General features: G+C 71.6%; 73 protein-coding genes, 1 tRNA gene and 1 pseudogene. 39 read left to right on the forward strand and 36 right to left on the reverse strand.

All coding sequences use genetic code 11. From position 1 onward, the window contains the following. A pseudogene (locus VF289_RS00480) lies at nucleotides 1-229 on the forward strand (transglycosylase-like protein); the annotation flags it as partial. A gap of 315 nt (nucleotides 230-544) precedes the next feature. Continuing rightward, entirely contained in the window at nucleotides 545-2,065 is a 1,521-nt protein-coding gene (locus tag VF289_RS00485; RefSeq protein WP_330879998.1) for a sugar transferase, read from the forward strand. Nucleotides 2,066-2,228: 163 nt separating this feature from the next. On the opposite strand, the gene VF289_RS00490 is transcribed toward VF289_RS00485, so the two are convergent. The 9 genes from VF289_RS00490 to VF289_RS00530 form a co-directional block, all read right to left on the reverse strand. Further along, on the reverse strand, nucleotides 2,229-3,206 hold the full coding sequence (locus VF289_RS00490) for a glycosyltransferase family 2 protein (RefSeq protein ID WP_330880000.1): 978 nt from the start codon (nucleotides 3,204-3,206) through the stop codon (nucleotides 2,229-2,231). Further along, complete coding sequence (locus VF289_RS00495; protein WP_330880002.1) at nucleotides 3,203-4,492, reverse strand: oligosaccharide flippase family protein; 1,290 nt, start codon at nucleotides 4,490-4,492, stop codon at nucleotides 3,203-3,205. Before VF289_RS00495 ends, VF289_RS00490 begins: the two co-directional genes overlap by 4 nt. Before the next feature lie 113 nt (nucleotides 4,493-4,605). Next, complete coding sequence (locus VF289_RS00500) at nucleotides 4,606-5,307, reverse strand: PIG-L deacetylase family protein (protein WP_330880004.1); 702 nt, start codon at nucleotides 5,305-5,307, stop codon at nucleotides 4,606-4,608. Further along, nucleotides 5,304-6,488: an aminotransferase class I/II-fold pyridoxal phosphate-dependent enzyme gene (locus VF289_RS00505; protein WP_330880006.1), complete on the reverse strand. Its 1,185-nt coding sequence runs from the start codon at nucleotides 6,486-6,488 to the stop codon at nucleotides 5,304-5,306. Before VF289_RS00505 ends, VF289_RS00500 begins: the two co-directional genes overlap by 4 nt. After that, nucleotides 6,485-8,362 carry a nucleoside-diphosphate sugar epimerase/dehydratase gene (locus VF289_RS00510; protein ID WP_330880007.1) on the reverse strand — a complete coding sequence of 626 codons (1,878 nt, stop codon included), beginning with the start codon at nucleotides 8,360-8,362 and terminating at the stop codon, nucleotides 6,485-6,487. Before VF289_RS00510 ends, VF289_RS00505 begins: the two co-directional genes overlap by 4 nt. Further along, nucleotides 8,359-9,510 (reverse strand): hypothetical protein, encoded by a 1,152-nt coding sequence (locus VF289_RS00515; protein WP_330880009.1) that lies wholly within the window; start codon nucleotides 9,508-9,510, stop codon nucleotides 8,359-8,361. The genes VF289_RS00510 and VF289_RS00515 overlap by 4 nt, the downstream gene beginning before the upstream one ends. Then, entirely contained in the window at nucleotides 9,507-10,631 is a 1,125-nt protein-coding gene (locus tag VF289_RS00520) for a glycosyltransferase (protein ID WP_330880011.1), read from the reverse strand. The genes VF289_RS00515 and VF289_RS00520 overlap by 4 nt, the downstream gene beginning before the upstream one ends. After that, nucleotides 10,631-11,857 (reverse strand): hypothetical protein, encoded by a 1,227-nt coding sequence (locus tag VF289_RS00525; protein WP_330880013.1) that lies wholly within the window; start codon nucleotides 11,855-11,857, stop codon nucleotides 10,631-10,633. Before VF289_RS00525 ends, VF289_RS00520 begins: the two co-directional genes overlap by 1 nt. Beyond that, a complete protein-coding gene (locus tag VF289_RS00530) occupies nucleotides 11,854-13,047 on the reverse strand; it encodes a glycosyltransferase family 4 protein (protein WP_330880015.1) in 1,194 nt (397 codons plus the stop codon). Before VF289_RS00530 ends, VF289_RS00525 begins: the two co-directional genes overlap by 4 nt. Nucleotides 13,048-13,581: 534 nt before the next feature. Between VF289_RS00530 and VF289_RS00535 the strand changes: the two genes are divergently transcribed. The 4 genes from VF289_RS00535 to VF289_RS00550 all read left to right on the forward strand — a co-directional run bounded on the left by VF289_RS00535 (nucleotide 13,582) and on the right by VF289_RS00550 (nucleotide 18,310). Beyond that, nucleotides 13,582-14,730 (forward strand): hypothetical protein, encoded by a 1,149-nt coding sequence (locus VF289_RS00535; protein WP_330880017.1) that lies wholly within the window; start codon nucleotides 13,582-13,584, stop codon nucleotides 14,728-14,730. Between the two features lie 99 nt (nucleotides 14,731-14,829). After that, nucleotides 14,830-15,684, forward strand: a complete 855-nt coding sequence (locus VF289_RS00540; RefSeq protein ID WP_330880019.1) for a PHP domain-containing protein — start codon at nucleotides 14,830-14,832, stop codon at nucleotides 15,682-15,684. A 190-nt stretch (nucleotides 15,685-15,874) separates the two neighbouring features. Next, entirely contained in the window at nucleotides 15,875-16,942 is a 1,068-nt protein-coding gene (gene tdh / locus VF289_RS00545; RefSeq protein WP_330880021.1) for an L-threonine 3-dehydrogenase, read from the forward strand. Between the two features lie 150 nt (nucleotides 16,943-17,092). Next, complete coding sequence (locus VF289_RS00550) at nucleotides 17,093-18,310, forward strand: glycine C-acetyltransferase (RefSeq protein ID WP_330880022.1); 1,218 nt, start codon at nucleotides 17,093-17,095, stop codon at nucleotides 18,308-18,310. A 96-nt stretch (nucleotides 18,311-18,406) separates the two neighbouring features. On the opposite strand, the gene VF289_RS00555 is transcribed toward VF289_RS00550, so the two are convergent. After that, nucleotides 18,407-19,759, reverse strand: coding sequence for an MATE family efflux transporter (locus tag VF289_RS00555; protein WP_330880024.1), 1,353 nt, complete (start codon nucleotides 19,757-19,759; stop codon nucleotides 18,407-18,409). Between the two features lie 239 nt (nucleotides 19,760-19,998). On the opposite strand from VF289_RS00555, the gene VF289_RS00560 reads away from it, so the two are divergent. Beyond that, nucleotides 19,999-23,439, forward strand: a complete 3,441-nt coding sequence (locus VF289_RS00560) for an efflux RND transporter permease subunit (protein ID WP_330880026.1) — start codon at nucleotides 19,999-20,001, stop codon at nucleotides 23,437-23,439. Nucleotides 23,440-23,496: 57 nt separating this feature from the next. Here the strand turns inward: VF289_RS00560 and VF289_RS00565 are convergent, their stop codons facing one another. After that, nucleotides 23,497-24,654: a glycosyltransferase gene (locus VF289_RS00565; RefSeq protein ID WP_330880028.1), complete on the reverse strand. Its 1,158-nt coding sequence runs from the start codon at nucleotides 24,652-24,654 to the stop codon at nucleotides 23,497-23,499. 145 nt (nucleotides 24,655-24,799) lie between these two features. On the opposite strand from VF289_RS00565, the gene VF289_RS00570 reads away from it, so the two are divergent. The 3 genes from VF289_RS00570 (at nucleotide 24,800) to VF289_RS00580 (ending at nucleotide 27,865) form a co-directional block, all read left to right on the forward strand. Then, nucleotides 24,800-26,500, forward strand: a complete 1,701-nt coding sequence (locus tag VF289_RS00570; RefSeq protein ID WP_330880030.1) for a sensor histidine kinase — start codon at nucleotides 24,800-24,802, stop codon at nucleotides 26,498-26,500. Then, a complete protein-coding gene (locus VF289_RS00575) occupies nucleotides 26,497-27,186 on the forward strand; it encodes a response regulator transcription factor (protein ID WP_330880032.1) in 690 nt (229 codons plus the stop codon). The genes VF289_RS00570 and VF289_RS00575 overlap by 4 nt, the downstream gene beginning before the upstream one ends. 100 nt (nucleotides 27,187-27,286) lie before the next feature. Then, on the forward strand, nucleotides 27,287-27,865 hold the full coding sequence (locus VF289_RS00580) for a hypothetical protein (protein ID WP_330880034.1): 579 nt from the start codon (nucleotides 27,287-27,289) through the stop codon (nucleotides 27,863-27,865). A gap of 264 nt (nucleotides 27,866-28,129) precedes the next feature. Here the strand turns inward: VF289_RS00580 and VF289_RS00585 are convergent, their stop codons facing one another. The 4 genes from VF289_RS00585 to VF289_RS00600 all read right to left on the reverse strand — a co-directional run bounded on the left by VF289_RS00585 (nucleotide 28,130) and on the right by VF289_RS00600 (nucleotide 32,967). Continuing rightward, the gene (locus VF289_RS00585) at nucleotides 28,130-29,872 is read right to left on the reverse strand and encodes an ABC transporter ATP-binding protein (protein WP_330880036.1); all 1,743 of its coding nucleotides are present in this window, start codon (nucleotides 29,870-29,872) and stop codon (nucleotides 28,130-28,132) included. Next, a complete protein-coding gene (locus tag VF289_RS00590; RefSeq protein ID WP_330880038.1) occupies nucleotides 29,862-31,040 on the reverse strand; it encodes a DUF1611 domain-containing protein in 1,179 nt (392 codons plus the stop codon). Before VF289_RS00590 ends, VF289_RS00585 begins: the two co-directional genes overlap by 11 nt. Nucleotides 31,041-31,172: 132 nt before the next feature. After that, nucleotides 31,173-31,961, reverse strand: a complete 789-nt coding sequence (locus tag VF289_RS00595; RefSeq protein WP_330880040.1) for a ferritin-like domain-containing protein — start codon at nucleotides 31,959-31,961, stop codon at nucleotides 31,173-31,175. 1 nt (nucleotide 31,962) lies between these two features. Then, complete coding sequence (locus VF289_RS00600; RefSeq protein WP_330880042.1) at nucleotides 31,963-32,967, reverse strand: hypothetical protein; 1,005 nt, start codon at nucleotides 32,965-32,967, stop codon at nucleotides 31,963-31,965. Nucleotides 32,968-33,026: 59 nt separating this feature from the next. Between VF289_RS00600 and VF289_RS00605 the strand changes: the two genes are divergently transcribed. From VF289_RS00605 to VF289_RS00625, 5 genes are all read left to right on the forward strand, one after another. After that, complete coding sequence (locus VF289_RS00605) at nucleotides 33,027-35,024, forward strand: hypothetical protein (protein ID WP_330880044.1); 1,998 nt, start codon at nucleotides 33,027-33,029, stop codon at nucleotides 35,022-35,024. A 101-nt stretch (nucleotides 35,025-35,125) separates the two neighbouring features. Next, nucleotides 35,126-35,707 carry a histidine kinase gene (locus VF289_RS00610; RefSeq protein ID WP_330880046.1) on the forward strand — a complete coding sequence of 194 codons (582 nt, stop codon included), beginning with the start codon at nucleotides 35,126-35,128 and terminating at the stop codon, nucleotides 35,705-35,707. Between the two features lie 17 nt (nucleotides 35,708-35,724). Further along, nucleotides 35,725-36,696 (forward strand): DUF4097 family beta strand repeat-containing protein, encoded by a 972-nt coding sequence (locus VF289_RS00615; protein WP_330880048.1) that lies wholly within the window; start codon nucleotides 35,725-35,727, stop codon nucleotides 36,694-36,696. 109 nt (nucleotides 36,697-36,805) lie between these two features. Further along, on the forward strand, nucleotides 36,806-37,132 hold the full coding sequence (locus VF289_RS00620) for a GNAT family N-acetyltransferase (protein ID WP_330880050.1): 327 nt from the start codon (nucleotides 36,806-36,808) through the stop codon (nucleotides 37,130-37,132). A 57-nt stretch (nucleotides 37,133-37,189) separates the two neighbouring features. Continuing rightward, on the forward strand, nucleotides 37,190-37,699 hold the full coding sequence (locus VF289_RS00625) for a mycothiol transferase (protein ID WP_330880053.1): 510 nt from the start codon (nucleotides 37,190-37,192) through the stop codon (nucleotides 37,697-37,699). A gap of 131 nt (nucleotides 37,700-37,830) precedes the next feature. Here VF289_RS00625 and VF289_RS00630 read toward each other — a convergent pair whose 3' ends face one another. Then, on the reverse strand, nucleotides 37,831-38,343 hold the full coding sequence (locus VF289_RS00630; protein ID WP_330880055.1) for a DoxX family protein: 513 nt from the start codon (nucleotides 38,341-38,343) through the stop codon (nucleotides 37,831-37,833). Between the two features lie 242 nt (nucleotides 38,344-38,585). Between VF289_RS00630 and dnaB the strand changes: the two genes are divergently transcribed. The 4 genes from dnaB to VF289_RS00650 all read left to right on the forward strand — a co-directional run bounded on the left by dnaB (nucleotide 38,586) and on the right by VF289_RS00650 (nucleotide 43,933). Beyond that, nucleotides 38,586-39,962 (forward strand): replicative DNA helicase, encoded by a 1,377-nt coding sequence (gene dnaB, locus VF289_RS00635; RefSeq protein ID WP_330880057.1) that lies wholly within the window; start codon nucleotides 38,586-38,588, stop codon nucleotides 39,960-39,962. 400 nt (nucleotides 39,963-40,362) lie between these two features. After that, complete coding sequence (locus tag VF289_RS00640) at nucleotides 40,363-41,700, forward strand: DUF418 domain-containing protein (RefSeq protein WP_330880059.1); 1,338 nt, start codon at nucleotides 40,363-40,365, stop codon at nucleotides 41,698-41,700. 95 nt (nucleotides 41,701-41,795) lie between these two features. Beyond that, nucleotides 41,796-43,304, forward strand: coding sequence for a sensor histidine kinase (locus VF289_RS00645; protein ID WP_330880061.1), 1,509 nt, complete (start codon nucleotides 41,796-41,798; stop codon nucleotides 43,302-43,304). Beyond that, a complete protein-coding gene (locus VF289_RS00650) occupies nucleotides 43,301-43,933 on the forward strand; it encodes a response regulator transcription factor (protein WP_330880063.1) in 633 nt (210 codons plus the stop codon). The genes VF289_RS00645 and VF289_RS00650 overlap by 4 nt, the downstream gene beginning before the upstream one ends. 22 nt (nucleotides 43,934-43,955) lie before the next feature. Here the strand turns inward: VF289_RS00650 and VF289_RS00655 are convergent, their stop codons facing one another. Next, nucleotides 43,956-44,183 carry a hypothetical protein gene (locus tag VF289_RS00655; protein ID WP_330880065.1) on the reverse strand — a complete coding sequence of 76 codons (228 nt, stop codon included), beginning with the start codon at nucleotides 44,181-44,183 and terminating at the stop codon, nucleotides 43,956-43,958. A gap of 206 nt (nucleotides 44,184-44,389) precedes the next feature. Between VF289_RS00655 and VF289_RS00660 the strand changes: the two genes are divergently transcribed. Both VF289_RS00660 and VF289_RS00665 read left to right on the forward strand, forming a co-directional pair. Next, nucleotides 44,390-44,740: a DUF485 domain-containing protein gene (locus VF289_RS00660; protein ID WP_330880067.1), complete on the forward strand. Its 351-nt coding sequence runs from the start codon at nucleotides 44,390-44,392 to the stop codon at nucleotides 44,738-44,740. Beyond that, nucleotides 44,740-46,326, forward strand: a complete 1,587-nt coding sequence (locus VF289_RS00665) for a cation acetate symporter (protein ID WP_330880069.1) — start codon at nucleotides 44,740-44,742, stop codon at nucleotides 46,324-46,326. Before VF289_RS00660 ends, VF289_RS00665 begins: the two co-directional genes overlap by 1 nt. Nucleotides 46,327-46,523: 197 nt before the next feature. Here VF289_RS00665 and VF289_RS00670 read toward each other — a convergent pair whose 3' ends face one another. The 3 genes from VF289_RS00670 to VF289_RS00680 form a co-directional block, all read right to left on the reverse strand. After that, on the reverse strand, nucleotides 46,524-47,456 hold the full coding sequence (locus tag VF289_RS00670) for a hypothetical protein (protein WP_330880071.1): 933 nt from the start codon (nucleotides 47,454-47,456) through the stop codon (nucleotides 46,524-46,526). 172 nt (nucleotides 47,457-47,628) lie between these two features. After that, nucleotides 47,629-48,066 carry an OsmC family peroxiredoxin gene (locus VF289_RS00675; RefSeq protein ID WP_330880072.1) on the reverse strand — a complete coding sequence of 146 codons (438 nt, stop codon included), beginning with the start codon at nucleotides 48,064-48,066 and terminating at the stop codon, nucleotides 47,629-47,631. Nucleotides 48,067-48,211: 145 nt separating this feature from the next. Continuing rightward, nucleotides 48,212-50,158 carry a solute carrier family 23 protein gene (locus VF289_RS00680; protein WP_330880074.1) on the reverse strand — a complete coding sequence of 649 codons (1,947 nt, stop codon included), beginning with the start codon at nucleotides 50,156-50,158 and terminating at the stop codon, nucleotides 48,212-48,214. Between the two features lie 250 nt (nucleotides 50,159-50,408). Here VF289_RS00680 and VF289_RS00685 point away from each other — a divergent pair, with 250 nt between their 5' ends. From VF289_RS00685 to VF289_RS00695, 3 genes are all read left to right on the forward strand, one after another. Continuing rightward, nucleotides 50,409-51,626, forward strand: coding sequence for an MFS transporter (locus VF289_RS00685; RefSeq protein WP_330880076.1), 1,218 nt, complete (start codon nucleotides 50,409-50,411; stop codon nucleotides 51,624-51,626). Between the two features lie 99 nt (nucleotides 51,627-51,725). Continuing rightward, nucleotides 51,726-52,619: an alpha/beta hydrolase gene (locus VF289_RS00690; RefSeq protein ID WP_330880078.1), complete on the forward strand. Its 894-nt coding sequence runs from the start codon at nucleotides 51,726-51,728 to the stop codon at nucleotides 52,617-52,619. 134 nt (nucleotides 52,620-52,753) lie between these two features. Then, nucleotides 52,754-53,326, forward strand: a complete 573-nt coding sequence (locus VF289_RS00695; protein WP_330880080.1) for a hypothetical protein — start codon at nucleotides 52,754-52,756, stop codon at nucleotides 53,324-53,326. A 172-nt stretch (nucleotides 53,327-53,498) separates the two neighbouring features. Here the strand turns inward: VF289_RS00695 and VF289_RS00700 are convergent, their stop codons facing one another. The 3 genes from VF289_RS00700 to VF289_RS00710 form a co-directional block, all read right to left on the reverse strand. Beyond that, nucleotides 53,499-54,743, reverse strand: coding sequence for a phosphodiesterase (locus VF289_RS00700; protein ID WP_330880082.1), 1,245 nt, complete (start codon nucleotides 54,741-54,743; stop codon nucleotides 53,499-53,501). A 130-nt stretch (nucleotides 54,744-54,873) separates the two neighbouring features. Beyond that, nucleotides 54,874-55,740 (reverse strand): hypothetical protein, encoded by an 867-nt coding sequence (locus tag VF289_RS00705; protein WP_330880084.1) that lies wholly within the window; start codon nucleotides 55,738-55,740, stop codon nucleotides 54,874-54,876. A gap of 11 nt (nucleotides 55,741-55,751) precedes the next feature. Next, entirely contained in the window at nucleotides 55,752-56,126 is a 375-nt protein-coding gene (locus VF289_RS00710; RefSeq protein ID WP_330880086.1) for a hypothetical protein, read from the reverse strand. A 23-nt stretch (nucleotides 56,127-56,149) separates the two neighbouring features. Between VF289_RS00710 and VF289_RS00715 the strand changes: the two genes are divergently transcribed. Then, nucleotides 56,150-57,544, forward strand: a complete 1,395-nt coding sequence (locus VF289_RS00715) for a serine/threonine protein kinase (RefSeq protein WP_330880088.1) — start codon at nucleotides 56,150-56,152, stop codon at nucleotides 57,542-57,544. A 101-nt stretch (nucleotides 57,545-57,645) separates the two neighbouring features. Here VF289_RS00715 and VF289_RS00720 read toward each other — a convergent pair whose 3' ends face one another. The 4 genes from VF289_RS00720 to VF289_RS00735 all read right to left on the reverse strand — a co-directional run bounded on the left by VF289_RS00720 (nucleotide 57,646) and on the right by VF289_RS00735 (nucleotide 65,166). Beyond that, nucleotides 57,646-59,250 (reverse strand): serine hydrolase domain-containing protein, encoded by a 1,605-nt coding sequence (locus VF289_RS00720; protein ID WP_330880089.1) that lies wholly within the window; start codon nucleotides 59,248-59,250, stop codon nucleotides 57,646-57,648. Between the two features lie 85 nt (nucleotides 59,251-59,335). Next, nucleotides 59,336-60,142, reverse strand: a complete 807-nt coding sequence (locus VF289_RS00725) for an SWIM zinc finger family protein (RefSeq protein WP_330880091.1) — start codon at nucleotides 60,140-60,142, stop codon at nucleotides 59,336-59,338. Continuing rightward, nucleotides 60,139-63,303 (reverse strand): DEAD/DEAH box helicase, encoded by a 3,165-nt coding sequence (locus tag VF289_RS00730; protein WP_330880093.1) that lies wholly within the window; start codon nucleotides 63,301-63,303, stop codon nucleotides 60,139-60,141. Before VF289_RS00730 ends, VF289_RS00725 begins: the two co-directional genes overlap by 4 nt. 96 nt (nucleotides 63,304-63,399) lie before the next feature. Next, nucleotides 63,400-65,166 carry a chromosome partitioning protein gene (locus tag VF289_RS00735; protein WP_330880095.1) on the reverse strand — a complete coding sequence of 589 codons (1,767 nt, stop codon included), beginning with the start codon at nucleotides 65,164-65,166 and terminating at the stop codon, nucleotides 63,400-63,402. A 114-nt stretch (nucleotides 65,167-65,280) separates the two neighbouring features. On the opposite strand from VF289_RS00735, the gene VF289_RS00740 reads away from it, so the two are divergent. Next, the gene (locus tag VF289_RS00740; RefSeq protein ID WP_330880097.1) at nucleotides 65,281-66,048 is read left to right on the forward strand and encodes a protein phosphatase 2C domain-containing protein; all 768 of its coding nucleotides are present in this window, start codon (nucleotides 65,281-65,283) and stop codon (nucleotides 66,046-66,048) included. Between the two features lie 679 nt (nucleotides 66,049-66,727). Here the strand turns inward: VF289_RS00740 and VF289_RS00745 are convergent. Further along, nucleotides 66,728-67,486 (reverse strand): winged helix-turn-helix domain-containing protein, encoded by a 759-nt coding sequence (locus VF289_RS00745; RefSeq protein ID WP_330880099.1) that lies wholly within the window; start codon nucleotides 67,484-67,486, stop codon nucleotides 66,728-66,730. 425 nt (nucleotides 67,487-67,911) lie between these two features. Beyond that, nucleotides 67,912-68,550, reverse strand: a complete 639-nt coding sequence (gene upp, locus VF289_RS00750) for a uracil phosphoribosyltransferase (protein ID WP_330880101.1) — start codon at nucleotides 68,548-68,550, stop codon at nucleotides 67,912-67,914. A gap of 75 nt (nucleotides 68,551-68,625) precedes the next feature. Here upp and VF289_RS00755 point away from each other — a divergent pair, with 75 nt between their 5' ends. Genes VF289_RS00755 through tadA form a run of 3 tightly spaced genes read left to right on the forward strand, consistent with a single transcriptional unit; the run spans nucleotide 68,626 to nucleotide 70,610 of the window. Continuing rightward, nucleotides 68,626-69,585, forward strand: coding sequence for a helix-turn-helix transcriptional regulator (locus VF289_RS00755; RefSeq protein WP_330880103.1), 960 nt, complete (start codon nucleotides 68,626-68,628; stop codon nucleotides 69,583-69,585). Beyond that, complete coding sequence (locus VF289_RS00760; RefSeq protein ID WP_330880105.1) at nucleotides 69,582-70,124, forward strand: dihydrofolate reductase family protein; 543 nt, start codon at nucleotides 69,582-69,584, stop codon at nucleotides 70,122-70,124. Before VF289_RS00755 ends, VF289_RS00760 begins: the two co-directional genes overlap by 4 nt. 24 nt (nucleotides 70,125-70,148) lie before the next feature. Beyond that, nucleotides 70,149-70,610: a tRNA adenosine(34) deaminase TadA gene (tadA, locus tag VF289_RS00765; RefSeq protein WP_330880107.1), complete on the forward strand. Its 462-nt coding sequence runs from the start codon at nucleotides 70,149-70,151 to the stop codon at nucleotides 70,608-70,610. 21 nt (nucleotides 70,611-70,631) lie between these two features. On the opposite strand, the gene VF289_RS00770 is transcribed toward tadA, so the two are convergent. Continuing rightward, nucleotides 70,632-71,741 (reverse strand): cystathionine gamma-lyase, encoded by a 1,110-nt coding sequence (locus tag VF289_RS00770; RefSeq protein WP_330880109.1) that lies wholly within the window; start codon nucleotides 71,739-71,741, stop codon nucleotides 70,632-70,634. Between the two features lie 104 nt (nucleotides 71,742-71,845). Between VF289_RS00770 and VF289_RS00775 the strand changes: the two genes are divergently transcribed. The 3 genes from VF289_RS00775 to VF289_RS00785 all read left to right on the forward strand — a co-directional run bounded on the left by VF289_RS00775 (nucleotide 71,846) and on the right by VF289_RS00785 (nucleotide 74,591). Further along, entirely contained in the window at nucleotides 71,846-72,634 is a 789-nt protein-coding gene (locus VF289_RS00775) for an ABC transporter ATP-binding protein (protein WP_330880110.1), read from the forward strand. Continuing rightward, nucleotides 72,631-73,476: an ABC transporter permease gene (locus VF289_RS00780; protein ID WP_330880112.1), complete on the forward strand. Its 846-nt coding sequence runs from the start codon at nucleotides 72,631-72,633 to the stop codon at nucleotides 73,474-73,476. The genes VF289_RS00775 and VF289_RS00780 overlap by 4 nt, the downstream gene beginning before the upstream one ends. An 89-nt stretch (nucleotides 73,477-73,565) precedes the next feature. Beyond that, nucleotides 73,566-74,591, forward strand: coding sequence for an ABC transporter substrate-binding protein (locus tag VF289_RS00785; RefSeq protein ID WP_330880114.1), 1,026 nt, complete (start codon nucleotides 73,566-73,568; stop codon nucleotides 74,589-74,591). Between the two features lie 18 nt (nucleotides 74,592-74,609). Here the strand turns inward: VF289_RS00785 and VF289_RS00790 are convergent, their stop codons facing one another. The 3 genes from VF289_RS00790 to VF289_RS00800 are packed head-to-tail and all read right to left on the reverse strand — an operon-like array spanning nucleotide 74,610 to nucleotide 76,980. Then, a complete protein-coding gene (locus VF289_RS00790; protein ID WP_330880116.1) occupies nucleotides 74,610-75,254 on the reverse strand; it encodes a response regulator transcription factor in 645 nt (214 codons plus the stop codon). Then, nucleotides 75,251-76,420 carry a sensor histidine kinase gene (locus VF289_RS00795; RefSeq protein WP_330880118.1) on the reverse strand — a complete coding sequence of 390 codons (1,170 nt, stop codon included), beginning with the start codon at nucleotides 76,418-76,420 and terminating at the stop codon, nucleotides 75,251-75,253. The genes VF289_RS00790 and VF289_RS00795 overlap by 4 nt, the downstream gene beginning before the upstream one ends. Before the next feature lie 56 nt (nucleotides 76,421-76,476). Then, nucleotides 76,477-76,980 carry a hypothetical protein gene (locus tag VF289_RS00800; RefSeq protein WP_330880120.1) on the reverse strand — a complete coding sequence of 168 codons (504 nt, stop codon included), beginning with the start codon at nucleotides 76,978-76,980 and terminating at the stop codon, nucleotides 76,477-76,479. A 225-nt stretch (nucleotides 76,981-77,205) separates the two neighbouring features. Between VF289_RS00800 and VF289_RS00805 the strand changes: the two genes are divergently transcribed. Continuing rightward, the gene (locus VF289_RS00805) at nucleotides 77,206-78,879 is read left to right on the forward strand and encodes an ABC-F family ATP-binding cassette domain-containing protein (protein ID WP_330880122.1); all 1,674 of its coding nucleotides are present in this window, start codon (nucleotides 77,206-77,208) and stop codon (nucleotides 78,877-78,879) included. 8 nt (nucleotides 78,880-78,887) lie between these two features. Here VF289_RS00805 and VF289_RS00810 read toward each other — a convergent pair whose 3' ends face one another. After that, nucleotides 78,888-79,331, reverse strand: coding sequence for an ATP-binding cassette domain-containing protein (locus VF289_RS00810; RefSeq protein ID WP_330880124.1), 444 nt, complete (start codon nucleotides 79,329-79,331; stop codon nucleotides 78,888-78,890). A gap of 135 nt (nucleotides 79,332-79,466) precedes the next feature. Here VF289_RS00810 and VF289_RS00815 point away from each other — a divergent pair, with 135 nt between their 5' ends. From VF289_RS00815 to VF289_RS00825, 3 genes are read left to right on the forward strand one after another with little or no spacing between them, the layout of a single operon-like run. Beyond that, nucleotides 79,467-80,483: a methionine ABC transporter ATP-binding protein gene (locus tag VF289_RS00815; RefSeq protein ID WP_330880126.1), complete on the forward strand. Its 1,017-nt coding sequence runs from the start codon at nucleotides 79,467-79,469 to the stop codon at nucleotides 80,481-80,483. Then, on the forward strand, nucleotides 80,483-81,175 hold the full coding sequence (locus tag VF289_RS00820) for a methionine ABC transporter permease (RefSeq protein ID WP_330880128.1): 693 nt from the start codon (nucleotides 80,483-80,485) through the stop codon (nucleotides 81,173-81,175). Before VF289_RS00815 ends, VF289_RS00820 begins: the two co-directional genes overlap by 1 nt. 34 nt (nucleotides 81,176-81,209) lie before the next feature. Beyond that, on the forward strand, nucleotides 81,210-82,061 hold the full coding sequence (locus tag VF289_RS00825) for a MetQ/NlpA family ABC transporter substrate-binding protein (RefSeq protein WP_330880130.1): 852 nt from the start codon (nucleotides 81,210-81,212) through the stop codon (nucleotides 82,059-82,061). A 276-nt stretch (nucleotides 82,062-82,337) separates the two neighbouring features. Here the strand turns inward: VF289_RS00825 and VF289_RS00830 are convergent, their stop codons facing one another. Together VF289_RS00830 and VF289_RS00835 are read right to left on the reverse strand one after the other, a co-directional pair. After that, nucleotides 82,338-84,452, reverse strand: a complete 2,115-nt coding sequence (locus VF289_RS00830) for a S9 family peptidase (RefSeq protein ID WP_330880131.1) — start codon at nucleotides 84,450-84,452, stop codon at nucleotides 82,338-82,340. After that, complete coding sequence (locus tag VF289_RS00835; RefSeq protein WP_330880133.1) at nucleotides 84,449-86,581, reverse strand: prolyl oligopeptidase family serine peptidase; 2,133 nt, start codon at nucleotides 86,579-86,581, stop codon at nucleotides 84,449-84,451. Before VF289_RS00835 ends, VF289_RS00830 begins: the two co-directional genes overlap by 4 nt. Before the next feature lie 531 nt (nucleotides 86,582-87,112). Between VF289_RS00835 and VF289_RS00840 the strand changes: the two genes are divergently transcribed. The 3 genes from VF289_RS00840 (at nucleotide 87,113) to VF289_RS00850 (ending at nucleotide 89,286) form a co-directional block, all read left to right on the forward strand. Continuing rightward, nucleotides 87,113-88,159, forward strand: coding sequence for an XRE family transcriptional regulator (locus tag VF289_RS00840; protein ID WP_330880135.1), 1,047 nt, complete (start codon nucleotides 87,113-87,115; stop codon nucleotides 88,157-88,159). 98 nt (nucleotides 88,160-88,257) lie between these two features. Further along, entirely contained in the window at nucleotides 88,258-89,136 is an 879-nt protein-coding gene (locus VF289_RS00845) for a universal stress protein (protein ID WP_330880137.1), read from the forward strand. Nucleotides 89,137-89,200: 64 nt separating this feature from the next. Then, nucleotides 89,201-89,286: transfer RNA gene (locus VF289_RS00850), tRNA-Ser, on the forward strand. Nucleotides 89,287-89,329 lie beyond the last annotated feature (43 nt).

The raw sequence follows: 89,329 nt of genomic DNA on the forward strand, positions 1-89,329 counted from the left end.
CACCACCCGTGCCCTGCAGGGCTGGGTGGGCGTGACGCAGGACGGTTCACTCTCCACGAGCGACATCAAGGCGCTGCAGGGCCAGATCGGTGCGGAGCAGGACGGCAAGATCGGCGCCGAGACGACGGCGAAGCTCCGCGCCGCGATCGGTCAGAGCAGCAACGGCGTGTGGGACTTCCGCACCAGCTACTCCACGGTGAAGGCGCTGCAGCAGCACCTCAACGGCTGAGCGGCGCGGGGGAGCGTCCAGCGCACGAGAATCCACGACGACGCGTCGGTCCCTTCGGGGCCGGCGCGTCGTCGTCGCGCCGCCCGCCGAGCTCCTCGCACGTGCGATCGATGGAGCTGAGCACTGCGACGCGTGGGCACCAGGGGGCTCATCCCGAGCACGGAGCCCCCACCACACCTCCACAAACCGTGCAAAACGGACATAACGCGTGTAGTGTGCCGTCAGACAAGACGGACAAAACGGACATACATGGCGGCACAGAGTGTGACGTGCGGTTCCTGTCCGTGAGTCGGTCCCAAGTTCTGAGAGGTTCTCGTGGCACTGCAGCAGATAGTGGACATCAGCGGGGTCGATTCCCCTCCGTTCGCGGAACGTGGACAGTTCGGCACCCGAGCGCTCCCTCTGGCTGCCCGACGGGCGCGACGCGACGACCGGATGGTCGTCGCGTCGTTGATCGTCGCGGACATCGTGGTCCTCTCCGTCGCGTGCGTGCTCGCAATGATGATCCGCGGTCGCCTCGCGTTCCTCGGAGTCTCCCAGGACCTGCCCGATTCCCTCGTGGCGAGCTCCCTCGTGATCACCGGCGCGTGGCTGGTCTCGATGCTCGTGTTCGGAGCCAGCAACCCGCGCGTGATCGGATCGGGCGCCGAGATCTACCGAGGCGTGCTGTTGGGAACCCTGGGCACCGTGGGATTCGTCGGAGCGGTTCTCTTCCTCGCTGACATCCCGCTCTCACGCCCCTATTTCGTCGTCCTGTTCCTGGTGGGACCGCTGCTGCTTCTGCTGGTGCGGACCGTCGCCCGCCGCATGGTGAACCTCTCCCGCTCACGTGGACGGCTGCGCGCCCAGGTGCTCGTGGTCGGCTCCACCGGTCACGTGCGCGGGATCGTGCGCACACTGCGCCGCGAGGTATGGCTGGGATACGACGTCGTCGGTGCTGTCGCGCCGATCAGCGACGAGCGCCGCGACGAGGACGCCGGGGTGCCGATACTGGGTGATGAGTCCCAGATGCTCGACCTGGTCCGTGCGGTCCAGCCTGACGTCGTGCTGTTCACCGCCGGGTCCTCGGCGAGCGCCGAGGAGTTCCGTCGCGTCGCGTGGAAGCTCGAGGAGCTCGAGGTCGACGTCATCGTGGTCCCGGGTCTCAGCGAGATCTCCAGCGACCGGATCCGGATGCGTCCCGTCGCCGGCCTGCCGCTGGTGCACATGGATCTGCCGCGCTCGCGCAAGGCTCTGAAGAAGGGCAAGCGCATTTTCGACGTGGTCGCCAGCTCCGCGCTCCTGCTGTTCCTCTCGCCCGTCTTCGCGGTCACTGCAGTGTGCATCCGCCTCGGCGACGGCGGTGGCGTGATCTTCCGCCAGAAGCGGGTAGGGCGGGGCGGGGAGCCCATCGAGTTCCTCAAGTTCCGTTCGATGGTGCTCGACGCCGAGGCCCGCCGTGTCGAGCTCGAGCAGCTCGCCCGCGATCGTGGCAACGACGTGCTGTTCAAGATGTCCGATGACCCTCGCATCACCCCGGTGGGCAGGGTGCTGCGCCGCTACTCGCTCGACGAACTCCCGCAGCTGTGGAACGTGCTGCGCGGCGACATGAGCCTGGTCGGGCCCCGTCCCGCCCTCCCGACGGAGGTCGAGGGGTACGACGCCGACGCGCATCGACGGCTCGCGGTGCGGCCCGGCATCACCGGACTGTGGCAGGTCTCCGGACGCAGCGACCTCTCCTGGGACGACACGGTCCGACTGGATCTGTTCTACGTCGACAACTGGTCCTTCATGCAGGACCTCCTGATCCTGGTGCGTACCGTGCGCGCCGTGCTGGCCTCTCGCGGGGCGTATTAGCGACCCCTGAGAGAAGGACTGTGCCCCTGGGCGACGGACGCGCTGAGCCGCCACCCGGGGGCACACTCGTGCGAAGGGGGTGAGGAGCCGGACGGAAGGACGGGCCGCGACCCCGGGAAGGGAGCCGCGGCCCGTCGGAGCCCGGAGCCGGGCACCGATCGCCTCAGGCGGCCTTGCGCCGCGAATCGAAGCGCTGGTATGCCCACCGATGAAGCCCATCGGACACCAGGGCGAGCGACCACGAACCGGCCGCCATGCGGCGACCCTGCCGGAGCTGGGTGAGCACCCCGGGCACAGTGATCCGCTCCCGGCACCAGGAGGTGACCTCCCTGCGGAGCGGCGAGTCCTCGCGCTCGTTCGCCGCGGTGTGCAGGATCTGTGTGAGCGTGACGTCCCGGTGGTCCTGCAGGAGCGCTGCGGCCTCGCGGGGTGGGAATGCGCCCTCGACCACTGGGCGGACCAGTTCGTTGAGCGCTACGAGGTCCCAGATCCCCGGTCGCAGGCTTCCTGTTGCGGAGCCGACGTGCACGGTGTTGAGATAGAGCTCTTCGTCCACACAGGTGATGATCGCGCTCCGGGCGACGTGGCGCAGGGCGAAGTCGAAGTCGCTGTAGACCTGTCCCTCGGCGGCGAGCGGCAGGGGGCGACGGAAGAAGGCATGCTGGGTCCCGATCAGGTCCCCCTGCAGCATCGCGCGCAGGGCAGTCCTCGGTCCCATCACGTCGCCGGGCGGTGCCCAGGGCCCGCGGCCGATGGGAGTCCCGCCGGAGACGCGGATCATCGGGGTGAAGACGACGTCTGCCCCGGTCGACTCCGCTGCCTCGTGCAGGCGCTCGAGATAGTCGGGAGTGACGGTGTCGTCGCTGTCCACGAACGTCACCCATTCGCTCCGCGCCCTGCGGACCGCGTGGTTCGTCACTCGCGCGTAGCCGCCGTTGGCCTCTTGGCGATCGATCACGAGGCGGTCGTCGGCAGGGAGGTCGTGGGGAAGCGGCACACGACGTGAACCGTCGTCGACGATCAGGATCTCGATGTCCTCGACCGTCTGGGCGAGGAGGGAGTCGACGGTCGCCCTGACGGAGTCGCCCGCCTCGAAGTAGGGGACGACCACGGTGACCAGGGGAGCGGCAGGTGCGTTCATTGTGCTGTGACCTTCTGGGAGGGGGCGGCGACGTCGCCCAAGAGCACCGTCTCGGTGTGTGCTCGTGCGTCGACGGCGAGGCGCTCGGCCGATCGTGTGCGCCGGCGTTGACAAACGGCGTCGATGAGGTAGAGGGCGGCGATCGTCGTCTCGCTGACGATCGCCACGCCGGCGGCTCCGATGGAGCCCCAGAGCCAGCCGGCGGGGAAGAGAAGCACGACGTGGCAGATGGCGCCGATGACTGCGAACCGGGCCGCGACCCGGAAGCGATGCTGTCCGGTCGCGCGCAGGAAGAGTGCCGTGACGACGCCGGACGGAAGAAGGGAGATCCCGATGATCTGGGTGACGAGAACTGCTCCCCGCATCTCGTCGCCGAGGTACCAGGGGATGACCAGGGGAGAGAGGACCACCAGGCCGATCCCTGCGAGGGCGTAGGAACCCATCACGCCGACCATGATCGCGGTCTGGATGGCGCGGTCGCCCTCGCCGCCACGGGCCATCCGGGGGAGCATGGCGTCGACGATCCCGTGCATGACCCCTCGGACCGCGTTGCCGAATCGCTCTGCGGCGCCGAAGAAGGCGATGTGGACCGGCGTCGAGACGACCCCGAGCGCGATCGTGTTGGACCCGCTGATCGCCAGGTTCGCGAACCCCGTGACGAACATCGGCGCCGAGTCCGTGAGCGCGTCGCGGATCTGCGGGACGGACGTGCGGACCACTCGGGCGTCCCGCCAGACGACGAGGACCATGAACCACGCGATGACGGCGCTCAGGGCGAGCGGGAACTGCTGCCAGAGCATCGGCAGCACCAGCTCACCCGGCGTCCGCACCGTGAGCACCAGGAGCACCAGGGCGATCAGCCGCGAGAAGACCATGATCAGCGTGAAGGAGCGGACGCGGCCCCTCCCCTGCAGGAGCCAGTCGGGGTAGAGGACGCCGACACCGACCACGAGAACGCCGACGAGGTACAGCGTCCACTCCTCCCGGAGCTGGGGGACGAGAAGGACGATCGACATGAGCACGGTGGCGGCGGCCGACCAGAGCAGCAGGATGGACGCGAAGCTCGCGGCCGCGATCTGGGAGCGCTCTTCGCGCGTCCTCGCCACGGAGATCCTGCGCACGGCGCTCTTGCCGAAGCCGAAGTCGGCGACGAAGACGACGAGCTGGACGAGTGCGAGTGCCAGCAGGAACTGTCCGAGGTCGTGGGCACCCAGCACGCGGGAGAGCAGTGGGAGGGAGACCAGCGGGTACGCGAAGGAGACGAGATATCCGGCGCCGATGAACACGGCGTCGGATCCCGCACGCAGCGAGGAGTCGGGCCGGGGGGCCGAGGGCTCCTCAGCTTCCGCCCGGGGGAGAGCTGCCTCCCGACGCTCTCCTCGGTGGCTTCTGCGGGACATCATTCGTTGCCCAGAACGGGACGTCCGGCCGGCGTCGTCCTCCTCGCGATCTGGAACGCTTCTCCGTAGCCGAACGAGGACTGACTGCCGCGGAACAGGGCGAGGGCTTCGAGCGCCTCGGGGGAGCGAGGCCCCGGGAACGGCTGGACCTGGCTCTCGAAGCATGAGAAGGACTCGGTCTTCACGCCGATGGTGGAGGTGATGTCGACGGTCCAGTTGGGCACGAAGGCAGGCTCGGCACCCGGTGCGTTCCAGAAGGTCTCCGAGACGGTCTCGTACATGGCGACGGTGGTGATCCCCTGCCCGACGCCGAGCGGCCGGGTGACGACCATGGCCGCGTCGAAGACGGCCTTGTGGTCGACATGCCGATCGGGGAAGGGGATGAGAGCCAGCGTGGGGGCGACCCGATCGACGATCTCCTTGAGCGCGCCGTTGAGCTCTGCGACGGAGCTGCGGGAGATCTCGACGGAGGGCAGATCCAGGAACACGGACTCGTGCACACCGAGGACGCGATGCGCCCGACGCGCTTCCTGCTCCACGAGCGGTGCCACGTCGGCCCCGTAGAGCGGCGGGAGGTCGGCGCACACGGCGACGACCGTCACCTCGATGCCCTCTGCGGCGAGCCGGGCGATCGTGCCGCCGCAGCCGAGGACCTCGTCGTCGGGATGGGGGGCGATGACCAACGCGCGGGGGGTGCTCACGACAGGACTCCTGTGGACGGGGCAAGGGCGAAGGGAGCGGTGCGGCCGGCGGATGCGATAGCAGCCTCGATGCGGTCGCAGACCTCACGGATCTGCTCGACCGAGGACGCCGGAGAGCTGGGAACGCTGAGCCCGGTGCGGTAGAGACGCTCCGCGGTGCCGTTCAACTCGCGCGGAAAGCGCTCGGGATCGGCATACACGGGCTGTCGATGCATCGGCGAGAACACCGGTCGGGCCTCGATGCCGTCCTCGGCGAGGGCATCCCGGAGCGCGACGGGCTCCGTCCCGAGGCGCACGGGATCGAGCACGAGCGAGGTCAGCCAGCAGTTGTCTCCGGCATCCTCGCCACCGAGGATCTCCAACCCGTCCACCCTGTCGCAGAGGGCGCGGTACTGGTCCCGATGCGCACGGCGGATCGCGAGGAACTCGTCGAGGCGTTCCACCTGGGCGAGCCCGAGGGCGGCGAGGATGTTCGAGAGTCGGAAGTTGAAGCCGATCTCGTGGTGCTCGTAGTGGGGCACTGGTTCGCGGGCCTGCGTCGCCAGGTGATGCGCGCGGTCCGCCAGGACGTCGTCGTCGGTGAGCACGATGCCGCCCGAGGAGGCGGTCGCCATCTTGTTCCCGTTGAAGGACACCGCCGAGACCAGGCCGTGCGAGCCGGCCGGGCGTCCGGCGCGCCTCGACCCCAGGGACTCGGCGGCGTCGACGACCAGCACGGTGCCGTGGGCGTCCGCGATCCGCTGGAGGTTCTCATGATCGGCCACTTTCCCGTAGAGGTCGACGCCGAGGAGCGCACCGACGCGCGACCCGGAGGCCGTGGCGCGCACGACGGCCTGCTCGACCAGGTCCGGATCCACGTTGCCGGTGCTGTCGCAGTCCACGAACAGCGGCACGGCGCCGGCGTGCACGATGGCATTGGCCGAGGCGACGAAGGTCAGCGTGGGGCAGACCACCAGGTCGCCCGGGCGCACGCCCGCGACCAGCAGTGCGAGGTGCAGTGCGGCGCTCCCGGAAGCGACGCCGACGGCACGCCGACGGCCGCAGCGCTCCGCCACGAGTGTCTCGAAGGCGTCGAGCTGAGGGCCGGCCGGGGCGATCCAGCCCGAGTCCACGGCTTCGAGGAGCCGTGCTCGCTCATGGCTGCCGATGACCGGGATCGACAGAGGGATGCGGGCGGTCATGGTCGGATGACCTCCTGGGATGTGGGTGCGGCGGCGAGTTCGAGCGCCTGTTCCAGGAAGGCGTCGATGCTCTCGCAGGGCGCTTCGGGCGGGGGCAGGGTGAACGGGTCGATCCCGGAGTTGACCACGTGGAATACGCGGTCGTGCTGATCGACGACCTCGTTCTCGTCCGGCGTGAACAGCACCTCGTGGAGCTTCTCGCCGGGACGGAGACCGGTGTAGGTGATCTCGCAGACCATGCCCATCAGCGCCATCATCCGCTGGGCGATGTCGGCGATCTTGACCGGCCGGCCCATGTCGAGCACGAGCGTCTCGCCGGGCTGACCGACCGAACCGGCGAAGAGCACCAGGGCACAGGCTTCCGGGATCGTCATGAAGTACCGGGTCACGTCCGGATGGGTGACCGTGACCGGACCACCACGGCGGATCTGCTCGGCGAAGGCGGGGATCGCCGAGCCGCGCGAACCGATCACGTTGCCGAAGCGCACGGACACGAACTTCATCCCGGTGCGTGCGGCGGCGCTCGCAGCGAGTCCTTCGGCGATCCTCTTCGAGGTGCCGAGCGTGCTCGTGGGGTCGGCGGCCTTGTCGGTGGAGACGTTCACGAACGTCGTGACCTGGTGGCGGATCGCGGCGTCGATGACGTTCTGCGTGCCATGGACGTTCGTCTTCCACGCCTCCTGCGGATGGCTCTGCAGGAGCGGGAGATGCTTCAGCGCGGCAGCGTGGAACACGATCTCCGGTCGGTGGTGCTCGAAGATGGCTTCGAGGGCCTTCGGGTCACGGATGTCCGCGAGCACCAGATCCGGGGAGTCCAGCAGCGCTCGGCCGGTCATGCTCAGCTGCAGCTCATGGAGAGCGGTCTCGTCGCGGTCGAGCATCACCAGCAGCTCGGGTTCGAGGGCCTTGATCTGCCGGCAGAGCTCCGATCCGATCGAGCCGCCGGCTCCGGTCACCAGGATCCGTCGGCCGCGGAGGAGCTCGCGCGCTGCGGTCAGCTCGGGCGGGGCGACCGGCCTGCCGATCAGGTCCGTGACGTCGATCTCGCGCAGCGAGGAGACCTCGGGCGTGTCGTTGAGGATCTCGGCGGCCGAGGGGACCGTGCGGATCCAGGCACGGGTCTCCGACAGCTGCTCCGCGAGTGCCGAGTACAGCTCCGGCACGGTATGGCCGATCGCGACCACGGCTCCTTCGGCACCTGTGGACTGGATGGTCTGGGCGATGTGGTCGACCGTGCCGTGCACCCGCACGCCTCGGAAGCTGAAGCGCCGCTTGGCGGGGTCATCGTCGACGAACGCCACCGGGATGTACGCGCCACGGGGATCGCGGAGCATCTGCTCGACCAGGTTCATGCCCACGAGGCCCGCGCCGACGACGACCACGGGCATTCCCACGCGCGGTCGACGCCGATGATCGAGGTACAGGCGGGTGAGATGGCGCAGGGTCGTGGCGAGGAGAAGGGAGAGCATCAGCGCGCCGAGGATGGTGGAGAACTCGCCGCCGATTCCCGCCGCAGCGTTCACGACGAGCACCACCGCCAGGGTGAGGAGGGCGGTGAGCGCCTGCAGGCGGAACTCGGAGGTCGATCCGATCATGAGACGGCGGAGGTAGAGGCCGGTGGCGGTGCCCACGAGCAGCTGGGCTCCGATCGCCACGAGCATCAGGATGAACAGTCCGCTGTCGAGGTTCTCGGCGGGTGCGACGAGAGCGACAGCCGCCCATGAGGCGAGCCCGAGAAGGGCGTCGAGGCCGCCCAGGACGATGAGCGACAGTGCCGGCGAGTTGCGCTTCAGGCCGAGGAATGTGGGCCGTAGGGGAGGCCGGGCTCTCTCGGTGGGTGCCGGTGGTGGCACTGCCTTGCGGTGGGTGTTCATCGGTGTCCTCCGTGTGCTGAGATGACGCGGGATTCGTCGTGGACCCTGCGCCGGGGCGTTCCGTGGTGTGCGCCGCCCGTGGGCGTGCCGGGCACGCCGTCCGGACCGGGGTCGAGCGAGTGGTTCTGCTCCTGGTCACCGAGGGGATCGACGATGCAGCCGATCACGGGGATCCCGTGGCCGATGCTGAACCGCGCGGCGCCGGAGATCTGCGTCGAGCTGCACCCGTCGCCGACGACCAGCACGGCCACCGCATCCTCTGGGAGGGAGGAGAGCTGGTCGCTGAGTGGGACCGCCCAGGTCTCCGTGGTGCCGGACCGTCGAGCACCAGATCTCTCCGCCGTCGTGAAGAAGGTCGAGATCCGCATCCCGTGCGGGGAGTTCGCATGCACGAGGGCGATGGTGGAGTACGGAAGTCGATGCAGCCTGCCGCGGATGCCCACGGCTGTGGTCGGCAGGCCGGTCTTCGCCACCGCGCGGGACAGTGCCCCCTCGGGCGGGTCGAGGATGCCCATCACTGGAGCGCCCGCTGCGGACTCGATGCGTCGCAGCACCCGCGGATGCCGTTTGCTCCCCTCGCGCCCGATGAGCGCGAGCAGGACGGTGATCGCTCCCACGATGATCCCGGCAGGGATGACGATGGCAGGGTCCGGGTTCGACGGCGTGGTCGGTGCCGTCGCCTCCTCGAGAAGGCCGGCCGATGCCTCCACGGTGCCGTTCGCCCCTCCCTCAACGGCTTCGAAGAGCGTCTCGGCGCCGGCTCCCGCCACGGCAGCCGCCTCGTCACCAGTGCTCCCCGTACCGGTGATGATGATCACCGGGCTGTCCTCGTCGGCCACGAACTGGAGCTGGGACCGCAGGGCCTCCACTCCCGGTTCCCCACCGAGGCGCTCGCTGGTGGCGATGAGCGAGGCATCCGACCGGGCGACGGCGATGTACGTCGGGAGCAGCTCCCGGAGCAGTGACTGCTCGACGGCCAGGGACTCCGCATCGGAGGCGACCGGCTGGATCAGCACCCGGGACTCCGCTTCGTAGTGCTTCGGTGCGACTGCCAGGACGAGAAGCCCGATCAGCCCGCCGACGACGGCACCCGTTGCCAGGATCCACCAGGCATCGCGCAGGATGCGCCACATCGCTTCGGTGCTCATGAGATTCCTTCCAGCACCGGGACGCTGATCCCGAGCTCTGCGTAGGCCGCGAAGGAGCGCTTCGCGAGGGATGACATGTCGAAATTGGTGGCGATCCTGGCCGACGCCGCGGCACCGAGCTCTCGGCGTCGCGAGGGATCGGCGATGAGGGCGGCGGCGGCGGTCCGGAGCTCGTCCTCGGTGTCGCGCAGCAAGCCGGTGACCTCGTCCTCGATCACGTCGACCACGCCTGTGACCCTGCTGGCGACGACGGGGACACCCAAGGCCTGCGCTTCGAGCAGGGCCATCGGCATCCCCTCGGACGCGCTGGTGAAGAGCATGAGGTCCGCGCCGGCGAGGACGCGCAGGAGCTCCTCACGCTCCATCCAGCCGGTGGCCTCCACCGAGGCGGGAAGGAGGCTGCGGTCGCCGTCCCCGATCCATCGGAAGCGCACCGGCTGATCGGAGGCCAGATGCCAGCTCTCCGCGATCCGGCCGAAGGCCGCCGCGAGCTTCTGCTCGGTGATCCGGCCGACGTGCACGATCTCGGGGACCGCTCGAGGCCCTTTCGGGCCGTGGGCGCGGGCGATGCCTCGCAGCCGGTCGACGTCGACGGAATTGGCCAGGACGGCGGTGCGCGCCTCCGGGATCTTCTCCAGCACGAGCTGCTGCTCCGACCACGAGCAGAGCGCGAGGGCTGGAGCCATCCTGGCGCCGAGGCGCTCGAGACGGGTGTAGACGGCGCGCATGGCCGGAGTGCTCACCGTGCGCTCGCTGGACAGGCCGTGCGGGCTGTAGACCGTGCGGTGATGTGCCCCGGACAGCAGGGCGATGAAGCGCCCGATCATGCCGGCGCGTGAGGAATGGAGGTGGAGGATGTCGGGCTTCTCCCGGCGCAGCAGGCTGCCGAGGCTGGTGAGGAGCGCGGCGCTCGCGAGCCGCGGCGCGGAGGTGAGGCGGAGCACGCGGACCTGAGGCCCGGCGATCTCGCGGATCGCCTCGATGCCGGGGGACTCCGGGCGCGGGGCGTACGCGAACATGACGTGGGTGTCGGGCTCCTTCGCCTGCTCCCGCGCGATGTCCGTGATCGCATAGAGCGTGCCGGCGAACGCTGCATCGGTGACGTGCAGGATCGTGGTCATCAGAAGATCCTTCCGAGGGGCTGGCTGCCCGGGCCCGAGCCCGGGCCGGTGGCCGCGGGGGCAGAGGGGAGGCCGGGGAGCCCGGTGGGCACGGGGGTGGTCCCGTGGATGGCGGCGGCGGTCGTCCTGCGACGCAGAGGGCGCAGCGCGACCGGCAGGAGCGCGAGCACGAGCGGCAGGACGGGCGTCAGGTGCTTGAAGTACGAGCCGTAGTCGGGCTCGAAGAGGGCTTGCACCATGAGCAGCGAGAACAGGAGCGCAGCGCTGCGCTGCGCCACGACGAGCGGCCGCGAGGGCGCCTCCTCCTGGGGTCCGGTGATCCTTCCCCGAGCCACGGGGACCAGGACGGCCAGCCAGAAGACGGCGATCAGCATCGCGCTGGCCAGGTGGTACAAGGACCCGATGGCCAGGAGCGGGAGCGGGAAGAGGAGCAGCAGCACCATGAGGATGATGGCGAGCACTCCGGCTGGTCCGGGGGCGTCGGGCAGCGGACTCACGATCAGCGAAGCGACGGAGTCCGCATCGGGTCGGGTCCCGTTGAGGCCCTCTCGCTGCGACTGGAGGCCGTCCCCGAGGACAATGGCGAAGGCGGCCTGGAGGGCGACGTAGGAGAGGACGGGGAACAGCAGCAACCAGACAGGACGATGAACCAGGGAGAGTGCCAGCCGCCAGGCGAGGAACAGGCACCCGATGATCAACCAGTACGGCCGGAGGGTGGCCCCGTACCCGAGGCAGGCGAGCGCGATCACCAGGTCCCACCGGCGTCCACGCGGCGCGAGCAGCAGGAGCGCGGTGATCGCGATCGTCGCCAGTTCCTTGCTGTACTGACCCAGGTACACGACGGCGAGCCCGAGCGACGCACCGATCATCGCGAGGTCGATGAGCTGAGCGTGGCGGAGGCGCCCCCAGCCGACGGCGGCGAAGAGGCACACCACGAACAGCCCCAGCGACAGCAGGCCCGCGAGCGGTGCGAGGTCCTGAAGGCCCAGGGCCTGATAGATCGACGCGATGTCCTGGAACGAGGAGGCGACGAGGTACCGCTTGTCGGGCATCATCCCGAGCTGCACGCTGTGGTCGTCTCGCAGGAACCGCTCGGGCAGCACGGACCGTGCGACGAGGGAGGCGAGCAGCGCACCGGCAGCGAGCACGAGGACCGTTACTTGGTTCGCGGTCCCATGCGTCCCCGTGCCGGCGGTGAGGTGCCCGCCCGCGGCGTGTCGCATCATGAGCGCTCCGTGACGAGCGCGCGGCACGCTTCGGTGAAGGCGAGGGCGAAGTCGTCGCTCGCCGACTCGCGCGCCGTCCGTGCCATGCGGGCGAACGCCTCCGGGTCGGCGACGAGCTCGACCAGGCGCCGTGCCGTCTCGGTGAGATCTCCGTGGTGGTGGAGGCAGGTGGCACCGTCCTCGGTGTCCGCAGCGAGCTCGCCGACCGGGGTGAGCACGCTGATCATCCCTGCGGCGATCGCCTCGTGGGCGGACATCGCGAAGCCTTCGGCATCGGAGAGCTGGACGAAGGCATGGGCGCTCGCCGCCTCCCGAGCCAGTCCCTCGCGGTCCATCGGGGGTTCGAAGCGCACCCGATCGGTGAGTCCGCGTCGCGAGGCGTGATCGAGCAGCACCTGGTGCTGCCCGGCGTCGGGCCCGATGATGAGCAGATCTGCGCCGCCCGGGTGCTGTCGTCCGAGCTCGGCGACCAGGTCGATCGCGAGATCGAGCCGCTTCTGGCGCGCCATCCGCCCCCAGAAGACGAGGCGCAGCGGCTCGCCGGGGGCCGGCGGAACGGCCTCGTGCTCGAGTGCGAGGGTGCCTGCGGCAGGTCGCACCACGCGGTGCGGGACGCTGCGGCCGGCGCGGGCCAGCTCACCCTGGACGAGCGTCGTGTACGTCGCCTCCGCGTCGCTGAGGACCATGTCGGCCCGTGGGAGGCACCAGTGATGCACGAGCCGGTCCAGGCGATGGGTGTAGCGGGGGAGATGGACCCAGATGGCCCACCTCGTGCGCGGCGAGAGCATGGAGGCGAGGGGGCCGAGGGCGACTGCCCGCCAGAGCGAGGTGATGAGCACGTCCGGCTTCTCCCGGCGCACCTCCCGCAGCAGTCGCAATGCTGACAGCGGGCTGTTCACGCTCCGTCCGGCGATGTCGGGACGGACGACCGAGATCGCGTCTGCGGAGGCCTCGAGCGCTGCGACTCGGTACTGGAGCTCGGCCCGTGCCGAGCTCGCGGGTCGGCCGCTCCCGAAAGTGCGCCGGAGGTTCTCGGCGGCAGCTTCCACCCCTCCGAAGGACGTCTCGTGGATCAGGTGGAGGACCGTCAGCGTCGCACGCTGCGGAGCGGAGCGATCGCGATGACGGCGCTGATCGATCGTCGCCGACCGGAGCGGGCTGTGCTCGTCCAGCATGTCTTTCCCCCTCATGGTGACGCTCTTCCGTGCCGCTCTTCGGTGCCACGTGTGCTTGTCCCGGCGCCACGACTCCGTGATCCGCCCGCTAGCACCGCACTACCCTGTATGACGTCGAACAAAAGGATCATATCGGACATAGTGCCCATATGCGACACTTCTCATTGGGTCGGGCAGTGCACAGGTCGGGGTGATGCCCGAGCGGCGAGCGAATGCCCGTAAGGCGATCTCGCATGGCGTGGATGACCGGAGGGGAAGAGATGAGCGGCGTGGAGCAGGTGAGGGTCGATGGTCGTTGCGTCTGGAGGAGTCCGCCGTGCGGGCCGTCGTCTCCGTCTGTACAGAAGAGCTGCCGATGGCCTGTCCCGTGCCTTTAATCGGGCGGGACGGGGTGCTGCGTCGCGCTCACGCGGAGCTGCGTGAGCGCTCCGAGTGCGGCAGGGGTCAGTTCGGCGGCTGGCCGTACGAGTCCTGCAATCCGGGCTGCTCCTGCATGCAGGGGCGGCAGGCCGCCGACACCGAGTTCTGCGGAACGTCAGAGGAGGTCCTGTGGTAGCCCGAGAGATTCTGACACCGCGACGTCGCGTGCTCGCGGCACTGGGTGCCGGGGCGATGGCCGCCGGGGTCTCGGCATGCGCAGACTCTGCCGGCTCCGACGGAGCCGTCGAACCCGCGGCGCCGGTCCGTGCTGCCGACGGGTCCTCCGGCCTCGTCGACGCGCCAGGCGAGCTCGCCGACGGGCCCGGTGTCTGGGCGGCGGGGTCATTCGATGGTCCCACCGAGTTCGGCATCACGATGGCCGGGCCGTCCCACAGCACTGACGAGCAGTTCGAAGCCGACCTGACGACGCAGCTCGAACTGGGCATGTCCTGGATCAGGATCCCCGTCGTCGCGGACACGGTCGTCGAGGAATGGGGCTTCGCCGCAGGGGCGGTGGTGCTGGACCGCCTGATGCTCGACCGGATCGCGCGGGGAGCTGCCCGTGCCCGAGAGCGCGGCCTGAAGGTCTGCATGATCGTCGCGGACATCTACGACAATCCCGCAGCCGACGAGGACGAGTTCCTGCGCAACATGCGCCAGTACTGGGCCGGTGTCGCCGAGCCTCTCGTCGAGCACGTGGATGTGTGGCAGGTGTTCAACGAGCCCGATGGGGCGCACTTCCGGACACTCGACACGGTTCCTTCCGGGCAGCGCCCCGAGTACCTGCGCACTCTGGCGCGCGCGCTGGGTGCGGCGCATCAGGAGTTCGAGCGCGCCGATCCGGAGGTGACGATCACGACCAACCTCTACGGCTATCCCCTGAACGATGCGATGGAGAGGCGGTGGGTGGAGAGCCTCGATGTCCTGGCCCCTCATCTCGATGTCCTCACCGTAGATGCGTATCCCGAGCTGTCCGAGCAAGAGGCTCGTGAGCTGCCGCAGCGGATCGATCGGCTCGGCGAGCGGTACGGCAAGGAGGTGATGCTGGGCGAGATCGGTCTGCAGACCTGTTCGCAGTGCTGGACCGAGGCGCAGCAGGCGGAGGCGTACGCGATGTACGTCGATCTCTACGCCGACTCGCTCATCCCGGTGCTCTTCTTCTACCAGCTGCGCGACGATGGCACCGACACGGGTGAGGGGACCTACGGAATCCTGAAATTCGACGGCACTCCCAAGCCGGCCCTCGGCGAGATCAGTGAGGGTCTGCAGGGGTTCTGAGCGGTCGCGGGCGGGCGAGCCGATCACCCGGAGCCCCGAGCTCGCGTCCGCTGAGCGACCGTCCGGGCGCCGGGGGCGGGCCTGTGCGACGCTTCTGCCATGACCGCGCTCCCTGCCGACAGCCATGTCCACAGCGAGTTCTCCTGGGACACGGGCGGGCCCGACAGCGCCGCCCGCGGCACGATGCGGGCGACCTGCGAACGGGCCGTCGCGATCGGGCTGCCGGCTCTGTTCTTCACCGAGCACCTCGACCTCGAGGACGCCTGGTTCACCGACCCTGAGGACTTCGGCGACCACGAACGGCATCTGGTGGGGGAGGACGGCGTGGTCGCCGTGCCCCGCTTCGACGTCGACGGCTACTTCGAGAGCGTCGAGAGCTGCCGCACGGCCTTTCCGCAGCTGCGCATCGGCACGGGGCTCGAGTTCGGCCAGCCCGGCCTGCGCACCGACGCCGCCCGCGCACAGCTCGACCTCGACGCCTTCGACCGCATCATCGGCTCGCTCCACACCGTGCCCTTCGGTGACCGGCGCGCCGAGCCGACCACGCTGTTCCGTCGGCTCCCGGCCGACGAGGTCCTGCGCCGCTACCTCGCCGAGGTCCCCGCACAGGTCGCGGGCGACGGCCCTCACGAGGTCGTCACCCACCTCGACTACGCGGTGCGCTACTGGCCGGAGGAGGTCGAAGGCCCCTTCGACCCCCGCCCCTTCGAGGAGGAGCTGCGCGGAGCGATGCGCGCGATCGCGGGCAGCGGCCGCGCCCTGGAGATCAACACCCGTCGCCTGCGCCCCTGGATCCCGCAGTGGTGGGCGGAGGAGGGCGGACGTGCCGTGAGCTTCGGCAGCGACTCCCACACCCCGCTCGCCCTCGCGGCGAACTTCCCCGAAGCGGTCGCCATGGTCGAGGCGCTCGGCTTCCGAGCCGGACGCGACCCGCGGGAGCTGTGGCGGCGCTGAGCCAGGCGGCCGCGGCGGCGCAGCCCCTGGGACCTCGCAGCGTGTGCCCGCGCCCGAGCGCGCCCCGTATCCTCGTCGGGGCGGATCCCACCCGGATCCGCCGTCCCGAGCCCCCGCGATGCCCACCCCCGCATCCTCCGTCGGCCCGGGAGCACAGCGCTCCGAGGAGGAGCACGGACGAGGAGGTCTGATGCGCGCACTGCGCAAGGTCGCGCCCGGAGCCGGGCTGGAATGGACGACCGTCGAGGAGCCCGGCTGCGGCGACTGGGACGTGAAGGTGCGGGTGCTGCGCGCTGGGATCTGCGGCACCGATCTGCACATCCTGGGCTGGGACGCCTCCGCCGAGGCCATGTGCGACACGGTCCCCTTCACCCCTGGCCACGAGTTCTACGGCGAGGTCGTCGAGGTCGGCGCAGAGGTGACCGACGTGCGCGTGGGCGACCGGATCTCCGGTGAGGGCCACGTGGTGTGCGGGACCTGCCGCAACTGCCGCGCCGGGCGCCGGCAGATGTGCATCCGCACCCGCTCCGTCGGCGTGCAGCGCGACGGTGCCTTCGCGGAGTACGTGACCCTGCCCCACCAGAACGTGTGGGTGCACGAGCACGACGGCGGCGAGGAGCTGATCAGCCCTGAGCTCGGCGCCGTCTTCGACCCGCTCGGCAACGCCGTGCACACCGCCCTGAAGTTCCCGGTGGTGGGCGAGGACGTGCTGATCACCGGCGCGGGCCCCATCGGGCAGATGGCCGCCGCGGTCGCCCGGCACGCCGGGGCCCGCTACATCACCATCACCGACATCTCGCCCGAGCGCCTCGCCATGGCCGAGGACTGCGGCGCGGACGTCGTGCTCGACGTGGCCAGCCAGAAGGTGCGCGATGCCCAGCGCAGCCTGGGGATGCGCGAGGGCTTCGACGTCGGTCTGGAGATCTCGGGCCAGGCCAGGGCGCTGCAGGAGATGATCGAGAACATGAACCACGGCGGGAAGATCTCCCTGCTGGGCCTGCCCTCCCAGCAGTTCGAGATCGACTGGACCATGGTCGTCACCCGCATGCTCACCCTGCAGGGCATCTACGGCCGCGAGATGTACGAGACCTGGAACGCGATGTCCGCGATGCTCAGCACCTCCGAGCCGCTGCGCACGGCGATCACCCGCACCATCACCGACGTGCTCCCGGCGACCGACTGGGAGCGCGGCTTCGAGATCGCGAAGGCCGGCACCGCCGGCAAGGTCGTGCTGGACTGGAGCTCCCTGGACGGCTGACCGGCTCCTGCCCCACCGGATTCCGCCCGCCCCGCCCCTTCTCACCGCGGCACCCGCCCGCCCTTTCTCACCGCCGCACCTGGCGCTGCCGACCCTCCCCGCCGCACCCGCCGCGTCCCCTCCCTCAGACCCACCCCGGAAGGACCCCCGATGTACACCGACCTCAAGGACCAGCTGACCGCCGAGCTCACCGAGATCGAACAGGCCGGCACCTTCAAGCACGAACGCGTCATCTCCACCGCGCAGAGCAACCGCATCACCGCCGGTCCCGTCGGCCGCGCCGGCGCCGAGGTGCTGAACTTCTGCGCCAACAACTACCTCGGGCTCGCCGACCATCCCGAGATCATCGCCAGCGCGAAGCGCGCCCTGGACGAGCGCGGCTTCGGCATGGCCTCGGTGCGCTTCATCTGCGGCACCCAGGACCTCCATCTGCAGCTCGAGCAGGCCGTCTCCGAGTTCCTCGGCACCGAGGAGACGATCCTGTTCTCCTCCTGCTTCGACGCCAACGGCGCCGTCTTCGAGCCGCTGTTCGGGAAGGAGGACGCGATCATCTCCGATGCGCTGAACCACGCCTCCCTCATCGACGGCATCCGCCTGTCCAAGGCCGCCCGCTTCCGCTACCGCAACGCCGACCTCGAGGACCTGCGCACCCAGCTCGAGGCCGCCGCCGCGCTCCGTGACGGGCAGGGCGCCCGCCGCACGATCATCGTCACCGACGGCGTCTTCTCCATGGACGGCTACCTCGCCCCGCTGGAGGGGATCTGCGACCTCGCCGAGGAGTTCGGCGCACTGGTGATGGTCGACGACTCCCACGCCGTGGGCTTCATGGGCGCGACCGGCGCCGGCACCCCCGAGCACTTCGGGGTCTCGGACCGCGTGGACATCTACACCGGCACGTTCGGCAAGGCGCTCGGCGGCGCGAGCGGCGGCTACGTCTCCGGCCGACGCGAGATCGTGGCGATGCTGCGCCAGAAGGGCCGCCCCTACCTGTTCTCCAACTCGCTGGCCCCCGCGATCGTCGCCGCGACCCTCACCGCGCTCGAGCTCGTCGAGGGCAGCGCCGAGCTGCGCGCCGCGCTCTTCCGCAATGCCGAGCTGTTCCGCCGGCGGATGGGGGAGGAGGGCTTCGAGCTGCTGCCCGGCGAGCACGCCATCGTGCCCGTGATGTTCGGCGATGCCGCCCTGGCCGCGAAGGTCGCCGACGTGATGCTCGAGCAGGGCGTGTACGTCACCGCGTTCTCGTACCCGGTGGTCCCGCAGGGGAAGGCCCGGATCCGGGTGCAGCTCTCGGCCGCCCACACCGAGCAGGACGTCGAAGCGGCGGTTCAGGCGTTCGTCGTCTCCCGCGCCGCGGTCCAGGGAGCCTGAGCCGGCCCGGTCCCGACCCCGCTGGTCCGCTGCCGCCCCCGCCGGCCCGCTGCCGGGCCCGCTGGTCCGGCCCGGTCCGGCAGGTCGGGTCTCGCCCTAGTCGCCCAGGCGCATCCAGGCGTCGGTGCGCACGCGCAGGCCCAGGCTGAGCGCCCGCAGCACCATGAACAGGAAGGTGCAGGCCAGCCACAGCATCGCGAGGCCCAGCGGGCCGGCCGGCGCCCACCACCCCACCAGCACCGCGCCGGGCAGGATCGCGATCGCGATGATCGCACCGGCCTTCGCCAGGTAGGGGGCGTCGCCCGCGCCCATCAGCACCCCGTCCAGCACGAACACGTACCCGGCGATCGGCTGGGTGATCACCAGCACCCACAGCGCGGCGCGCAGGTTCTCCTGCACCGCGACGTCCGGGGTGAACAGCTCCGGGATCACGTAGCTCGCCCCCAGCAGCAGCACCGAGACCACCGCGCCGCCGCCCACGCCCCAGGTCATCAGGCGCCGGGTCACCGCCCGGACGGTGGCGGGGTCCGAGGCGCCCAGATACCGGCCGGTGAGGGCCTGGCCGGCGATCGCCAGGGAGTCCAGCGCCAGGGACAGCGCGGTGAACACGGTGATGGCCAGCTGGTGGGCGGCGAGCTGCACGTCCCCCAGCCGGGTGGCAACCACCGTCGCGGCGATCACCACCACCCGCAGCCCGAGCGTGCGCACGAACATCGGCACCGCGTCGCGGCCCACGGCCACCAGGCTCGACGGCTGCGGGGTGAGGGAGATGCCCTCGCGTCGGGCGCGGCGGATGATCACGCCGAGCAGCACCGCCACCATCGCCCACTGGCTGAGGACGGTGCCGATCGCGGAGCCCGCGATCCCCAGATCGAGGCCGAAGATCAGCAGGGCGTTCAGCGGGATGTTCAGCAGCGCCCCGCCCACGGCCACCACCAGCGGCAGGGTCGCGTCCTGCAGGCCGCGCACCAGTCCGGTCGCGGCCTGCACGGCGAGCATCGCGGGAAGTCCGAAGGCGCTGAGGCGCAGGTAGATCAGCGCCTGGTCGAGCACCTCCGGGGACGGGCCGAAGGCCCTCAGCAGCGGCTCGCCCGCCACCAGCAGCAGCACGGTCGACAGCCCGCCGACGACCAGCGCGAGCCAGCAGGCGTCGACCCCGCGGGAGATCGCCTCCCGGGTGCGACCGGCGCCGAAGGAGCGGGCGACCGCCGCGGTCGTGGAGTAGGCCAGGAAGATCGCCAGGCCCACGATGGTGGTGAGCACCGTCGCAGCGAGTCCCAGCCCGGCCAGCGAGGTGGTGGAGACGCGGGCGATGAACGCCGAGTCGGTGAGCAGGAACAGCGGTTCGGCGATCAGCGCCCCGAGGCTGGGGATCGCCAGGCGCAGGATGTCTCGGTCGACGGTCCGCCGGGCGCTCTCCTCCCGCGGGACGTCAGGGGATGCCGTCATCGGTGGTGACCTGAGCGACAGGTCCCTGGGAGGGCACGGGAGGAGGAGGGGGAGGGCACCCCTCCATTGTGCGACCTCGCCCCCGACGTTCGTCGGATCCGTCGTCCCAGGCTCGCGTGAGACAGTTCCGTCGGAGGACTCGACGCCTGGGCCGCAGGGCAGGGTGAGGGGCCGTACCGCCACCCGTCCACCCGTTGCGCACGCGCCCCGTCGGCCGCGCACGATCCCTGAGGAGCAGGATGAACCGCCTGGCCACGCTGAGCCTGAACAACAGGTCCTTCATCGCACTGGTGTGCATCGCGGTATCGATCATCGGCGTGTTCGTCATGACCACGATGCGCCAGGAGCTCATCCCCTCGGTCTCCCTACCGCAGATCCAGGTGATGACCACCGCCCCCGGATCCTCCTCCGAGCAGGTCCGGGACCGGATCACCTCGCCCGTCGAGCAGTCCCTCAGCGGGCTCGAGAACGTCGAGGGCACCTCCTCCAGCTCGCAGGCCGGGATGTCGATGGTCACCGTCGAGCTGACCTACGGCACCGACATCGCCCGGTCCTCCAACCAGGTCGACGCCGCGCTCACCCGCATCGAGGACCAGCTTCCCGAGGACGCCGACCCGCAGGTCATCTCCGGCGGGACGAGCGATCTCCCGGCCGTGGTGCTGTCGGTGTCCTCCGATCTGGACCCCGCGGACCTCGCCTCCCGCCTGGAGGCCTCGGTGACGCCCGAGATCGAGCGCGTGGGCGGGGTCTCCTCGGTCGCCGTGATCGGCGCCCCGGAGGAGATCGTGCGGATCACCCCCGACCAGGACGCACTGGAGGAGGCCGGCCTCACCGAGGACGACATCACCACCGCGCTGGACGCGAGCGGCCTCTCCCTGCCCGGCGGCTCCGTGGTGGACGGGGACCGCACGCTGGACGTGGTGCTCGGCCAGGACGTCGACAGCATCGAGAGCCTCGAGGACATCGTGCTGATGCCGGCCGATGGCGCACAGCAGGGCGGCGAGCAGGAGGAGCAGCTCGGCCCCGACGGTCAGCCGCTGCCCGATGCCCAGCCGCAGCAGCCCGCGGAGCCGATCACCCTCTCCGAGGTCGCCACCGTCGAGCGCACCGAGCAGGATGCCACCTCGATCTCCCGCACCGACGGGCGCGAGTCGCTGGTGCTGATGGTGACCGCCACGGTCGACGGCAACGTCGTGGACATCTCCGACGGCGTCGAAGGTGTCCTCGCCGACACCCTGCCCGGGGTGGGCGGCGACGCGGAGGCGGCCGTCGTCTTCGACCAGGCGCCCTTCATCGAGGAGTCGATCCTGGCGCTCGCCGAGGAGGGCCTGCTGGGCCTGCTCTTCGCCGTCGGCGTGATCCTGCTGTTCCTGCGCCGGGTGCGGCCCACGGTGGTCACCGCGATCTCGATCCCCACCTCGCTGCTGATCGCCTTCATCGGCATGTTCGTCACCGGCTACACGCTGAACATGCTCACCCTGGCGGCGCTGACCATCTCCATCGGCCGCGTGGTCGATGACTCGATCGTGGTCATCGAGAACATCACCCGCCACCTCGCCTACGGCAAGACCAAACGCCGAGCGATCCTCGACGGTGTCCGCGAGGTCGCCGGCGCCATCACCGCCTCGACCCTCGCGACCGTGGTGGTGTTCCTGCCGATCGCCGTGGTGGCGGGCATGGCCGGGGAGCTGTTCCGGCCCTTCGCCCTCACCGTCGGCATCGCGATGCTGTCCTCGCTGCTGGTCGCGCTGACGATCGTGCCGGTGCTCGCCTACTGGTTCCTCAGGGTGCCCAAGGGCCACGAGGACGTCGATCCCGAGGACGCCGCGCAGGTCACCGCGCTCCGTGAGGAGTCCGAGGCGAAGGAGGAGCGCAGCTGGCTGCACCGGCTGTACGCGCCGCTGCTGCACCTGGTGCTGGACACCCTGCCGCGCCGCCTGCTGACCGTCGGGGCCTCGATCCTGGTGCTCGTGGGCACTGTGTTCCTGATCCCGCTGATGAACATCAGCTTCCTGGGCGACACCGGCCAGAACATCGCCTCCCTCACCCAGACCCTGCCCGCCGGCACCAGCCTCGAGCAGTCCTCGGACAAGGCCGCCGAGAGCGAGGAGGCGCTGATGGAGATCGACGGCGTCGAGACCGTCCAGACCACCATCGGCGGCGGCGGGTTCGCGATGGGCGGCGGCGCGGAGAACGAGGTCAGCTTCTCGATCACCACCGATCCCGACGCCGACCAGGAAGCCCTGCTGGACACCATGGTCCAGGCCCTCGAGCAGCAGCCCGAGCCCGGCACCATCGAGGCCGCGGACCTCGCCTCGCCCACCGGCTCCAGCTCCGTGGACATCCTCATCACCGGACCCACGACCGAGGACCGTCAGGCCGCCAGCGATGCGCTCCTGGCCGAGCTGGATCCGCTCCCGGAGGGCGTGTCCGAGGTGGGCACCGACCTGGAGGCCGACCAGCCCACGGCAGTCGTCACGGTGGACCGTCAGGCCGCCGCCGAGCTCGGGCTCACCGAGGAGGCGGTCATCGGCATGGTCGCCCAGCAGATGTTCCCCGGCGCGATCGGGACCATCACCCTCGACGACTCCGAGCTGGACATCTACGTCTCCGGCGACGACAGCGTGGACACCTTCGACCAGCTGCAGGACCTGGAGCTGATGGGGTCGATCCCGCTGACGGACGTCGCGACCGTGGAGGAGGAGCTCTCCCGCCCCTCGATCTCCACCCAGGACTCCCTGGAGACCGTCACGGTCTCCCTCACCCCCGCGGGCGAGGACGTGGGCGTCGCGACCGATGCGGCGCTCGCCGCGATCGAGGACGCGGACCTGCCCGAGGGCGTCGAGGCGACCCTCGGCGGCACCGCCGCGGACATCGACGAGACCTTCGGCCAGCTCGGCATCGCCATGCTCGCCGCGATCCTGCTGGTGTACGTGCTGCTGGTGTGGATCTTCAAGTCGCTGATCCAGCCGCTGATCCTGCTGGTGTCGATCCCCTTCGCGGCCACCGGCGCGCTGGGCCTGCTGGTGATCACCGGGGTGCCGCTGGGACTGCCCTCGATGATCGGCCTGCTGATGCTGGTGGGCATCGTGGTCACCAACGCGATCGTGCTCATCGACCTGGTCAACCAGTACCGCCGTGCGGGGATGACGCTCGACGAGGCCCTGCACCTGGGCTCCGCCAAGCGACTGCGCCCGATCCTCATGACGGCCGCGGCGACCATCTTCGCGCTGATCCCGATGGCTCTGGGCATCACCGGCAACGGCGGCTTCATCGCCCAGCCGCTCGCCGTCGTGGTGATCGGCGGTCTCATCTCCTCCACCCTGCTGACCCTGGTGATCGTGCCGGTGCTCTACCGCATCGCCGAGGGCCCGGGGGAGCGGAAGCGGGTGCGGGAGGAGACCCGGCTCGCCGAGCTGCGCGAGCGCCGCGAGCAGGCCGAGGCCGAGAAGCGACGCCGCGAGACGGCGCAGCGGCGGGCGCAGGAACCTGCAGCCGACGGGGCCGGGCGAACCGCCGCCGACGGTTCGGACCGCGCCGGCAGGACCGGCGGAGTGATGGACCGCGCCGGCGTGACCGGCGGCGGCCCGGCGCCGGAGCGGAGGGGCGACTCGCGTCGTTCCCTGCGGGAACGCGGAGGCCTCGTCGGGATCGTGAAGCGGCGGCTGGGCCGGGGCTGAGGCCCGCGGTCCGCGTGCTTCCCTGACGAGCCTCACCCGCCGTGGCGGGCCTCTGTCTCACGGGCCGCGAGACCCATGGGGCCCGCTGGTGTCGACTCCGCAGGCGCGGACGATCGTGGAGCGATACGTCCCGGGGTCGTGGCGTCGCAGTGCTTCCGCCCGGCTCGACGCCAGCGATCGCACGGTGGTGGACCAGGAGCGGCTGACGGCGAGGAGGGAGTTCGCGAGCGCCCGTGCGTCCCCCACGGGCACCAGGTGCACCGATCGGTAGTCGCCGACCGCTTCCCGCAGCCCGCTGGTGTCGCTCGCGATGACCGGCCGGAGGGCCAGCACGGCCTCGACCGCCGAGTTCCCGAAGGCCTCGTCGAACCGCGACGGTGCGAGGAGGACGTCGACGTCGGCGAGGAACGGCCAGACGTCCTGCTGGAAGCCTGCGAACTCGACCTCCAGATCTCCTGCGCACGCCTGCTCGCGCAGCTGACGGTCGAACCATTCGAACCCCTCCGCAGGCTCGCCGAGCATGGTCAGCTGCACCTGGTGCCCCTCCAGCTGGAGCAGGGTCGCCGCCTCCAGGGCGAGGTCAGGACCCTTGCGGGGGGAGAAGCGGCCCATGTAGAGCACCCGCAGCGGGGACTCCAGGGGCTCCCGGGGGAGCGGCGGGTGCTCGGGCGAGACGACCCCGTTGGGCACGATCTCGGCGCGACGGGCGAGGGAGGGCAGCGCCCTCCGGATCGTCTCGAGCGTGTACTGGCTGTTCACGAGGGTCCGGTGGGAGGCTAGGTGAGGGAGCAGACGCAGCCGGTTCACGCGGCGTCCGTCGCTCCGGGGAGCCTCATGGATGTGGCTGATCGAGCGGATGCCCCGTGCACGCGCGATGAGCGGCCACTGGGGCACCCCGGAGGTCGAGACGTAGACGGTGTCGGGACGGAGACGTCCCAGCAGTCTCCAGATGCGGACGATCCCCAGGACGGAGACGCTCGCCGCTGTCGGCCAGGCGCGAGGGCGCAGCAGTCGCGCGCTCAGGGCCAAGGTCCGGACGATCTCGACCTCTGCCCCGAGGCGGAGGAGCTCTGCGACAAGAGGTCCGATCGAAGGGAGCGCGACGACCACGCGGACGTCGGCGCTCCGCAGTCCGTGGACGCTCTCCAGGAGCATGCGATCCGCGCCGTACAGCCCGGTGCCGGGGTGGGCGACCAGGACGGTGCGTCCGGTCATGAGTGATCGATGTCCCGGCGTGACGGATGTCCAGTATGTCCCATATGCACCAATCTAGTTCCGAACCCGCACCGGGTCCATAGCGAACGGCACGGACCCGGTCCCCCTCCGACCCGATCCCCACCCGTCGCCTACCATGTGGCTCATGTCCAGAGACCCCCTCCGCGACCGCCTTCGCGGCACCTGGACTCGCGGACGGACGGTGCGCCTCAGCGTGCTGACCACGATGCTGGCCTTCATGGCGGCGGGCCTGGCGGTCACCGGGGTGCTCACCTACGCCGCCCAGTTCCGCGCTCTCGAGCAGCGGATCAACGGGGAGCTGTGGCAGGAGTACGAGGAGCTCGAGCTGATCGCCACCAGTACCGATGGTGACGGCGACCTCGTCCACACCACCGTCGACAGCGTGCTCGTCAACGCCACCGACTCGGCGGCCCCCTCCGATTACGAATCGGTGATCACCTTCCTCGACGGCGAGCCGCGCTACCAGCCGCGCCAGCAGGATTTCGCCCTGCTGCCGGAGTCGCCGCGGCCGCCCGAGGATGCGACCCCCGAGGAGGCCGCGCAGATCACCGAGGAGGCTGCTCAGGTCACCGCGGAGTCGGAGCGCGTCGAGCAGCAGCTCCTCGCCGCCCACCAGCCCGGCAGGACCGTGATCATCTCGATGCAGGCGCACGGCCGGGATCTGCAGGTGCTGATCTCCTCGGTGGAAGCCTCGGGCGACAGCTCACAGGGCATCTTCGTCGTCGCCAACGACATCGGGGCCCAGCGCCGCAGCCTGTGGCAGAGCGTCCTGACCTTCGCCGGGCTCTCGGTGGTCACGCTGCTGATCGCCGGCTGGGTGGGCTATGTGGTCACCGGTCGTCTGCTGAGGCCGTTGGAGGACCTGCGCTCGGCTACCGAGCAGATCACCGTCGACGACCTCGAGTACCGGGTGCCGGTTCCCGCCCAGCGGGACGACATCGGTGCTCTCGCGCAGAACTTCAACCGCATGCTGGGCCGTATCCAGGCCGGATTCGCCGAGCAGCGGCGGTTCATGAGCGACGTCGGCCACGAGCTGCGCACCCCGCTGACGATCGTGCGCGGCACCCTGGAGACCACCGATCTCGAGGATGCCGCGGATGTGCGGGAGTCGCATGAGATCGCGCTCGAGGAGCTCGAGCGGATGGGCCGCGTGGTCGGCGACCTCTCCGAGCTGGCCGCCTCGAAGCGCCCCGACTACGTCCGCCCGACGCCGCTGGACCTCGACTCCTTCGCCCGCTCCGCCTTCGCGCGGATCGAGCACATCGCCGAGCGGGAGTGGATCCTGGAGCGCACGGTGGACGTGGTCGCCGACGCCGACGCGCAGCGTCTGGCCCAGGCGGTCGTGCAGCTGGCCGCGAACGCCGTCCGCTACAGCGACGAGGGCAGCCGGATCCGCTTCGGGGTGGACCGGGTGCTCGGCGCGCAGGGCCCCGAGATCCACGTCACCGTGCAGGACGAGGGCATCGGCATCGGAGTGGAGGACCAGCGCCGGATCTTCGAGCGCTTCACCCGGGTCGACGGCTCTCGGGGATCGGGTTCCGGGCTGGGTCTGCCGATCGTGCTGGCGATCGCCGAGGGGCACGGCGGCGTGGTGCGGCTGCTGTCGGCGCCCGGACGAGGGTCGACCTTCACGATCGCGTTCCCGCAGTTCGCGGACCGTTCCGCGAGCGATCCGGCAGGCACTCCCCACGGCACATCCCACGGCACGTCAGCGCCCGCCACGAGGACGGCGCCCCCCGAGGCGGGCCCGGCACGTGATACTGGGAGCCGGGGGAGCGCCCCCGTCGCCGATGCCCCCACAGCCCGCAGGAGGAGTGACGGATGAGGATCCTCATCGCCGAGGACGAAGCCCGCATCGCCCGGTTCATGGAGCGCGGGCTGAAAGCCAACGGCTTCGCCTCCACCGTGGTGGAGGACGGCGTCTCCGCGCTGGACCTCGCTTCCAGCGGCGACTTCGATCTGCTGATCCTGGACGTGGGGCTCCCGCGCATGGACGGCTTCCAGGTGCTCAAGGCGCTGCGCGCGATGGACGTCCAGATCCCGATCCTCATGGTCACCGCCCGCACCGGAGTGGACGACACCGTGCAGGGGCTCGAGGGCGGGGCGAACGACTACATCGCCAAGCCCTTCCGCTTCGAGGAGCTGTTGGCCCGGGTGAAGCTCCGCGCCCGCGAGGCCACGGCCGGGGCCGGGACGGTCAGCTCGGATGTGCTGGAGCTGGGCGATCTCTCGCTGGACCTCCGCACCCGCATCGCGACCTGCACGGCCGACGGGCAGACCCGCTCAGTGGAGCTGTCCTCGCGCGAGTTCACCATGGCGCGGGTGTTCCTGGAGAACCCCCAGCAGGTGCTCACCCGGGATCTGCTGCTGTCCAAGGTGTGGGGGTATGACTACGACGGGGCCTCGAACGTGGTCGACGTGTACGTGGGGTACCTGCGAGGCAAGCTCGGAGCGCCTCGTCTGGTCACCGTGCGAGGAGCCGGGTACAAGCTCGTCGCCCCCGCGGACTGAACCCTGATGGCGCAGGTCACGGCGTAGGTCTGCGTGCGGATGAGAGTCCTCTCATGACGCGTTCACGGGCATCTCATCGCGGTCGGGGATGATTGCCCGCATGAAGACCCTTCGCACTCTCGGGATCATCCTGGCCGTCGCGCTCGCCGCGATCGGCCTCGCCGTGCTGCCCTCGGCGGACGAGACCCCGCAGGCGCGACCCGGGATCAGCGTGGGTGAGATGCCCGCCGGCGGGAGCGGAGCCTCCAGGAGCAGCGTGCCCGGGGGCGGTGCGTCCGACGGGGACCCGGGTGCCACGGACCCGGGCGAGAGCTCGAGCTCGGGGGAGGCCGTCGCCCTTCCCGCCCCCAGTGCCTCCGAGCAGCCGGTGCGCGGCGCCCACACCGACACCGGGGTCGGGGCGATGGAGCCCGAGGCCTCGCCCGAGCCCCCGCCGGCGCCGAAGCCCGCCCCTGCCCCCGCTGAGCAGTCACGCTCATCGGGCGGCTCGTCCGGCAGCTCCGGCGGCAGCTCGTCCGGCAGCTCCGGAGGATCGTCCGGCGGCAGCTCCTCCAAGAGCGGCGGGAGCACCCCGCCGCGCCCATCGGGCGTCTGCGAATGGGACGACGGCGACCTCGAGTGCGATGACGACGACGACGACGACGATGACGATGACGATGACGATGACGATGACGACTGAGCGGCGCCTCGCCAGCTGACCGCCGGCCGCTCACGGCGGCACCGGCCGCCTCATCGCCCCGCCGCATCGCCCCGCCCCTCCGCCGTGCCATCGGTCCGGCATGGAGGGGGCGCCGTGGGGTCGGAGAGCCGTCTCCGCGCTCTGCGCCTCAGAGGCGACCGGAATCGGGTGGCCCGGCCCAGGCCGCAGCGCCCGGCGAACCCCTTCCGGACTCCGCAGAAGGCAGCGCCTGGCCGTCCTCCAGGGGCGGCCGGGCGCTGGTGCTCACGCGTCGTCGTCGAGGTCCCGCTCCCGAGACCGCTCGCTGGTCCCGGCGCCGATGGTGACCGGATCTCCGGCCTCCTCCAGGGCGGCCAGCCTGTGCACCTGGGCGCCGAGCCGTCGGGACAGGTCGTCCGAGGCCACCATCACCACGGTGCCGCTGTACTCGGCCAGGACGCGTTCGAGCATGCGTCGGCCCGAGTCGTCGAGGTCGCCCTCCAGGCCATCCACGACCAGCAGGGGAGGGTTGCCGTACAGGGCGCGGGCCAGGGCCAGACGGGCCCGGTCCGAGCGGCTCAGCGGCTCGCCGCCACGCCGCAGCGTGGTGCGGGCACCGCGGGGCAGCGCCGAGACGTCCAGGCCCACCCGGTCCAGCATCTCCTGGTCGTAGGCGGCGTCGAGATCCGGTCGGCGATAGTGCAGCGCACGGGAGACCGTGCCCTGCTCGAACACGGAGCCCGCGGTGGCGAGGCCCGCGAGCACGCGGCCGCGCTTCGAGGAGACGTCCCGGAGGTTCTCCCCGTTGACCCACAGGGAGTCCGGCTGAGCGGAGTCCGGTCCCGGTGCGAGCTCGAAGACCCGTCGGATGAACTCCTGCGGGGCCCGAGGGTCCTCGGAGACCAGCCGCACCCGGTCGCCGGGACGGCCGCGCACCGCATCGCCCGGGGCGGTCAGCCCCGGCAGCTCGAGGTGGGCGAGTATCGATCCGTCGTCCCCGAGGTCCGGGGCCTCGACGCGGGCGGAGATGCGGCGACGGGCCTTGGCACGGGCACGGCGCTGCTCGGCCCCGGCCAGGGCCGGGCCCAGCACCATGCGGGCGGAGCGGTAGGTCTGGCGGTACTCGACGATCCGGCCGATCCCCAGCACGGGGGTCGACGCGATCCCGGCCACCGCCATCGCCGCCATCGTGATCCCGGGAGCGAGCCCCAGGTAGGTCCCCGTCGCGGCGACCATCAGGGTGGTCAGGGTGGAGGCGACGATCCCGCCGGCGCGGATGGTGCCGACGGTCTCGGCACGATCCACGGCGATCTCGACCAGGTTCCCGGAGGCATCGCGGATGCCGCGCAGCTCGCGCTTGGTCCCGCCCGAGGCGAGGATCCCGTCGGATGCGGTGACGGTGTCGGCGATGCGGGAGGCGAGACGGCCGCGGGTGCGGCGCATCTGGCGGGTCTTGATCAGCGCCGTGCGCGCCCACACCAGCAGGCACGCGCCGAGGATCACCAGCGGTGCGGCCATGGCCACGGCGAGGTAGGGATGGAGCACGGCGAGGGTGGTGAGGCTGCCCCCGATCAGGGGGACCGCCACCGTGAGCGGCGCGATCCCCTGGGAGATCCAGTTGCGCACCCCCGAGAGGTCGTTGGTGGTGCGGGCGACGGTCACGCCCAGCGAGGTGGTGTGCCCCGGGGTGAGGGCATCGCCGAGCAGGGCGAGGCGCAGCTGGTGGACGTAGTCCTGACCGAGCTTCTCGGAGACCACCCTTTCGTGCACCGCCAGGGCGCCGATCGCGAGGGCGGAGAGCAGCAGCAGCGCCAGGGCGCGCAGCAGCAGCTCGGAGGCCCCGGTGGGCGCGTCCTGGAGCTTGACCAGGGCCCATGCCGAGAGCGCGCCGAGCGCCGCCTGCCCCAGCCCCAGCAGCACGAGCACGGCGAGCCAGCTCCGCCGCCGGCCCCGCAGCAGCGGGGGCAGGGGCGGGGCGTGCTTCAGCAGCCCGTTGGCGAGCTGGACCGGTTCGCGGTCACGCCGCATCGGCAGGGGTCCTCTCGAGCAGGTCGGCGACCAGCTCCCGCGCCACCTCGGCGCGGCCGAGGTCGAAGGTGGGGACGACCGGCACCTCCAGGGCACGGCGGGCCTCCGCTGTGGCCAGCGGCGAGCTGGTCACCACGCCGGAGACGAAGGCGGGGGCACGGCCCAGAGCACCCAGCGCCCCGACCCCGCCCACGGCGCCGAGGGCGTCCCCGGCGGAGAAGACGACCCGGTCCACCACACGGCCGAACTCCTCATCGGCCAGCAGGCGGGTGGTCTCTCCCTGGTAGACGCCGTCGGCGATCTCCAGCAGCACCACGTCGGGGCGGGCGCCGGCGCCGCCGGCCAGCTCGTCGGCCATCGACAGGAACAGGTCGCGGACCTCGTCGAACTCGACCTGGAAGGTCGAGGAGTAGCCGAAGTCGGTGAAGTCCAGGACCCGCTCGGCGCCGGCGTCGAGGAAGAGGTTGTAGTCGTTGCCCGCCCCGGTGCCGGTGGTCTTGGCGGCGGCGACCCGCAGCCCCGCGGCGGTCAGGCCGTGGGCGAGCTCGGCGAGCACGGTGGACTTGCCGGAGTTCATGGAGGTGCCGAGCACCGCGATGACGGGCACCTGGTGGGCCGGACGCTCGGGGCGCGAGGCGAGGCCGCGGACCACCGAGTGGGCGGCGGCGCGGGCGAGGGTGATCGGCCCGTGCGCGTCGCGGAGCACGCCGACCGGCTCGATCTCGGTGGCGGAGCTGATCCCGGCGTGCTGGTCGACGACGCGGGAGGCGAGACCGCCGGCGGCGGCGAGGTGCGCCGGGCCGAGGTCCGCGGGGAGCTCGGCGAGGAACTGGTCGGCGGCATAACGGCTGCCGTAGGCGACCACGATCTCGTCACCCACGAACAGGATCTGGCGGCGGGAGACGGGGCTCTCGAGACGCTTGTGCTGGCCGATCGATGTCACGCGGGCCAGCACCACCTCACCGGCCTGCGGGGCGTGGTCCCCGGTGATCAGGTCGACGGTCTCGGCACGGCGCAGGAACGCCCCGACGTCACGGGTGGAGAAGGCGTGCTTGGCCTTCTCGATGCGGGTGCGCACGCTCTCGGGGGCCCGGTCGGCCCCCGGGGCGGGCTGCACGACCGGGATCGTCGCGGTGGTGCCGGAGGGCTCGTGGTTCAGGATCGTCATCGGGTGCTCCTCGAAGAGTTCGTTCCGTGGCGGGACCGAGGTGGTCCGTGCCGTACGAGAAGCAGTGAACTCCTGCGGGATGAGCGCGCGATGAGGCGCGGATGAGAGGGATCTTAAGAAAGAATATGCAGGTCAGGCAGGGATTCCGAGGCGGGCGAAGGCGTTGCGGAAGACGGTCAGCCCGTCCAGTCCGGGCAGCTTCTGGACCCGCTTGTCGAGCTTGTCCAGCTCGGAGGACTCCCCGGCGAACAGATGGTGCATCACGTGCACGACCTCGGACTCGTCCATCATCCCGCTGCCCACGGGCTTCCACACCCGGGACATGACCAGCCGCACCACCTTCTGCGCCGTCTCCGAGGCCAGCAGCCGCTCCCGGCCCTGGGTGGTGTAGAAGGCGACGTGGCGGGTCTCCTGCTGGGCGATCCGCTGCAGAAGCGGGGACAGCACCGGATGGTCCGTCATCGCGGAGAGCCGACGATAGGCGGCCACGGCCGAGAGCTCGTTGGCCGCGCCCCACACCATGTGCACGGCGACGAAGTCGGTGCCGGCGAGGTTCGTGAGCACCGACTGCTTCAGCGGACCGAGCGCGCCGGTCCACCCGAGCTTGACCCGCTTGGCCTTGATCTCGTCGTAGTCCACGACGATCCCGTGCCGGGCGAGCACCAGCGCCAGCGCCTCCCCGTGCCAGAACTCCTCACGATTCCACATGGTCATGAAGCCGCCGGCCTCCTCCTCGCGATGGGAGGGGGTGACCAGCAGATCCCGCAGGAAGCAGGAGGTGTGGTACTCGACGTCGCACATGTAGCGCAGCGAGCGCAGCGTCTGGGCATCCAGGGGCTGGGTCTCGAAGAGGTCGAAGTCGAGGTCCTCGTGCTTCACGGGGACGGAGGTCTGGGCGAACTGGTCCAGGTCGAAGGCCATGTCACGCTCCGATCTGGGGCAGGGAGCCGAGATGGGGGTCCGGGAGGGCCGGGCCGGGCAGCAGTCGGGTGATCTCGTACCGGGCGCGGCGGAGCGCCGCGCGATCCTCGGCGGCGGCTCCGAGGACGGCCAGCGCGGGACGCAGATCAGGGTCGGGGATCCCGCCGCCCTCGAGCGGCGAGCCCAGCGCGAGCAGCACCCGGGCGGTGAGGGCCTCGCGGCGTGAGCGGGTCAGGCGCGCGATCGCCTCTGCGGAGAAGAAGTCGACCGAGGCCTGATGGCGCTCGATCACCACCTCGAGCACCCGATGGGTCTCCCCGCCGGTGCGGCGCGAGAGAGCGCGCAGCGCGGACTGCAGGGACGCCTCCTGGATCGCCATCCGGGACATGTGCCCGGCCGCCACCGCCTCACCGGCCAGCCCCGTCCACAGCGGGCTGATCAGAGGTTGCACCCGATCGGCGTGCACCCGGCGCAGGGTGTGCCGCACGCCGGGGCGATGCTGGGGGCGCGGCCGCTCGGTGGAGTGGTCGCCGGTGAGCAGATCTCGCAGGGCACGGGACTGCCAGAAGCGGTCCACCAGCCAGGTGGCGAGGAAGGCGGTGATCCTGGCCTCGTTCCCGGTGGCGGTGGCGAGCATCGCCCGGGACTCCGCGAGGGCCGAGTCCTCGAGCCGCTGGAGCATCCCCAGGGCGAGGCGGAGGTCCGGGGACAGCGGCTCCTCGGTCGACAGCGCAGCGGTGTCGACGGGGAGCCGGGAGGTGCCCCGTCGGACGTAGGCGGCGACATCGACCTCGGTGCGCAGCACCGGCGCGATGCTCGCGTCGAAGTGGAGGTGCCCGGCGTACGGTCCCGTCGTGGGGATCGAGGCGTGCGGGTCGGGGGTCGCCGGAGCGGGAGACGCGGCAGGGGGGACGGCGGCCTGGTCGACGAGCACCTTCCACCTCTTCTTCCGGAGCAGGGCGGGGATCTCCCGCACTGTGCGGGATTCCCTGGGGGCCGCGGACATTGTACGGAGAACATCTGGCTGTGGGCCGCATGGCGGGCGCTTGGTAGGTTTCGTCTGTGATGACCTCCGGCGCCGCCTCGCTCCCGGCCCCGGGTGCCGGTGCGGACGGAACAGGCCTGCCGGACCTGGACCGCCTTCGGGTCGCGCTGCGACCTGCGGAGCTGCCGTTGCCGCACCCCGTCGGGGTCCTGGACGCCGCGCACCGGGTCGGGGACCTGGTCCACGCGGAGCGCTACCGGGACGCGCGGGCGCTCGCGGAGGAGTTCCGCTCCCTGACGGCCCCGCCCGCCGAGCGCCTGGCGCTGCTGCGCGCGGCCCTGCACGGAGCGGTGCTCTCCGGTCAGGACGAGCAGGTCGAGCGCGATGCGGCAGACCTGGTCTCCCTGCTCCGCCGCAGCGGCTTCGCCGAGCAGGCCGCCGCCGTGGTGGCCGTGGTGCTCGAGCGCGGACCGTTCGAGCGGGACATCACCGCGACCGCCCGGACCGCGCAGACAGCTCAGGCCGCGCAGAGGGCCCGGGCCGCAGGCGGTGGCGCCCCGGCACCTCGCGGACGGCGACGAGGGGAGGCCCCCCAGGCCTCCCCGGAGATGCTGGTGGTGGTGCGCGCCCTCGAGCGCACCGCCCTGCCCGGGCCCCGCGGGGCCCCCGTCGACCCGCGACGGGATGCGGCCCGCCTGCGCGCGGCGCTCGGCGCGCTGCCGACCGTGCGTGACCGCCTGCTGACCGATCCGGAGCGTGAGCTGAGGCTCCGGCTCGCCCAGGCGCTCGAGGGCGCCGGCGAGACCTCGGCGGCGACCACGGCCGCCCTGGACGTGCTCGAGCTCATCGAGCATCAGGAGGCGACGGAGCACGGAGCTCTCGGGGATCCCGCCCGCCTCGCCACCGCCGCCCATGCCGTGCTGGCCCGGACCCTCTGCATCGAGCATCCGCCGGTGGCCGTCCACCACGCCCTGGCGGCTCTCGAGGCGATGCCCGAGATCGAGGATCCGCCGCTGCGGATCGGCCTGATCACCGCCCTGCTGCAGGGCCTGATGGCCGCCGGTGCCACCTCCCATGCCTCCTTCGCCGCGGGCAGGCTCGCCTCCCTGCAGCGCACCCTGGGCAGGGAGGCGCTGAGGATCGCCCCGCTGCTCGCCGTCGCAGCCCAACGGGTCCAGGCGGAGCGCTACGACGCCGCGTGGGTTCCCCTCGACAAGGCGCGGACCATCGCCCGGGAGCAGCGTGACCGCCGGGCGCTGCTGGAGGTGGCGCGGCTGGCGGCGAGCATCCACGAGCGCACGGGGGACGGTGCCGCCTCGCTGCGCGAGCTGCGCTCTCTGGCGGACCACGCTCGCTGGCTCGCCGATGACCTCGCGACCCCCGTCTCCGCGCAGGGCGAGCTGATCCGCATCGAGCTCGAGGCCAATGCGCTCGCCCTGCGACGGGCGCTGGACCTGGGGCGCACCGAGTCCGTGCTGGTGGCGGCCCGCGCCGTCGAGCGCCGCACCCGGCCGGACGGCGGACGCCCGCTGCTGCCGCCCGAACTGCTCTGGGACCACCGGGTCGACGCACGGGTGGGGCTGTTCATCGCGGTCGGCTCCGCGCTCGCCCGCGGCGGATGGGACCCGCGGACGACGAGGGGCCAGCACACGGGACAGGCGCAGCACGCGGGACAGGCTCTGCACGCGGGACAGGCTGTGCAGACGACGGCCGGGGTCGGGGAGGAGATCTACGAGCGCCGCCGGCGCGAGGCGCTCGAGGCCATCGGTGAGATGCCGCCGGGGCACGACGACCGTGCCCGGTACTGGGCCACCTACCTCGAGGATCGCCATGCCCACCTGCTCGCCGAGCAGGGGAGGACCGAGCGCGCCCGCCGTGCCGCCCGCCGGGCGCGGTCCGGATGGGTCCGCCTCGGCCGGGACGAGGACGTCGCCCGCCTCGACGCGCTGCAGGAGTCTGTCGTGCGTGACCAGCAGGGGCAGGATCTCGCGGAGCAGGATTCGGGGGGATCGGATCCGCAGGGCCCGGATCCGCAGGGCCCGGATCCGCAGGGCGCAACGGCGGAGGACGAGGAGTAGCAGGGCACGGCGTCAGTGCGGCCTCGACGCGACACCAGCATGACGTCAATATGGTGTCGATATTGCTTGACATGACGTCACTGTGGCGTCACAATGAAGTCATGGATCTGAAGCCCCTCACCCGTTCCGTCCAGGAGCAGCTCGCGGCCACCGCGGCCGTCGGCGACGAGCCGACCCGTCGGGCGGCCGAGCTGCTCTCGATCTCCCTCGAGCCCGCTCTGCGCCTGGCCCTCCAGGAGGCCATCGGCCAGGTCGCGGCAGAGGTCTCCGCCGATCTCGCCCCGGGTCGAGTCGACCTCTCCCTCCGCGGTGGCGAGCTCGACGTGCACGTGGTCCCACCGGCACCCTCCGTCGGCGCCCCACCTGCTCCGGGTGGGCCACCCGCACCCGGGGCACCCCCGCGTCCCGGTATGGCGCCGGGGCCCGGCATGCCTCCCGGCCCCGGGGTTCCCCCGCCGCCCTCTCCTGCGGGGGAGGAGGATTCCGAGGCGGACGCCCCGGCCTCCCGCGTCACCTTCCGCCCGCCCCAGCCGCTCAAGGCCCGCCTCGAGCAGGCGGCCGCCTCCGAGGCGTTGAGCCTGAACACCTATCTTGTGCGCGCTCTCACCGCGCATCTGGACCAGCCCGATCGCACCGCATCGTCCGCCCACAGCGCCGGCCGCACCAGCGGCTGGTTCCTCTGAGCCTCCAGGAGAGCGCCATGACCGATCAGCACCCGCACCCGCACCCGCACCCGCATCCGGCTTCGTCCCCGGCTTCGCCGGGTTCCTGGGCCGCCCCATCCTCGGCGGCCGACGGTCCGGGCCCGATCGTCCACGAGTTCACCGCCACCGGTCCCATCGATGCCACCATCCAGAACCTGCGCGGAGATGTCGTCCTGCGCGCCGAGCACGGCACCGCGGTGAGGGTCGAGCTGCGTCCGCGCGGCGAGGCCGGGCGGGAGCTCGTGGAGCGGATGGGAGTCCGCTTCGAGGCCGACCGGCTCTTCGTCGACGCCCCCTCCGAAAGTGCCCAGCTGTTCGGTGGGTCCATGGCGGACCTGCTGCGCGGTCTCGGGGACGAGTCCGGCGGCACCTCCTGGTCGGACCGCCTGGCCACCGGGCTGCGGTCGGCACGACGCGGTGTCGAGGGGCTCGCCGGGGCGCTCGACGTCACCGTGCTGGTCCCTCGGGGCTCGCGCGTGGTGCTGCACGACGGTGCGGGCGACGTGCGCGTCCACGGTGTGCTCGACCAGGTCGAGGCCCGCACGGGCGCCGGGGATCTCTCCGTGGAGCGAGGCGGCGAGGCGAGCACGCGGCTGACCACCGGCACCGGCGACATCACCATCGGGCCCGCGACGGGATCGCTCTCGGCGACGACCGGCACGGGGGATGTGGTGCTCGAGCGGAGCGCCGGCCGCACCTCGATCACCACCGGGGTGGGTGATGTGCGGGTGCGCTCCGCGCACTCGGGGCATCTGTCCGTGCGCAGCGGCCTCGGCGACATCACCCTCCATGTCGCGCCCGGCACCGCGACCCACCTCGATCTGGCCACCGGTCTCGGGGATCGGGACGTCCGGCTGACCCCCACCGACGGTGCCTCGGAGGCCGAGCGCACCCTCGAGGTCGAGGCGAGAGCAGGCAAGGGCGACCTGCGTGTGCTGCGCGCGGAGCCGACGCCCCAGACTCCCTGAGAGCGCCCCGACTCCCTGGTGGCTCCTCGGTCCCCGAGCGGGCCCGGGCCGCTGACAGGGAGGTGCGCCTGCCGTACCGTGGAGTCAGCGGCCGGAAGGAGTCTGGGTGATGACCATCGATCTCGAGGACCACGTCCACGGTCCCGAGGAGGCGATCGCCGTGCGCGACAACTCGGTCGCGGAGCGGTACGAGGCGGTGCGCGGCGGCGAGGTCGTCGGCATCATGATCTACGAGCGCTCCCGCCGACGGATCGAGCTGGTCCACACCGTCACCGACCCTGCGCACCGCGGGGAGGGCGTCGCCTCCGTGCTGGTGCGCACCGTCCTCGCCGAGGCGCGCGCCGCTTCACTGCCGGTGCTGGTGATCTGCCCCTTCCTCGAGAGCTGGCTGCAGCGCCATCCCGAGCAGGCCGAAGGCGTGATCGTCGACGACTGAACGGAGTCGAAGGCGTGATCGTCGACGACTGAACGGAGTCGGGGTAGCGTCACGGGCATGGACGCCCTCGACATCCTCCGTGATCTGGTCTCCCGCCCTCGCGCCTCCGCCGCGGCGCTGCGCGACCAGCTGAACCCCGCCTCCCTCAACGCCCGCCCCGGCGGGCACGACAACTCCGTGGCCTGGCTGCTCTGGCACACGGGGCGCGAGATCGACGTGCAGCTCGCTGAGCTCGCCGGGGATGACGAGGTGTGGACGGCCCGCGGGTTCGACGCGCGCTTCGAGCTCGGAGCGGTGGGTGACACGGTGGGCTATGGCCACACCTCTGCCGAGGCGCGCCGCATCCTCATCGATGACGGCGCGGGCCTGCTCGAGTACGTCGACGCCTCGCTGGATGCGCTCGAGCGGTATCTCGAGATGGTCACCGTCGAGGATCTCGCCGACATCGTCGACGAGCAGTGGGATCCTCCGGTCACCCGCGGCGCCCGCCTGGTGAGCATCGTCGATGACGCGGTGCAGCACCTCGCCCAGGCCGCCTACGTGCTCGGGATGCCGCTGCGGGAGTGAGCGGGCGGGCAGTGCCCGGCGTCGACGCAGGGCCTGGCATCACGAAGGCCCCGCGCCGCGGTCCCCGTCGGGCGGGGTGCGGGCGGGGCCGGTGAGCGGCGGAGAGGGGGTGCGCCCCTGCTCCGGCGCCGTCAGCTGGTCGCGCCGCCCGTGGACTTCTCGGCGGCGGCGCTGGTCGAGGCTGCGGCGCTGGTCGAGGCGGAGCGGCCGCGCGAGCGAGGCTTCTTCCCGCCCGGGAGCACCCGGTCCACGGAGTAGCGTCCCGCGCCGACGGCGGCGAGCAGCAGCGCGCCGGCGCCCAGGGATCCGACGAGCTCCCAGCCGCCGTTGTCGATGAAGACGCCCATCGGCAGGTGGACCAGCAGGGCCGCCACCAGCATGTCGACCGCCAGGATCAGGCTGACGATCGAGGTGAAGGCGCCCAGGATCAGCAGTGCGCCGCCGATCAGCTCGACGTAGGCGACCACAGGGCCGGCGATCTCCGCGACGGGAACGCCCATGCCGCGGAAGCTCTCGGTGACGCCGGCCATGCCGAACTGCACGACCTTCTGATAGCCGTGGGCGAAGAAGATCACGCCGAGGGCGATGCGGGCGATCAGCAGACCGAGGTCGCCGACGGGGCCGGCGGTGCGGGGGAGGGCCATGGGAGGTCCTTTCGTCTGGAGTGAAGCGCTCACAAAGTAGATGAAAGATCAATCGCAGGGGAACCCGGGAGGCCCGCTCCGAGGGATAGCTCACTGCGGTCCGTGGTGCGCGACGCCGTCGTGCCGTCGTGCCGTCGTGCCGAGAGTGACCGTTCCTCCCCATTCGCAGGATCCCCATGAGCCTCATCCCCCTTCGCGCTGGGCAGGTGTCCCTAGCGGAGAGGACTTCCTACACTGGTCCGGTGACATCCACCGAAGCTTTCGAAGCCGGCCCCGACCGCGGGCTCGAGCGCACCCCTCCGCAGGACCTCCCCGCCGAGCGCGGAGTGCTGGGCGGCATGATGCTGTCCAAGGACGCGATCGCCGACGTCGTCGAGACGGTGCGCGGCAACGACTTCTACCGCCCCGCCCACGAGATGATCTTCGAGGCGATCATCGACCTCTACGGGCGCGGCGAACCGGCCGACCTCGTCACCGTCTCCGACGAGCTGTCCAAGCGCGGCGAGCTGGCCCGGGTGGGCGGCGGTGCGTACCTCGCTGACCTCATCGACATGGTCCCGACCGCCGCGAACGCCGGTTTCTACGCGGAGATCGTCGTCGAGCGCGCGACCCTGCGCCGTCTGGTCGAGGCCGGCACCCGCATCGTGCAGCTGGGATTCGCCTCCGACGGCGGCGAGGTCGAGGAGGCCATCAACGAGGCCCAGGCCCAGGTGTACGCGGTCACCGAGCGCGGCCAGAGCGAGGACTTCCTGCCGCTGGGCGAGGTCATCGACGAGACCCTCAACACGATCGAGGCCACCCAGAACCGCGGCGGCCAGGTCACCGGCGTGCCCACCGGCTTCGCCGAGATGGACGAGCTGACCCAGGGCCTGCACGGCGGTCAGATGATCATCTTCGCCGGGCGTCCCGCCATGGGCAAGACGACCCTCGGCATGGACGTGCTGCGCTCGGCCTCGATCCACAACGGCCAGACCTCGGTGATCTTCTCTCTGGAGATGGACAAGACCGAGATCACGATGCGTCTGCTCAGCGCCGAGGCGCAGGTCCCGATGAACCGCATGCGAGACGGCTCCATGGACGACCGCGACTGGCAGGCGATGGCCCGCGCCATGAGCCGCATCGCCGACGCCCCGCTGTTCATGGACGACTCGGCGAACATGTCCCTGATGGAGATCCGGGCCAAGTGCCGTCGGCTGAAGCAGAAGCACGATCTGAAGCTCGTGGTCATCGACTACCTGCAGCTGATGAGCTCGGGCAAGAAGGTCGAGTCCCGTCAGCAGGAGGTCTCGGAGTTCTCCCGTGCCCTGAAGCTGCTGGCCAAGGAGATCGACTGCCCCGTCATCGCGATCTCGCAGCTGAACCGAGGCAGCGAGCAGCGCACCGACAAGACCCCGATGATGAGCGACCTGCGCGAGTCCGGCTCGATCGAGCAGGACGCCGACGTCATCCTGCTGATCCATCGCGAGGACTACTACGAGAAGGAGTCCGCCCGCGCCGGCGAGGCGGACCTCATCATCGCCAAGCACCGTAACGGTGCCACCAAGACCATCCCGGTCGCCTTCGAGGGCCACTACTCTCGCTTCAAGGACATGGCGGGCACGGGCGGCTTCAGCGGCTGAGTCGTCGGCCGTGGCCGCCGGCTCTGCCGCGGCGTCCGTGTCGTCGGCTGCGACGGTCGTGCCGTCGGGCAGGGTGTTGTCGGCGCTGAAGGTGACGAACGGGTCCTCCACATGCAGCAGCCGGAACTCGTCCCGCACCTCGCACACGCCTTCGAGCCGGTCATCACGGCCAGATCGGCGCAGAGCGTGCCGGGCAGGTCCGTCGCGATCCCGTGGACCCACCGGACCTGCGCGGAGGCCGGTTCGGCGCGGGCCACCTCGAGCATCGCACCAGCCGGGTCCACGCCGGTCACCGCGGTCCGTACCCACCGATCGGTGGATGCCCGCCCTCCACCGCTCCAGCGGGAATGCGGACCTGGCGGAGGATGCGGCGGCGGGCCCGGCCCGGAAGGCTCGAGGCATGACCACCACCACGCCCTCCCGCCCTCCCACGCCGTCGGGCCCTTCCGGGCCGATGGCGACGACCGGCCGCGCCGCCGCCCCCGACCTCGCCCGCGGCGGCATGCTGCTGCTGATCGCCCTGGCCAACACCACCGTGTACCTCTACGGCCGCGAGCAATCCACCGGCGGGTTCCATCCGCTGGACGGGTCGACGCTCGACCGGATCGTGCAGGCCCTGCTCATCACCACCGTGGACCTGCGGGTCTATCCGATGTTCGCGTTCCTCGTCGGCTACGGGCTGTGGATGGTCCACCGCCGCCAGCTCGCCGCCGGACGGTCGGCGCGGCAGGCCCGCGGCATCCTGCAGCGCAGGAACCTCTGGCTGATCGTCTTCGGCGCCGCCCACGCCCTGCTGCTGTGGGGTGGGGACGTGCTGGGCGCCTACGGGTTCACCGGACTGGTCATCGTGGGGCTGTTCCTGCGGCGACGGGACCGGACCCTGTGGATCTGGTCAGCCGTCGGCACCGTGCTGCTGCTCGCGCTCGCGGCGCTGACCGCGCTCGGGGCGCTCGGTGCCCTGGCGGGGGAGTCCGTGCCCGAGAGTGCGGGCCTGCCCGAGAGCGCCGGGGCGGACATCGCCCTGACCGGGCCCGTCGCCGCAGCGCTCGCGCGGATCGCGCACTGGCCCCTCCAGGTGGTGGTGCTGCAGGGCCCGCTGGGGATGGTGGTGCCCGTGGCGATGCTGCTGGGGATCCTCGCTGCCCGGCACCGTCTGCTCGAGCAGCCCGCCCGGCACCGCCGCCTGTTGGCCCTGCTCGCGACCGGCGGCATCGGGATCGGCACGCTCGGCGCGCTGCCCCACGCCCTCGCCCACCTCGGCGTGATCGGCGGGCTGCAGGAGGTGCTGTGGGGGTTCGCGCCCTGGCAGATGGTCACCGGGCTCCTCGCCGGGATCGGCTACGTGGCCGTGTTCGGCCTGCTCGGCGCGCTCGTCGACGGTCGCCCCGCGGGCCGTGTCCGCTCCGCGATCGAGGCCACGGGGAAGCGGTCGATGACCAGCTATCTGCTGCAGTCGGTGCTGTGCGCGCCGCTGCTGGCGGCCTGGGGCCTCGGCCTCGGTGAGCACCTCCACAGCACCACGATGGCCCTGGTGGCGATCGGGGTCTGGCTGGTGACCGTGGTGGTCGCGGTGCAGCTCGAGCGTCGGGGTCGACGGGGACCGGCCGAGACCCTGCTGCGGGCGCTCGCCTACCGTCGGCCCCGGCGCGGGGCCGGCGGGAGCGAGGCCGGCGGGGGCGCCGCCAGCGCGCGCGCCGTCGACGGGACCGCACCCGGCCGGCCCGCCGCCGACCGATGAGCGGGCCGGGGGCCGTCCCCGTAGAGTCGTCCCAGCGTGGATCCCGCCCGGCATCCCCCGGTCCGGGATCGCGCGGGACCCGAAGGGAGAGCTCCGTGGAGGTGGGCGGCGAGGCGAGCGAGGCCGCGTTGCGCGGGGCCGGGGCGCGCGAGTCCGAGCTGCGCGGGGTCGAACCCGGCGGCACCGAGCCTCGCGGGTCGGCGGCGCGCCACGCCGCACCGGATCCCCACCTCGGCAGCGGCGAGACCGAGCGCATCGTCGGCACGATCCTCGGGGTGCTTCCCTACGGGCTGCTAGTCGTGTGTGTGCTGGCCTCGCTGCTGCTCGGGCCCGCCCAGGAGCGGCCGCTCCGGGTGCTCCCGGTGCTCGCCCTCTCCCTCGCCGCCGGGGCCTGGACCGCCCTGGTCATCGCCCGGCACCGCGCCGGCCGGGGCAGCGCCGCCCGGCGCGCGCTTGACGTGCTCGTGCTCCAGCTGCTCGCGGCCGCTCTCGTGCTGCTCGCGCCGTGGTTCGCCGTGTTCGCCTTCCTCGGCTACCTCTACTCCTACGAGCTGCTGGGCAGTCCGTGGCGGTACCTCGGGGTGGCCGTCACCTCCGCGACGATGGCGGTGACCTACCTCGGCGGCATCGACCGGGTCCTCACCGGGCACTGGGCCCTGTGGCTGGGGGTCACGGTGGTCAGCACGGTGATGGCCGCGATCTTCTACCGGCTCGTGGATGCGATGGACCTCCAGCTCGACGAGCAGCGGCGGGCCCTTGCGCGGATCGCCGAGAGCAATCGGCGCCTGGAGTCAGCGCTCGCCGAGAACGCCCAGCTGCACGCCCAGCTGCTGGTCCAGGCCAGGGAAGCGGGGGTGCAGCAGGAACGGGAGCGGCTGGCCCGCGAGATCCACGACACCCTCGCCCAGGACCTCGCCGGGATCCTCACCCAGCTGCAGGGCGTCGAGGACACCCTCGAGGACTCCGCCGCGACCCGACGCCGCGTGGGGATCGCTGCAGGTCTGGCCCGAGAAGGGTTGGTGGAGGCGCGTCGGAGCGTCCGCGGCGTCGGCCCCGCACTTCTCGCGAGCACCCAGCTGCCGCTCGCTGTCGAGGGGACTGCGAGGCGCTGGGCCGCCCGGCACGGCGCCGAGATCGACCCGCGCGTGGTGGGGGACCCCCGCGCCCTGCGCGAGGACATCGAGACGGCGGTGCTGCGAGGCGTGCAGGAGGGCCTCGCCAACGTCGCCGCCCACGCCCGCGCGCAGCACGTCGGGTTGACGCTCACCTACATGGACGACCTGGTCACGCTGGATGTGCGCGACGACGGCATCGGCTTCGACCCCACGCGGATCGGTGTCGGGGACTCGGAGCCGGAACCGGCCGCCGACGGGACCGGGGAGGAAGGGTTTGGCGCCGAGGCCGGCCGCCGTCCGGGCGACGATGCCGTCGCTGCCGAGGACGGACACGGCTACGGTCTGACCGGGATGCGCCGACGGGTGCAGCGGCTCGCCGGCCATGTGGCGATCGAGTCGGCGCCCGGGGAGGGCACCGTCGTGGCGATCTCCCTGCCTGCGATCCCGGCGGAGGGGCCGACGGAGGCGCGAGGAGGCGAAGGGTCATGATCACGCTCATGATCGTCGACGACCACCCGGTGGTGCGCGACGGGCTGCGCGGACTGTTCGCGACCGATCCCCGCTTCGAGGTCGTCGCCGAGGCGGCCGACGGCGCTGAGGCGATCACCCTCGCCCAGCGCCTGCATCCCGCGGTGATCCTCATGGACCTGCGCATGCCCGGCCTCGGCGGGGTGGCGGCCATCGAATCGCTCACCGAGGCCGGGAGCTCCTCCCGAGTGGTGGTGCTGACCACCTATGACACCGACGCGGACGTGCTGTCGGCGATCGAGGCGGGCGCCATCGGGTTCCTGCTCAAGGACGCGAGCCGGGCCGAGCTGCACCGCGCCGTCGAGGCGGCTGCCCGGGGCGAGAGCGTGCTCGCTCCGGCGGTGCTCGCCCGGGTCATGGCGCGCTCGCGGCAGCCCGCGGCACCGCCGCTCTCGCCCCGCGAGCTGGAGGTGCTCGAGCTGATCGCCGCCGGATGCAGCAATCGCGAGGCTGCCCGGCGCCTGCTGATCAGCGAGGCCACGGTGAAGACGCACCTGCTGCACATCTTCGACAAGCTCGGGGTCAGGGACCGCACCGCGGCGGTGGCCACGGCGATCGCCCGCGGCCACCTCACACCCCCGCCGAGCTGAAAGGGTGCTGCGCTGCGTCCGGTCAGGCGTTGCCGAACGGCTCGCTCGCGACACGCTCGGCGATCAGCGATTCGGCCACGGTGAGATCGCTCGGCGCGACCGGAGCGTCGAGCAGTGGATGTGCACCGCCGCGCCGAGGGCGGACGTCGCCGGCGCCCCACACAATCAGCCCGGGCGGGGACAGCGGGGCCGACGAGCGGACCAGGTGGGTGCGCCGGGCCCGCAGCGTATCCGTGGCTCCTCGAGCCACCGCAGATCCTTCCTGGGTGCTGCTCGGATGTCCCCGCCGACTCGGCAGGGCGGGGCTGCAGCGACACGCCGACGGGCACGGCCTGGGCGCGCGCCCCGCCGGACAGCGGGAAGCCGCTTGTGAGGGCCATCACTTCTGCTAGCGTCGTGGCGATCCCGGTCCTCCCCTGGCCGGGACCCGCAGCGCAGAACGAAGGAGTTGTGCTCTTGTCCTCCTCACCACCCCCCACCTCGGCGCCGGACGGCCCCACCCCCGAGCAGTTCCTGGCCGTCCAGCAGTCCGAGGAGTTCGGCCAGCTGCGCCGCAGCTTCCGCGGCTTCGCGATCCCGATGACGGTCGCATTCCTGATCTGGTACTTCGCCTACGTCCTCCTGTCCACCTACGCCGAGGGGTTCATGGCCACCCCGGTGTTCGGCAACCTCAACATCGGTCTGCTGCTCGGTATCAGCCAGTTCGTCATGACCTTCCTGATCACGTGGCTGTACATCCGCCACGCGAACAAGTCCTTGGACCCGATCGCGACGACGCTGCGCGACGAGCTGGAGGGTGATCTCTGATGGAGTTCGGCAACCCGATCCTGAACATCGCGATCTTCCTGGCCTTCGTGGTGGTGACCCTCGCGGTCGTCATCAAGGTCTCGAAGCAGAACACCACCGCTGCGGACTTCTACCACGGCGGCCGTGCCTTCTCCGGCCGACAGAACGGCATCGCCATCGCCGGCGACTACCTCTCCGCGGCCTCGTTCCTCGGCATCGTCGGCGCGGTCGCGCTGTACGGCTATGACGGCCTGCTGTACTCCGTCGGCTTCCTGGTGGCCTGGCTGGTGGCGCTGCTGCTGGTCGCCGAGCCGCTGCGCAACACCGGCAAGTACACGATGGCCGACGTCCTCAGCTTCCGCATGCGGCAGCGCCCCGTGCGCACCGCCGCCGCGACCTCCACTCTTGCCGTCACCTTCTTCTACCTTCTCGCGCAGATGGCGGGCGCCGGCGCCCTGGTCTCGCTGCTGATCGGGATCGAGGGCCGTGTCGGCCAGTCGATCGTGATCGCCGTCGTCGGCGTGGTGATGATCCTGTACGTGATGATCGGCGGGATGAAGGGCACCACCTGGGTGCAGATCATCAAGGCGGTCCTGCTGATCACGGCTGTCGGCATCTCCACCATCTGGATCCTGGCGCTCAACGGCTTCAACCTCTCCGAGGTGCTCGGCAAAGCGGTCGAGTCCCACCCCGACGGAGCCACGATCCTCGAGCCGATGCACCAGTACGGCGAGTCCGGTGCCACGAAGCTGGGCTTCGTCTCGCTCGCGATCGCGCTGGTGTTCGGCGCGGCGGGCCTGCCGCACGTGCTGATGCGCTTCTACACGGTGCCGACGGCGAAGGAGGCCCGGCGCTCGGTGGTCTGGGCGATCGCCCTGATCGGCTTCTTCTACCTGTGCACCCTGGTGCTCGGCTTCGCCGCCGCGTACATGGTGGGCGTCGACGTGATCGGCACCCTGCCAGGCGGCTCGAACTCCGCCGCACCGGCTCTGGCCTACGCGCTCGGCGGCACTGTGCTGATGGGGATCATCTCTGCGGTCGCCTTCGCGACCATCCTCGCGGTGGTCGCGGGTCTGACGATCACCGCCTCGGCGTCCTTCGCGCACGACATCTACAACGGCGTGATCAAGCATGGCAAGGCAGATCCGAAGAAGGAGGTCGCGGTCGCACGGCGCACCGCGCTGGTGATCGGCGCGGTCTCGATCGTCGGCGGCATCCTCGCCGCCGAGCAGAACGTGGCGTTCCTGGTCTCGCTCGCGTTCGCGATCGCCGCGAGTGCGAACCTGCCCTCGATCCTGTACTCCCTGTACTGGAAGCGGTTCAACACCCGCGGGTCGGTGTGGTCCATCTACGGCGGCCTGGGCAGCGCGGTCCTCCTGATCGCCTTCTCCCCGGTGGTCTCCGGCAGCGAGACGGCGATGATCCCGGGCGTCGACTTCGCCTGGTTCCCGCTGTCGAACCCGGCGATCATCTCGGTGCCGCTGGGCTTCTTCCTCGGCTGGCTGGGCTCGGTGACCTCCTCGGAGCACAACGAGCTCAAGCAGGCCGAGATGGAGGTGCGCTCCATGACCGGTGCCGGTTCCGAGAAGGCGACCGTCGACCACTGAGCCGTCCCCTCCCGTGGCAGCCCCACCCCACGGCAGCTCCGCCCCACGGCAGAGTCACGAAGTGGGGGAATAGCGTGACCCATTCCCCCCACTTCGTGACTCTGGCTGGGCGAGGGCGAGGGCGAGGGCGAGGGTGAGGGCGTGAGTGAGGGCGAGGGCGTGCGCGTGGGTGAGGGGGCGCCGCCCGGCGCGCGGGCTCACGCCAGGCGCAGTCCCGACTCCGGGCGGGTGGCGCGGTCGTGCAGGTCGATGATCTGCTGTTCCTCGGTCGACGGCGCCGGGCCCGACACCTCCAGCAGTCGGCACACCGCGACGCGCTCTGACGCCTGCCGATAGCGTTCCACCCAGGCACGATGCGCCTCGTCGGCCGCGGTGCGGGTGCCGAGGTCCTCAAACCGGTCCACCTCGATCCGCCACGGCTTCGGGGTGAGGCGTGCCCGATAGGTGTCGTGCACGCGGCACAGGATCATGTAGAGCTCGTCGCTCCTCACCTGCCCCATGAGGTCCCGTGCACGCTCGCTCGAGGGCCCTGCGCCGGTGCCGGTGACCAGCAGGCGGAAGCCGTTGCGGGTGCGGTAGCTGCGCACTCCCAGCTCGGGGTGGCGGGCGCGGAAGTCCTCGATCAGGGCCAGCGTGCGTTCATGGTGGTCACCGCGGCGGCCCGCGGAGCGCAGCCCGAAGGCGTCCGGGTCCTGCTGCTGCTCGGTGAGCTCCTCGCCCCGGCCTCCACCGAACAGGCGTGAGAGCACCCCGCCGCCACCGGGCTTCACGCGGTCCTGCGAGGACGGCTCGACCAGGTCGACGTCGCTGATCAGCACCGCCTCGGTGTTCAGCACCGCGGAGCCGTAGCGATTACGGGTGATCGCCGCGACCAGGGTGCCATCGGGGCCATGGAGCTCGTCGAGCAGCTCCTCGGGCAGACGCCGCAGCGGGTAGTACTCGACATCGCTGTCCTTCCCCCGATCCGGTCCGCCGGCGGCGACCATGCGCCGGAGATGCTCGCGCGCATCGCGCTGGGCATCCTCGGGGGAGAGGTCGGAGGCGCCGTGGGCCGTCATCGCCCACTCCTGACCGCCCGGGAAGGTGACGGTCTCGCGGGCGGTGGCCCAGTGGCGAGGGATCGGTCGCATGCTCCGACCGTAACGCAGCCCGCATCGCGAACGCGGCCCGCATCGCGCCGGGCGATGCGGGCCGCGAAGCACGCTCAGGAGTGGACGCCGGGGCCCTGACGCTCGGGTGCCCGGGCACCGGAGAGCTCCGGCACCGGAGAGCACCGGCACCGGGCGCTCGGGCGGAGGCGGATCAGGCGAGCGACGCCTTCAGCGTGATGTCCACGCCGGCCAGGGCCTTGGAGACCGGGCAGCTGCTCTTGGCCTCTTCGGCCAGGCGCTGGAAGTCGGCGTCCTCGATGCCGTCGATCTGCGCGGTCACGGTCAATGCGATGCCGGTGATGCCGCCCTCGCCGATGTTGAAGGTGACGTCCGCCGTCGTGTCGACCGCGGTGGGTGGGGTGTCGTTCTCGGCGAGCATGTTCGAGAACTGCATGGAGTAGCAGGCGGCGTGCGCGGCGCCGAGCAGCTCCTCGGGGGAGGTGGTGCCCGTGGCGGCCTCCTCGGAGCGTGCCTTCCAGCTCAGGTCGAAGGTGCCGAGCTTCGAGGTCTCCAGGGTGGTGGTGCCGGAACCGGAGAGGAGATCGCCCTTCCAGGCGGTGGAGGCGGTGCTGACGACGGGACGGGGCATGGTGGCTCCTTCGATCGACGGTCGCCCGTGCGATGCCGCACGGGGCGCTCGTCCTCCACCGTAGTCCTGCCCCGCCACGAGGGGGAGGGGCCGATCGTCCCGGATCCGGCCGACCCGCCCGTCGGCCGGGTGCCGCGCCGCCCGGCTACTGCAGGGACTCGAACTTCCGCACCCAGGCGGAGCCGACGGGGTTCGCGTCGGCGACCATGATCCCGAAGCGGTCCCCGGCGATCTCCGCGACCTCGGTGAGCGCCACGCGGCGCTCGTGCTCGGGGGAGTGGTCCAGTCGCCGCACCCCGTTCTCGATGATCTTCGCGAAGGAGTCGGTGCGGCCCAGGAACGCGACGAAGGGCATGTCGAACTTCTCGGCGTAGCGGGCCGAGAGGTCGCGCACCGCCTCGACGTCCTCGTCGGTGAGGTTCTCCAGCGCGAAGGAGCCCACATCCTGGCTGATCGCCTCGGCCTGCTCCTCGTCGGCAGTGACCAGGGTGGCCATGTCCGGGTAGCTGGCCACCAGGGTGTCCTGCTCGGCACGCTCCGCGGAGAGCACCGCGTCCTCGATCGCGGCCCGCAGCGCGGGGGCGTCGGCGAAGGGACGGGACTCCCAGGCGCGCTCGAGCGGCCAGGTGGCGCCGTTGAACAGCGAGCCGAAGGTGGACACGAAGGTCTCGCGCTCCATGTCGTTCACGTCGTCGATGCCGATCCGCTCGCCGGCGGAGGTGGTGGCGACGTTCGCGCCGCGCTGGCGGCCGATGTGGAAGAACAGCAGGTTCAGCCCGATCGCGCTGATCGCGCCGACGGTCACGCCGGAGGAGACGAACACCTGCGCCCAGGAGGGGAACACCCCGGCGATGTCGGGCTTGAAGCTCACCAGCATCGCCAGGCCCAGCGAGGTGCCGACGATGACGGAGTTGCGGTTGTCGGTGAGGTCCACCTTGGAGAGGGTCTGGATGCCCACCAGCGCGACCGAGGCGAACAGGGCGAGCGAGGCGCCGCCGAGCACGGGGGAGGGGATCGCGGCGACCACGGCACCGGCCTTGGGCAGCACGCCGAGGACGATCATCATCACGCCCGCCCCGGCGACCACCCAGCGGGACTTCACGCGGGTCAGGCGCACCAGGCCGATGTTCTGCGCGAAGCAGGTGTAGGGGAAGGAGTTCAGCACGCCGCCGAGCAGGGTCGAGAGGCCGTCGGCGCGGATCGCCTCGGAGATGTTCTTGGGGCGGATCCGCTTGCCCACGATCTCGCCCGCGGCGAAGACGTCGCCGGTGGTCTCCACCATCGTGATCAGCATGACGATGATCATCGAGATGATCGCGGTGGCCGAGAAGGTGGGGATGCCGAAGTAGAACGGGGTGGTGACGCCGAAGGCCGAGGCCTCGGTGACGCCGCTGAAGGAGGTGTCGCCCAGCAGCACCGCGACGGCGGTGCCGATCACGAGGCCCAGCAGGATCGCGATCGTGCCGAGGAAGCCGCGGAAGAACCGCTGCACCAGCACGATGATCGCGAGCGTGCCCAGCGCGTAGAGGATGTCGCGGGTGGCAGGGGTGCCCTCGGCGTAGTTGGTGATGTCCCCGGCGGAGACGCCCAGCAGGGTGATGCCCATCGTGGTCAGCACGGTGCCGATCACCACCGGCGGGAAGAACCGCAGGATCTTCGCGAAGTAGGGGGCGACCAGGAAGGTGAACAGTCCCGCGACGATGATCGAGCCGTAGATCATCGGCAGGCCCTCGGCGCCGCCCTCGCCGCCGGTCGCGGCCAGGCCGATCGCGATGATCGGGCTCACCGCGGTGGTGGTCACGCCCTGGATGATCGGCAGGCGCACGCCCACCTTCCAGAAGCCGACGGACTGGATCAGCGTGGCGATGCCGCAGGTGAACAGGTCCGCGTTGATCAGGTGGATCGTCTGCTCGGGGGTGAGGTTCAGCCCCGAGGCGATCAGCAGCGGCACGATCACGGCGCCCGCGTAGAAGGCCAGGACGTGCTGGAGGGACAGCACCGTGAGCCGGGCCGGCGGCGGCACCTGGTCGACGGGATGCCGGCGCGCGGCGGAGGCGTCGGAGGGCGGGGCGGGTGCTGCGGCGGTGGTCATCGAGGTCCTTGGGTTCGTGGAGCGAGCCGTCGAGCGATCTGTCGGGCGATCTGTCGAGCGAGGAGCTCCACGCGGAGGGAGGGGGAGGGAAGGAGAGGTGGCGGAAGGAGAGGCAGGGGAAGGAGGGGCCGGGTGGGCCGCGCACCAGCGTAGGCGGCGCCGCCCCGCCGCGAGATCCGGGGCCCGGTCGTGGACGTGAGATCTCCGTCATCCTGTGGCTCCGCTCCCGGATCGCGAGTAGAAGGGAGGAGTGACGACCACCCCTGCCCACCGACCGCGCGCTCGCCGCCTGGGCATGCTGCTCGCGGTCCTCGCCGTCCTCACCGTCGGCGTGAACCTGCGCCCCGGAGCCACCAGCGTCGGCCCGGTGATGGAGGACGTCGTCGGCGCCTACGGACAGGGGGCCGTGGCCTCGGGTCTGCTCACCGCGCTGCCGCCGCTGGCCTTCGGCGCCCTCGGCCTGCTCGCGGTCCCGCTCTCCCGGCGCCTGGGACTGACCGGTGCGATCGTCTCCTCCTTCGTGGTGGTCGCCGTGGGCCTGCTGCTGCGCCCATCCGCCGAGTCCTTCGTCCTGTTCGTGGTGCTCTCGGTGCTGGGGCTGCTGGGGCCGGCGCTCGGCAACGTGCTGGTGCCGGCCTGGATCAAGCAGCACGGGAAAGGTCGCACCGTCGGCCTGATGACGCTGTACAGCGTGGTCCTCGCGCTCGGCGGCTCGGTGGGTTCGGCCACCGCGGTGCCTCTTGCGGGCGCGGCGGCCGACGGATGGCAGGACGCCCTGCGGATCTGGGGCATGGTGATCGCGGTGCCCGTGGTGGTCTGGGCCGTGGTGCTGACCCGGACCGGGCATGACTTCCCGCCCGCCCCTCCCCGCGGCGAGATCGCCGGCTCGCTGCTGCGCTCACCCACCGCGATCGCGCTCACCCTGATGTTCGCGCTGCAGTCGCTGAACGCCTACACCCAGTTCGGGATGCTCCCGCAGATCCTCACCGACGCCGGGATCAGCCCGGCTCGCGCCGGTGTGCTGGTCGCCGTGATCGCCGGCTGGGGACTGGTGGGCGGGCTGGTGATGCCGACGGTGATCGCGAGGGCTCCGGGCCTTCCCTGGATCGTGAGCAGCTTCGGCGTGCTCACCGTCATCGGGTACACGGGCCTGCTCCTGGCACCATCGGTGAGCCCGCTGCTGTGGGCCTGCGTGCTGGGTGTGGGCGGGTTCGCCTTCCCCACCGCGATCGCGCTGCTGCCGGCCCGTACGCGCTCCCCGCTGGTCACCGCCCGGCTCTCCGGCATGGTCCAGCCGATCGGCTACCTGCTGGCCGCTCTGGGACCGATCACCGCCGGGGCGCTGCTGGGGGCCACCGGCTCGCCGGACGCGGTGCTGTGGTTCCTGGCGGGGACCGGGGCGCTGCTGACGGTCGCGGGCTTCCGGGCAGGCCTGCCGCGCCTGGTCGACCACGAGCTCTCCTCCTGACCTCCGGGGCGTCCGCCCGTGAAGGGTCCGCTCTGACGGGCTCGGCCCTCCGTCCACGGGCGCGGCGTGATCAGCCCGTTCGTGCCGGACCATCCGCCCATGCGTGCCCCCGTGATCGACCGGCTGGTGCCGCGTGATCCGTGGGATGATGCCCCCATGAGCCTCGTCCGCACTCTGCGCATCCTGGCCTCGCAGCGGCCGTCCACCCCTCCTCGCTCCGTCGCCGCGTCCGGGCGCGTCGACCGCCGACGGCACGGGCACGTGCCGGTGACCTGGATCGATCCCGGCCTCGCGGGCACCGCGACCATCGTCCACCTCCACGGCGGCGCCTATGTGTCCGGCGAGAGCGCACGGACGTGGGAGCTGCTCGAGGAGACCGCCCGCCGCAGCGGCGCGGCCGGGGCGATGATCCACTACCGGCTCGCACCGCGCCACAGCTTCCCCGCCGCCGTCGAGGACGTGTTGCACGCGCTCGACGATCTCACCGCCACCACTCTCCTTCGTCCGGGGCGCTGGGTGCTCTCCGGCGATGAGGCCGGCGGTGGGCTCGCGCTCGCCGTCGCGCAGGTCCTCGCCGGGTCCGGCGTGAGCTCCCCGGCCGCGGTGCTGCTCAGCTCGCCCTGGGCGGATCTGCGTGGTGACTCCGACGGCGGCGACCATCAGCGCGAGCTGCGCCGCATGGCCGCGCGGCTCTACGCCGGCGCCGTCCCCCGTACCGAGCCGCGGCTCAGCCCAGTGCTCGGGGATCTGTCCGCACTGCCGCCGGTGCATCTGGTGACCGGGCAGCACGACGCCCTGGTCGAGGACAGTCGCGGGCTGGACGCCGCGCTCACCGATGCCGGCGCCGAGCACGAGTACCTCGAGGTCCGTGGCGGCGGGGACCAGATCGCGACCTCCGGCGAGGGGCCGGCCACGCAGGAGGCGCGCCGCTTCCTGATCGCCGCGGCGCGCGAGGCCATGGGCCTGGGAGCCGCGGCGCCCGCTGCGCACTGAGCCCGCAAGCCAGTCTGCGAGCCCACCTGCCAGCCCGCGAGCCCGCCTGCCGACCTCGTCTGTGATGCACGGATCCTGCCCCGGGCCCGGTCGACGTGCAGAGTTCTGGTGGTGACGGCGCTACTCTGTGCCCCATGACAGAAGGTGACCGAACGGTCAGCAGCAGCGGGCACGTGACCTGGGACGGGAGCTCCCCGGCCGTGGACAGGATCTGCGACGTCCTGGTCACTCACACTCCGGCTGGGGGGCTGCGTCTGGTGCTGCAGCAGCTCACCCTCCACACGCACGGCCGAGACGCGGGCAGGCACGAATCGATCGACTCCATCGTGGACGTCGAGGGCAATCTCGTCGTGGTGCCCCTCGTGGCGGCGGTGCGCGAGGATCCCGCGATCTCCGCACGGCTGGATTCCGCACTGGGCGAGCTGCGTGCCGCGATCACCGCGGATCTGGGATCGGACGTGGACTCCCTCGAGGTGATCGCGGACGCTGACGGGTCCCGCCGCGTGATGGTCGTGCTGTCGGTCGAGGTGGCACCGGAGGAGATCGCCGCGGGCTCCACCCATCCGGCGCTCCATGACGGCGTCCACCACATCAGCCACCACGCCCCGGCGCTCGAGGACCTGCGCGACCGACTGGCCGGCCCGGAGCGGGGAGTGCTTCGTCGCCTCTGGGACACGGTGGTCACCCGGCTCCGTCCCGGACGCTGACGCCCGACACCGGCTCGCGCCCACGTCGGCCCGCGCCGCCGCCGGCTCGCGCCCACGTCGGCTCACACCCGTGCGGGATCCTGCCCCGTCAGCCCCCGCACAGGAAGCGTGCCGGACACAGACTCCCGTGCCGGTCACAGAGTCCCGTGCCGGTCGCAGGCTCCCGAGCCGCTCACGGATTCCCGAGGGGCTCCGGAGTGCGCATGCCGGCGGCGGTCGCGCCCGGCAGCTCGAGGTCCAGCGCCTGCGCGAGCGTGACCCCGAGGTCCGCCCATGATCCTTCAGCGCCTGCCGCCGGCATCCCCGGGCCCCGCGCGTGCACGATCGCGACGGCCGAGGGGTCGGTGACCGCGCGAGGTCCCGCATAGTAGGGATCCGTGCCCTCCACCAGCGGCCGCGCTGTCGCGGAGAGCCCGAACACCGTGCCGGGACTTCCCTCGAGCACCGCGATCACATCGGTCTCCTCGGTGGCGCCCACCCCGTCGTCCACCGCCCGGAGCTGCAGCCGGGAGTGGGCGGCGAGCTCGGCGAGTGCGGCCAGCGTGCCATCGCGCGCCGCCGCCCCCTCCTCGCGCCGCACGTGGACCACGCCGCGAGGACCATCGGGCCAGACGAGGGCCCGGAAGTCCGCCAGGCGCGGCCCGTCCGTGCGCAGCAGCCCGCTCGCGGCGAGCGCCGCGTTCGGATGGACCAGCAGGGCGGTGGGCACCAGCGGCCGCCCGGGCACCACCACCACCCGATCCTCGGGGCCAGGGGCGAAGGCCGTGACAAGCTGCTCGATCACGTCGGCCGTGTCCTGGAGGGACCGCTGGGACGGCATGGAGCCGAGCCCGGCGGTGCGGCGCTCGATCCCGAGGCCCGTCAGCCGGGCGGCGAGCAGATCGATCCGGCTCTGGCCGAGCGCCTCGGAGGCGATCTCCGCGACCAGGTCGTCGGCCGGGACCTGCGAGAGCTGCACCCCGGCCTCGCGCCTCGCGGCGAGATGCGCGGCGACCATCCGCGGTGAGCTGGTCTGCTCGGCCATGTCCCAACGATTGCGGTAGTGACGCAGATCCTCGACCAGCGGCAGGCACAGGTCGATGTCGCCGCCGGCCGTCGCCGGCCACTGCAGCGCGGCGGTGACGCGACCCGCCTCACGGGCCCGGGAGAACAGCGTCGGGATGCTCATCGACCGGGCGTACCAGGTGGAGCGGCTCTCGGGACGGTCGGGGCGGAAGGGCTGCTCGGTGGCGACTCCAGTACGGGCCACGGAGGCACCGGTGACCAGACCCGCGAGGGCGGGGGAGGACTCCGAGGGCCCGCCGGGGACGATCCGCAGGGCGGTGCCGCCGGTCAGCGCCCCGCTGGGGACGAGCGCGGCGGCATCATGCTCGTCGAGACCGTCGACCGCGAGGAGCAGCATGCGACCAGTGGTCATGGCACCTCCTCGGGATTCTCGGCGACGGTCCCGGAACTCTAGGCCTCGCGCCTTGCCGGGGCACGTGGATCCGGTGAGCAGGGAGCCACCGCGAGGTGAACTCCCCGTGCGAGGTGGGCTCCCACCCGCCTCACTCGCACTCGAGAAAGGTCTCGTCGTCCGTGGTGAAGAGCGAGGAGTTCTCGTCCAGCAGATGCTCCAGGGGGACGCGCGGGGAGCTGAGGACGCTCGTGCGCGTCGCTTCCTGCACGGCGTGATGGCGTTCGTCGTCCTCGAGGGCGGGGACCAGCAGGCCCTCGTGCTCGGCCAGGCCGCAGCCGTCCAGGCCGTGGATCGTCAGCTTGAGGCCCCCGCCGTCGGTGCTGCCCTCCCCGTCGAGGTCGAGCACGATGCCGAGGCGATAGGCGAGCACGCCCACCGCCCGCGTCCCGGTGTCGATGGCGGACCAGGCGACGGTCATTCCCAGGGCGAGGGCAGGCGCTTCCTCCTGCTCGGCACGGAACCAGTCCGCGCTGATCGCAGGGCGGCCGACGGTGCGGAAGGGCTCCGCGAGCGCGAGCGCGTAGAACGCCCGGCTGCCGTCGTCCCATGCGGACCGCAGAGCGTCCCGCCAGAACGTCGGGGCCGCCTCGGAGACGTGGTCGAACGTCTCCTCGTCGTCCATCCCGCGCAGCGACTCGGGGTCGAGATAGGCGGTGCCGAGGAAGGCGACGAGCATGTCGCGGGCCCCGTCGACGGCGCTGTCCTCGCCGCCGAGGTCGCCCCAGGTGCTGAGCTCCGAGGCCTCGCCCTGGACGGGCAGCGCCCGCAGCTCCTCGGCGGAGCGGGCGTTCCAGAGGTCGGGATCCAGCACGGCGAGCGGGTCCCGGGCCACCTCGGCGGAGGTGGGCACCGGCTCCGGGCCGCCGCAGCCGGAGACCAGCACGGCGCCGCTGGAGGCGGCGAGCAGCGGGACCAGGCTCCGGCGCCCGATGCGCGGCATCCGAGCAACCGGCATCCGAGCCTCCGTCATCGCAGATCGGGCTCCGAGGTGTCGGCGCGGCCGGTGTCCGCGTCGAGCCGACGCCGGATGGTGACCGCGGTCCGGCGGTCCTGGCGAGTGGCCTTCTCGACCAGCGGAGCGGTGTCGTGCTCGGGCTCCTCGGGCTGGACCACCAGCCACACCACGAATCCGATGGTGAGCAGGAGGCAGATGGCGCCCAGGAGCGCCAGCAGCGGCCAGGAGAAGTCGACCGGGTCCCAGAAGGGATCCCCTTCGAAGGGTGAGGTGGCTCCCGCGACGATACCGACGATGCCCACGAATCCCCCTCCGGCCGTGCCGCCCTCGCCCGGGGCGGTGGCCCGGGACGCACAGATCACCGCCAGCATAACGCCGCCGCGCATCCTGACGTTATGCTGGAAAGACTATGGCTGACGTTATTGTCGGGCGCTTCGCGCTCATCGACCTGATCGCGAAGGGCGGATCCGGGTCCGTCTGGCGCGCCTGGGATTCGAAGACCGAGGAGCTCTGCGCGGCCAAGGTCCTCCGGCAGCGCGATTCCGCCGACCTCATGCGCTTCGTGCGTGAGAAGGGCGTGAGCTTCGACCACCCCCATCTGCTCACCCCCCATGGCTGGGGTGCCGAGGACGAGCACGTGGTCATCGCGATGCCCCTGGTCACCGGCGGCACCCTCGAGTCCGTCGTGAAGAAGAAGGGCAAGCTCGCCGAGCCGTCCGTGGTCGTGATCCTCGACCAGCTGCTGGACGGGCTCTCCCATGTGCACGCGGAGGGCTGGATCCACCGCGACGTGAAGCCCGCGAACATCATGTTCGAGGCGCGGGGCCGTGCCTTCCCCGCCTCCCGGCTGGCGGACTTCGGCATCGCCGTGCACGAGACCGACGTGCGCTTCACCCACGTCGGCATGGTCAACGGCACCCCCGGTTACATGGCCCCGGAACTGTTCTCCATGGCCGAACCGGCCCCGTCGCACGACCTGTACGCCGCCGGGGTGGTCGCGCTGGTGGCGCTGAACGGGCCCATCAAGCTGCACGACGGCTCGTTCCGTCCCGACGAGCTCTCCCAGTACCTGCGCGGGGTCACCCCGAAGCTGTCCGCGGTGATCCGTCGGCTGGTCGCGGCCCAGCCGGAGGACCGCTACCAGGACGCGGACACCGTGCGCCGCGACCTGCCGCGCGTGCCCCAGGGGTATCCGCTGACCCATGCGGACGGCACGCCGCTGTCCTTCGAGGACACTCTGGACCCGCTGCCGCCGAATGCTCCCGGCGCGGCCCGCCCGGAACGGCCGGCACCCCAGGTGGCGCCCTCCTCGATGGAGGCGATCCGCGCCGGTCATGTGCAGCAGGGATTCAGCTCCGGCTCCCCGTCGCCGCAGACCGGCCCGCAGTGGGCGCATCGGACCCCGCCGCAGGGAGCGCCGCAGCAGGGGACCCCGCCCCAGCACAGCGGGGCCTTCACTCCCCACCCGCCGACGGCGACGCAGACCGGCACCGGTTTCACCGGGGGACAGAACAGCTCCCGCAACCGCGGCACGATGATCGCGGTCGTGCTCGGGGCGGGATCCGCTCTGGTCCTCGGAGCGATCGTGGCGGTCGTGCTGCTCATGGTCTTCAACCCGAACGCCGCCTCCGGCGCGCTGGGCGGAGGATCTGGAGCGGTCAGCAGCATCGACGCCTCCTTCGCGGAGGTCGCACCGGGTCAGGAATGCGTGCCCGAGGACGAGGGCGTCATCGCGCTCACACGCGAGGGCGAGTACCTCTCCTGCACGCAGGCCCCGGACGGAGAGGGCTACGCCTTCCACTGAGGTCCACCACTGCGGCCGACCGCTGAGGCATCCACTGCGGTGCCTGCTGATGCCGTCCTGCGGCGTCCGCTGCGGTGGTCACGGCGGCGGGCTTCCTCCGCTCAGGAGACGGCGACCGCGGTCGTGTCCAGGGACTGCAGCAGCGCGCCGCGGCGCGGGTCCATGAGCAGCTCGATCCGCAGCGACAGCGCGCTGTCCCCGCCGCCCGGCACCGTCCAGCGCAGATGCGCCCGACTGAGCACCCGGGCGTCTCGCCCCCGCAGGCTCTCCAGCACCGAGGCGTCGAGACCCGCGGCCGCGAGGGCCGCCCGCAGCCGGCGCCGCCGCTCCTCCCGCGGGACGTCGAGATCCATGTTGTCCGCGAACCAGGCATCGGCCACCGAGTCGTCGTCGTCCCTCAGCCAGGTCAGCGCCGCCTCGGCGGCCTCGAGGGTGCGCGGGGCGGGGGTCACCGCACGCCGGGCGAGCAGCTCGGGCACCTCTCGCTGCAGGAGGCGCAGGGTCTGCAACGACAGCGGGGTGGCCGGGGCGTACTTCGAGTTCGCCAGCACCACCACGCCGACCCCGGAGTCGCGGTGCCAGACCATGAAGGATCCGTAGCCGGGGTAGCCGCCGGAGTGGGAGATGACCTCTCCCAGATCGGGGAAATGCTCCACGACCAGGCCGAAGCCGTAGCCGCGCACCCGGTCGAAGCCGGCGGAGGTGCGGGAGGGATCGTCCAGGTCCACCGGCAGGGGAGCCAGCCGCTGGTGGCGGTGCAGCTGCTGCATCTCGCGACGGGAGGCCGCGGCGAGGGGTCCAGCCGCGCGGGTGGCGGCGTCGGGCGCGGGCGCATCGGCCGCGGGTGCATCAGCTGCGGGGGCATCGGCCGCGGCGAGGAAGCGCGCCCAGGTCGCGATGTCGGCGGTGGTGGAGAACAGACCGGCCATCGCGCCGTACACGCCGGGGGAGTCCAGCGGGACGGGCTCGAAGCGGGTGGCGTCGGTGCGGTCGGCGAGTCGGTGGCCGGTGGCGAGGCGGGACGAGTCGATCTCGTCCGCGGACCAGCCGGTCGCGGTGAGCCCCAGCGGGTCCAGGAAGCGGCGACGGATCTCGTGGGTGTACTCGCTGCCGGTGACCTCGTCGATCACGCGTCCCAGCAGGGCGTAGCCGGTGTTGGAGTACTCGAAGCCGGTGCCGACGCGGTGCACGTGGCCCAGGCCCTCCCGCAGGGTCGCCGCGAACTCCTCGCGGGTCATCGCCTCCTGACGGTCGCCCCAGGGGTTGTCGGTCACCAGGCCGGCGCTCATGGTGAGCAGCTGGCGCAGGGTGGGCTCGCGCTCGTCGGCGGCGAGGTCGAAGGCCCTGGCGGCCTCGGGCACGTGGGCGGAGATCGGGTCGTCCAGGTGGAGCCGCCCCTCGTCCCGCAGCGCGAGGATCGTCGCGGCGGTGAAGGACTTCGTCATCGACGCGATGCGGGAGACGGTCGCGCCGTCCATCGGCCCGGAGCCCACCGCGGGGACGCCGCCCGCGAGCTCGCGATATCCGGCGGCACCCTGGGCCAGCACTGCCTGCTCGTGCGCGTGACCCCCGATGATCGCCCAGGTCACGCCGGCCGTCCGGTGCTCAGCGACCGCGTTGTCGAAGAGCGTGGCGATCGTCGCGATCGTGGCGGCGGGCAGGGTGGTGGTAGGCGGTGCGGGGGAGGAGTGGGTGGTCTCAGCCATGCCTTTCACTGTAGGGCCTGGAGGGGCCCAGGAGTCCCGGAGCCTCGGGGAGGGGACGGCGCAGATCGGGAGGTGCCGGAGCGGATCAGGAGTGGCCGGTGTAGAAGCGGTGGATGACGGCAGCGGCCTCCTCGCCGACCACCTCGATCAGCCGCGACGGGTCGGTGCGGGCGGGGTCGAAGGCGGCGGGTGGGGCAGCGGACTGCTCGCCGTCCTGGTCCGCATCGTCGCTGCGGTGCTCCTGCTCGCCAGCGCCCGCACCGACGGCCGCGTCCCCTCCTCCGGGCGCGCCCGCGCCCCCGCCCGGACCTCGGACCCCGTGCTCGCCGACGTCCGGATCCCGGGGGCCGCGCTCGGCGGGCGCTGCCGGGGCCGCCAGGTCCTCGAGCGAGATCCCCCGCAGGGTCAGCAGCAGCAGCGGCCTCTCGTCGACGGCCTCGACCAGCACATACAGCAGGGCTGAGACGTGCCGGCATGGCCCCGGCCAGTCCAGGCAGGAGCAGTCGTGGGTCAGCTCGGCCGCGTTCCGGGGCAGCAGGGAGACCTCCGAGGCGGCGAGCTCGGCCTCGATCTGCTGCGGATACTCGCCGCTCGCCAGGCGTGCCGGCAGCTCGGGATGCGTCCTGGCGACCTGCACGAACACCTGCCGGTCGTCCGGTCGGAGGGCGGGCAGCTCGAGACGGGCGTGGTAGAGCTCGCCGTCGGCGTCCAGCACGTCCCCGCGTGCCGCCCCTGCGTCCACATCCAGCCACTGCACCCGACCGGCGCGGGCGTCGGCCTTCCCGCGGCCCACCCGTGCGGGGCCCAGCAGGCGCTCGGCGCCGTCGCGCAGCGCGACCGCATGCCAGCTCTTCCCCACCGCGCCGCGGCGCGAGACCAGTTCGATGTTCACCGGCCCTCCTCATGGTCGTCGTCGAGGGCGAGCAGGCTCAGCAGCCGGTCGTCGTCCAGGGAGGCGAGCCACTCCTCGCCCGGGCCCACCGTCAGCTCCGCCAGCGCCTGCTTGTCCGAGAGCACGGTATCGATCTTCTCCTCCACCGTGCCGGCGCTGACCAGCTTGTTCACGCTGACGTCGCGGCGCTGGCCGATGCGGTAGGCACGGTCGGTGGCCTGGTTCTCCACGGCCGGGTTCCACCAGCGGTCCAGATGGACCACGTGGTTCGCGGCGGTGAGGGTGAGCCCGGTGCCGCCGGCGCGCAGGCTCAGCAGCATCAGCCCGGGCCGGTCGCGCTGCTCCTGGAACTCGGCGACCATCTGATCGCGGTCGCGCTTGGAGACCCCGCCGTGGAGGAAGGGGATGTCGATCCCGAACTCGGAGAATCTCTCCTGCCAGTACGGGACCAGCAGGTGCCCGAAGGTGGTGAACTGGGTGAACAGCAGCGCCTTCTGCCCTTCCTCGAAGGCCGTCTGCAGCAGGTCGTCGACCAGCTCGAGCTTGCCGGAGCGATGCTCGCCCTCGCGCACCAGCGGCGAGCCGTCCCCGAGGTAGTGGGCGGGATGGTTGCACACCTGCTTGAGGCGGGTGATGGCGGAGACCACCAGGGTGCGGCGCTGCTTCTCATCGGCGCCGTCGATCTGCGCCATGAGCTCGTCGACGATCGCCTCGTACAGTCCGGCCTGCTCGGGGGACAGGTTGACCACACGGGTGAGCTCGATCTTCTCCGGCAGGTCCTTGATGATCGTACGATCCGTCTTCAGGCGCCGCTGGATGAACGGGCCGGTGACGAGCTTCAGGCGGCTGATCGCGCCGCCGTCACCCTCCTCCTCGATGGGGTTCGCGATCCGCTCCTGGAAGCTCTTCGCGCTGCCCAGCAGGCCGGGGTTGACCACCTCCATCAGGGAGTGGAGGTCCGCGAGCCGGTTCTCCACCGGCGTGCCGGTCAGGGCGAGCCGGTGCGGGGCCTGCAGCGACCGGGCGGCCCGGGTGACCTGGGTGGCGGGAGTCTTGACGTGCTGGGCCTCGTCGAACACCAGCCGGTGCCAGGGCACTGCCGAGAGCACCGGCAGATCCCTCGCCAGCAGCGAGTAGGTGGTGATCACCAGGTCGAGATCCGCGGCGCCGGAGACGAAGGACTCGTCCCGCACCCGGTCTCCGCCGTGGTGGACGTGCACGGCCAGGTCCGGGGCGAAGGTCGCGGCCTCCCGCTGCCAGGCGCCCACCACGGACATCGGGCACACCAGCAGGGTGGGGCCGACGGGACCGGCGGGCGGTTCCTCGCGCGAGCCGTCGCGCCGCGGAGCGGGAAGCCCCTCCCGCTCGCGGCACAGCAGGGCGAGCACCTGCATCGTCTTGCCGAGCCCCATGTCATCGGCGAGGATCCCGCCGAGGTGCTGACGGTCCAGCGCCCACAGCCAGTTCAGGCCGTCGAGCTGATAGGGCCGCAGCGTGGCCTGCAGGCTGAGCGGCTGCGGATGGGGGAACGCGCCCGAGCCTCCGGGCATCAGCCGGGCCAGGCCGTTCCTTCCGCCCGCGAGCAGGGCGGTGACCCCGAAGTCGACGTCCGCGGCCTCGGGGGAGAGGACCAGCGAGAACATCTCCACCCACGGTGCCCGCCCCTCGACCTCGGCAGGGACGGGAGCGGGGTCCAGGGCCGTCGGGCCCGAAGGAGCCGGATACCCCGGGCCCGTCGCTGCGGCCGTCGACGGTCGGACCCCGCGCTGATCGTCGGGACCAGGTGAGGGTGCCGCACCTGCTCCAGCCCCCGGCGCGGGGCTGCCCGGAGCGCCCGTCGGCCGCTGCTCCTTCCGCTCGGAGCGAGTCCTGGACCCGAAGGCGTCGAGGAACTTCTCCGCGGCGCGCAGGGTGCTCGCATCCAGTCGCACCCACTGGCCGCGCAGCCGCACCAGCTCGGACTGCGCCTCGCGGATCTCCTCCATCTCCTCCTCGGTGAGCTCGGTCTCGCCCACGGCGACCCGCCAGCGGAAGGAGGCCATCGCGCCGAGCCCCACCCCGGAGCCCTTCCGCTCCCCGGGCTCCTCCTCGACCTCCTGCGGGCGCACGGAGGTCTTCTGCTTCGTCCAGTCGCGCGGCAGCAGCACCGTCACCCCGGCCTCCTCGAGCGCCGGGGTGTCCCGGGAGAGGAAGTCGGAGGCCTCGGCCGTGGTCAGCAGCCAGTCCACCCCGGTCTCGTCCACGGCCGCGCCACGCACCGTGGGCGCCAGGCGCATCACGGCGGCCGAGGCCTCGGCGGCGCCGGCGGTGGTGAGGTCGCCGACCGCGCGCAGGTCCGCGACCGGATGCACGGTCCCGTCGGCCTCCCGCAGGCAGGTCTGCAGCGGCCAGGCGGTCCCCACCGGCGGCTGGAACAGGCGGACCACCACCTCGCTGTCCCGGGAGGCGAGCTTCACGCCGGCGCGGCCGGAGTCCACCAGGGCGTCGAAGGCCGCGGTGAGACGGCGCTGGGTGGGCAGGTCCGCACGGAGCTCGCCCTCGTCGGCCAGCGCCCACAGCACGCCGTAGCGGTCCTGGGAGGGGGCCTCGGCACGGCGCAGGTGCGCCACGAAGGCGGCCCGGGCGTGTCCGTCGACCAGGGCGTGCAGCATCGGTGGGGCGTCCCTCTCGGGGGCGCGCCACTGCATCGTCGGCCGGCCTTGCCGCTCCGTCGCCCGCGCACGCAGGTGTCGCTTCTCGACGAGGGACTGCGCCCGCAGGTCCAGCACCGTCGCCGCCACCAGGTCCGGCATCGCGATCAGCTCGTCGGTGAGCCGAGCGGCGGCGCCGTCGGTGATCAGCGCCGCGAGATGCTCGGGCAGATCGTCGCCGAAGCGCTCCTCGAGCAGGGTGGTCGCCGCACCGACCAGAGCGATGAGCGAGGCGCCCGTGAGCGGCAGGGCGGGCACTCGGCGATCGCCGTCACGGCCAGGGATCCGCACCCGGTGGCGCAGCTGATCGGGGGCCTCGGCCAGCGCCTCGCGGATCCCTTCCGGGACCTCGCCGCGCAGCACGGTGAGATCCTCGAGCGCACGGGAACGGCCCGGCCCGGTCTGCTCCCGGATCCACAGTGCGGGGCCGAGATCCTCGTCGAGGACGAGGTGGAGTCGACGGACGGGCATGTGCTCAGACTATGCGCCGCGCCGGACGCCCGTGGGCCCGCGCCCCGCACTGTGGACGAGCGCTCGGAGCCCGTCGGTGACCTGGGCTGTCGAAGATCAGAGCCCGTCGATGATCAGGGCCGTCGCGTCGAGCCAGGCTTCCTTGGTCTTCGGGGAGATGCGCTCCCAGTCCAGGTGGGAGCCGTCGACGAACTGCTGCTCGTAGGGCACCTCGGTGACCGCCCGGGTGTGCGCCCCGAAGTGCGCGGTCAGGCGGTCCCGCAGCGTCGCGTCGAGCTTCCCCTTCGAGGAGTGGGACAGGATCGTCACCGCGTGATCGACCTGTTCCGCCAGGCCCGTCGCGCGCAGCTCGTCGATCATCCAGGCGGCGGCGTTGAAGGTGTCCTCGCGCACGGTCGAGACGATGACCAGCTGGTCCGCGTTCCGGACGGCCGCCAGCCAGTTCGAGGCGCGCACGTTGTTGCCCGTGTCGATGACCTTGATCCGGTAGAAGCGCGAGAGCGCGTCGTTCAGGTCCCCGAAGGCCCCGGCGTCGATGGAGGCCGCCGAGCCCGGGTCCTCGTCCGAGGCGAGGATGTCGAAGCGCATCGCGCCCTGCGGACGCACGTACGGGTCGAGGTCCGCGTTGGAGGCGTTCGGTGCGCGCAGGAGGTCGATGTCGTGCAGCAGGTCCACCGCGGTGCGGTGGTGGTCCGTGGGAATGCCGCGCCATCCCAGAGTGCCCCGGGTCTCGTTGTTGTCCCAGGCCAGCACGTTGCCGCCGCGGGTCACGCCGAGGGTCGCCGCGATCATCAGGGAGGCGGTGGTCTTGTGCGCGCCACCCTTGAGGTTCACGACGGCGACGTTGCGGGGCCCGTCCAGGGGGCGACGGATGCGCTCCAGACGCTCGGTCTCCATCCGCTCCCGCCGGCCCGGCCGCGGCGAGATCGCCCCACCGGTGACGCGGGTGATGAAGCCGGGGATACCACGGGTGGCCTTGAGGCGCTCGGGCTTGGAGGTCGAGGACTGCAGGTCCTGCAGGGTGGGCCGCGAGGCGTCCTTCTCGGGCAGGGTGCGGGCGGGCAGCGGCCGCTTGCGCAGCCGGGCGTCCTCCAGCTCGGCGGGATCGGCCGACGCGATGTGACCGGACTCTGCCGAGCCGGTCGAGGTCACCGCCCCCGAGGGTGCGACGGAGGCTGAGGCCGCTGACGGGCCGGAGCTCGCCGACGGTGCGGAGGGTGCTGACGGGGCGGACGGCGCGGACAGGGCGGAGCCCGCCGACGGCGCGGAGGCCGCCGATCCGGCGGTGCCTGCCGATGCCGCGGAGCCTGCGGAGGTCGCAGTGCCCGCGGACGTCGACGTGCCGGCCGACGCGGCGGAGCCGGCGGAGCCCGTCGGGGCCCCGGGCCCAGCGGTGGCAGCGGCCGACTGCGGGAGGGAGGAGGGCGGCATCGCGGCGGCCCGGCGACGGCGTGCGCCATGCGGACGCACGGCGGGCAGTTCCCCCGTGGCCGGCGATCCGATCGCCGCGTGCTCGCCGGTGGTGCGTCCCCGCAGTGCGGCCTGGTCGATCGAGCTGAGGTCGACGGTGTCGTCCGTGGGTGGGGCGATCAGCGGGTCGTCGAGCGCGGGGCCGTGCATCGGGCGGTCGTCCGCCTCGCGTCCCGTGATCCGTCCCGAGGGCTCGACCCGCAGGTGATGGCGCACACCGGGCTCGACGATGACCACATCGAGGTTCTCGTCGGCGCCCTTGGCCGTGGTGATGAAGACCTGCTTGACGCGATCCCGGATCTCCGGCAGATCTGCGCCGGAGACCTCGACGGTCTCCTCGGCGAGGTGCACGGTGGCAGTCGTGTCGGAGGTGATCCGCGCCTGCGCGATCATCTGGGTTCCTTCCGCGTCCTGGGCGCCGCGTCCCCAGGGGCCGCGGCATGGTCCGTGGACACTCTACGGGCGCTGAGGCCCGAGCCCCCGCCCGAACCTGCCTACAGTGGCGGCGTGCACACCACAATGCTGAGCATCCCTGCGGGCTCCGGCGCCAACGAGGACGCCGGGGGCGTGCTGGGTCAGGTCGCCGTGGTCCTGGACGGGGCGGGTGTGCCGGCGAGATTCCGGGCAGGCTGCCGCCACAGCGTCGCCTGGTTCTCCCACACCCTCGCCGCCCGCCTGCTCGGCCGCGCTCAGGACCCGTCGCTGCCGCTCCGTGCGGCCCTGGCAGGTGCCATCGAGGAGGTGCGCTCGCTCCACGAGCGCGAGTGCGAGCTGGATCGGGGCGGCCCCTCGGCCACCGTGGTGGCGGTGCGCTGCACACCGGAGGCCGTCGAGCACCTCGTGCTGTGCGACTCCTCGCTCCTGCTCGAGAGGACGGGCGAGGGGGCGGGGACCGCCGTGACACGACTGACCGACCTCCGGGTCGATGACGTGGTGAGGGAGGAGGGGGACGCCGTGGCGATCGAGGCCCGCCGCAATGCTCCCGGTGGCTTCTGGGTGGCCCGTCATGAGCCCGAGGCGGCCGCCCAGGCCCTGGTGGGCAGCATGCCGCGCGACTCCCTGCGTGCAGTGCACCTGGTCTCCGACGGGGTCACGCGCACGGTCGACCTGCTGGGGATGCACGACGACTCCTCCCTCGCCGCCGCCCTGCGTGAGGAGCCGCACGCCCTGCTGGACCGGCTCCGGAGGCAGGAGTCGCTCCTGCCGGTCGGTCAGCGCCCGCGCAAACTGCATGATGATGCGACGGTGCTCACAATTTCTCTGGATGATCGCTGAGGATTCTGCACGATCGGGGTCGAGCGGCCGCTCGCGGGCCGGTGGCGAAATCGGGCTAAACGGACAGGTCGCAGCGCCGGAAGTGCGGTCCCGCCTCACTGTTTTGTGCGCCCATGACGAAGGGTTGAGGTGCGGAACACTTAGGATCACCTGTCCAGGATCCTGCATGTCACCTGCGAAAACATGGAGTGTCGGCGCGTTTACAGCAACCGACGGAGGGCCTAGACTCGGTGCCACGACGCGATCGCCCCTCGGGGTGGCCGTCGCCGAAGGTCCCGGGGCCCGTTCCCCGGATCGCCTGGTACGCTTCCGGATGTCGGAAGACGTTGAAAATTTTATAGATGTGCCGTTCCTCAAGACCCCCCTCATGGGGAGCGGCCGGACGGGCACCATGCCAGGTTCCCCCACCTTTGGCAGCCCGTCCAGCCTGTTCGCCCGCACCCACCCCTGACGGACGACAGGCCTGATGAGCGGTCCGTGAGCCCCCGACGATGTCGGTTGAGTGCTCCGGGCCGCTCGTCGCTTTTCAGCGCAGGCTTCCTGCCGCAGACTTCCACCGCAGCCCGACTCCATTGCCGCAGCCCGGCCCCGGTGCTGCAGCGCGGTCCCGACCCGTCGCGGCGGCCGGAGCCGCAGCAGCGGCTCATGCCCCGCTGCGGCTCCGGCTGCGTGTCCCGCCTCAGACTCCCTGCAGGATCGCGACGTCGCTGCCCGGGTCCAGGCGGTAGCCTGCCCCGCGCACCGTCGAGATCAGACGGCGGTAGCGGCCCAGCTTGGTGCGCACGCGGCGCACGTGCACATCGACCGTGCGCTCGCCGGTGTCCTCGGGCGCCTCGGCCCAGACCGTCTCCATGAGCTCGGTCCGCGAGATGGTCCGACGCGCGTCGCGGGCCAGCTGCGCGAGCAGCTCGAACTCCTTGTAGGTGAAGTCCACGTCCTGCCCGTCGATCCGGACGCGCCGGCCGAACAGGTCGATGACCAGGCTGTCGTCGGGCGCGACGGACGGGCTGGAGGGGCTCACCGCTGTCGCCTGCAGGGCGCGGCGACGCGCGGCCTCCGCATCCCGGCGGGCGGGCGAGTTGGGCGAGACCACGCCGGTGCGGCGCGGACGCAGCGGGCTCACCGCGGCAGCACCCTGCTCGCGCGGAGGCAGGGTGCGGGCGGCGGCACGACCGGTGGCGGCGAAGGCGTGCGGGCTGTTGACCGCCACCGTCGTGCGACCGTCGCGGGCGGCGACCAGGCGCTGGGCCCGGGTGCGCAGCTCATCGGCGATCAGCGCCGTCTCGACGTCGCCGGTGCCGGAGGGAAGGGTGACGGTCACGGTGATGGTGACGGCGTCCTCCGTCGGGCGCGGACGGGAGGTGCCGGCGCGGTGCAGGGGGCGCAGAGCGGGGCGGAGGTCGGTGCGGGGGGCGGGGCGATCCAGGATGGCAGTCATGATGCGAGTTCTCCGAGGTGCGGCGCGGAATGCGCGGCGGCTGGTGGACCCGGGATCCCTGGGATCGACGCCCGCAGGCGGATCATTCAGGGGTGTGCTCCCGGTAGCACCTGGAGCCCGCGTCTTCCGACCGGCTCCTGTCAGCCGATCTCGGAGGAGTCGTGAGCGCTCAGAGGCTCGGCTGACGATGCATCATCGGCATCATCATCATGGACATCATCGAGCGCATCGCGGAGCGGACCACCCGGCGGGTGATCTCGCGGAACGCGGCGTTCGTGGTCATGGGAAGAGCATGACCCTCACCCGCCGACAGGGCAAGAGGGTGTTCACAGTGTGAAACGCGGCAGGCCTGGGGCGGCTCCTGGAACGTACGACGCGCCGCCCCCGAGCGGGGACGGCGCGTGCAGCGGGACTGCCGCGGTCGGTCAGTCGACGACGCCGAAGAGGCGATCGCCCGCGTCGCCCAGGCCGGGCACGATGTAACCGTTCTCGTCGAGCCTCTCGTCGATCGCGGCGGTGACGATGGTGAGGTCGATGGAGGGATCGATCTGCTTCTCCATCGCCGCGAGACCCTCGGGGGCGGCCAGCAGGGTCACGCAGGTGATGTCGCGGGCGCCGCGCTCGTGCAGGTACTCGCAGGAGGCGATGAGGGTGTTCCCGGAGGCGAGCATCGGATCCAGCACGAAGCACTGGCGGCCCGAGAGATCATCCGGCAGGCGGTTCGCGTAGGTCGTGACCTCGAGCGTCTCGTCATTGCGGACCATGCCCAGGAAGCCCACCTCGGCGGTGGGGAGCAGGCGGGTGAGGCCGTCGAGCATGCCGAGGCCGGCGCGCAGGATCGGCACCACCATCGGCTTGGGATTGGTGAGCCGGGTGCCGGTCATCGTGGTCACCGGGGTCTCGATCTCCGCCGGTGCGACGGCGACGTTGCGGGTCGCCTCATAGGCCAGCAGGGTCACCAGCTCGTCGGCGAGCTGGCGGAACACCGAGGAGTGGGTGGCGCGATTGCGCAGCACCGACAGCTTGTGGGCGACGAGGGGGTGGTCGATCTCGAGAACGCGCATGGGGCTGAATCTACCGGACACGAGGACCGCAAGAACGGTCGGGCGCGGGGGCCGGTTCCTCCCGATACTGGAGACATGACCGACAGCGATCCCCTCCGCCGATTGCTGGACGCCGTTCTCGAGGACGGGGACGGCTCCCTCGCCGGCATGGCGGCCGGTGCCCACCTCTCCCCCTTCCACTTCCAGCGCACGGTGCGCTCCGCCGCCCGAGAGAGCCCGACGGCGATCCGCCGACGGGTGCTGCTCGAGCGCGCCGCCTGGCAGCTGCAGCGCGGCTCCTCCGTCACGGACGCCGCCCTCGGTGCCGAGTTCGATTCGGTCGACGGCTTCGCCCGCGCGTTCCGTCGGGCCTACGGCTGTGCACCCTCGCAGCTGCCGGCGGCCGCCGAGCGCGGTCACTGGCTGCCGGCACCCAACGGACTGCACTTCCATGCGCCCGCCGTGCTCTACGCCGAGGCGGGGGAGCGGCGCGAGGACTCCACGGGCGAGGTGACCGCGCTGCTGGTCGAGCACGACCTCGAGGACGTCGAGGCTCTGCTCGGCGTCGCCGAGCAGCTGGATGCGCAGGCGCTGGGCCGGGTGCGGATGCGCGGCCACGCCCCGCGCCCCTTCGACGGGCCCGAGGAGTCCATCGCCCAGACCGTCCACCATCTTGTGCTCAGCCGGGAGCCCTGGCTGGCCAGCATCGCGGGGGAGGTGATGCCGCCCGAGCTGTCAACCCTCGCCGTCCCGATCACGGGGCGCGATGTGGCGGCGCTGCGCGAACGGCACCGACGCTCGGCCCCCCGCTGGCTGGCGATGGTGCGCGAGGTGCAGCGGCGCGGAGCCTGGTCGGACCGGGTGATCGACGCGCTGTGCGAACCGCCCGAGAGCTTCCTGCTCAGCCAGATCCTCGCCCACGAGCTCACCTTCTCCGCCCACCGCCGCCAGAGCCTGCGCTGGATGCTCGCCGACGCCGGTGCGGACCTCACCGACCCCGCCCTCGACCCCGACCCGATCCTCTGGCACCGCCGACGCACAGGAGACCAGCCATGACCCGCTACCGCTACTACACCGCCACCACCCTCGACGGCTTCCTCGCCGACGAGCACGACTCCCTGGACTGGCTGCTCTCGCAGCCCACGGGGGAGGACAGCATCCTCCCGTACGAGACGTTCCTCGCCGACATCGGCGCCATCGTCGCCGGGCGCACCACCTACCAGTGGGTGCGCGAGCACGAGGGCACGGTCGAGGGCGCGTGGGTCTTCACCCAGCCCACCTTCCTGTTCACCCACCGCGGTCTCGGCGAGGTGCCGGACGGCATCACCGCGGTCTCCGGCGACCCCGCCGACCACCGTGCCGCGCTCGAGGCCGCAGCCGACGGGAAGGACGTGTGGATCGTCGGCGGCGGCGATCTCGCCGCGCAGTTCGCGCGCGCCGGGATGCTCGACGAGGTCTTCGTCTCGATCGCCCCGGTCACCCTCGGCGCCGGGAAGCCGCTGCTCGGCGGGCGGGTCGACCTCGAGCTGCTCGAGCACGGCATCAACGGCGCACTGCTCGAGGCGCGCTACAAGGTGGTGGGCGAACGGGCCTGAGGCCGCGCACGGGACAATGGCCCCATGACCGATGACGAGCTGATGGGCCTGGCGATCGACGAGGCGCGGGCGGCCGCCGATCGCGAACCGGCCGATGTCCCCATCGGCGCGGTCGTCGTCGGCGCCGACGGCACGGTGCTCGCGCGGGCCGGGAACCGCCGCGAGGCCGACGAGGACCCCACCGCCCACGCCGAGATCCTCGCTCTGCGCCGCGCCGCCGAGGCCACCGGGCGCTGGAACCTCACCGGCTGCACCCTCGTGGTCACCCTCGAGCCGTGCACCATGTGCGCGGGCGCGATCGTGCTGGCCCGGACGCAGCGGGTCGTCGTCGGCGCCATGGACCCCAAGGCCGGGGCCGCTGGTTCCCTCTACGACCTGGTCCGGGAGCCGCGGCTGAACCACCGGGTCGAGCTCACCACGGGAGTGCGCGGCGAGGAATGCGGTGACCTGCTGCGGGAGTTCTTCCGCGCCCGTCGCGCTCGCTGAGAGCGGGCGGATCAGCGCAGGTCAGTGCTGGGCGCGCAGTGCCTCGTCGAGGTCGTGCCACAGCGCCTCCGTCGGCTCGCAGCCCACGGAGAGGCGCACGAATCCGCCCGGGACCGCATCGCCCCAGCGGGCGCGGCGCTCGCCGGAGGTGTGGACACCGCCGAAGCTCGTCGCCGGCACCACCAGTCGGGCTGCGGCGAGGAACCGCTCGGCCGCGTCCTCGCCGGCGAGCGTGATCCCGATCAGCGAGCCGGCGCGCGCCATCTGCCGCGCGGCGAGCTCCCGCTGCGGATGATCCTCGAGCCCCGGATGGACCACGGCGACCACGGCCGGATGCTCGGCGAGCCGTTCGGCGAGCACCTGGGCGCTCGTGCACATCCGGTCGAAGCGCAGCTCGAGGGTCTCCAGCCCGCGGTGGACCAGCCAGGTCTCGAGCTGGCCCGGGATGCCCCCGGCGAGCGTGCGCCATTCGCGCACCCGCTCGAGCACTCGCGGATCGCGGCTCGCGACATGGCCGAGCAGCGCGTCGGAGTGGCCGTTCGGGGCCTTCGTGTCCGAGGCGACCACCACGTCCGCACCGAGATCCAGGGGGCGCTGGCCGAGCGGGGTGAGAGTCGTGTTGTCCACGACCACGAGCGCCCCGGCGGCGTGCGCCCGCGCGGAGACCTCGGCGATGTCGCACAGGTCCAGCCCGGGGTTCGAGGGCGTCTCGACGAGGACGAGGGCGAAGCCGGAGAGGTCCTGGTGGGCGTACTCGGCCGTCTTCCGCAGCACCACCTCGACGCCCGCCGGGGCCAGGAACCGCTCGGCGAAGGAACGGGTGGCGTAATAGCCGTCGGAGGGGAGCAGCACCCGGTCGCCGCTCGTCAGATGCGTCAGCAGCACCGCCGAGATCGCCGCCATGCCGGAGGGGACGACCACCGTCTCGGCCTGCTCGAGGATCCCGAGCGCCTGCTCGAGCGCGGACCAGGTGGGGGTGCCTGCCCGGCCGTAGGTGAACGGGGCGTCCGTGGTGCCCGGGAGCGCGAAGGTGCTCGCGGGGGTCAGCGGCAGGGCGATCGGGACGCCCGCGGGGAGGTCTGCCACGTGGTGGTGGAGCATCTCGGCGGGAAGGAAGGAGTGCGGATCCATGGGCACCATGATGCGCCCTCCGGCGTCCGAGGCATGGGCGCGGCGTCTCGCCATTCGAACCACGGAGATACAGTGGCGCGGTCGCAGGCACGTCGAGGAGCACCATGAACACAGAGGCATCGGCATCGACCGTCGTCGCGGAGAACGTCTCGAAGGTCTTCTTCTCGGGCGGTGATCCCGTGTGGGCGCTCGAGGACTTCTCACTGACTCTCGAGCCGGGGTCCTTCACCTGCATCGTCGGTCCCTCCGGCTGCGGGAAGTCCACCTTCCTGCGGATCCTCGGCGGGCTCGAGGAGCGCACCGTGGGCACGGTGACGATGCCCGAGCAGGAGCAGCGGATCCCGGCGGCGTTCGTGTTCCAGGAGCACGGCGTCTTCCCCTGGATGACGGTGCTGGACAACATCGGATTCGGCCTGCGGATGAGCGGACTGGGGAAGGCGGCGCGCACCGGCATCGCACGTGACTGGCTCAGCCGGGTGCGGCTGGACGACTTCGCCGATGCCTACCCCCACCAGCTCTCCGGCGGCATGCGCCAGCGGGTCGCGATCGCCCGTGCCTTTGCGACCGGGTCCCCGCTGCTGCTGATGGACGAGCCGCTCGGCGCGCTCGATGCCCAGACCCGCATGCTCATGCAGGAGGAGCTCATCGCCCTGTGGGAGCAGGAGCGCAAGACGGTCCTGATGGTCACCCACGACATCGACGAGGCGATCATCCTCTCGGACCGCGTGATCGTGATGTCCGGCCGTCCCGGCACCCTGCGCGAGGACATCACCGTCCCCTTCGAGCGTCCGCGCTCCGTCGACATCGAACGCACCCCCGAGTTCAGCGAACTGCGCTCCCGCATCTGGAACCTGCTGCGCGAGGACGCCCGCACCGCCGAGGAGACCGCATGAGCACCACCGACACCTCCGCGAGCCTCGATCGCGAGCAGCGCACCCTCGTCGCCGCCACCGCGCAGCGCGCCCGCGAACGCTCCCTGGCCACCCGTGACCTGGTGCTGTCGATCATCACCCCGATCCTGCTGCTCGTGCTGTGGGAGCTCAGCGCCCGCGGCCAGATCATCGATCCGCGCTTCTTCCCGCCGCCCACGCAGATCCTCACCGCCGGGTACGAGATGATCCTCGACGGCGAGCTGTGGATGCACACCGCCCCCACCCTGATGCGACTGTTCGTGGGCGGAGGCCTCGGGGCGCTCGCCGGTATCGTGGTGGGCCTGCTGATGGGCTCCTCCCGGGCGCTGAACGCGGCGCTCGGCCCGCTGTTCTCGGCCCTCTACCCGCTGCCGAAGATCGCGATCTTCCCGATCCTGCTGATGATCTTCGGCCCCACCGAGCTGCCGAAGATCATCGCGGTCTTCATCACCACCTTCTTCATCATGCAGATCAACACCGTCTCCGGCGTGTGGGCGATCGACCGCAAGCTGCTCGAGGCGGGCGCCGCCTACGGTGCGCGAGGCTTCGACCGCTTCCGTTTCGTGGTGCTGCCCGGCGCGATGCCCTTCGTGTTCTCCGGGCTGAAGACGGCCACCGGCACCGCCGTCGTGGTGGTCACCGCGGTCGAGTTCACCGGAGCGACCACGACCGGCCTGGGCTATCTGATCTGGAACTCCTGGCAGCTGTTCATCCCGGAGAAGCTGTATGTCGGGCTGGTGGTGATCGGCGTCATCGGCGCCACCGTCACCACGCTGCTGAGCCGCTCGGAGAAGCTGCTGCTGCCCTGGCGCCGAGAGCGCTGACCCGCTCGCCGGAAGCACGTCGCCTCAAGAACCAGAGCCCCATCCCAGAGGCTCCCACCCACCCGAAGACCCCTGCATAGGAGCATGTCATGCGTCGTCGTACCCTTCTGTCCCTCGCCTCCGCGAGCGCCCTGGGCGGAGCACTGGCCGCCTGCGGCTCCGCCGTCACCGGTGAGGATCCTGCCGCCGGCGGCGCCGACGGGTCCGGCACCGTGCGCGTCGGTCACCTGCCCTCGGCACTGTTCTCCCCGCTGTACGTCGCGGACTCGATGGGCTACTTCGAGGAGGAGGGCATCACCCTCGAGCTCACCCCGCTGAAGTCCGGGCAGGACGGCATCCCGATGCTCTCCAACAACCAGCTCGACGTGATGGTCGCGGGCTTCAGCGCAGGCATGTTCAACGCGCTCGAGCAGGGGCTCGCCTTCAAGGTCGTCGGCTCGATGGGCATCTCCCCGGGCGACCCCGAGAGCTCTCCCACCGCCCTCGAGGTCCGTCAGGAGCTCATCGACGACGGCTCGGTCGCCTCCGTCGCGGATCTCAAGGGTCGCACCATCGGCGTCGCCGGCGGCCCCGGCGCGACCGGCGGCTACCTGCTCGCGGCGATGCTCGAGGAAGGCGGCCTGACCCTGGCCGACGTGGAGATCTCCAACCTCTCCACCCCCGACCAGGAGCCCGCCATCACCAACGGTTCGGTCGACGCGGCGACCCCCTCCGCGCCCTTCTCCACCTCGATGGAGGAGGCGGGCGTGGCCTCGCCGATCGCGGTCCCCGCGCAGGGCACCACCGGCACCGGCGTGATCTACTCCGAGACCTTCGTGGGTGCGGAGCTCGCCCAGGGCTTCTTCACCGCCCTGACCCGCGGCGCCCAGGAGCTCTCGGAGGACGGCGTCCAGACCGATGAGGTCTACCAGATCCTCGCCGACACCCTCGGCCAGGAGATCGACGTGCTCAAGGCCTCGCCGATGTACACCTACCTGCCGGACCTCGCGCCGCAGCCCGATCAGCTCGAGGCGATGCAGGCCGCCTGGATCCAGGCGGACCAGATCACCTACACCGAGCCGCTCGAGGTCACCGGGATCGTGGACGCGAGCTTCGCGGAGAACTCCGCCGGCTGAGGCCCGGCTCGGGGCGGGTCAGATCCAGCCCTGGCGCCTCGCGATCGCGACCGCCTCGTGGCGGTTCGCGGCCTGCAGCTTCGCCTGCGCGCTGGAGAGGTAGTTGCGCACCGTGCCCTCGGCGAGATGGGCACGGCGCGCGATCTGCTCCACGGCCGCGCCGTCGGCTGCGAACTCCAGCACATCGGCCTCCCGCGGGGTCAGCGGTGAATCCCCGGAGGAGATGGTCTCCGCCGCGAGCTCAGGGTCGATCACGCGGCGCCCGGCCGCGACCGAGCGCACTGCGCGGGCCAGTTGATCGGCCGAGGTGGTCTTCGGCAGGAAGCCGAGCACGCCCTGGGCCAGGGCTCGCTTGAGGTAGCCGGGCCGGGCGTGCGAGGTGAGGATCAGGAAGCGCGTGGCGGGGGAGAGGTCCGCGATCCGGGAGGCGAGCTCGAGGCCGTCGCCGTCGGGCAGCTGCAGGTCCAGGACCGCGACGTCCGGCAGCTCGGCCTGGGCCAGGCGCACGCCGTCCGCGACGGTCGCCGCCTCTCCGCGCACGTCGAGATCCGCCTCGAGGGAGAGCATCGTGGCCAGCGCCGAGCGGATCAGGTTCTCGTCGTCGACGAGGATCACGCGCAGCATGGCGGCGGCGCTCGGAGCAGCAGAGGGATCAGCGGTCATCGGGTGCCTCCCGGGGCATCGAAGCGGACATCGAGGGTGAAGATGCCGTCCTCACGGCGCACGCTGAGCGCGGACCCGGCGCCGAGGCGCTCACGCATCCCGATCAGTCCGCTGCCCTCGAGGACCTCGTCGGCCCCGGGGGCGCCGTCGTTGACGAGGGTGACTCCGTCGGCGCTCAGCGTGATGGTGATGGTCGACGGGTCGGCGTGGCGCAGGATGTTGGTCCCGCCCTCGCGCAGCACCCAGGCGGCGGTGCCGGCGTGCCGGGCCGGGACGTCCTCGGCCTCACCGCGGATCGTGACCTCGGCGTGGGCGGAGCGCAGCAGCGAGGCGGTGCCGCGCAGCTCGGTGGCGAGGTCGACCTCGCGGTAGCCGCGCACGAGGCTGCGGATCTCTGCGAGAGAGGTGCGGGCGATCTGGGCGACCTCACGGCTGTGCTCCACGGCGCGAGGATCCTGCCGCTCGGCCAGCTGGGAGACCAGCTCCGCCTTGACGGCGATCACCGAAAGGTCTCTCCCGGTCACGTCGTGCAGATCCCGGGCGAAGCGCAGGCGCTCCTCGGCGACGGCGAGCCCGGCCTGCGCCTCCCGGGCATCATCGAGCTCGCGCACCATCGCGGCCAGCCACAGGGAGAGGCGGGTCGTGACCACCCCGGCGATCACGATGATGCCGCTGGGGAGGACCGGCGGGAGGGACTGCTGAACGAGTGCAGCGGCCGCTGTGAATCCCACCGCGAGCGCAGTGCCGACCTCCCACCGCCACCGCACGGCGGCCGTGGTCACCAGCAGGGACAGGGAGATGATCAGCAGCCGGGGATCCGAGCCGCCGAGCAGCGTGGTCCCCGCGATCAGGGCCGACGGCGCTGCGGCGACCAGCAGGGACAGGTCCGACGGGAGCCGGCCCACCCGGCGGATGCCCCAGCGGTCGCGGCTGCTGGGGGCATCGGCCGCTGCCCATGCCTCCATGGCACGCCATGCGGACCAGGCACCGAGCGCGATCTGGATGCTGACCATCGCGGTGGTCAGCGGGGCGGTGGCGAAGGCCGCCGGGATCCGCAGCTGCAGGAACAGCGCGACGCCCAGCGGCAGCAGCGCCACCACTCCGACCACGGTCCACGCCGTGTAGGCGTAGAACACGCTCCACTGGCGGCCGATGGTGGTGTTCACGTCAGTCCTCTCGTGGTCGCCAGCTGTACGGACGACCTGGTGGGAAGCTTATCCGCTCAGACGATCGCGGCGAGGAACAGGCTGCCGAAGGCGCCGAACAGCACGCCCCAGGCGATGATCGAGATGCCCATCCACAGGTAGACCCGGCTCCTGGCGGCGCCGAGCGCGACCAGGGTGGGAGCGGTGATCTGCGAGGCGACCACGAACGGGCCCAGCATGCTCACGCCCGGCACGCCGTACTTCTCCAGCGCCGCAGCGATCTTCGCCCGGAACCGTGAGGGCTTCTTCTCCTCCGCAGTGGTGCGCTTGCCGAGGCCGCGAGTGACCGCGTCCCGTGTCCGGCCGGCCAGCGCGATCAACACGAAGGTGGCCACGAGGTTCCCGAGCACGGCGGCGGGGATCGCGAGCGCCGGGTGGATCCCGAGAGTGGTGCCGAGGAAGGCACCGAGGTAGCTCTCGATGAAGGGGATCGCCCCGGCGGGGACGAGGGCGAGCACCTGCTGCCACGGCTCGAGGCCGGAGACGAGGTCGTGGAGCTGGATGAGGAGGTCCTGGATCATGAGTGGTCCTTGCGGTGTCGGGGGAGCGGATCCGCTGTTCCGGTGATGGCTCCACTCTTGCGAGGATCGAGGCCTGTCGGTAGGGCGGGGCCTCACGGGGTGCGGTGCTTCCTGCACGGGTCGCCCATGAGAGATGTCATGGGACCCGGGCAGTCGGGCCCGACGAACCGTGAGGCGCCGACAATTCCCATGACGGTTCGCTCCTGATGGGATAGACCTGGGCATATGGCATATCTCGACATCGCGGGCATCGGCTGCACGCTGGCCGACGGCAGACCGCTGCTGAGCGACGTCTCCTTCCGCGTGGGGGAGGGCGCGCGGATCGCGCTGATCGGGGCCAACGGCGCCGGCAAGACCACCCTGCTGCGCATCATCACCGGTGACCTGGTCCCGGATGCCGGGGCCATCACCCAGCACGGGTCGCTGGGCATCATGCGCCAGTTCCTGGCGGGCGGCACGGTGCGCGAGCTGCTGCTGTCGGTGTCGCCGCCGACCATCCGGCAGGCGGCCGCGGCTCTGGATCGGGCCGAGCGCGCGATGCTCGAGACGCCTTCGACCACCGCCCAGATGGGCTACGCGAGCGCCCTTGTGGCCTGGGGCGAGGCCGGCGGATACGAGGCGGAGGTCCTGTGGGACGTGTGCACCGTCGCCGCGCTCGGCACGACGTTCGAGGGCTGCCGTGACCGGCCCGTCCCGTCGCTGTCCGGTGGGGAGCAGAAGCGGCTGGCCCTGGAGGCCCTGCTGCGCGGGCCCGACGAGATGCTGCTGCTGGACGAGCCGGACAACTTCCTCGACGTGCCCGGCAAGCGCTGGCTCGAGCAGCGTCTGGTGGAGTCCGGCAAGAGCGTGCTGTACGTCAGCCACGACCGTGAGCTCCTGGCACGCACCGCGAGCGGCGTCGTCACGCTCGAGCTCGGCGCCGCCGGGAACACATCCTGGGTGCATCCGGGCGGCTTCGAGACGTACCACCAGGCGCGGGAGGCGCGCTTCGAACGCCTCGATGAGCTGCGGAGGCGCTGGGACGAGGAGCACGCGAAGCTCCGGGCCCTGGTGCAGATGTACAAGCAGAAGGCCGCCTACAACTCCGATATGGCCGCACGCTATCGGGCGGCCCAGACGCGCTTGGCCCGCTTCGAGAACGCGGGCCCGCCCGAGCTGCAGCCGCGGGAGCAGAAGCTCTCCATGCGCCTGCGCGGAGGCCGCACCGGCAAGCGCGCGATCATCTGCGAGAGCCTCGAGCTGACCGGCCTGATGCGTCCCTTCGATCTCGAAGCCTGGTTCGGGGACCGCATCGCGGTGCTCGGGTCCAACGGCTCGGGCAAGTCCCACTTCCTGCGTCTGCTCGCCGCCGGGGGCAGCGACCCCTCGCCCGAGCATCTGCCGGTCGCCGAGGTGCCGATCGACCCGGTCGAGCGCACGGGCACGGCCCGGCTCGGAGCGCGGGTGCGTCCCGGCTGGTTCGCCCAGTCCCACGGACGCTCCGACCTCACCGGCCGCACGCTGCTGTCGATCCTTCACCGGGGGGATGAGCACCGCGTCGGCAGGCCGCAGGAGGAAGCCGCTCGGACGCTGGCCCGCTACGAGCTGGCCCGGGCCGCGGAGCAGACCTTCGAATCACTCTCCGGCGGGCAGCAGGCACGGTTCCAGATCCTTCTGCTGGAGCTGGGCGGCGCGACGCTGCTCCTTCTCGACGAACCCACCGACAACCTCGATCTCGAATCCGCCGACGCTCTACAGCAAGCGCTGGCCGCCTTCGAGGGGACCGTCGTCACGGTCACCCACGACCGCTGGTTCGTCCGGGACGTCGACCGTTTCCTGGTGTTCGGCGGGGACGGCGAGGTCTATGAATCCGACGTCCCCGTCTGGGACGAGACCCGGGTCGACCGGCAGCGTGGATAGGGACGTGGTCACTGCACGGAGGATCGACAGGTCGACGTGGAACCGCGCTGCTCTGTATGGGTGGTCAGCACGATCGTGGTGCCGCGCCGCTTGAGGGAGGCGATGAGCTCCCAGGCCCGTGCCCGGGGCTCGGGGTCCAGACCGGTGGTCGGCTCGTCGAGGAACAGCAGCTCGGGATCGCCCGCGATCGCGGTGGCCAGGTCGAGGCGTCGCACCTCGCCGCCGGAGAGGGAGGAGATGCGGGCGCTCGCCCGGTCGGTGAGGTCGACGTCGGCCGGCACGTCGAGGACCGGGCGCGGGGTGCTCAGCGTCCTGCTCCACATGGTCAGCGCCTCGAGGGTGGAGGTCCTGCCAGCGCCGTTGGTCCCCAGCAGGCCGAACAGCTCGCCGCGGTGGAGGGTGAGGTCGAGGCCGTCGACGGCCAGACGAGCCAGCATGAACAGGACGACCATGACACATCTCAGGGCGTTGGTTCTCAGTGCGTCGGAGTGACCCCGTCCACACGCAGACCTGCAGGTCTGTGACGTTTGTTTCGCCAGATGACGGGATGCTTCGGTGCACCCGGTCGCGGGTGCTGTACTTCCCTGGTGATCACTCTCGACAGCCTCACGAAGGTCTTCCCCGCTCCAGGCGGCGGAGACCCCGTCGTCGCGCTCGACGGGATCGATCTCCACCTCGAGCCGGGCCGCGTGCACGGCATCGTCGGCCGCTCCGGTGCCGGCAAGTCCACTCTCATCCGCTGCCTGACGGGGCTCGAGAAGCCCACCACGGGGCGCGTCGAGGTGGACGGCACGGACATCGCCGCGCTCGAGGGCAAGGCGCTGCGGGCCGCCCGCCGCAACATCGGCATGGTCTTCCAGCACGCGAATCTGCTGGACTCCCGCACCGCCGCCCAGAACATCGCCCACCCGCTGGAGATCGCCGGGGTGCCCCGCGCCCAGCGGGAGAAGCGCGTGGCAGAGCTGGTCGAGCTGGTGGGCCTCAGCGGCCGCGAGCACAACTACCCCGCCCAGCTCTCCGGCGGGCAGATCCAGCGCGTCGGCATCGCCCGTGGTCTGGCCGCCGAGCCGAAGGTGCTGCTGTGCGATGAGCCCACCAGCGCGCTCGACGGCTCCACCACCCATCAGATCCTGCGCCTCATCGCCGACCTGCGTGAACGGCTCGGCATCACCGTCGTGATCATCACCCACGAGATGGGTGTGGTGCGCGAGGTGTGCGACACCGTCACCCTGCTGCAGGACGGGACGATCACCCAGACCGGTGACCTGCTCGAGGTTGCTGCGGACCCCCACGGCCCGCTGAGCGCCGAGCTGATCCCGCTGCCGCCCGCGCCCACCGGCATCGAGGCGCTCGTGGTCAACTGCGACTACGGCAACTCGGAGCGGCTCCGCACCACCGATGACCTGATCCATCTGGCCGAGACCTACGAGGCCGAGGCCACGCTGGTCGCCGGCACCATCGAGACCATCGGCGGCCGTCAGGTGGGGCGCGTCCAGCTCGCCCTGCGCAACCGGTCCGGCCAGCCGATCTCCCGGGAGGGCCTGGACGCCTTCCTCACCGAGCTCGAGGCGGCCGGCGTGGTCGCGACGGAGGTGACCGCCTGATGGAGTGGCTCGACAATCCTGTGTTCACCACCTGGGACTCCAACACGTCCCTGTGGTCCAACACCCTGATCACCCTGTACATGACCGCGGGGACCATGCTGTTCTCGACCCTCATCGGCGTGCCGCTGGGCCTGCTGCTGTTCGAGACCTCGGGGGCGAAGGGCGGCCTGGCCCGCTGGGTCAACCGTGTGGTGGGCTTCGTGGTGAACGTGGGCAGGTCTTTCCCGTTCATCATCCTGATCATCGCGCTGATCCCCGTGACCCGCTTCGTGGTGGGTCGCGTGACGGGACCGAACGCCGCGATGTTCGCCCTGGCCATCTCCGCGATCCCGTTCCTGGCCCGGCTGATCGAGATCAACCTGCGGGAGATCTCCGCCGGCAAGGTCGAGGCGGTGCAGATGATGGGCGCCTCGCGCGGCCAGATCGTCCGCCAGGTGCTGCTGCCCGAGGCGCTGCCCGGCATCATCGGCTCGCTCACCACCACCGCGATCGCGGTGATCGGCTACACCGCGATGGCCGGCACCGTGGGCGGCAAGGGGCTCGGTGACCTCGCCATACGTAACGGCTATCAGAGCTACGACAACGTCGTGATGATCGCGACCGTGGTCGTGCTGGTGGTCATCGTCATCGCCGTCCAGGCGTTCGGCTCCGCCCTCTCCCGCACTGTCGACCACCGCGCCGCGGCCCGCTGACCTGCATCATCCCTACTCTCCCAGGAGAACCCCCATGGCACTGATCTCGCGCCGTACCACCCTGCTCGCCTCCGGCACCGGCCTCGCCGCGCTCGCCCTCGCCGCCTGCGGCGCCGGCGGCGGCGACGCCGAGGGCCCGTCGGAGGAGGGTGGCGTGACCACCATCCGGATCGGCGCCTCCCCGGCGCCGCACGCCGAGATCCTCCAGTTCGTGCAGGACAACCTCGCCGGCGACGCCGGTCTCGAGCTCGACATCACGCCCTACACGGACTACCAGATCCCCAACCAGGCCCTCAGCGACGGTGAGCTGGACGCGAACTTCTACCAGACTCCCGCCTTCCTCGAGGGGCAGATGGAGGAGAAGGGCTTCGAGTTCTTCGGCTTCGAGGGCGTGCACGTCGAGCCGCTGGGTATCTACTCGGAGAACATCACGAGCCTCGACGAGCTGCAGGACGGGGACGAGGTCGCCATCGCGAACGACCCCACCAACCGCGGCCGCGGCCTGGACCTGCTCGCCGCGAACGGCGTGATCACCCTCGCCGAGGGAGTCGCGCCCGCCACCGCAGCCACCGGTGACATCGACGAGAACCCGATGAACCTGCGCTTCGTCGAGCTCGAGGCCGCGCAGATCCCGCGTTCGCTGGCCGACTTCGCCGCTGGCGTCGTCAACGGCAACTACGCCCTCGAGGCGGGGATGAACCCTGCCGAGGAGGCGATCGTGCTCGAGGAGGGTGAGGGCAACCCGAACGCGAACATGATGGTGGTGCGCGAGGCCGACAAGGAGAACGAGGCGCTCGTGGCGCTGGACGGTCTGCTCCACAGCGACGAGGTCCGCGCCTACATCGAGGAGACCTACACCAACGGAGCGGTCATCCCCGCCTTCTGAGTGTCCCGCCCCATCGGCGACGTTGCCGGCTACGGCTACGTCGCCGGGACCGGGGCCAGCACCGGGCTGGTCAGAGCTGGGCCGGGCTGGCGAGTGCGCCGGGGCTGGGCCGGAGTCGGTCGTCGGTGTTGTGGTCGGGCCTATGGCGACGTGAGCTGGCGATATAGCCAGCTCTCGTCGCCATAGGCCCTCCCGTGACACGTCGCACCGGTGCCGCCCTGCTCGCACCGGTGCCGCCCTGCCCGGACCGGCCGCTGGCCGCCGGACCTGGGCCGGTCAGGCGAGCAGCTCGGTCGCCCCGAGCTGGTCGAGCAGCCAGGCCAGCTCGTCCGCGCGCTGCTCCCACTTGCGGTAGCGGCCGGAGCGGCCGCCGTGCCCGGCGACCATCTCGCAGCGGAACAGGATCGGGCGCTCCGCCTGGTCGCTGGTGACGGTCTCGCGCAGCCGCGCCACCCACTTCGCGGGCTCGACGAAGAACACGCGGGTGTCGTTCAGCGAGGTGGAGGCGAAGATCGCCGGGTACTCCACGGCCCTGATGTTCTCGTAGGGGGTGTACTCGCGCATGTACTCGTACACCGCCGGATCATGCAGCGGGTCCCCCCACTCCTCCCACTCGCCCACCGTGAGAGGCAGCGACGGGTCCAGGATCGTGGTCAGGGCGTCCACGAAGGGCACTCCCGCGATCACCGCGCGGAACCGCTCGGGGGCGAGGTTCGCGATGCCGCCCATCAGCAGCCCACCCGCACTGCGGCCCTCGGCACCGAGACGCCCTTCGGCCACCAGGCCGGTGCTGGTCAGGTGCTCAGCGGCGGCCACGAAGTCGCTGAAGGAGTTCTTCTTCTCGAGCAGCTTGCCGTGCTCGTACCAGTCGCGGCCCATCTCGCCTCCGCCGCGCACGTGCGCGATCGCGATGACCACGCCGCGGTCGAGCAGCGAGAGCCTGGTGGGCACGAAGGACGGGTCGATCGAGGCCTCGTAGGAGCCGTAGCCGTAGAGGTAACCGGAGGCGGTGCCGTCCGCGGTCACATCCCGCCTGGCCACCACGCTCAGCGGGATCTGCGTGCCGTCCTCCGCCGTCGCCCACTCGCGCCGCTCGACGTACAGCGCGGGATCGAAGTTCGGCACCGGGGTGACCCGCAGGACGGTGCTCTCACCGCTGGTGAGCTCCCGCTCGGCGATGGTGGGCGGGGTGAGCATGCTGGTGAGCTGGTAGCGCACCGTGGTCTGATCCCAGTTCGGATTGGTGTCCAGCTCGACGGTGTCCAGCTCTCCGCCGTGGGTGATGTCGGAGGCCTGGTCCAGCAGCAGCGCCCCATCGGTCGCGCGCGGGATCAGCCGCACGCTCGCCAGGCCGCCGCTGCGCAGCTCGAGGGCGACGAAACCGGCGAACGCCTCGACCGCGAGCAGCCGCTCGCCGTCGGCCGCGACCAGCAGCTCCTCCCACTGCTCCGGGGCGTCGAGCGGGGCCTGCGCGAGCGCGAAACCGCCGTGGCCGTCGTTGTGCACCACCAGCAGGCGGTCCCCGGCATGTTCGAGGGCGTAGTCCACGCCGTCACGACGCCCGCCGGCCGGCACCGGGGCGGAGGTGGGGTCGGTGAGGTCGAGCAGCCAGGCCTCGGTGGTGGAGGTGGAGCCGGCCTGGATCACCAGGGTCGATCCGTCGCGCGAGCGGTCGAAGCCGATCATGAAGCGCTCGTCGGGCTCCTCGATGACCAGCACGTCCTCGCTCCCATCGGTGCCGATACGGTGGCGCCAGATCTGGTGCTGGCGCCAGGCGTCGTCGACCCGGGCGTAGAACAGCCACTGCTGGTCGGCGGAGAAGGCGAGGCCGTAGCCGGCCCCGGTGACCGCCTCGTCGAGGATCTCTCCGGAGGCGAGCTCGGTGATGCGGAGGGTGAAGCGCTCGTCGCCCGCGGTGTCCACGGCGGAGGCGAACAGGGTGTGGTCGGGGGAGGGGAGCAGGCCGCCCAGGGAGTAGAACTCGTGGCCCGCCGCCTCCGCCTGGGCATCCAGCAGCACCTGCTCGCCCTCGAGCAGCGTGCCGGGCTCCACCGTCGGCAGGGAGCCGGAGTCCGCGATGCGGGTGAACTTCGGGTAGTCGTCGCCGGCGGTGGTGCGGGTGATGTACCACCAGCCGTCACGGCGCACCGGCACGCTGAGGTCGGTCTCCTGGGTGTGCCCGATGAACTCCTCCACCAGCTGGGTGCGCAAGGCGTCGAGGTGTGCGGTGCGGGCGTCGGCGTACGCGTTCTCGGCCTCGAGGTGCGCGATCACCTCGGGGTCGGTCTTGTCCCGCATCCATTCGAAGGGATCGACCACGGTGTCGCCGTGGAAGGTCCGCTCGGTGGGGCGGTGGTCCGGGGTCGGGGCTGCGGTGGGCTCGGTGGTCATTCCCCGAGGGTAGCGGCGCCCAGCTGGTCCATCAGCCAGGCCACGCCCTCGACCCGGGGGTCCCCGGCGGAGCCCAGGGTGGGGGTGGCACGGAGCAGGATCGGTCGGTCCTCGGGATCCGAGGTGGTGCGGTCCCGCAGCTGCGCGACCCAGATCGCTGCGCAGGCGGCGGGGGTATCTGTGCCCTCGAGCGCCGTCCAGGCGAAGACCGCCGGGTACTCGGCGTGCTGCACGTTCTCCGCAGGGCTGTATCCGCGCAGCGCCCGGAAGGTGGCCTCGTCCTCGGCGGGGTCTCCCCACTCGGCCCACTCCTCGAGCGTGAGCATCACCTCCGGGTCCAGCAGCGTCTCCAGCGGGTCCACCAGCGGCATCCCGGTGAGGATCGCCCGGAACCTGTCCGGGGCGAGGTTCGCGGCGCCCGCGACCAGCAGGCCGCCGGCCCCGTCTCCCACGGCCCCGACCCGGCCAGGATCGACCCAGCCGGAGTCCACGAGGTGGTCGATGCAGGCGATCAGATCGGTGAAGGAGGTGGGCTTCTTCTGCTGCCTGCCCTGCCGGTGCCAGTCCGGGCCCAGCTCGCCGCCCCCGCGCACGTGCGCGATGGCGATCACCACGCCGAGGTCCGCGATGGCCTGGAACTCCGGGTGCAGCTTCGGCTCGCTCGAGGTGCCGAAGGCACCGTGCCCGAACACCAGTGCGGGAGCGGTGCCGTCGGGGGTGAGGTCACGCAGTGACAGCAGCGTGATCGGCACTCGGACCCCGTCCGGAGCAGTTGCCCAGAACCTGCGCTCGACATACCTCTGGGCATCGAAGCCGGGGGCGTCCGCCTGCACCAGCTGGCGGCTCGTCCCGGTGCGGGGGTCGTGCTCCAGCAGCGTGCTCGGGGTGAGGAAGGTGTCGAGGCGGTAGCGGATGGCATCGGGCCGCCAGGCGGGGTTCGACTCCATGCGCACCGCCTGCACCTCGCTGCTGCGCCCGACGGTCTGCCTGTTCTCGACATCGAGCGAGCCGTCGGGGCGACGCGGGATCAGCGACAGCCCGAGGAGTCCGGCAGAGCGCTGCTGGATCACGACGACGTCCGCGAAGGCCTGCACCGACTCGAAGTGCTCGCTCTGCGTGGCAGACAGCACCGTCGTCATCTCGGCCAGGGCGTTGACGGCCCCCAGGCCGGCCTCGCTGAGCGCGGTGCGATGGGAACCGGGCACCTCGTGGATCACCAGCAGGCGGTCACCGGCGTGCTCGATCTGTGGCAGTGAGCCTCTGGACCTGCCCGTGACGGAGCGCAGGGTCGCGCCGGGATCGGTGAGATCCGCCAGCCACACCTCGCTGGCCTGCGGGGAGATGGAGCGGATGAGCAGGGTCGACAGGTCACGGGAGCGGCTGATCTCGAGCTGCGCCCAGTGGTCCGGCTCCGAGATCAGCACGGTGTCCTCGGCGGTGGAGGTGCCGATCCGGTGACTGCGCACCTCGGCACGGCGGCCGAGGTCGTCCAGGCGGGTGTACACCAGGGAGCGGCCATCGGCGGAGAAGACCAGCTCGGGGCCGGCGGCACGGATCGCGCTGTCGAGGATCCTGCCCGTCTCGGCCTCGGTGACGATCACTCGGCACCCGCCCAGGGCGGCCTCGGCTCGCGCGACCAGGCGGTGGTCGGCGGAGAGCGCGAAGCCGATCATCCCCAGGCAGTCCTCGACCAGGATCTGCTCGTCCTCGAGGAGCCGGCCCGGTTCGATCGTCGGGATCCCGGCAGGACCGCACAGGCCCTCGCGGTGACGGACTCGCGACAGGGTGGCCGCGACGCCGGGTTCGTAGCGGTCGATGTACCACCAGCCGTCCAGCAGCACGGGAGCGGTCGGTTCGATCGGCGGGGGAGGGGCGTCGACGGCGGCTCCCAGCACCTCTCGCAGGCCGGCGAGGCGTGCGGTGTGCGCATCGGTGTGCGCGTTCTCCGCGGCGAAGTGCTGGGCGACCTCCGCCGAGCTGCTGTTGCGCAGCCAGCGGTAGGGGATCGTGTCCGTGACTCCGAACAGCGTCCTCGCGGTCGGCCGCGCCAAGGGCCGGGGGGCGCCGGGGCGCGCCTCCTCATCCAGGCGGTGGGGGGAGTGGACCGGTGAAGCGGTGCGCTGTGTCATGGGTCAGCTTTCTTCGAGAGGTGGCCGAAGTGATGCGTCCTGCTGGGTCCTGATGCGTCCTCTTGTCACGGTGTCTCGGCCTCTCGACCCGTGACTCGGTCGGACTCGCCCCCTCGTCCTCGAGGGGCGCCCCCCGGGCGGCGTCCTCACCGCCGGGGAGCCGCTGAAGGCCTTCCTCGAAGATGCAGCTGGCGCAGCGGGGGCAGGGCGCCGGGGGAACCGGCCGGTGAGTCCTCGCGAGGAGGGGGCAGGAAGCACACGGCCGACCGGTCCTCGCCGGACCGGAGACGGTCGCGGGAACAGGGGCCGGGGAGGCGCGTGGAGCGGTTCGCAGCACGTCGGCGTCGCATCGGGTCCATTGGGATCGATCGCCTCCTCGGCACGGGGATCCGGAGCGCTCGTCCGGGTTATTGTGAAGTCCGCCATGCACGCTACTGTTGGCTTTTCAGAGGTATGTCCGAAACCATGAACGGCAACGAGGCCGTCATTCTCGGGCCGATCCCAGGACCAGGAACGGGGAGTGTCTGCACGATGCCGGCGGGGGAGGATGAGCGGTTCGCCTCGGAGCTGCGCCGAGCGATCGAGCACAGCGGCCTGTCCCTGACCCTCATCTCCCAACGCCTCCGTGCCCACCACCGGCCGGTGAGCGTCGCCACCCTCAGCAACTGGCAGTCCGGTCGGAGTCTGCCCGGGGGCGAGCAGTCGCTCGGAGCGGTGACGGCGCTCGAGGATCTGCTGGGCAGGCCCCCCGAGTCGCTCGCCGAGCTGGTCGGCGCACCCCGTCTGCGCGGCCGCACCGCGAACCCGACGAGCTTCCTCGGCCGCCGCACCAGCAAGGAGGTCTTCAGCGACGCTCTCGCTGAGCTCGGCTTCGAGTCCTCGCGTCAGTACGCCCACGAGCGGGTGTTCCATCAGCACGCGATCATCGACTCCTCGCGGAACGTCCAGCAGTTCGACTACCGCCTGACGGTGCGCGCCCTGGAATCCGGGATCTGCCGGCTGCCCGCGGTGTACGTCATGGAGCCGAAGGAGCCCAACGTCGAACCGCACTACATCCCGCTCGACGGCTGCTCGCTCGGTCGACGGGTGGTCTGGCCGGAGCGCCGCGCCTACGGGGTCGAGGTGCTGGTGGACGGCAGGCTCGATGCCGGCCAGGTCGCCAGCTTCGCCTACCGGGTCGAGCTCCAGGCGGAGGCCTCGGAGATGACCGGGGCGATGTACAGCCTCCCGCGGCGCGCCAACGACGTGCTGCTCGAGGTCGAGTTCCGCGGCGACCGGAAGCCGGTGGACTGCGAGCGATATCGGCGCACGCAGTCCGGGGAGTCGGTCAGCCCGGTGCGGCTGGACCATCGAGGCCGCCTGCAGCTCAGCGAGGCACGCTTCGGCCCCGGGACCTTCGGGCTGCGCTGGGGATGGGAGAACGGGGACGTCGACGACCTCGAGGACGACGACCTCGACGATGACGATCTCGAGGGCGACGGCCCCGTGGATGACGACCGTGAGGATGCGGAGCTCGTGGGTGACTCGCTCCTGGGTGACGATCTCGAGGAGAGGTCCGCTCGCGACGGCATGGCCTGAGCGGGAGCTCCGCCAGGGGTGTCGGACCCCTCGCCAGGCCGGATCCCCGGGCGTATCCTGGAGGTGCCTGAACCCGGCTGTACGGGGAGGTGTGGGCCATGGGTTTCGCCGGTCAGAACATCGTCGTGGGATACGACGACACCACAGCAGCGATGGCGGCCGTCCGCTGGGCCGCGGACCTCGCACAGGCCACGTCCTCCCGGCTCCACCTCGTCCACGCCTGGTCCTGGCCCGTGCTCGGTCAGGGGATCGCCGGCCTTCCGGTGATCGATCCTGCCGGCCCTCGCAATCAGGCGAGCAGGCTGCTCGAGGACGCCGCGGATCGCATCGCCGCACAGTTCCCCGAGGTGCCGGTCAGCGCGGAGCTGCTCGCCGGCACGCCGCGGGAGACGCTCGAGGAGATCTCCGGCCGGACCGACCTGCTGGTCGTGGGCACGCGGGGTCTCGGAGCGGTGATGGGGACGCTGCTCGGCTCCGTCAGCCGCGGAATCCTCCACGACGCCGGCTGCCCGGTGGCGGTGATCCGCTCCGACCAGCATCGCGCCGGCCCCGTGCTCGCCGGGTATGACGGCTCCGAGGCCGCGGGGGCGGCGGTCGACGAGGCCGCGGATCTTGCGGCGGCCTGGGATGTCGCCCTGCGGGTGATCCACGTGCGGGCCGGCGCGCATGCGCCCTACGCCGGCGGCGGGGCGGAGGCCTGGAGCGCCGGGAGCCGATCACGCGGGGTGCTCGATGAAGGGGTCGCCCGGGCCACGGCCCGTCACGAGGGGCTCGTGGTCCAGGCGAGATCGGTCGAGGATCGCACCGTCGCCGAAGGGATGCTGCGCGCCGCCGCGGGAGCCCGCATCCTGGTGATCGGCCATCGCGGTCTCAGCCGCGGTCCCTTCGGATCGACCGCGCAGGCGACGGTCCTGCACGCCACGGGGAACGTCGCCGTGGTGCGGGCGTCCGGGGGTGCCGGGGCTCCGCACGAGTGACGTGACTCGCGTCCGCGGGCGGAGAGTTTGAACGGGCGTGGGCGCGGCGGTTAAGCTGTCCGACGGTAGCGTGTCCGAGCGGCCGAAGGTGCATCACTCGAAATGATGTGTGGTTAATAGCCACCGCGGGTTCAAATCCCGCCGCTACCGCTCCTGACCTGGAGAGATACCAGGACCACGAAGGCCCCCGCCG

The sequence above is a fragment of the Brachybacterium sp. genome (genome assembly GCF_036379615.1).
In the GTDB taxonomy this organism is placed as follows: domain Bacteria; phylum Actinomycetota; class Actinomycetes; order Actinomycetales; family Dermabacteraceae; genus Brachybacterium.

What these genes read in the sequence shown, in the direction of transcription:
- tadA (WP_330880107.1), top strand. Translation starts at nt 70,149, where the DNA reads ATGACCGATGACGAGCTGATGGGCCTGGCGATCGACGAGGCGCGGGCG.
- VF289_RS00570 (WP_330880030.1), top strand. Translation starts at nt 24,800, where the DNA reads ATGTCCAGAGACCCCCTCCGCGACCGCCTTCGCGGCACCTGGACTCGC.
- VF289_RS00745 (WP_330880099.1), bottom strand. Translation starts at nt 67,486, where the DNA reads ATGACTGCCATCCTGGATCGCCCCGCCCCCCGCACCGACCTCCGCCCC.
- VF289_RS00770 (WP_330880109.1), bottom strand. Translation starts at nt 71,741, where the DNA reads ATGGATCCGCACTCCTTCCTTCCCGCCGAGATGCTCCACCACCACGTG.
- VF289_RS00705 (WP_330880084.1), bottom strand. Translation starts at nt 55,740, where the DNA reads ATGCCGGTTGCTCGGATGCCGCGCATCGGGCGCCGGAGCCTGGTCCCG.
- VF289_RS00490 (WP_330880000.1), bottom strand. Translation starts at nt 3,206, where the DNA reads ATGAACGCACCTGCCGCTCCCCTGGTCACCGTGGTCGTCCCCTACTTC.
- VF289_RS00610 (WP_330880046.1), top strand. Translation starts at nt 35,126, where the DNA reads ATGGATCTGAAGCCCCTCACCCGTTCCGTCCAGGAGCAGCTCGCGGCC.
- VF289_RS00565 (WP_330880028.1), bottom strand. Translation starts at nt 24,654, where the DNA reads ATGACCGGACGCACCGTCCTGGTCGCCCACCCCGGCACCGGGCTGTAC.
- VF289_RS00760 (WP_330880105.1), top strand. Translation starts at nt 69,582, where the DNA reads ATGACCCGCTACCGCTACTACACCGCCACCACCCTCGACGGCTTCCTC.
- VF289_RS00620 (WP_330880050.1), top strand. Translation starts at nt 36,806, where the DNA reads ATGACCATCGATCTCGAGGACCACGTCCACGGTCCCGAGGAGGCGATC.
- VF289_RS00805 (WP_330880122.1), top strand. Translation starts at nt 77,206, where the DNA reads ATGGCATATCTCGACATCGCGGGCATCGGCTGCACGCTGGCCGACGGC.
- VF289_RS00520 (WP_330880011.1), bottom strand. Translation starts at nt 10,631, where the DNA reads ATGACCACGATCCTGCACGTCACCGATGCAGCGTTCGCCGGCACGCTC.
- VF289_RS00595 (WP_330880040.1), bottom strand. Translation starts at nt 31,961, where the DNA reads ATGGCCTTCGACCTGGACCAGTTCGCCCAGACCTCCGTCCCCGTGAAG.
- VF289_RS00835 (WP_330880133.1), bottom strand. Translation starts at nt 86,581, where the DNA reads ATGACACAGCGCACCGCTTCACCGGTCCACTCCCCCCACCGCCTGGAT.
- VF289_RS00585 (WP_330880036.1), bottom strand. Translation starts at nt 29,872, where the DNA reads ATGCGGCGTGACCGCGAACCGGTCCAGCTCGCCAACGGGCTGCTGAAG.
- VF289_RS00605 (WP_330880044.1), top strand. Translation starts at nt 33,027, where the DNA reads ATGACCTCCGGCGCCGCCTCGCTCCCGGCCCCGGGTGCCGGTGCGGAC.
- VF289_RS00820 (WP_330880128.1), top strand. Translation starts at nt 80,483, where the DNA reads ATGGAGTGGCTCGACAATCCTGTGTTCACCACCTGGGACTCCAACACG.
- VF289_RS00590 (WP_330880038.1), bottom strand. Translation starts at nt 31,040, where the DNA reads ATGACGATCCTGAACCACGAGCCCTCCGGCACCACCGCGACGATCCCG.
- VF289_RS00710 (WP_330880086.1), bottom strand. Translation starts at nt 56,126, where the DNA reads ATGCGCGGCGGCGTTATGCTGGCGGTGATCTGTGCGTCCCGGGCCACC.
- VF289_RS00555 (WP_330880024.1), bottom strand. Translation starts at nt 19,759, where the DNA reads ATGACGGCATCCCCTGACGTCCCGCGGGAGGAGAGCGCCCGGCGGACC.
- VF289_RS00515 (WP_330880009.1), bottom strand. Translation starts at nt 9,510, where the DNA reads ATGAGCACCGAAGCGATGTGGCGCATCCTGCGCGATGCCTGGTGGATC.
- VF289_RS00730 (WP_330880093.1), bottom strand. Translation starts at nt 63,303, where the DNA reads ATGCCCGTCCGTCGACTCCACCTCGTCCTCGACGAGGATCTCGGCCCC.
- VF289_RS00830 (WP_330880131.1), bottom strand. Translation starts at nt 84,452, where the DNA reads ATGACCACCGAGCCCACCGCAGCCCCGACCCCGGACCACCGCCCCACC.
- VF289_RS00625 (WP_330880053.1), top strand. Translation starts at nt 37,190, where the DNA reads ATGGACGCCCTCGACATCCTCCGTGATCTGGTCTCCCGCCCTCGCGCC.
- VF289_RS00650 (WP_330880063.1), top strand. Translation starts at nt 43,301, where the DNA reads ATGATCACGCTCATGATCGTCGACGACCACCCGGTGGTGCGCGACGGG.
- VF289_RS00845 (WP_330880137.1), top strand. Translation starts at nt 88,258, where the DNA reads ATGGGTTTCGCCGGTCAGAACATCGTCGTGGGATACGACGACACCACA.
- VF289_RS00640 (WP_330880059.1), top strand. Translation starts at nt 40,363, where the DNA reads ATGACCACCACCACGCCCTCCCGCCCTCCCACGCCGTCGGGCCCTTCC.
- VF289_RS00525 (WP_330880013.1), bottom strand. Translation starts at nt 11,857, where the DNA reads ATGATGCGACACGCCGCGGGCGGGCACCTCACCGCCGGCACGGGGACG.
- VF289_RS00600 (WP_330880042.1), bottom strand. Translation starts at nt 32,967, where the DNA reads ATGTCCGCGGCCCCCAGGGAATCCCGCACAGTGCGGGAGATCCCCGCC.
- VF289_RS00575 (WP_330880032.1), top strand. Translation starts at nt 26,497, where the DNA reads ATGAGGATCCTCATCGCCGAGGACGAAGCCCGCATCGCCCGGTTCATG.
- VF289_RS00540 (WP_330880019.1), top strand. Translation starts at nt 14,830, where the DNA reads ATGACCGCGCTCCCTGCCGACAGCCATGTCCACAGCGAGTTCTCCTGG.
- VF289_RS00505 (WP_330880006.1), bottom strand. Translation starts at nt 6,488, where the DNA reads ATGACCGCCCGCATCCCTCTGTCGATCCCGGTCATCGGCAGCCATGAG.
- VF289_RS00550 (WP_330880022.1), top strand. Translation starts at nt 17,093, where the DNA reads ATGTACACCGACCTCAAGGACCAGCTGACCGCCGAGCTCACCGAGATC.
- VF289_RS00755 (WP_330880103.1), top strand. Translation starts at nt 68,626, where the DNA reads ATGACCGACAGCGATCCCCTCCGCCGATTGCTGGACGCCGTTCTCGAG.
- VF289_RS00700 (WP_330880082.1), bottom strand. Translation starts at nt 54,743, where the DNA reads ATGACCACTGGTCGCATGCTGCTCCTCGCGGTCGACGGTCTCGACGAG.
- VF289_RS00720 (WP_330880089.1), bottom strand. Translation starts at nt 59,250, where the DNA reads ATGGCTGAGACCACCCACTCCTCCCCCGCACCGCCTACCACCACCCTG.
- VF289_RS00510 (WP_330880007.1), bottom strand. Translation starts at nt 8,362, where the DNA reads ATGAACACCCACCGCAAGGCAGTGCCACCACCGGCACCCACCGAGAGA.
- VF289_RS00825 (WP_330880130.1), top strand. Translation starts at nt 81,210, where the DNA reads ATGGCACTGATCTCGCGCCGTACCACCCTGCTCGCCTCCGGCACCGGC.
- VF289_RS00810 (WP_330880124.1), bottom strand. Translation starts at nt 79,331, where the DNA reads ATGGTCGTCCTGTTCATGCTGGCTCGTCTGGCCGTCGACGGCCTCGAC.
- VF289_RS00715 (WP_330880088.1), top strand. Translation starts at nt 56,150, where the DNA reads ATGGCTGACGTTATTGTCGGGCGCTTCGCGCTCATCGACCTGATCGCG.
- VF289_RS00785 (WP_330880114.1), top strand. Translation starts at nt 73,566, where the DNA reads ATGCGTCGTCGTACCCTTCTGTCCCTCGCCTCCGCGAGCGCCCTGGGC.
- VF289_RS00800 (WP_330880120.1), bottom strand. Translation starts at nt 76,980, where the DNA reads ATGATCCAGGACCTCCTCATCCAGCTCCACGACCTCGTCTCCGGCCTC.
- VF289_RS00670 (WP_330880071.1), bottom strand. Translation starts at nt 47,456, where the DNA reads ATGCGACCGATCCCTCGCCACTGGGCCACCGCCCGCGAGACCGTCACC.
- VF289_RS00780 (WP_330880112.1), top strand. Translation starts at nt 72,631, where the DNA reads ATGAGCACCACCGACACCTCCGCGAGCCTCGATCGCGAGCAGCGCACC.
- tdh (WP_330880021.1), top strand. Translation starts at nt 15,875, where the DNA reads ATGCGCGCACTGCGCAAGGTCGCGCCCGGAGCCGGGCTGGAATGGACG.
- VF289_RS00680 (WP_330880074.1), bottom strand. Translation starts at nt 50,158, where the DNA reads ATGACCACCGCCGCAGCACCCGCCCCGCCCTCCGACGCCTCCGCCGCG.
- VF289_RS00690 (WP_330880078.1), top strand. Translation starts at nt 51,726, where the DNA reads ATGCGTGCCCCCGTGATCGACCGGCTGGTGCCGCGTGATCCGTGGGAT.
- upp (WP_330880101.1), bottom strand. Translation starts at nt 68,550, where the DNA reads ATGCGCGTTCTCGAGATCGACCACCCCCTCGTCGCCCACAAGCTGTCG.
- VF289_RS00560 (WP_330880026.1), top strand. Translation starts at nt 19,999, where the DNA reads ATGAACCGCCTGGCCACGCTGAGCCTGAACAACAGGTCCTTCATCGCA.
- VF289_RS00630 (WP_330880055.1), bottom strand. Translation starts at nt 38,343, where the DNA reads ATGGCCCTCCCCCGCACCGCCGGCCCCGTCGGCGACCTCGGTCTGCTG.
- VF289_RS00580 (WP_330880034.1), top strand. Translation starts at nt 27,287, where the DNA reads ATGAAGACCCTTCGCACTCTCGGGATCATCCTGGCCGTCGCGCTCGCC.
- VF289_RS00675 (WP_330880072.1), bottom strand. Translation starts at nt 48,066, where the DNA reads ATGCCCCGTCCCGTCGTCAGCACCGCCTCCACCGCCTGGAAGGGCGAT.
- VF289_RS00695 (WP_330880080.1), top strand. Translation starts at nt 52,754, where the DNA reads ATGACAGAAGGTGACCGAACGGTCAGCAGCAGCGGGCACGTGACCTGG.
- VF289_RS00615 (WP_330880048.1), top strand. Translation starts at nt 35,725, where the DNA reads ATGACCGATCAGCACCCGCACCCGCACCCGCACCCGCATCCGGCTTCG.
- VF289_RS00775 (WP_330880110.1), top strand. Translation starts at nt 71,846, where the DNA reads ATGAACACAGAGGCATCGGCATCGACCGTCGTCGCGGAGAACGTCTCG.
- VF289_RS00840 (WP_330880135.1), top strand. Translation starts at nt 87,113, where the DNA reads ATGCCGGCGGGGGAGGATGAGCGGTTCGCCTCGGAGCTGCGCCGAGCG.
- VF289_RS00665 (WP_330880069.1), top strand. Translation starts at nt 44,740, where the DNA reads ATGGAGTTCGGCAACCCGATCCTGAACATCGCGATCTTCCTGGCCTTC.
- VF289_RS00735 (WP_330880095.1), bottom strand. Translation starts at nt 65,166, where the DNA reads ATGATCGCGCAGGCGCGGATCACCTCCGACACGACTGCCACCGTGCAC.
- VF289_RS00790 (WP_330880116.1), bottom strand. Translation starts at nt 75,254, where the DNA reads ATGACCGCTGATCCCTCTGCTGCTCCGAGCGCCGCCGCCATGCTGCGC.
- VF289_RS00530 (WP_330880015.1), bottom strand. Translation starts at nt 13,047, where the DNA reads ATGAGGGGGAAAGACATGCTGGACGAGCACAGCCCGCTCCGGTCGGCG.